This window comes from Streptomyces sp. NPDC028910, from assembly GCF_055564955.1.
Genome location: NZ_JBVHVF010000020.1, coordinates 1 through 115343, shown reverse-complemented (window position 1 = coordinate 115343; position 115343 = coordinate 1). Strand labels below are relative to the sequence as shown.

Sequence of the window (115343 nt, the reverse complement as noted above, 5' to 3'; positions counted from 1 at the left end):
CGGCGCCGTCGGCGTCTTCACCGTCAGCGGCGACACCCCCGAGGCACTTCGCCGCAACCTCGCCGCCCAGGCCGAGGCGGTGGCCAGGCGCCCGCGCGGCGGTGCGGCGGCCCTGTGCTGGAGCAGCAACCGCATCAAGACGGGCCTGCCGCACCGGTTCGCGGTCCCCGTGCGCGACACCGGCGAGCTCGTGGACGCACTGCGCCGGGCGGCGGCCCTCCCGGACGCCGCCGGGAGCGGCGGGCGCCCCTGGGGCAGGCCCGTCGTGGCCTTCCTCTTCACCGGCCAGGGCAGCGAGTTCCCCGGCATGACGGCAGGGCTCCACCGCGATTCCCCGGTCTACCGCCGCCATCTGGCCGAGGCCGACGAGGCGCTCGCCGCGCACCTCGGCACCTCCGTGCGCGAGCTGATCCTCGACGGCGACGAGCGGGTCCACCGGCCCGAGTTCGCGCAGCCCGCGCTGTTCGCCGTGGGCTACGCCCTGGCCCGTACGCTCACCTCGCTCGGGATCACCCCGGCCGCCGTCCTCGGCCACAGCCTGGGCGAGTACGCCGCCGCCGTGACCGCGGGCGCCCTCGACCTGGAGGAAGCCGCCCGCCTGGTGGTCCGGCGCGGGGCGCTGATGAGCCGACTGCCGGCGGGCGGCGGCATGCTGGCCGCGGCCACCGGTCCCGAGGAGCTCGCCGAGCTGCTGTCGGGGGAGCCGGACACGGTCGTGGCGGCGATCAACGGCCCCGCGGACACGGTGATCTCCGGACCGCTGGACGCACTGGACCGGATCGGCGGGGAGCTCGCCGGACGCGGCGTACGCGTCAAGGCGCTGCCGGTCCCCTACGCCTTCCATTCGCCGCTGATGGCCCCGGCCGCCGCGGCCCTGCGCACCGAGGCGGTGCGCTGCGCGCCGCCGGCCGTGCCGGTGGCCTCGACCCGGCACGGCCGGATGCTGCGTCACGAACGCATGGACGCCGGCTACTGGGCCGACCAGATCGAGGAGCCCGTGCTCATGGACACCGCGCTGGCGGCGCTCGTCGCGGACGTCGCCCCCACCCATCTGATCGAGATAGGCCCGCGCAGCCAGCTCCTGCAGATCGCCGCCCGGGGCGGGCGCGCGACGGCGGTGGAGTTCCTGCACCCCGCCCCGGGCGCCGAGGCCACCGGGCGGGAGCTCGCCGGGACCGTCGCCGCCCTGTACCGGGGCGGGCTCGACCCGCTCTGGGAGGAGCTGTACGCCCCCGAGCACCGGGTCGTCGAACCGCTGGCCCCGTACGTCTTCTCCTCGGCGCAGCGGTACTGGGACCGGCAGGGGTTCGTCCACACCGCCCCGCCCGTCAGCGCGACGCCCGTCCCCGTGCCGTCCGTCAGCGCGCCGTCCGTCAGCGCGACGCCCGTCACCACGGGCTCCGTGGACCCCGGCGCCGACGACCCGGTGCTGCGCGCGGTCGTCGAGGCCGTCACCGAGGTCGGCGGCTACCCCCCGGAGCGCGTCGTACGCGAGGCCCGCTTCTACGAGGACCTCGGCTTCGACTCGGTGATGATCATGCAGCTCAAGAACCAGGTGGAGGCCCGGCTGCCCCGGGTCGGCGAGGTGTCCGTGCAGCAGATGCTGCCCGCGCTGCGCTCGGTCGGCTCGCTGGCCGAGTTCCTCGGCGACATGCTCCTGGCGAGGTCGGCGTGACGCGGGGAGCGGACGCGGCGGACCGCGCCACGGTGTACCTCGCCGCGACCGGTACGGCGCTGCCCGGCGACCCGGTGGACAACACCGCGCTCGGCCGGCTGCTGGGCGTGAGCGAGGAGTGGATCGACATCTTCGTCGGCACCAGGACCCGGCACTTCGGCTGGGACCCGGTCACCGGAGAGGTCCGCGGCTCGCTCGCGGACCTGTGCGCCGAGGCGGGCGCCCAGGCCATGAGCGCCGCGGGCCTCGGTCCCGCCGACATCGAGTTCGTGGTGCTCGCGACCGCGACCCCCGACATGCTCCTGCCGACCACCGCGAGCGAGGTCGCCGACCGGCTGGGCCTGGACCACCTGCCGGTCTACCAGATCCAGGCGGGCTGCTCCGGCGCCATCCAGGCCCTCGACCTCGGCCGCACCCTCATCCTCGGCGGCCGCCGGGCCGGCCTGATCCTCGGCGGGGACGTCACGCACCGGTTCCTGTCGCCCCGGCGGGACACCGTCCGGATGCCCACCGAGGAACTGGTCAACTACGTCCTGTTCGGGGACGGCGCCGGAGCCGCGGTCCTCACGGACGAGCCCGAGGGCGAGCGGGTCGCCGTGCGGGCGGTGCTGAACTCCTGGACCGGCCAGGGCCGCCCGCCCGGCCAGCTCCTGGACTGGTACGGGACCACCGACCGGCACGCGGAGCGGCGGATGCTGGCCGAGGACTACAAGGCGATCGAGGAGCACGTGCCCACGATCTCCGTGGAGATCCTCTGGGAGCTGCTCGGCGGGCTCGGGTGGAGCCTCGACGACATCGGTTTCCTGCTGCCGCCCCAGCTGTCCGAACGGATGACCGCGCGCATCGTCGAGCGGCTGCCGGCCGGCCCCGCGCAGGAGATCTCCTGCGTCTCCGAGACCGGCAACACCGGCAATGCCCTGCCGTTCCTGCAACTCGACCGGCTCCTGCCGAAGTTCGGCGCCGGAGACCGGGCACTGGCCCTGTGCGTGGAGTCCAGCCGGTGGATCAGGGCCGGCTTCGCCCTGGAGAAGGTGTGAGGATGACGACGGGACTGGACCGGCTGCGCGAACTGCGCGCGCAGGGTCTGCTGGAGAAGGCGTACGACCGGGTGCCGGCGCTGCTCGCGGACGAGAGCGGGCCGGGCGGCGCCGCGGCGGGGGCCACGGCCGGGGTCGCGGCCGGGGCCACGTCGTCGGCGGCCGTCGGCCGGCTGCTCGCCGGACTCGACGCCGAGGCCGTGCTGGCCCACCATCCGCGGACCCCCGTCGTGACGGTGGCGATCACCGGCCAGTCCACGGTGGGCCACGTCGTCGATCCCCTCCGGGGCGAACTGGCCCGCCACGGCATGCTGCTCCGGCCCGTGCTGGGCGAGCACGGCACGTACCTGCGCGACCTGACCGACTCCGGCAGCGAGCTGTGGGCGGCCGCACCGGAGCTCACCCTGTGCCTGCTGGACGCCGAGACCGTGTTCTCGCAGGTCCCCGCCGTATGGCGGGTCGAGGACGTGGAGCGCGCGGGGGAGGAGGTACTGAGCCGATGCGCCGCGCTGGTGGACGCGGCCCCCGGGACCCTGGTGCTCAACACCGTCCCGCTGCCGCGCGCCTACAGCCAGCAGCTCGTCGACCACCGCTCCCGGGCCCTGCTCGGAGCCGTGTGGCGGGAGTTCAACGCCCGTCTGCTGCGGCTCACCGAGTCCGCCACTCGGCTCGTGGTGATCGACCTGGAACCATTGGTCGGCGAGGGCGGGCCGGTCACCGACCCGCGCCTGGCCCGCCACGCCAAGGTCCAGCTCGGTGCGGAACTCCTCGCGGCCTACGCCCGCGAGATCGGCCACCTGGCCCGCGCGGTGCGCGGAACGGTCCGCAAGTGCCTGGTGCTCGACCTCGACGACACCCTGTGGGACGGGGTGCTCGGCGAGGAGGGACCCGAGGGCATCGCGGCGGCCGGCACCCTGCGCGGAGAGGCCTTCGGCGCCTTCCAGAAGTGCGTCAAACAGCTCGGCTCCCAGGGCGTGCTCCTCGCGGTGAGCAGCAAGAACGACGAGGGGCCGGTGCGTGAGGCGCTCGGCTCCCATCCCGATCTGGTGCTGCGCGAGGGTGACTTCGTACGGATCAACGCCAACTGGCAGCCCAAGGACGGCAATCTCGCCGACATCGCCCGAGCGCTGGACCTCGGACTCGACGCCCTCGTCTTCGCCGACGACTCACCCGCCGAGCGGGCCCGGGTGCGGCTCGGCGCGCCCGAGGTGGCCGTCGTAGCGCTCGACGGGGAACCGGCGCTCCACGTGACCCGGCTGCTGGCCGACGGCTGGTTCGACACCCTGCGGCTGACCGACGAGGACCGGGCCAGGACCGGTGAGTACCACCGGCAGCGCGAGCGCAGGGCGCTGGCCGCCGGTTCCGGTTCGCACGAGGAGTTCCTGCGGGCCCTGGAGGTCAGGGTCGAGCTCGGCCCGCCCCGGCGCCACGAGTTCGCCCGCATGTCCCAACTGACCTTGCGCACCAACCAGTTCAACCTGACCGGCGGGGGCCACTCGGAGTCCGAGCTGGAGGCGCTGGCGGCCGACCCGGAGCGGCGGCTGCTGCTGGCCGCCCGCAGCGCGGACCGGTTCGGCGACAACGGCCTGGTCGGGGCCGTGCTCGGGACCATCACCGAGGATGTACTGCGGCTGGACAACATGTGGCTCAGCTGCCGGGTGCTCGCCCGCGGGGTCGAACAGGCCTGCCTCGCGGTGCTGCTGGCCCGGGCGCGCGAGCTCGGGCTGTCCGCGGTGACCGCCCGGTACGTGCCCACCGCCCGCAACCACCGCGCCCGTGACTTCTACCCGTCCTGCGGCTTCGCGGAGGTGGGGCCCGGCGGGGCGGGGAACGAACCGGTGGAGTTCCACCACGACCTGGCGCGGGTGCCGGACGTACCCGCGCACGTGCGCATCACCGAAACCCCTGGGGGAAGAACGGCCGATGAGCCTCGATAGCCTCGACGTGTTCCTGCGGACCGTCCGCGACGACATCGGCCTGGACATCGGGATTCCCGCGGGCGCGGACACCGCTCTGGTGGACCTGCCCGGCTGGGATTCACTCAACCTGCTCCGGCTGGTGGCTCTCCTGGAGGAGTCCGGCCACCGGGTACCGGTGCACCGCCTGCTGGAGGCACACAGCCTCCGGGAGATCCACACACTCGTGAAGGAGTACGGATGACTGCCCCGGGCAGCCCCTCGCTCGGCCCACCGCTCGGTGCGCCCGTCGCCGTGGTGCCGGGAGGCGACTCGTGGGACCGGGTCAGGGACGACCTCGCCACCCACGGGACCGCCCTGGTCTATGCCTGGCTGAGGGACCTGGAGCCGCGCGTGCCGTCCGGCGGCGGGCTGCGCGAGCTGCTCGGCCGCGACTGGACGCGCTTTCTCGACCTGACGCACGCCGATGTGCGCGACCGCTACATCGCCTCGCGGATGCTGCTGAAGTACGCGGCGGGCGCGGTGCTCGACAGTGATCCCGCGGACTTGGAACTGGCCTACGGGCCGACCGGACGCCCGTACCTGCGCGGCTGCGACCAGATCGACATCAGCCTCAGCCATACCGAGGACCTGCTGCTCGTGGGCCTGACCACCTGTGGCCTCATCGGGGTGGACGCGGAGCGCGCCGACCGCGAGATGCACGGCAGCGGATTGGGCCGGCACATCTGCACGCCGTACGAGTCGGTGCTGCTGTCCGGGATGCCGGAGGCGGAACGCAACGACGCCCTCGTGCGGCTGTGGACCCTCAAGGAGGCCTACAGCAAGGCCATCGGCCAGGGCATGCAGTTCCGGTTCACGGAGTTCGGTTTCGGTCCGGACGGCAGGGCCGTGCGGGTCCAGCGGCCGGACGGGACCGCGGGGACCGGGGACGAGTGGATCTTCCGCACGTTCCCCGTCGCGGACGGTTACGTCGTCAGTGCCGCGGTGTACGACGCCGGCTTCGGCCGGCTCCAGGACGCCCATGTCACGACGATGCTCGATCAGGACTGCGTGGACGCGATCACGGAGGCACTCGACGAGACGGCGCACGACGAGACGGCGCACGACGAGACGGCGCACGACGAGGGCGCCGGCCGGTGAACCACGTCGCCGGGATCACGATAAGGAAGGCGCCGACCCCCCGGACAGCATTTCCTGCCGGGCGGCGTTGTAGCCGGCCTGGAAGCGGCTGGTGGCCTCCAGCTCCTCGGTGATCTCGGCGATGTGGCGGCGGCAGGTGCGCACGGACATGCCGAGCCGACGGGCGACCATCTCGTCCTTGTAGCCCTTGGTCATCAACCGGATGATCGACGACTTGAGCTCGTCGGAGGAAGCGGGGGACCGCTGGGACTCCACGACGTACGGGGACGCGCCGTCCCACAGGTACTCGAAGACGGAGCACAGGAACGCCACGAGCGTGGGCTCGCGGACGATCGCCGCCCCGGGCGTGCCGTCGCCGCCGGAGCGCTCGGGCAGGAAGACCACCTCACGGTCGTAGATGATCATCCGGTCGATCACTTCGTCGGCGGTACGGATCTCCGCGCCCTGCTCGGTGACCTCGCGGACGTACGAGCGGGTGGGCAGGTCGTTCCGGGCGGTGTGCTGATAGATGGTCCGGATCTGGACGCCGCGGCCGAGAGTGGACAGCGCCGATTCCCGGGCCTGCGCGAGGGCGTGGGCCGGGCGCGCACCACCGGGCTGGACGGTGAGCATCTCGCTCGTGCAGCTCTGGGTCAGGTGGTTGAGCATCGCCTGGATCCGGGAGACGTCGGTGATGACGTCGAAGGCCTCCAGGCGGTTGCGCAGCCGGCGCCCCTCGAAGTACAGGGGTGTCAGGGACAGCAGCTTCGCCCGCACGTCGGTGACCGCCTGCTGGAGGTCGCGGATGTGCCGTTCGGCGGGCCCCACCAGGGAGGCGGCCGCCACATCGGGTGTCACGGGGGTCAGTTCGCCGGGGTTTCCCGGCATGGACTGCAACAGACGGACTCCGCGCAGCACCTGCTCCACCCGCGCGATTTCCTCGGGGCTCAGAGACAGCTGCTCGGCTATCTGCTCGCGTACGAAGCGGCCGCTCTCGACCGCGAGGCCGTACGCGGTGGCGCTGATGTCGTCCAGCTCGGCGAACCCCGAATCCGAGCCCTCCCCTGTGAACATGTCAGCCCCCGCTGATCGGTGTAATTGCTGCCACGTAACTTTACGCCAACGTAGCGCCCTTGGCGGGGCTGATCGAGATCAAGCAGGCTGTCCGCATCACCCGGACCCACCGAGCCGGAAGTGTCCGGCGGTGCGGGTGGAGTGGATCTCGATCTTCGACTGGGGGAAGTCGTGAGAACAGTTTCCGTTAAGGTCTCTTCGATTTGCTTGACTGCGGTAGCGAGTGTGGTACTGGTGGTTGGAGTTCAATCCATGTCGGGCCCGGTGGTGTCGGACGCGTCGGCTCGGTCAGAGATCGCCTCCCTCCTCGATGAAGGGGACACCACCCCGCCGGTACCGGGCGCCACACCCGAAGACGACCAGTGGACGTGACCGGAGACCAGCGCTAGACCGGTTCACGAAGCGCTCCCCGCACGGCAGATGCGGGGAGCGCTTCGCCGTACCGGAGCGCCCGGGGCGGCCGGCCGGGAAGCCGGCACCGCTATGGCACTCAGCAGTACGCCGTTCTCCGCCGACCAGCGGCCGCTGAACGCGGTCGGCCCGGCCGGGGAGAGCGTTTCGGGATCCGGCAGCAGCCGGGCGTGGAAGGTCCGGCGCTCCGCGTCGATGGTCACCCGCGCGTCGGTGAAGTCGAGCTCCTGGCTCGTCAGCGGGAACCAGGTCTTGTAGACGGCCTCCTTGACGCTGAAGAGCAGCCGGTCCCACGCGACCTCGGGCACCGCCCGCTCCAAGTCCTGGATGTGGTCGAGCTCCTCGGGCAGCGCTATCGCCTCGACCAGTCCTTCCGGCATGGGGGCGTTCGGCTCCGCGTCGACTCCCACGGAGGCGAACTCGGCGCTACGGGCGAGCGCCACGCCCCGGAAGCCGGCGCAGTGGGTCATGGATCCCACGACCGAGGGCGCCCACTGGGGAGCACCCCGCCAACCCGGCACCACGGGAGCCGGGGGCAGTCCCAGCTTTCCCATGGCGCGACGGGCGCACCACCTGACGGTGCCGAACTCCAGACGCCGCTTGAGTACGGCGTTACGGATCAGCTGCTCCTCCTCGGGGTAGAGGAAGACGTCGGCAGGGTCGGTGGTCGCTTCGGCGGTCGCGACGTTCGCGGGCAGGAGCTTTGTGAGCACGGCGGTTCCCTCGGGTCGCTGTTTCGGTCGGACAGCTCCCACGCTCGGGCCGCCGCGCCGCCAGGACCAGGAACGAAGGCGCAGGTCAGGCCCACCGGCCCGGGACAGGGCCGGTTCTCTCCCAGGCTGCTGCCATCCGCCGTACCCGCCGGTACACCCTCTGCCCGGACGCTGGCAGTCGCCCCGCCGGCATTGCCATCTCCCTGCCATGCGCCCGAACAGGGGTTCGTCATCGTCAATTGAGGGGTATGGAAGGGGTGTTCATCGAACGGCCGGCCGTCCACACTCACGGAATGCCGCACGGAAACCTCATGGGTATCAGTGACCTCCATGTCGGATTCCCGGAGAACCGCCGGATCGTCGAGGAGCTCTATCCCGACAGTCCCGCCGACTGGCTCATCGTGGCCGGCGACGTGAGCGAGTCACTCGACGATCTCCGATGGGTGCTCGACCTGCTCACCCGGCGCTACGCCACCGTGGTCTGGGCGCCCGGAAACCACGAGCTGTGGACCGTGGGTGACGATCCGCACCCGCTGCGCGGAGAGGCGCGCTACCGGCGGCTGATCGAGATCTGCCGCTCCTTCGGCGTGCACACTCCGGAGGACCCCTACCCCGTCTGGTCGGGGCCCGGCGGACCGCTCGTCGTGGCTCCCCTCTTCCTGCTGTACGACTACAGCTTCCGCACGCCGACGGCGGCCACCAAGGAGCAGGCGCTGGAGCAGGCGTACGAGGCCGGAGTGGTGTGCACCGACGAGTTCATGCTGCACGCCGACCCCCACGCCTCCCGCGAGGCCTGGTGCCGGGCCCGGGTCGCGGCCACCGAGGAGCGACTGGCCGCGTGCGACCCCGACCTGCGCACGGTGCTCGTCAACCACTTCCCGCTGGTGCGCGACCCCACCCGGATCCTGCGGCACCCAGAGTTCGCCCAGTGGTGCGGCACCGAGCTCACCGCCGACTGGCACACCCGTTTCCGGGCCGCAGCCGTCGTCTACGGCCACCTGCACATCCCGCGCACCACCTGGTACGACGGCGTGCGCTTCGAGGAGGTCTCCGTCGGCTATCCCCGCGAGTGGCAGACCCCCGGCCACCCGCGCGATGTCCCGCGCCGCATCTTCCCCGCCGGCCGCCGCGGGGATTGATGCCTGGCAACTTCCGGACACCGTGGTCCGAGGATTCCGCCCCTAGACTGTTCCTGAATTCTCGCTCGATCACTGCTCGAACATTCCTTTTCCGTGCTCGCATTTACTTTCCGAATGCGCGCGGAACGGGGACCCTGGGGGACTCTTATGGTGTCGTTCCGCCGTGCCGAGGAACTGTCTCTTTTGGAAACGCTGCTCGACGGCTGCGTAGAAGGAAATTCCGGACTGCTTCTCGTCGAAGGCGCGGTCGGCTGCGGAAAGAGCGAATTCCTGGAGACGGCAGCCGGATACGCCGAGACCCGTGGCGCCGTCGTCCTGCGCGCCCTCGCCGCCCCGGCCGAACGGGACCACCAGCTGGGCGTGCTGCGCCAGTTGGCCGCGGACGCCCCGGCCGGTGCGCTGCCCGCCCCGCCGCCGCCGCGGGAGGCGGGGCGGATCGAGGCCATGCGCGCCTTCGCCGCGGCCGTCCGTGAACTGGGCGCCGGCGCACCGGTGGTGATCTGCGTCGACGACCTGCACCACGTCGACGAGCTGTCCAGCCGCTACCTGCTGCACCTCGCCCGCGGAACCCGCCGGGCCGGGGTCCTGCTGGTGCTCGCCGAGTCCGCGCACGAACGTGCCGACGACCCGATGCTGCGCACCGAACTGCTGCGGCTGCCCCGCTTCGTACGCCTGCGCCTCCAGCGGCTCGCACCCGAGGCGGTCCGCGCCGTGCTGGCCGACCACACCGAGGCGCAGGCCGACCGGCTGTACGAGATCAGCGGCGGAAACCCGCTGCTGCTGCGGGCCCTGCTCCAGGATCCGCAGGTCCGGCCCGGCGACGCTTACGCCCAGGCCGTGCTCGCCTGCCTGCACCGCTGCGGCCGCGCCACCGCCGAACTGGCCGAGGCGATCGCCGTACTCGACGACCAGGCGACGGCCGCGCACGTCGCACGGCTGACCGGGACCGCCGAAGCGGCCGCGGTCCGGGCCCTCGCCGCGCTGGACGCCGCCGGCCTGCTCGCCCCCGACGGCGCGCGCGGGCTGCGCCACCCGGCCGCGCGGGCCGCCGTACTCGACCGGATGGACCCGGCCGCCAGGTCGGCACTGCACCGGGAAGCCGCCCTGCTGGCCCGCGCGTCGGGGGCGCCCGACACCGCGGTCGCCGGGCAGCTCCTCGCCGCACGGCACACCCGTGAGGAATGGGCCCTGCCCGTCCTGCGCTCCGCCGCCGATCAGCACGTCGCCGACGGATCCCTCGAACAGGCCGTGGCGCTGCTGCGGCTCGCCCACGAGGCGTGCCCGGACGACGGGCTCCGCGCCGAGGTGAGCATCAGGCTCAGTGCCGTCGAGGGGCGCACCGACCCGGCCGCGGCCGAACAGCACCTCGCCGCGCCCCTGGCGGCCGCGGGCGCGGGGAAGCTGGGCCCGCACGCCCTCGGCCCGCTGGCCCGGGCGCTGGCCGCCCAGGGCCGCATCGACGAGTCGATCGACGTACTGGAGCGGCTGGCGGCCGACGACGGACGCGGCGGCGGCGTCCCGGGGGACCCGCTGGACGGCCTCTCGGCGTTCCCCCGGTGGGCGGCCTCCGGCCGCCGCGGCACACCGGCCGAGGCCGGGCCGCACCCGGCCGGCCGCCCGGTCGGCACCGGGGTCCACCCGGCGGCCCTGTGGGCGCTCCCGGTGGAGGCGGAGGAGAGCGCGGCCGCCCAGGCCGCCGAACTGTTCCTCCGGGGCGCCACGCTCACCGAGGGCACGGTGGAACCGGTGGCGCAGGCACTGCGCACCCTGCTGTACCTGGACGGCGCGGCCCGCGCCCTGCCCTGGTGCGAGGAGTTCGTCCGCCAGGCCACCCGGCGCGCGGCCACCGGCTGGTGGGTCGTGTTCGCCGGTCTGCTCGCCGAGGCGCGGTTGCGGCTGGGCGACCTCACCGGCGCCGCGGAAACCGCCGAGGAGGTCCTGAAGGCGGCGCCGGCGCGCGGCGGCAGCATCCTGCTGAGCGCGGTGACGGGCACCCTGGTCCGGGCCCGCACGGCCATGGGCCGGCCCGAGGAGGCGGCGGCCGCACTGAGCCGGCCCGTCCCCGCGCAGCTGGCGGGGAGCGTCCACCTACTGGGATATCTGCGCGCCAGGGGCCACCACGCGCTGGCGACCAGCCGGTTCCACGCGGCCCTGGGCGACTTCCTGGACATCGGCCGCCACATGAAGCGCTGGGGCCTGGACCGGCCGCGGGTCCTTCCCTGGCGGGCGGACGCGGCGCAGGCCCTGCTGCGGCTCGGCGAAGCACACCAGGCGGAGCGGTTCCTCGCGGACCAGCTCACCACGCGGGACGCCGCCGATCCGTGGGTGCGCGGCATGTCACTGCGCCTGCGGGCCTCCCTGCGCGAGCCGAAGGAGCGGCAGGCGATGCTGGCCAAGGCCGTCGACGAGCTGCAGCGGTCGGGGGACCAGTACGAACTGGCCCGCGCCCTGGGTGACTTCGGGCAGGTGCTGCGCGAGGTGGGCGAACCCGCGCGGGCGGCCATGGTCAACCGCAGGGCCTGGCACGTGGCGAAGGAGTGCGGGGCCGGGGCACTGTGCGAGAAGATCCTCCCCGCTCACACGGGTCACACCGGTCACACCGGTGACGAGGCCGACGCGGTGGACGCGGCCCCGGCGCCGGACGCCGGTCTGGTGGCGAGCCTCAGCGAGTCGGAGCGGCGGGTGGCCGTCCTCGCGGTGCACGGCCACACGAACCGCGAGATCGCGAAGAAGCTCTTCATCACGGTGAGCACGGTGGAGCAGCACCTGACCCGTGTCTACCGCAAGCTGAACATCCCCGGCCGGCAGGGGCTTCCGGTCGACCTCCAGCTGGGCGCCGCAGAGCTGGTCTGAGGTCCGCAGACCTCTGCAGAGGCTTGAGAGGCCGCAGGGGACCGAGAGGCTGAAGGGGCAGGGCGAGGCGGGGCGAGCCGGGGCGACGGGGGCCGGGCGGGACGGGGCCGGGCGGGGCCGCAATGGCAAGGTCATGGCAAGCCCGACCCGCCCCGCCCCTTTCTGGCAGACAACTGGCGTTCCGCGCCTCCGCGTCACCCCCGGATCCCGCTTCCGATCGCCCTTCGGTGGCTTTCGCGCTGTGCGTCGGGGAAAGTCGGTCATGAGGACGCAGCCCGCAGGGAGGGCACCATGACCACACCCACACACGACCAGCCGTGGCGTACCGCGACGCCCGGACAGGTACGCGACGCCATGCTCGACCGGGTCGAGAAACGCCTCGCCCGGCTGTTCGCCGAAGAACACCGCGACCGACGTACGTCCGACCCGCGCAGCGCCGTCCTGGTGATGGGCCTGGCGGAGCTCGTCCAGGCCGGCGGCGAACGGGTCCGCCCCGCCATCTGCCTCACCGGCTATCTCGCCGCGGGCGGCGACCCGGACGACGAGGACGCCGTGGCCGCGGCCGCCGCACTCGAACTCCTCGACACCTGCACGGTGATCCGTGCGGACGTACGGGACAACGCGCCGCTGCGCCGGGGCATCCCGACCCTGCACATCAGCCACGCCGCCGAGCACGAGCGTAACGGCTGGCGGGGCGAACCGCGCCGGTTCGGGGAGGGCACCGCCGTGCTCGCGGGGGACCTCGCCCTCGCCTACGGGGACCGGCTGGCGATCCGGCTTCCGTACGAGGCCCGGCGGTTGTGGGACGACCTGCGCGTCGAACGGGCGATCGGCGCCCACATGGAGGCCGCCGCGGCCACCGAGTACCTCGACGACGCCTGGCCGGGGCAGTGCCTCGACGGCTGCGGCAGCGGCTGCGGCGCGGGCTGGTACGGGCTGCGCCACTCGCTGCTGATCGGCGCCGCGCTCGCGGGACGGGACGATCTGTGCGACGCCTACGAGGAGTACGCCCTGGCGCTGCACGCCGCCTGGCGGATCCGCGGCTTCCTGTCCGGCGGCCCCGGCTACGACGGCGACGCCCAGTTCCTGCGCGACGTGTTCTTCGACGCCCAGGCGCGGGAGAGGGCCGAGGAGACGATCGCCGCACTCGTGGCCCGCGCGGACGGAGCCGTGGCCGGGGCCCGGATCACCCCCCGGTGGCGCGAGGAACTCTCGGCGCTCGCCCGCGAGATCGCCGGCTAGCCGGCCGGCCGGGCCCGTCGCCGGTCCGCCGGTCCGCCGGTCCGCCGCTCAGTCCGGAGCGGGCCGGGGCGCGCCGGGGCGCAGGCGGGTCAGCCAGCTCCGCAGGGCGTCGCGGCGGACCTGGCCGCGGTCGTCGCGCGGCAGCGCACCGACGATCTCCAGCCGCGTGGGCAGGAAGGCCTCCGCGACGCCCAGGGAGGCGAGGTGCTCGCGCAGCTCGGCCGGCCCCGGCGGTCTGTCCTGGGCGGTCGGGACCACGACGGCGCAGGGCAACTCCCCGTGCTCGGGGTCGGTGTAGGCGACCACTGCCGCCTCGCGCACCCGGGAATGGGTCAGCAGCCGTTCCTCCACCTCGGCGACCGGCACCATGAAGATCGCGCCGGTCCGCGTCCCGGCCCGGGCCAGGACCCGTATCGCGCCGTCCAGGCCGGCCGCCGCCAGGTCCCCGGTGTCGAGCCAGCCGTCCCCGTGCTCCCAGGTGGCCACCGGCGCGGGAGCGCCGTGGCGCCAGGTGGCCAGGCACACCGACGGGCCGCGCACCTCGAGCGCCGACGTCGCGTGCGCGGCCGACACCTCCAGCCCCCGCAACGGGCGGACGCCGTCACCCCCTTCCGGCGCTTCCCCGGAGAGCGCGCCCATGCCCAGCTCGGGCGCCCCCCAGACGGAGAGCACCGGTACGCCGAACACCTCGCGCAGTTCGGCGGCGAGCGGCGCCGGCGTGCTGGTGCGGCCCCCCGACAGCACCAGCCGCAGCCGCCGCGTGTCCCGGGGGCGGCGGCGCTGCGCCGTGACGAGCTCGGTGAGGTAGGCCGGCTCGGCGTAGACCTGGTCCACCCCGGCGGCCGCCATCAGGTCCAGGCACCGGCCCGGATCCCACACGTCCTGGTAGACCCCCGTCCCGCCGACGGCCAGCGGCCAGCACACGCTGTAGATCAGGGAGGCCAGCGAGGTGAGCGGCAGCGTGCTGAGGAAGACCTCGCCCGGCCGCCGCCCGGGGCCGTCGGGTCCGCTCTGGGCGGAGATGTTGGCGTACAGGGTGTTGGGGGAGTGCAGCACCGAGGTGTACGCGTCCCGCAGCCCCATGACGCTGATCAGCAGGGCGGGCCGGTCGGCCTGCCCGGCGCGGGGCCGGCTGCGCAGGCCCGCCTCGGTGCGTTCGTGCGCGGTGCGCCGGAAGTACGCGGCGAAGTCGACCGCCCCGGTCGCCGCGGCGTCGCCCAGGACGACCCGGTGGCGCAGCCACGGCAGCCGCTCGGCCAGGTCCGCGAGGGCCTCGGCGTGGGCGAAACCCTCCCAGACGTCGGGCACCACACAGACGCGTGCCCGGGTGCCGTCGAGGATCCGGTGCAGTCCGTGGGCCCGTACGGTCGGCAGGACGGGCACCACGACCGCGCCGACCCGCAGGCAGGCGAGGGTGAGCGCGGCGGTCTCCCACCAGTTCGGCAGCTGGTAGGCGACCGGATCGCCCGGTGCGACCCCGAGCGAGGACAGGGCGCCGGCGAACCGGTCGACGTACGTGGCGAGCTGGGCGTAGGTGATCGTGACGCGCCGCCGGTCGGCGGGCCGGTGGGCGCGCTCCGAGACGATCGCGGGGCGCTCGGGCGCGCGGGCGGCCGTACGGTACAGGTCGTCGAGGAAGGTCTCCGGGCGCCACCACCCGGCGGCCCGGAACCGGTCCGCGACCTCGGCGGGCGGGACCAGGTCCAGGGGGCGGCTGGGCGTGCGCCCGGGGCGGCCCGCCGTACCGCGCGCGGGGGAGCCCGTCAGGCCCATCGGCCCACCGCCCCGGCGACCTGCACGCGCGAGGTGCACCCGAGGCGGCGCATCACCTGGCGGACGTGGTTGACCACGGTCCACTCCGAGATGTCCAGCTTGGCCGCGATCTGACGATTCGTCATGCCTTCGGAGACCAGCAGGGCCACCTGGACCTGCCGCGGCGTGAGCGACTGCGCCTCGGCGGCGGCGGCCGGTCCGGCCGCCGGGCGGCGCGAGGGCGCGGGCGTCGACAGGGCCTCCGTCACCGCCGCGGGCGCGGTCATCCGGACGCCCTCCGCCCAGGCCACGGCGAAGTCGGTCCAGTCGAGGCGCGCGCTCAGCTCCGTACGGGCCCGTTCGGCCGCGGACCGCCACTCCTCCGGCACCTCGGCCCCCGTCTCGCCGCGCACGGTGTCGGCCGCCGCGAGCAGGCGCACCGTACGCGGCCGCTGCGCGGAAGCGGTGCGGAGCAGCAACAGGGAGAACTCCTCCAGCACGCCGGGTAGTTCGGTCCGTTCGCCGATGGCCCCGTACAGCCGCAGGCTCTCCCGCAGCGCCCGGTCGGCCCGGTCCGGCTCGTCGCCCTCCAGGGCGAGCGCGGCCGCGGTCCGCAGGGCGCCCGCGAGGCCCCGCCCGTCCCGGATCCGCCGGAACGCCTCCACGGCCCGGTCCAGCAGCTCCTGCGCCTTGCGCCGGTCGCCCTCGGCGCGCAGGACGGCGGCGAGCGAGGCCGCCGCCGCGGCCGCGCCGCCGGTGACGCCCATCGACTCCAGCGCGTGGAGCGCGCTCACCAGTACGGCCCGCGCGCCCGGCGGATCACCGGCCTTCAGCAGGGCCGCACCGAGATGGGCGGAGGCGAGCGCGTTCTGCCGGCGGTCGCCGACGCCCTTGCCCAGAGCGAGCGCGTGCCGGTGGCGGCGTACGGCCTCCTGCGGATCGCCCAGGGCGAGCGCGAACACGCCGGACGCATCGGCGAGTCGGGCCCGCACGGCCTCCGGCAGCGCGGGCCCACCGGCCTCGGTGGTGTCGTCGCACCACTCCAGGCCCTCCCGCAGCCGCCCCTGCGTCAGCCAGGGGACGCGGCAGCCGAGCACCAGGGCGGCGACCGCCTCGTGCTCGCCCTGCTCGCGCAGCCGCCGCAGGGCGGCCGTCACGTTCGCTCCCTCGGCCTCCAACTCCCGCAGGAGCCGGTCCTGTTCGGTCCCCTGAAGTCCCGGCAGCGCGGCGGTCACCAGCAGCCGGTAGCGCTCCGCGTGCGCGTCCAGGGCCGCGGCCTCATGGCCCGAATCCGCCAGCCCGGCGCGCGCGTGGGAGCGTACGGGCTCCGGCACGGCCAGCCGCAGCTCCCCCTGCTCCTCACCCACCACGGCGAGCAGACCGCGGTCCAGCAGCGTCTCGACGGCCGCCTCGGCCGACAGCCCCGCCGCCGACAGGCCGAAGCCGGGCTCGTACACCGAGAGCCGCCCCAGCAGGGCGCGGGCCGGGGCGTCCAGGCCGCGGCAGCTCCACTCGGCGAGCGCGGCGAGCGAGCGGTGCCGCTCGGGCGCGTTCGCCGGACCGCCCGACAGGATGGTCGTACGGCCGCGGAGCCGGGCCGGCAGCAGGTGCGGGGGAAAGAGCCGCAGCCGCCCAGCGGCGAGTTCGACGGCGAGCGGCAGACCGCCCAGCAGCGTGCAGATCTCGGCGACGGCCCCGGCGTTCTCCAGGGTGAGAGCGAAGGACGGGTCGGCGTCCCGGGCCCGGCGCACGAACAGCGCGACCGACGCCGCCTCCTGCACCTCGTGCGGATCGGCGGCGCCGCCGGCCGGACCCCGCCGCGGCCCGGGGACCGGCAACGGGGCCAGGGGCAGCAGCTGTTCCCCGTACACCCCGAGCGGCTCCACGGCGGTGGCCAGCACCACCACGCGCGGATCACCGGCGAGTGCCTCCACGGCCTCGGCGGCCGCCCGGCGCGACTCGTGATCGCAGCCGTCGAGCACCAGCAGGATCCGGCCGGGCCGCTCGGGCCGGGCCGGATCCGCGGGGGGCGCCGCGGCGTCCCGCACCTCCACCGCGGCGAACTCCGCGCCGATCTCCCGTACGACCTCCAGGGCCAGCCGGCTCTTGCCCACGCCGGCCCGCCCGGTCACCGTCACCAGCCGCACCGACGGGTCCCGCAGCCGCTCCCGCAGCAGGGCGGCTTCGAGCTCCCGGCCGACGAGTTCCGTCTGCGGGCCGAGCGATACCGGCATGGTTCTCCGTACGTCGGGAGACTGGCTCGCGTTCATGAGCCGACACCGGCCGGGTGGATCCGCCAGAGCCCCGGGCGGATCTCCACGGCGCGCGACGCGGAGCCGGAGCCGAAGCCGGAGCCGAAGCCGGAGCCCGAGCCCGACGGCGGCGTGCTCAGCGCGCGCAGCGAGCGCAACGCGTACACCTCCAGCCGCTGGTCGCGCAGCGCGCCCGCCAGCTCCAGGCACTCGCCGAACCAGGCCCGGGCGGTCTCCGGCCCGTCCTGAGCCAGCGCCAGCAGCGCCCGTGCGCGGCTCGCCTCGTACCGGCCCCGCGTACGGCCGGGCGCCGACAGGGCGGCGAGGGCGGACTCCAGCAGGGCGGCGGCCTCCGCCGACTCCCCGGCGTCCAGCCGCAGTTCGGCCAGCCCGACCAGGGAGCGCGCCGCCTCCTCCTCGTCCTGCGCCTCCCGGGCGAGCGCCAGGGCTCCGGCGAACAGCTCGTGCGCCCGTTCCACGCGCCGGTACTGCCAGGCGAGATCACCGAGCGAACGCAGCATCCGCGCCTGGGCCGAGCGGTCCGCGCACCGCTCGGCGGCGTCCAGGGCCAGCGTGTACGCGGCCTCGCCCTCGTCCTGCACCCACCCGGCCAGCGCGTCCGTCAGCCGTACGGTCAGCGCCCACAGCCCGGCGTCGTGGGCGGTCCGGGCCAGGCGCAGGAGCCCGCGCGCGCCGGAGTCCGATACGTGACCCGGCTCCGCGGCGGCGTCCGCGTACGCCCGGCACACGCGTTCGGCCGCCGCACGCGCCACCTCGGGCGGCTCCTCCAGGGCCAGCCGTTCCACGGCCAGCAGCCGCAGCAGCTCCGGGAGGTGCCAGCCGTCCCGGTCCGCCGCCACCAGCCGCTCGTCGGCCAGGGCCTCCAGAGCCGCCGAGGCCCGCGGTTCGCTCACGTCCAGCGCGGCCGCGGCCTGCCGGGCCCCGAAGCGGCCGGGCGGCAGCAGGGACAGCAGCCGGAAGTCCCGCCGCTGGGCGTCGGGGCACGTCGCGTACAGCTCCAGGAGGCGCGCCCGTACGTCCACGTCGCCGGTGCGCAGCGCGTCCAGGCGCCCGTGCTCGTCCCGCAGCCGGTCCGCCAGGGTGGCGGCCGTCCAGTGCGGCCGGGCCGCGAGCTGCGCGGCCGCGGTCCGTACGGCGAGCGGAAGCCGTCCGCACAGTTCGGCGATCTCGGCGACGGTGTCGGGGTCGAGGCCCGGGCCGGGATCGAGGACGCCAGTACCGCCCCGCGTCCCCGCACGGGTCCCGGCGCGCCCGGTGAACAGCCCGACGAGCCGCCGGGACTCCTCGGGACGCCACGGCCCGAGCACCACCGACCGCAGTCCGGGCAGCCCGGCGGGCACGCGGCGCGCGGTGATCAGCACCACGGCGCCGGGCACCGCGGGCAGCAGGGCCCGCACCTGGGTCTCGTAGGTGACGTCGTCCAGCACCAGCAGCACCCGGGGACCCGCCGCGAGGCCCTGCGCGGAGCCGATCGGGCGGCCGGAGGCGCGCACCAGCCGGTCGAGGGTCCGCCCCCCGTCCGGCGGGCTCCCGGCGCCGTCCCGCAGGCCGAGGAAGAGCTGCCCGTCGGGGAAGGCGTCCGCCACCCGGCGCGCGGCCTCGACCGCCAGCGCCGTCTTGCCGGTGCCCGGCATGCCCGTCACGGCGACGCAGCCGCCCGCCGGGGCGCTGCGGAGCATCCGCTCCAGCTCGGTGAGTTCCTCCGCCCGGCCGGTGAAGCAGGGGTCGGTGGCGGGCAGTGCGCCGGCCGCCGGGGACCAGCCGCCGGTGCCGGAACCGTCGCCGGCGTCCTGCGCGGCCTCGTCGTACGCGCCCGCCGCCGCTTCGCCGTCGTGGCCCGAACCCTGCCCCGGGTCGGCCGGCCCCGGCGCCCCGACGGCCGGGGTCGCGGTCCCCGGCCGGGTCCTGGCCGCGGTCCTGTTCCTGGCCCCGCCCCGGGCGCGCGACAGCGCCGGGTCGCCCTCCAGGATGCGTCGCTGGAGCCGGCTCGACGACGGGCCCGGCTCGATCCCGAGCTCCTCGACGAGGGTCCGGCGCAGCAGCGCGAACACCCGCAGTGCCTCCGCCTGGCGCCCGCACCGGTACAGCGCCACCATCAGATGGGTGTGGAACTCCTCGTGCATCCGGTGCTCGGCGACCAGCTCCTGGAGCTCGGCGACCAGTTCGCGGTGCAGCCCGAGGTGCAGCTCGGCCCGGATGCGCTCGTCGAGCGCGGTGGTGCGCGCCTCGCTCAGGCGCACGGCGGCGCCCTCCAGCACCGGCCCGTGCGGAGTGTCCGACAGCACCGGACCCCGCCACAGCGCGAGCGCCCGCCGCTGCAGATCGGCGGCGGCGGCGAAGTCCGCCTCCTGCAGGGCCTGGTGGCCGCGCCGGGAGAGGGCCTCGAAGACGAGGGTGTCGAGCGTGTCCGCGCCGACCCGCAGCAGATAGCCCGGCCGGCGCGTGACCAGCGCCTGCCGGCCGTGCTCCGGATCGGCGCTCTGCAGGGTCTTGCGCAGGTGGGAGACGTACACCTGGAGCGTCGTCGTGGCGGTGCGCGGCGGCGCGTCCGGCCAGAGCTCGTCGATGAGGCTCTGCACCGACACGACTTCGTTGGCGCGGACCAGCAACGAGCCGAGGACGACCCGCAGTTTGGCGGCCTGCGGGGTGTACGAGGTCACCTGGCCGGTGTCCGTGGGGCCCGTACCGCCGGTGACCTCCAGCGGGCCCAGAATCCCGAAGCGCATGGTTCTCAGTAGTCCTGGACCACGGAGGTACGGGCCTCCGCCACCGCACGGCGGCGCTGGGTCATGGTGAGCGTGACCGGAACGGTCGGGCGCCCCTCCTCGTCCCGCCCCAGCGGCCCGGCCACCGCCACGCAGCGCAGCGGCAGATCGCGCTCCGCAGGCCCGCGGAAGTGCACCTGGCAGGCACCGAGCGTGCTCCGCGCGGGGCCCAGCCCGTGCGCGCGGCCCGCGGCGAGCAGCGAGGTCTGGCGCAGTGCCTCCAGCAGGTGCAGGCCGGAGTACTGGCCGTCCTCGCCGTCGAACACGGGGTTGACCCGCGTGGAGAGCAGCCAGGTGCTGAGCCGGCCCCGCGAGACGTCGGTCGGTTCGCTGATCACGATGTTCTCGGGGGCGTAGCGGCCCGCATCGGCGGAGTCGACCGGGCGCAGCGGCCCGTCCGGCGCGTCGTCGATCTCGGGCGCGGCCTGCAGGGCCCGCCGGGAGTGCTCCACGTGCTTGCGGTACAGCTTCGGCATGAGGAAGACCAGACCGGCCGCGCCCGTCGCGCACGGACGGCCGTCGATGGTCACCTGGAGGTGGAAGTCCAGACCGCGCGGCACCTCGGCCACCACGTTCGCCGGACGGGCCCTGATGTGGGTCGCCAGGGGTACGGGACCGGCGGCGCCCGCGTCCGTACGCCAGGCGGAGAGGTCGGTGAAGTCGAGGGCGAACCGGTAGAAGAGGCCGGGCCGGTCCTCCGGCACGCCGAAGTAGCGGTGCCCGACGAACTCCCCGATCTCGCGCACGGTCTCGGTCGCGATCTGCAGGTCGTGGAAGTACCCCGGGCCGTCGTTGAAGAGCGGGTGAGTGACGGGAGTCGCGCCGACGAGGGTGAAGTTCTCCTCACCCAGACTGGGTGCGTCGAGGGCGTAGTACGCCCGCGAGGGCGGACGGTGGATCAGGTGCTGGGTGCCCGCGGTCGCATGTCCATGGATGGTGGGGGGCGAGGTCGTGCCGTTGTCGACTGTCATGTCCCTCTCCTTCTCTGCCGCCATGGTGCGGCGCGGCAGGAGCGGGCAGCCAGCCGGCGCCGGTGTCAGCAAGGTGCATGGCAGGAACTCGTCCCGCCGAGGCGGGCACCCCTGCCAGGCCCCTTCGGGGCTTTGTCCGGGGCTTTAGTGGCGTCCATGCGGGAGCACGGAACGTGGATGCCGAGGCCCCGCCCCCGGGACGTCCCCCACCCTTCGGGCGGGGCCTTGGCACCTCTCCTCCTGCTCTCCTCGATCCCGGAAGGGAGCCCCGATGGCCACCACAGGGTCCGTACGGACAGCACCGGCAGGACCGCCACCACCGCAAGCCCCTACCGGTCCGCCGGCCCGGCTCCGGTTCGGCTACGCCTCGGGATCGCTCGTCACCGGTACCTTCACCACGCTCCCGGGCCTGCTGCTGCTCCCGTACCTCACGGACACCCTGGGAGTGGGGGCCGCGCTGGCCGGCGCGATCGTGTTCGTGCCCAAGGCGTGGGACGCGCTCATCAACCCGCTGGTCGGCCGGGCCAGTGACCGGACCCGCACCCGCTGGGGCGCCCGCCGCCCGTACGTCCTGTGCGGCGGGCTCGTGATGGCCCTGGCCTTCGCCCTGACCTTCGCGGGCCCGCTGCCGGGCACCGCGGGCGCCTGGTTCACCGCGGCCGGATACCTGCTCACCGCCACCGCGTTCGCCTTCTTCCAGGTGCCGTACGTCGCCATGCCCGCCGAGCTCGCCGACCGGGACGAGGACCGCATGCGTCTGGTCGGCGGGCGGGTCGCGGTCATCGGAGTGGCCGCCCTCGTCACCGGCGCCGCCGCACCCGCCCTCATCGAGGCGGGGGGCGGCGGCCTCGCCGGGCACCGCTGGGTGGGCGTCTTCGGCGCGGTGGTCATCGCCCTCGGCGCGCTGTGGGTCTTCGCGGGCACGGCCGGCGGCGGCCCGTCCGACCGCGTCACGCGGAGCGAGCCCAGCCTGCGCCGCCAGTTCGCGGCCGCGCGCGCGAACCCGTCCTTCATGGCGCTGCTGCGGTGCGCCATCGTCCAGTCCGTCGCGACCGGCGTCCTCCTCGCGGGCGCGCCGTACTTCGCCGACCACGTCCTGCAGGGCTCCGCCGGGGTCGGCGCCCTGGTCGTCGCCTTCGTCGCGCCCAACCTGCTGACCGTTCCGCTCTGGTCGCGGCTGCGCGGCCGCCGCGGCTACGCGCTCTCCTCCGGGCTGTTCGCCGGCGCCTGCCTGCTCCTCCTCGCGGCCCCGCTGCTGCCCACCGGGGCGGTACTGCTCGTCATGGCCCTCGCGGGCACCGGCCACGCGGGCCAGCTGCTCTTCCTGTACGCGATGCTGCCCGACTGCATCGCCCGTGACACCGCCCGCACCGAGCGCCGCCAGGCGGGCGTCCTGTCCGGCCTGTTCACCACCGGCGAGGGCCTGGGAGTCGCCCTCGGCCCCTTCCTCTACGGCGTCGTGCTCCAGCTCACCGGCTACGTCTCCTCCGGCACCGGCCGGGCCGCGGAGCAGACGGCCACCGCCGAGCTCGGCATGCTGGCCGGCTTCGCGCTCCTGCCGGCCCTGGCCACCGCGGCCGCCGTCGCACTGCTGCGCGGATACGACCGCCCGGGCCGCCGCCCCTACTGACCCCTCATCCATCGCCGTACGGGTGACACGGGTATGCCGGACCCCGTACGGGCGGGATGATGGGACGATCATGAATCGCGGGCATCGGGGGATGGCGTGACGTACACACAGGGGTGGGACGCGGCCCAGGTCGGTTTCGGCCCGGGGGTACGGGCCCTGATCGAGGAGGAGCTCGTCCCGGACCACAGCGTCGTCGTGCGCACCGGGACGTACGTCGTCGATCCGCCCTTCTTCGGCAACGGCGACATCGGGCGGGTCGCCGTCTGCGGCGCCGTCAACGAACTGGCCGTCACCGGCGCCGAACCCCGGCACGTCGCCCTCGGCATCGTGCTGGAGGCCGGGCTGCCGCTGGAGCTCGTCCGCAGACTGACCGCGTCGGTCCGCGCCGCGGCCGCCGAGGCCGGGGTCGCGATCGCCGCCGTCGACACCCAGGTGGTCCGCGCCGGCGAGGCCGACCGGGTCTTCGTCACCGCGACCGCGTTCGGAGTGCTGAGCGGCGGCGCGCCCCTGGACCTCGACGCGGTCCGGCCGGGGGACCGCATCGTGGTGACCGGGCCGCTGGGCAGCCACGCCGCCCACCTGGTCTCGCTGCGCGACGGCCTCGGGTACGAGCACCACGTACCCAGCGACTGCGCACCCCTGGGGGGCCTGCTGCGGACGGTGAGCGCCGACGTCCGCCACGCCCGGACCGTGGTCGCGGGCGGCCTGGCGGAGGTACTGCGCCAGTGCGCCGCGGGCCGCGGACTGACGCTGCGCGTCGAGGAGGCCGCCCTGCCCGTACGGTACGAGGCCCGGGTGGCCCTCGGCGCCCGCGGCCTGGCGCCCCTGGACGCGGCCTGCGCCGGCTGCCTGTGCCTGTTCGTCCCGCCGGAGCACGCCGAGCGGGTCCTGGCGGCGCTGCGCGCCCACCCCTACGGCCGCCAGGCCGCAGTCGTCGGCGAGGTCACGTCCGACCCCATGGGCGACGTCGAGTTCCTGGCCCCGGACGGCCGCCTCCACACGCGCACCGTCCCGTCCGGCTCGGTCCCCGAACGCCTGCTCTGACCCCGTGCCCGGCCCGTACGGGCGTACGCCCCTACGGGCCGGGCACGGGGTCAGGCTTGGTCAGGCCCGTCAGGCCCGTCAGGCCTGGCCAACGAAGGCCCGTACGCGGTCGATGAGCGAGGCGTTGTCACGGATCCACCCGTAGTGCCGGCTGCCGTGCGGGCCGTCGCCGAGGACGAGCTCCCAGTGCGTCACCCGGGCGCTGGTCAGCTTGTCGCTGAGCCCCCGGACCCCGCCCGGCGGGGCCATGGCGTCGCCCTTGATGGCCACCGCCAGCACCGGCAGCTCCAGCTCGGCCAGCGAGGGCTCGAAGTCCACCTCCGAGGACGGCACGTGGTACCGGCCCGTCCTCACCTGGGTGGCCATGTCCCGCAGGATCTGCGGGGAGTCGTTCCCCAGCACTCCGATGCGCCGGCCGGGGAAGTATCCGTACACCGAGGAGAACGCGGCCGCGAGGTGGAACCCGGCGAGCATCCCCAGGCTCTGCGGGAAGGGCCACCCGCGGTAGTGGCAGGAAGGGGCTCCCACCAGGACCGCTCCCGCGGCCATGTGCGGTTCCTGGCTGAGGTAGAGCGTGCCGAGCTGCCCCCCGAGGCTGTGCCCCAGGAGGTAGCGCGGGGCCGCCGGGAAGGCGGCCCCGACCGCACGGAACAGGGCGGGGAAGTCGTACGCCACGATCTCGTGGTAGCCGTAGCGCACTCCGCGCCGCACGCGTACGGAGCTCGTTCCCTGCCCCCTCAGTTCACCGACGGCCACCTGGAACCCCGCCCCGGCGAGGGCGTCCGCCAGGGGGGTGTAGGCGGCGGCCCTGGTGCCCATGGCGGGCATGCACACCAGCACCGGAGCCGACGGCTCGTCAGGTCTCCGGTACAGCCGGACGTCAGCCGTGGCGCCGTCCTCGGCGCGCACGGTCCGCGTGGTCACTTCGGTGGACGGAATTACAGACCTCCCTCGCTCGTGGCCATCCTCCGCATTTCGCGGAACACGTTCAACAGCTGGATCTCGCTCGAACCCTCGAAGATCGTCAGGGCGCGCGCGTCCCGCCAGCGCTTCTCCACCCCGAAGTCGGCGGCGATCCCCCGCCATCCGTAGAGCTGGAGTATCTCGTTCGAAGCGCGCACGGCGAGCTCCGTCGCGGCGTACTTGGCCATGGAGCTCTCCTTGCCGAAGGGCAGCCCGCGGTCGGCCAGGGCCGTCGCCTCCTCCAGGAGCTTGCGGGCGCCGCAGAGCTCGACGTACAGCCGCCCGAGCGTCAACTGCACGTGGCTCAGGGTGTCCATGCGGTCGTCCGGATACACCCGGCGCTCGGCCACCCACGTCAGCGCGTCCCGGAGCATGGCGGCCACGATCCCCGTCCCGCACGCGGCACCGCCGATGCGGATGGTCGCGAGGAGCTCGTTCAGCAGCATCTCGCCGTCGCCGGCCCGCCCGATCAGGCTGACCGGCTCCAGGGCCACGTCCCGGAAGGTGACCGAGGGCGTGGGGAGGCAGCGGAACGCCGCCTTCTCGATGTCCTCGCTCACGCTCACCCCCGGAGCGTCGCGCGGGACGGCGAAGAAGGACAGGCCGCGCTTGCGGTTGTCCACGACCGTGTTGGCCAGCACGAGGAACACGTCGGCGACGGTCCCGTTCCCGGACATGCACTTGCCGCCGTTGAGCAGCCAGCCCGAGTCCGTCCGCACGGCGCGCGTCGTGGCCGCCAGCAGGTTCGAACCGTTCTCCGGCTCGGTGAGCCCCAGCGCCGCGTACCCGTTGTTCTTGAGCAGCCGGGTGACGAAGAGGTCCTTCTGCTCGGGGGTGCCGGCGGCGACCACGGGATGCAGCGCGCCGCGGTTGAACACCAGCGTCCAGGTCATCCCCGGACAGACCGCCGACAGCTCGCCGATGACCTCGGCGAACTCCGTGTAGGAGAGACCGGCGCCGCCCAGCTCCTCCGGAAAGGCCGCGTTGAGGATCCCCTCGGCGGCGGCCCGCTCGTGGATCGCGACGGGGAACGCCCGCTCCTCGTCGTAGCGGCGTACGTGCGGCGCCATCACCTCATCGGCGAAGGTGCGAAATGTCTGCTTCCACTCTGATCGACTGCGCGATTCTTCCACGACCATCCTAAGAAACGGTGATGACGAACTTGCCGATGTTGGCCCGGTTGCGAAGCCCCGTGATCGCTTGCGGTGCGTCCTCGAACGGGAAGACACCCCCCACGGAGGGACGGAGCACGCCGGCGTCGATCAGCTCGACGAGGCGGTCCATCAGCGGCCGGAGCCTGGACGGATCACGCGCCAGGGCCCCCACGTTCACCGTGCAGAACGAGCGGCTGCTCATGAACAGCTCCCGGCCGTCGACGGCCAGATCGAGCACCCCCGCCGCTCCGATCTCGATGAAGCGGCCCCCGGCCCGCAGCAGTGCGAGGCCCCGGCCCACGGCGTCGCCGGAGAGCGAGTCGACGATGAGGTCCAGCCCCTGGTCGGGCGTGATCTCCCGGACGGCGTCGGCGAAGTCCGCCTCCGCGTAGTTGATGGGGTGCTGGACGCCCAGCGCCCTCAGGTGATCCAGCTTCGCCTCCGTGCTCGCGGTCCCGAACACGGTGGCGCCGTGGTGGAGGGCCAGCTGCACGCACGCCGTCCCGGTCGCGCCGGCCGCCGCCTGGACGAGCACCCGGTCGCCCGGGTGCACGCGTGCCTCACGTTCGAGGCACGCGATGGCGGTCAGGCCGCTGATCAGCACGGCCACCGCGTCGGTGGCGCTGACGCCCCGGGGCAGCGGAGCCACCGTGTACGAAGCCGTCGTCACACGGGCCGCGTAACCGCCGTGCGGGGTCAGCGCGATGACCGCGTCGCCGGGCCGGACGTGCTCGACCGCGTCACCCACCGCGTGGACGACACCGGCCACCTCGTGCCCGGGGACGAACGGCGGGGTCGAGAGGAAGGGGTGGAAGCCGGTGGTCGCCAGCACGTCGATGAAGTTGACGCCGACCGCGTGCACGTCGATGACCACCTCGTCCGGACCCGGCTTGCGCACCGGTACGTCCTGCAGGCGCATGTCGAGCCCGGACGGCCCGGTGACGATGGTGTAACCGGGGACCGTGCTGTGGCGCTCCGCCTCGTCCAGCGCGAGCTCCTGCGCGCTCTGCGGCAGCGCCTCGGGCCGGGCGCCGGGCCGATCGTCGGGCCGGGCATCCGTCTCCTGAGTGTCCGCCGTCCCGAGCAGGCCGTCCAGGTAGAGCCCGACGGCGTCCACCGTCCGGTGGTTGAACATGAACGTCGCCGGCAGCTCCAGCCCGAAGTGGGCGCCGATCCGCCGGGTGACGGAGACGGCGAGCAGCGAATCCACCCCCAGGCGGTCGAAGCGGACCGAGGTGTCGATCTCGCCCGGTGAGCGGCGCAGCGCACGCGCCAGCTCCGACCGGACGAAGTCGGCCGCGGAGCCCGCCTCCCCTTCCGGACGTACGGTACGCACCCGCGGTGCCTCCACCCCGCCGACCCCGCGGTTGAACCGGGCCACCAGCCCCTCCGCGACCTCGTCGCGCACGTCCAGGACCGCCAGCTGCGGATGCGAGCCGGCCAGGGCCCGCAGGAACGCGTCGGCCCCCGCTTCCGGGGACATCGGGTGCAGTCCCGATTCGAGGAGCTGGCTCTGGTACTTGGGGTCGGCGACCATCCCCAGCTCCGCCCAGGGACCCCAGTTGATCGAGCGCACGGGCGTACGCCGGCTGCGCACGGTACCGGTCAGCGCGTCGAGCGTGGCGTTGCCCGCCGCGTACGCGCCCTGGCCCGGCGTCACGAACAGGCTGGCCAGGGAGGAAAACAGCACGATGAAGTCCAGGTCCTCCGAGGCCACCGCGTCGATGAGGATCCGGGCGCCCCGCTCCTTCGGCCCGATGATCGCGTGCATGCGCTCGGGCGACGTCGATTCGATCAGCGCGTCGTCGAGGACGCCCGCGGTGTGGATCACGCCGTGCAGGGCGCCGAAGCGACGCAGAATCTCGGCCAGGGCGCGCCGGACGGCCGCCTCGTCGGTCACGTCGGCCCGGAGGTAGAGCAGCCGACCGCCCGCGGCGTCGACCGCCTCCTCCACCTGCGGGTCGACCTCTTCCCGGCGGCCGGTGAGCACCACCCGCGCCCCCGCCTCGCGGGCCAGGGTGACCGCGAGCGTGGAGCCCAGGCCGCCCTGGCCGCCCGTGATCCAGTAGACGCCGCCGGGCCTGAGGTCCGCCGTGGCGGGGCCGGGCTCCACCGGGGTCAGGGACGGGACGGTGCGTTCCCCGTGCCGGTAGCGGACACAGAACGCGCTGGGCGGTGTCGCGAGTTCCGCGGCGACGTCCCGCGCGAGTTCCCGCGTCGCCAGCTCCTCGGCCTCGACCTGGATCGCCCGGCCCGACCAGCTGACGGTCTCCTGTTCGAGCGCGCGCAGCAGCGGGGGCAGCGCGACGTCGCTGGTCACCAGGGCGAGCTCACGACGCGACACGGTCCCGCCGCGCGCGGCCGACCGCAGCAGCGAGAGGAACGCCTCGCGCTCCGGCTCCACGACGAGCAGGCGCGCCTCCTGCGGCTGCGACCGAAGGAACGCCGACGCGTCCTCGCCCCCGGGCAGCGCGGCGACCGAGCACTCGGCGCCGCCCCGGCGCAGCTCCTCCACCAGCGGCGCACACCGCTCGGCGTCCCCGGTGAGGAGCACGACCCGGGCGGGGACCGTGCCTCCCTCGGCGGGCCGGGGCTGCGGCCTCGCGTCCACGGCGAAGAACCGCATCGCATGCCGGTCGCGCATCCGCTTGAGCGACACCCCCTCGAACCGCACGAGGACGCGGCCCTCTTCATCGAGGATCGCCACGTCACAGTCGAACGTGTCCGCGTCCTCGGCCAGTTCGCTCCGCAGCCGCACATGGGCCAGGGTCGGCCCGGACCACTGCGCGAAGACGTCGACCCGGCGGTAGCCGAATCCCACAAAGGTGCCCCTGGCACCGGCGTCGATGGAGAGACCGGCGATCGACTGCATCGCCCCGTCCGCGACGTCCGCGGGCAGCCGGCGGCCCATGGTCCGCGGCGACGGCGGCGCGAGACGGGTGAGCAACTCCTGCTCGCCCAGCCACATCTGCGTCACCATCCGCATCGTGTCCCCGTACGAGAGACCCGAGGCCGCCAGGTGCTCGTACAGGACGTCAGGCTCGACGCGCCGCGGGCACCGCCGGCGGATCGCCGACAGGTCGGCCGCGGGCGGGACCGGCCCGGCGGCGGACCACGCGGCGGAGACGTGCTCCTCCCACGCGGCGCCCCGCTCGTTCGCCGCGCGGCTCTCGACGGACAGGAACGGCCCGTCTCCCGCCCGCACGCGCCGGGAGACCCGCACGTGCCGGGACTCGCCCTCGGCCACCGCCAGGGAGTTCGTCACCAGTACGTCGTCGAGCCCGTACCCGCCCGCCCGCTCCGGGTTGAGCTCCTGCAGCGCGGCGTCGAGCATCCACGCGGCGGGCGCGATCGCCCGCTCCCGCACGCGGTGGTCACGGATGACCGGCAGCGACCCGGTGACCAGCGTCCCCTCCGCCTGCGGGCCCGGAGGCTCGACCCAGTGCTCCTGACGCTGCCAGGGATACGCGGGCAAGCGCGTGCCGGGCCGGGGCCGGCCCCCGTGGAACGCGGTCCAGTCGATCTCGCAGCCGGCCTCGAACAGCGCGGCGACCGACTCGTAGGGGGCCCGTACGTCCATGCGCCGCATCGCCGGCACGGCGGCGACGGCGCGATCCTCGTCCTCCAGGCACTCGGTCACCGAGACCGACAGCAGGGGGTGCGGGCTCATTTCCAGGAACACGCGGTGACCGTCCGCCCCCGCGCCGCGCACCGCGTCGGCGAACAGCACCGGCTCGCGCAGATTGCGCCACCAGTACTCCGCGTTCAGCCCGTTCGTGTCGAAGCGCTCCCCGGTGAGGGAGGAGTAGAAGGCGAGGCTCGCGGGCCGCGGAGACAGCCCGGAGAGCTCTGCGGTGAGGTCGTGGCGGAGGTCCTCCAACAGGGCGCAGTGCGAGGCCACGTCCACCTTGACCCGGCGGCAGAAGACGCCCTTGGCGTCCATCGCGGCGACGAACCCGTCGACGGCCGCCGCCTCCCCGGACACGACCGTCGTGCTCGGACCGTTGTGAGCGGCGAGGGACAACCGGTCCCCGTAGGGCTCCAGAGCCTTCCGTACGTCCGACACGGGGAGCGAGACCAGCGCCATGGCGCCCTGCCCCCGGTGCCGCATCATCAGCGCGCTGCGACGGCAGATGATGCGCGCCGCGTCCTCCAGGCGCAGCGCACCCGAGACGTGGGCCGCCGCCACCTCTCCCATGCTGTGGCCGATGACGGCGGCGGGCCGGACACCCCAGGACCTGAAGACCGCCGCCAGGCCGACCTGCATCGCGAAGATCGCGGGCTGGACGACATCGATGCGCTCCAGCAGCGGCGCGGCGTCCTCCTGGGTCAGGACCTCGCGCAGCGACCAGGTGACATGGGGCGCGAACGCCTGCTCGCAGCGCGAAACGGCGAGGTCGAAGGCGGGTTCCGACGCGAGCAGGGCCCGGCCCATGCCGATCCACTGCGCACCCTGCCCCGGGAACACGAAGACGACGCCCGCGTCGTCCGGCACGTGGCGCTCGGCCGTGAACGGCTCCCGCAAGCGCGCGAGCAGCTCGTCCTTGTTCTCGAAGGCGAAGGCGGCGCGGACCTCCCGCCCGCGGGGCCCGCCACGCCCCCGGACCAGCGTCGCCGTGGCCGATCCGCGGCTCAGCTCGTCCTCGCCGACCCCGCCGGCCCACGTCGCGTAGTCCGCGGCCTGTGCGTGCAGGGCCGCCTCGGTGGCGGCGGACAGGGCCAGGAGCCGTACGGGGTGCTCCTTGACCACCGGCGGCTCAGCCTGCGGCGCGGGGCCGAGCACGGCGTGCGCGTTGGTGCCGCCGAAGCCGAAGGAGCTCAGCCCGACCAGGCCGATCTCCCCGGGGGACTCCCAGCGCCGCAGCGAGGACTGCACGCGCAGCCCGAGCCCGTCGAAGTCGATGTCCGGGTTCGGCTCCGCGCAGTGCAGGGACGGCGGCAGGGCCTGGTGCTCGAAGGACAGCGCCAGCTTGATCAGGCCGGCGATGCCCGCCGCCGCCTCCAGGTGCCCGACGTTCGTCTTCACCGAACCGATCGCGCACGGCCGGTCGGCGGCGCGTCCCCGGCCCAGTACGGTGCCCAGCGCGGCGGCCTCGATCTGGTCGCCGATCGCCGTCCCCGTTCCGTGGGCCTCGACGTAGCCGACCTCCGACGGCTCGGCGCCCGCGTGGGCGAGCGCGAGGCGCACGACCTCCTCCTGTGACTGACGGCTCGGCGCCAGGAGTCCGTTGGTCCGCCCGTCCGAGGTCACGGCCGAACCGCGGATCACCGCCGAGACGCGGTCACCGTCGCACAGTGCTTCGCTCAGCGGCTTCAGCACGACCACGCCGGCGCCCTCGCTGCGTACGTAGCCGTCGGCCTGCGCCGAGAAGGCCTTGCAGCGGCCGTCGGGTGCCATGACGCCCGAGTGGTCGAACGCCGCGGTGATCGCCGGAGTCAGGATGACGTTCACCCCGCCGACGATGGCGACGCCGCACTCGCCGCGCCGGATCGCGTCGCACGCGAGGTGGACGGCGACGAGGGACGAGGAGCAGGCCGTGTCGATCGCCAGACTCGGTCCGCGCAGGTCGAGCAGGTAGGAGAGCCTGTTGGCGGCGACGCTGGACGCCCCGCCCAGCAGGGAGTAGGCGTCCGCGGCAGGGGAGTTCGCGAGGGCGTCCCGGTAGTCCGAGCTGGAGATGCCGACGAAGACGCCCGTGGGCGAACCGGCCAGGCTGTACGGATCGATTCCCGCGTCCTCGACGGCCTCCCAGGCCACTTCCAGCATGAGCCGCTGCTGCGGGTCGATCTTGGCGGCCTCGTGCTCGTTGATGCCGAAGAAGTCGAGGTCCAGGCCGCCGACACCGGTGAGGAAGCCGCCGAGGCCGGCGCGGTCCGTGCCGTTGTTCCCGCGGCCCCAGCGGGAGAACCTCTCGTCGGGTACCCGCCCGATGGCGTCCACGCCGTGTTCGAGCAGCTTCCAGAACGCCTCGGGGCCATCGGCTCCGGGGAACCTGCACCCCATGCCGATGATCGCGACGGGCTCGTCGTGCGGCGGCTGTGCGGCGGCCCCGCGGCGCGGCACGGCGAGGGTGGCCTGGTCGGGCTGCCTGCCCTGGAGGTGATCCAGGATCTCCCTGAGCGTGGGATGTTCGTACGCGACCGTCGGCGAGACCTTGCGGTCCAGCCGGGCACTGAGTTCGCCGGCCAGCGCGACCGCGTCGATCGAGGACAGGCCGTACGCGGCCAGCGGTTCGTGGATCGAGATGTCGTCGCCCGAACTCATGCGGGCCAGCTCGGCTATGCGCCGGCGCAGCCAGGTTTCCAGCTCCGTGTCCGTCATTCTGCTCCCCCTGTGTTGTGCTGCTCTGCTGTTCTGCTGCTCTGCTGTTCTCCGTGGTGCGGGTCTGTGCTGTGCGGGTCAGCGCTGTGCGGTCAGCGCTGTGCGTTCCACGGGGACCGGCCGGCCAGGTACTCCTTCCGGGTTTCCCCGCGCTGCAACTTCCCGCTCGACGTCTTGGGAAGGGTTCCGGCGGGAAGGAGCACGACATCGCGGGCGGTCAGCCGGTGCTCCTGCATGACCGCGCGCCGTACGGCGTTCGCCACGTCCTCCCGCTCCGCGGGGTCCGTGCCGTCACCGGCTTCCCGGCGGAGTTCGGCCGCGACCACCACGGCCTCCTCGCCGTCCGTGGTCACGCCGAAGGCGGCCACACATCCGGGGCGGATCGCGGAGTGCGCGCTCTCGGCGGTCCGCTCGATGTCGTGGGGATAGTGGTTGCGTCCGCCCACGATGATGACGTCCTTGATGCGGCCGCAGACGAACAGGCCGTCCTCGGTCCGGAAGCCCAGGTCTCCCGTGCGCATGTACGGACCATCGCCGCTGTCGCTCAGCGTCGCCTCGAAGGCCTCCCGGCTGAGGTCGGGGCGCTGCCAGTAGCCGACCGCCACGCTCTCGCCCGCGACCCAGATCTCACCGACCTGCCCCGGGGCGCACCGGGTGCGCTCCCGCGGGTCGACGACGGCCACGTCCAGCGACTGGCTGATCCCGCAGCTGACGAGCACGCGTGCGTTCGGGCTGTCCTGCGGCACGATCCGGGCGCGGCCGCGCTCGAGCTCGTTCTCGTCGAAGGCCCGGAATATCCACGGTTGTTCGATCGGCGCCCCGCTCACGAGCAGTGTGCTCTCGGCGAGTCCGTAGACCGGAACGATGGTTTCCGGACGGAAGCCGGAGGAGGCGAAGGTTTCGGCGAAGCGTGTCATCGAATCCGCGCGAATCGGCTCGGCGCCGTTGGTCGCTACGGCCCAGGACGACAGGTCGAGCGACGCGCGGTCCTCTTCCGTCACCTTTCGCGTGCACAGGTCGAAGGCGAAATTGGGGGCCGCCGAAAGCGTGCCCCGGTACGTCGATATCGCGCGCAACCACCGCACCGGGCTCTGCAGGAACGCCACGGTGGGCATCGACACGGAATGGATCCCCATCATCGCCGGGACGATGATCATCGAGATCAGTCCCATGTCGTGATAGGGAGGCAGCCACCCGACGACGACCGTCGACTCGTCGAGGCCGAGCGACCTGCGGATGAGGTCGACGTTGTGCGCGAGATTGCGGTGGGTGACCATCACCCCCTTCGGCTGACCGGTGGAACCGGACGTGTACTGGAGGAAAGCGATGGAATCCGGATCCGGAGCCGCAGCCGGAACGGACCATCCCGCTCCACTCCCGTCGGGAATCGCGTCGACCGCCAGCCAGGCCGTTCCCTGGATTTCCGGAATCGAGCGTGCCGTCGTTTCGATGGCCGCCTGGATGTCGGCGGTGGTCAGCACGGCCGCGGGCTGGGCGTCCTCGGCGATGCCGGCCAGCCGGAGCAGCCCACGCGCGCGCTGCGCGGGGTGGGGGAGATAGGCGGGCACCGCGACGACGCCCGCGTACAGGCACCCGAAGAACGCCACGACGAAGTCCTGGCCGGGAGTGAACAGCAGGAGTGCCCGGGAGCCCGGCTCCACCTGGGCGCGCAGACGTGAGGCGACGGCCCGCGCCTTGGCGTCGAGCATCGAGAAGGTGAGCGAGGGTTCGGCCTCCTCACCGTCGGGCAGGAAGGTGAACAGTTCGTGATCGGGGATGCGCGTCGCGTGCGCGTGCAAGGCGTCGACCACCGTGTCGAAGTGGATCTCGTCCAGGGCAGTGGGCGACAGCGAAAATGATTCTTCAAGCATTCTCAGCCTCATTCAGTGCCGGATCGGATGCGCGCACCGGGTGCGGCCGGCAGGCAGATGGCGAAAGTTACACGCGGCTCCATGGGTGCGGTCCGCGCGAAATACCCGTTCTTCGGGTTTCCGGAGCCCAAGGCTCAGGGTGACGGTGTTCTCTGCGGAACGACGGATGCCGGGACGAGGAGGTGCGGTGGTCTCCGGCGCGCATGACCCGAGGTCAAGGAACCGGTGTCCATCGCATCCTGATCCGCAAACATCAACCTTGTCTTCCGGTGGGTTTCGATCCGCAGCACAGCGGCGTGGGCACAGGAAAAGGAATGATTGATTCCCTGTGCGTCCGGTCGGAAACAGCGAGAGCTGGATAAGAGGTACCGGTCAGTACGGGTCCAAACCTTAGGTGGGGTCCCCGTACCCGGTCAACTCGCATTGATTGGCGGGATGATGTCGTGAATTCGGCGTGGCGTGAATGTTTTCAGCCAACCTCGGCAAGGCTCCGAACGGTCGACGGCGCGGACCGGACCGGCCCCGAGCGGCGGAGACGGCATCAGCAACCGAATGATCATGAATGACCTCTACTGAGCGAAAATGACCGCCTCAATGGTGGCCATCTCGCCATTCTGGCGCGATATCCGCTCGCCGCCCGGCCGTCCTCCTGTCAGTGGCAGCAGCGATGATCACCGCAGGAGGTGATCCGGTGAACTACCGATCAAGCGCGACCCTGCTCCACTTGCTGGAGGAGACACTGGAGCTGACCACGTCTCCCGATGTCCGACGCTCCATAGAGAAGGCGACCGCGTACATCAGCGGTCCGAGATTCCACCGGGGCGGGAAGTACGGCAAGGGCGCGGAGCTCGTACGGCACTTGGAGGACGGAGCGCAGGCGGCGGTCCTCGCCCAGGACTGGGACATGGCCCAGCGGCTGCAGCGATGCGCCGCCTACGCATCGGGCGAGCTGCCGCTCGACGTGCTCGACGCGCAGTACAACCCGGAGGCCAAGCGCAAGAGCGAGGCCTTCATCCAGCGCATGGCAGAACTGGGCTGCCAGCAGGCGGTCCTTGCGATCGACCAACTGCTGAGGGAGCACCCGGAGGCCACCGCCGCCGACGTCCGCGCCTTTCTCCAGGGAGTGGCCCGGGCATCGCGGTACGTGGAGATCGGCGGAGCGGACGGCGGAGTGGACCTCTCACCCAAGGACGCGAACCGGCTGATGTTCCTGGGACGGATGGAGCTCGCGGTACGACGGCTGCCCCGCGACGCCACCCCGGAGGCCGCGGCGTTCCTCGATGACCTGATCAGCGCGCCCGACGCGAGCGTGCTGGCACAGCTGGTCGCGACGAAGGCCCGCCGGGAGAGCCTTGCCGCTCTGCGCGCCGCGGTGGACGACGAGGACAGCTCCGAAGCCGATCTGCACGCCTGCCTCAAGAACCAGGAGTGGATCTTCGGTGGAGCGTACGCGGGCGAGCTGCTGCGCAGGCAGTACGCCGCCGACGCCATCCTCGACATACCCCTGCTGCGGGGTGACGGTTCCCTGCACGTCGTCGAACTGAAGCGGGCCGTGATCCCCCGCCTCGTCGTACGGCGCGGCGGCCACGTCATGTTGGGCACGCACGTGCACAGGGCCGTCTCGCAGGCCCAGAACTACCTGCGCTCGCTCGACGAGAACCGCGCCCCGATCCTGGCGGCCCACGGCATCGACTGCCGCCGCGCCTCCGCGACCGTCGTCATCGGGCATCCGCGCCACCTCGGTGGAACCTTCACCGCCCAGGAGGTCGCCGAGACGCTGCGCACGTACAACACGCACCTGTCCCGCATCGAAGTGATCACGTACGAGATGCTGCTGGAGTCCGCGGAGCGGATGCTCGCGCTCACCGCGGGCTCGTCCGACGACTCGGACCCACCCGAGGAGACCGAATGAGCGGCCAGCCGATCCGCAAGGCCATGGGCGAACTGTGCGGTGTGACCATCGATGCGAAGACCTACCTGGGTTTCTTCATCAATGAGTACGGCGAATACCTGGTCTTCACCCAGGAGCCGGGCGAGAAGACCGCGACGCTCTACCACAGCGATGCGGACTGGGAGCCGCACGAACTGACGGACCACTCGATCAGGGTCGGTGCCGTACTGCCCAACGTCGTCACGGTGGCGAACCTCATCATCAACCATGCGGAGGCCTCCTGGCTCGTCGCCTGCCTCAAGGCCACCGCTCGGCTACGCGGCAAGGCCGACGGGTGAGGCGACCGGGCCGGACGGAGCTGCCGCCGCGCTAGGGCATGCCCGATGGGTCGTGACTCCGTCACGTTTCGGGAAGCGTGCGGGCCGTCCAGGCTGACGCCTACGCCGAGGGTCGGATCGACTGGAGCACGGTGAGCGTGGACTCCACCTCCTGCGCGGGCGCTCGGTGGCCAGCGGACCGGCGGAGATGCTCAGCCCCACATCGCCGCCGACGGCCCAGTAGAAATGCAACGCGGCGAACGCCGCCGCCCACAAGCACGCGATACGCCCCCACAGTGTGGACGGTCCTGTTCCCTCCGGTCGGCGGCGTCTCACCGCCGGCCCTCGCGGGCGCGGCCGTCAGTGCGCGGGCCGTCCGCTTCCTGTGGCAACACGATGAACGCCGTGCCCTTGGTCAGGTCGATGCTGGAGCGGGGCGGCGCACCGTCGCTCTCGTCGTCCCGCCGTAGCAGCTCCACCCTCCGCTGCTCCAGCTCCACCGTCTTGTTTCCGTTCACGACCGCCGTGAATTCATCGAAGGCGATGCTCGACAACGACCGCCCCGTGCGCCTGCGTAGCCACGGGATCAAGCCCAGACCCGTGAACCATCGCCACGCGCTCTCCACCACGGCGAACAAGGCCAGCACGGACGCGAACGCCGGGAACGACATGAGCAGAGCCGTCACAGATGCTTCCTCCTCGTCCCCGATGCGCTATGGACCAACTGTTCTGGTCCGGCGGCGCGCAGGGATCAGACCGGCGCATGATCCGCTTCCCCCATGCGGGGGAGGCGCCGCCCATGGAGATCCACCGGAAGCAGTGCGCGTCATCGTCGGTGTCGGCTGGTCTCGGGGTCGTGTCGGGTCGTGTCGTGTCGGGTTCATGGTGCGGGCGGGTGAAGGCGGGCGCGCGCACGGTGCCGTCCCGCACTGCCCGGCCGCTCCTGGCGGCAGGATGACCGGGTCACCCCACACCCCGTCAGGAGATCGTCTTCGTGCTCGAACGCAAGCAGCTCAAAGATCGCGCCCAGGTCACCTTCGTCCTGCCCGCCGACACCCCGCCCGGGCCCGTGAGCGTCGTGGGCGACTTCAACGCCTGGAAGCCCGGCACCCACACCCTCGAGCCCCGCGCGGACGGGACCCGCGCGGTCACCGTCGCCCTGCCGGCCAAGAGCGTCCATTCCTTCCGTTACCTGGCGGCCGGGGACTACTGGTTCGACGAGGAGCACGCCGACAGCCACGACGGTCTCAACAGCCGCATCCACACCTGATCGGCAGCGGACAGCCCCGGTCGCGCCCGAACCCGACAGCGGCCGGAACCGACCAACACTTCGAAGGGATCAGCTGGATGACGACAGCTCGCGAGATCATGACGGAAGGCGCCGAGTGCATCGGTGCCGAGGAGACGGTCCTTGAGGCCGCGAAGAAGATGACGCGGATGGGAGTGGGCGCGCTGCCGATCTGCGGTACGGACGACCGGCTCAAGGGCATGCTCACCGACCGCGACATCGTCGTGAAGGTACTCGGCGCCGGCAAGGACCCCGGCCAGGTCAAGGCCGGGGAGCTCGCCCAGGGCGAAGCGGTGACCATCGGCGCCGACGACGACGCGCAGGAGATCCTGCGCACGATGAGGGAGCACAAGGTACGGCGCCTGCCCGTCATCGACGGCCACCGCCTGGTCGGAATCGTCGCCCAGGCCGACGTCGCCCGCTCCCTGCCCGACCCCCAGGTCGGCGACCTCCTCGAAGCCCTCTCCACCGACTGACCCGCCCGCTCCCGGACAACCGGCCACGCCCGCCGGGCCGGGACCGGGCGTGCTTCGGCAGCGTGGCGGCCAAAGGTGTGTGCAGGGGCGTCGTCCCTCACGCAGCCGGCGGCCGCCACGCATCACGGTGGATCTCGATGGTGCGGCCGGGAACGGCCCGGTTAGCATCCGACGATGACGACGCCGCCGGACCAGCCCTTCCACGATGCGGTGCGTCGAGCCGACGTCGGCCGGCTGTCCCGCCATCTTGACGCGCGGCTCTGCCCGCCCGCCGTCTTCGGACGCCTCATCCGGCACGAGGATCCCCGCCTGCGGTACCTGGGGTTGGTCCTCCTGACCGAGCGCGTCACCTCGGGCCGGACGGGCGACGAACTGGAGATGACCGAACTCGCGGGGCTGCTCCCGGCATCCGTGGAGGGACCACCGGAGGCGGTGCTCGTCCTGGCGCGGCTCCATGAACGACTGGGGCCGTACCTCCGCGGGCTCCGCGGGCGACGCTGGCCGTCGTGGCGTACGGCTGAGCTGCCGGCACGGGTACGGATCGCTTGGCTGCGGGCTGAGCTTCTGAACGACCCGACGGTGATCCGCAAGGAGTCTCCGGGCGAACTGCTGTACCAGGCCGTGCGGGGAACGACCATCACCTGCGCGCACCGGCCCGAGCACCTCGTGAACGAGCTGGTGGACAGCGGTGACCCGGTGTTGCAGGCCGCGGCGCTGCGGCTGGCCCGGCAGGGGCTGCACGCCGGTCTGCTGGCTCCCGCACTGGTGCGCGGCCATGTGATCAGCCTGCTCGGCGCCGACAGCGCGGATGTCGTCGCCGCCGCACTGGGTGAACTCACCGAGCCATGGGCAGCGTTGGAATCCTTGCCGCCGGGACGCCTGTCGCCCTTCCTCACTGCCGAGTCGGTGATCAAACGGCCCGAGGTGGCCGATGCCGCACTCGCGGCCGCGGCCCATCACGGGCACGGCTGCCTGCTGCGCCAGGTCATCGACGATCCCGGCCTGCCGCCGGGTCTTCGTCGGCGCGGGATGGAACTGCTCGGTGACCTGGCGGACCGCGCCGACATCGGCGCGTTGACGGCCGTCGCCGCACGGGACCCGTTGCTGTTCGGCGGGCCGGCGGTGACGTGCCTGCGCGGCCTCCACCGGCGCGGGCACTTCGCGGACGGTCAGCACGTCCCGTCCGTCATCGGCCTGGCGCTCGCCGATCACTCGATTCCGCCCGACGAGGTCGCGACGATCCTGTTCACCTGCCGACAGGAGATGGTGCGCGTACTGGTGGACGCGGCCGCCGACGATCCGAGCTGGCCGCGGCGGCTCACGTTGCTGGTGGCCCTCGCCGAACAGGGGGCGGGAGACCTTCCGATTGGGGACGCGATCACAGGCGTCCTTCCCTCGGCTCCCGTGCCGGGGCCGTTCCTCGACGCGATCCGCGCGGTGCGCCACGCGGATGCCGAGGACGCCGTGATCGCTCTCCTGCCATCGGCGCCCGCAGCGGCCCTGGACGCGCTGGAGGCCATCGGCGGGCACCGGACGGTGACGGCGTTGAGGGAAGGGCTCGGTCTCGCCACGGAGGCGAGTCCGGGCGCGATCGCGCCGCATCTCCGCGCGGTGCGCCACCGCGCCCTTGAAGTGCTGTGGCACCTGACCCACGACCCGTCACAACGGCGCGCCGTCCTCGTCCGTCTCGATCCCGCCGATCTGCCGGCTCGTATCGCGGCGGATCTCGGTGGCCCGGACGAGCAGGAACTGGCTCTCCTGAGTTCCCACCTGGACCCGGACCAGCCGGTGGCGGCACTGTGCAGACTGGCCACCCACGGCGGCGCCGGCACGCTGCCGGTCATCGCGGACCTCCTCCTGCGCATCGTGGCCGACCTGGCGGCGTCCCGGGAGCCCGGCGCAGCCGCCCCACGACTCGAAAGCGGACAGCCGGCCGCGGAGCCCGTGGTACCCCAGGAGGTCCTGGACGCCGTACACGGCCTGGGCCGTCGTCTCCACGAGCGGGGACGGATCAGGCCGTCCTGCCTGCTCGACGCGTCGACCGCGCGAGAGGCCGGACACGCGGTCGTCGCGACCATGGCGCTGGATCTGCTGGACCGGCCCGGACTGTCGAGCGGCGAGCAGGCGATCCTGCTCGAACTCCTGCTCCGAGCCCCCTACGCGCGCACCCGTGCGCGGGCGCACCGCCTGCTGCGGCACCGCGACCGGCACGTGCGCAAGCACGTGATCGCGTTGCTCGCCCGCGACGCCACGGGGGACGACGCGCAGGCGTTGTCGGCGACCTTGATCTCGCTGACCGCCGCCCAGGACATCCAGACCGTCCGGCAGGCGCTGCTCGCCCTCGGTCACGCACGGGCCCGGTGGGCTTCCACCACGATCGCCGCACGTCTCGGCCATCCGAACATGAACATCAAGAAGACCGCCGCCGAGGTTCTGGTCCGCGCGGGCACGCCCATGGCGGTGCCGGCACTGCTCTTCTGGCTCGGGCATCACGACAATCCGGGCCTGCGCGGTACGCTCATCGAGGCGCTGCGCGCCATCCTCGGCGACGCCTACCCGGCGACCGTCCTCGCCGCCGCCGAACACAGCGAAGACGGCCGCGCCCGCGAGCTGCTGCTTGCGGGCCTCGACCGCACACTGACCGCGCGTGCGGTCCTCGCACTGGACGACCAGGCGTCACCGGTCGCACCGACCCTGCTCGCCCTGGTGGCGACCGGCCGGGTCGGCCTCGCTTCCGGGACGATCGAGGACCTGTCGACGGCCATGGCCGAGCACGGGATCGCCCCGCCCGCAGCGCCCCGGTCAGCGGTGGACAGCGGAGCGGACCTCGACCTCATGTCGCTGACGGCGGGGGCCTGGGATCCGTCGGTCGCGCTACGCATCGCCGAACGCCCCCGGCTGCCGCGCCCCAGCCAACTGCGGGAGCTACGGCCCATGCTGCCGGACTGGCTTCGCCTGGCCGGCTCCGAACCCGCCGTCCGAAGTCGCGTACTGCGGCTCACGCTCCGGCTCTGCCCCGCACCGTGGACTACCGCGGAACTGACGGCCTTCGCCCGCTGCGCCAAGGTCCTGCTCGACGGGCTCGCCGAGGCCTCGGCCGGAGACCGGGACGACCTCCTCGCGGTCATCGAGGCGGTCGCGCCGACTCTGCCGGCGGTCGAGAAACCGGCTGTCATCGACGCCGTGCGCGCGCTGCCCTCCGTACCCGCGGGGAGCCGTTCCACACTGACGCTGCTCCGCGCCCTCGGCGCGGTCCTGGTCCGCGCCGACCTCGCGCAGGCACTCGCCTCGGCCCGGCTGGGCCCCGACCCCTGGCAGGCCGAGACCGCCGTGCTGCGGGACGCGTTCGCCGTCCCGCAGTCCCCCGAGGACGCCGCGCCGGCCAAGGCCGGGGCCGGGGCCGGGGCGTGGGCCGGGGCCGGGGCCGGGGCGTGGGCCGGGGCCGGGGCGGGGGCCGGGGCCGAGGCGTGGCGAGCCGTGCTGGAGGCCGCAGTGCGCACACCGAGCGCCCTGGAGGAGTTCCGCCGACTCTGCCGGCAGCACGACGGCATCCCGGGCTCCCGGGACCGACTCACCGCACTGATCGACGTCTACGCCTCTGCCGGCGGGCCCGAGGTACGTGCCGCCCTCATCGACTGGATGACGGTCCTCCAGCCCCTCGACGCACCCTCTTGGACCATCAGCGAGACCACGCGCGCGCCGGCGCCGCGACCGCGCACCGTGCACATCGACGACCTCGACCAGCCGCGTTCCACCGCACTGCGGGAGCGCCTGCTGGCCATGCTGGACGCATCCGCTCCGGACCGCCGGCACACCGCGGCCCTGGCGCTCTCGCAGTGGCCCGAGCCCGAGGCCCGGCTTCCCGTGCTCCGAGCGTTTCTACGAGGCCGCATCGACGTACCCGTCGGTGTGGAGCTGGCCCGCGCACTGAGCGCCGTCGGCGAGACGGAACTGCGCGGGGACGACATCCTGCACGACAGGGTGGCTCTCGCGGCGAGCCGGCTCGACCCGTGGGACCTGGAACCGCTGGTCCCGCTGCTGCTGGAATGGTGGGAGCACGCCCCGCCGTCCAGCAGCTCCGCAGCCGGGCGGGCGCTGCGCCGGGTCCCCGCCGACGTGCTGGCGGAGCGCCTCGGCGACCGCCTCGAAGCCGGCGCCTGGGGGTTCCTCGACCTGCTGCTCGGGCGGCCCCTGCTGCGCACCCCCGCGCTGACGCAGACCTGCCGGCGACTGCGCGCCGAAGGACGCGACGACCTCGCGGACGGCCTGCTCCTCGTGGAGGGACCGCTGCGCCGCCCGGACACCGCACGGCAGGACGCCGCCGCGCTGGCAGCGCTCCGTGACCGTGCCCCCGCCGCGTCGATAGGCGCGTACCAACCGCCGTCCCGGCAGCAGCTGTTGGACCTGGCCCGTACCGGCGACCCGGTGCGGATACGCCAGGCACTGACGCGACTGGCCGAGGGACACAGCGGCCCGGACGCCGACCGGGACCCTGCCCTGCGGGACCTGATCGGTGACTTGCTGCACCATCCCAAGCCCAGGGTCCGCCTGCACGCCCACCGCACGTCGCGGGCCATGCTGGACCGGCAGACCTACCTGCACCACACGTCGATCTTGCTGGACGACCCCCAGCCGGACCTGGTACGCACGGCGATCCGGACCCTCTGCCACGCGAGCTGGGCCCCCGCGATCCCCGCGGTGACCGGAATGCTGGAGCACCCCCATCCCGTCGTCCGTAAGACCGCGGCCGAGGGGCTCATCGGCCTCGGCACGCCGGCGATCCCCGCTCTCCGACGTGCCGCCGTCCACGCCCGCCCCGACAAACGGCCCCTCTACACAGAGGTTCTCGAACAGATCACCACCGCCGCAGTCGCGTAGCTACCGATCTCGTCGTACTGCCGCACGCTCACGCGCCCTCACAAGAAGCCGCTGTGGGGCCTGGTCGCATAGGATTTTGTGAAGATCGGCTCAGGGGGGCCGGTCCCGCTCACGGGGGGAATCCACATGCGCAAGACCAACCGCGCGCTGGCCGCGACGGCCGGGGCACTGGTGCTCTCCGGCCTGCTGCCGTTCCAGAGCGCACTGGCCGACACCGAGCCGTACGAGCTCTGGAGCTTCTGCACGAACGGCTCGGGCGGCGAGCTGTTCGATCCGGCGGAGAAGCCGGTGACCGTGCCGGGCGGCGAGGACGCCGGCTCGGGCTGCTGGATCACCTTCAACAGCCCCGACGGCGGCAAGACCTGGGTCGGCACGGACCTGCAACTGACGCTTGCCGCCGAATCGGTGGCGGCCTCGGGGTACTCCCCGCAGCAGCTGGCCAGGATGCTGCTGGTCCGCACCAACAACTCCGCCACCGAGTGGGGCACCGACTGGACCATGCGCCACTGGACGGTCACCCCGGACGGCGCGCTGACGCTGAAGATCCCGGCCTGCACGACCAACTGCACCGGGGTGTTCCTCCAGCTGTCCGGCGCGCCCCGCGAGCAGGGCGTCGTACTGAAGGCCGAGCTGAAGGCCACCGGCCCGGGCTACGACTCCACCCCGCTGCCGATGTCGTTCGACTACTTCGGCCGCGCGGGCACCGTGCCGGTCACCTTCGGCACCCCCGGCACCTTCGTGCCGGTGACGCCCACTCGGCTGTTGGACACCCGGAACGGCGCCGGCGCACCGGCGACCAAGGTCGGTGCCGGCCAGTCGGTCAACGTCAGGATCGCAGGCCGGGCCGGTGTACCCGCCGCGGGTGTCACCGCGGTGGTCCTGAACGTGACGGCCACCAACCCGACCGCGGGCAGCTACGTCACCGCCCACCCGCATGGCACCGCCCGGCCGACCGCCTCCAACCTCAACTTCACCGCCGGGCAGACCATCCCCAACCAGGTCACCGTCCCGGTCGGAGCCGACGGCACGGTCGACCTCTACAACCACGCCGGGACGGTCGATCTGATCGCCGACATCAGCGGCTACTACCTGACGGGGGACAGCGGACAGCGCTTCACCGCAGTCAGCCCGAAGCGGCTGCTGGACACCCGCGACCCCTGGCTCACCCCGGGCACCCCGACCAGGCCGTACGGACCGGTCGGAGCGGGCGGGACCATCACCCTGAACGTCGCGGCGAGTTACCCCGAGGCGAAGGCGGTGACCCTCAACCTCACCGCCACCCGACCGACCGCGGGCAGCTACGTCACCGCCTACCCGCACGGCTCCGCCCGGCCGACCGCCTCCCATCTCAACTTCACCGCCGGGGAGACCATTCCCAACCAGGTCACCGTCCCGGTCGGAGCCGACGGCTCGGTCGAGTTCTACAACCACGCCGGGACGGTCGATCTGATCGCCGACATCAGCGGCTACTACTCCGCCACCGGCTCGAAGTTCGTCCCCACCGGGCCCACCCGGGTACTGGACACCCGGGAGGCCCCGGGCACGCCGCTCGGAGAGCGCAAGGAGCTGGACATCCAGCCCAATTCGTGGAAGTTCGGCATCCCGCCGTTCGGGGTCACTGGCGTGACGATGAACGTCACCGCGACCGGCGGCACGGCCGCCAGCTATCTGTCGGCGCACCCCAGCTCAGGCTGCGACCGGTACCAGGGAATGTTCCCGGAGTACTCGAACCTCAACTTCACCGCTGGGCAGACCATCGCGAACGCGGTGACCGGCCAGCTTCCCGCGCTGAACTACTGCGGCCACAACACCTGGGCCGACGCAGTGACCATTTACAACCACGCGGGCACCGTGAACGTGATCGCCGACGTGAGCGGCTACTTCCTCCAGGACTGAACGATTTCAGAGCATGATGAGCAGACGCGTCTTCGGCTTGAGCTTTCTGTTCACCGAACGACTCTGCACGTATACCTCCAACTTGGGATTGTGCCCCGCCTTCACGGACACGGTCCCCTGAATACCCGTGCCGAACAGAAGGCTGCGTGCCGCGTCGCCCGTGTACGCGCGGTCAGTGTCCTTCTCGACCACGATGACTTCCTTGTCGGGCTGAACCTGAACCCGGGTGCCCAGCTGGTAGTAACACGACCCGCGTTCGTACGTCACGCCCGGATGTGAATCAACGAAGGATCGAATCTCAACCTCCGTGTCGACCTTCAGGAGTCGGTACTTGTCGGCCGGTACCGGTTCGAGGTTCGCCCGCACGTCGTCGACCGATATGTCCTGCCCGACCGCGAACAGGTTCTTCGTGCCGCGCACGCCCTGTTCGCGGCCACGGAGGAAGCTGGTGGCCGCAGCGCGCACCGTGCCGATCGCCTCCTCGACACCTTCCTGGGAATCCGCGTCCCAGATGGCGATGTTCCCGGCCGGGAAGCCGTAGTTCTGGGCGGTTCGCTTGGCCAGGGAGTTCGGCACGAGGATCGCGGAAGTCCAGTGGCCCGGAAGCGCACCCATCTTCGCCGCGATCTTGTCGAGCCAGGGGCCGAGGATGGTCATGTCGCCGTCGTGCCGCCGGTCGCCACCGGAGGCGTTCTCCTCGCCGTCCGTCACGACGATCTGGAGGAAACTGTGCTCCCCGTACGCCTCCCAGATGTGGCCCAGGTCGTCCAGGGACTTCAGAGAGGCTTCGATGAGGGCCGTGGCGCCATTGTTGACTTTGTAAAGACCCCGCATGGACGGCAGATGCTTCACGTCCATGTCCCAGACCAGGTTCTCCACCTTATGGTCGAAGGAGTAGAGGCTGATCCGGGTCTCATGACCGAGGCTGTCCGACTCGGCTTTCAGGCCCGCGACGAACTCGTCTACGACCCGGATGAGTTGCCGCTGGTGCTGATGCATGGAACCCGAACAGTCCACTACCAGCGCGACGTGATTCACCTTGTGCTGAATCTTGTTGGCGGACACGCTTCTGCTCCTTCTCCGAGGCTCCCCGAGTGATGTCTCCACACTATGGGCAGGCACTGACAACGGAGCTTGACGCTTCATCACCCGCCGGACAGGGCTTCCGCCGCCGCCCGCCCCCTGGGAAGGCAATGGGCTTCGCGTGGTGTGCAGCAGGGATGCCCAGCCGGCCGTGTCCGTGAACTCGCGGCCGCCGGCCGGGACGATGTCCGCGACGACACGGTCGGGGCGCAGCAGCGCCGCGTCCGCCCCGCCCCCGCGCAGTCAGTCGGCGAGGCGGCCGTCGTCGCCGATGCCGGTCACTGGGACGATCCGGGCGCCGAGTCCGTGGGCGACCGCCTGCAGCGAAGGTGAGACGGGAGCGACCGTCAGGACGGCGAAGGGGTCGCCGAGCACGTCGTCGAGGCGCGCGCGCCGCCCCTCGGTGGTCACCCACGGCTGCGGGCAGAGCCGTCCTACGAGACCGCGGCCGCTCCAGCGGACACGACGGCGTACGAGCGGACCCGCGGCCAGGGCCGGACTGAGGTCGCGCCCTGCCGCAGCAGTGAGGCCGGGGATGCGGCAGGCCGCCCCCAGGACCCTGCGCCGGAGGGCGGCGGCCCCGACGAGTTCTGCGGGGTCGTCGACGCCGCCCAGGTGCCCCCCGCGCGCCTTGCGTGACGTCGAGGTCGGCACCGCCTCCGGTCGCTTCACCATCGCCGACCCGACCGCCGCGCTGACCGCCTTGGGGGGCTCCTTGCTGGCGCTCGTGGAGCTCCGTTCGCCCGCCCGGAACTCGACGGCGAAGAGGCCGCGTCGAACCTGGCCGAGATGCATGCTGCGCATGCTGGGCATAGCCCCCGAGGACGCCCGCGAAGTCGCCCGGCGCCCCCTGCCCGACCTCGGCTGACAAGGGTCAGCCGATGCGCCGGACACAGCACTAGCAGCGGACCAGTGTGCCGCTCTCGCGGGTGAGGTGGTTGCTGGACATCCAGCCTTCGGTGTCCGTGCCCTCGATGCGGGCGTAGATCCATTTGTTGCCGTGGGCATTGGTGGCGTAGCAGTGGTAGAAGAGCTTCGCGCCGGACTTGGCCAGGGTCACGTACGAGCACTCCCGGTACGGCCCGGTGAAGAGGTGGTAGTCGCCGGCCAGGTAACCGTAGCCGTTGCTGCGGTTCTGGTGGTTCCAGCCGCTGCAACCCGTCGACACCGGGGTGGGCTCCTTCACCGTGGAACTGGGTGTGGTCTTCGGAGAGGCGGTCGGTGTCGCGCCCGGCGCCTGACCGTCCGTCTTCTTCGAGGGAGAGCGCTGGGAGGTCGCGCCGGAAGAACCGGTGGACGACGGGGTGCGGCCCCCGCTCGGCTGGTGGCTGCCCGCCGGGGAGCTGACGCCGGGCGGCGACGCCTGCGGGCCGTCCGCGGTCGTGCCGCCCTGTTCGGCGGTCAGGGCGTAGGTGATGCCGCCGCCCGCGGCGAGGAGCACGACGGCGGCCGCGGCTGCGAGGGGGGTACGACTGCGGCCGCGTGCGCGACGGGCTGCGGAACGGCTCGTTTCGGGAGAGGGAACTCCGGCGGGGCCCCCGGCCGGCCCACCGGTCTGCGGAAGGGTCGGCGGCAGGCTGGGCTGCGGGTAGCCGGCGTGCGCAGGCTGAGGCTGCGCGGTGGGCTGGGGGAACAGCGGGGGTCCGAAGCCGGGAGGCGGCGCGACGGCGGCCGCAGCCCCGGGAACCACCGTGGGAGCGGGAGCAGGAGCGGGAGCGGGCGTGGGAGTGGGCGTGGGAGCGGGAGTCGGGCCGGCGGACGCGACGTGCACCGTCCGACCCGAGGCGACGCGCTCCAGCATGCCGCGCGCCTGGTCCGCGGTGGGCCGGTCCTCCGGTTCCTTCGCCATCAGCGCCTGGAGCACTGGCGTGAGAGGTCCAGCCCGGCGGGGCTCCGGCAGCGGTTCGGTGACGATGGCCGACAACGTGGACCATGCCGAAGTGCGGCGGAACGGCGAAGTGCCCTCCACGGCCGCGTACAACGTCATCCCGAGCGACCAGATGTCCGACGCGGGACCGGGCTCCCTGTCCTGCGCGCGCTCCGGTGGCAGGTAGTCGAGGGAGCCGACGATGTTACCGCTGCGGGTCAGCTTGGCCATGGCGTCGCCGTCGGACGCTTCCATGGTGGCGATGCCGAAATCGGTGAGAACGACCCTCCCGCCGTGCTCCAGCAGCACGTTCGCGGGCTTGACGTCCCGATGCAGTACGCCGGCCCGGTGCGCGGCGTCGAGCGCGGCCATCAGCTTTGCGCCGATCGCCGCGGCCTCGTGCGGCTCCAGAGTGCCGCGCTCCGTCAGCACGTCGTCGAGCGAGGGCCCGTCGACGAATTCCATGACGATGACCGGCAGGCCCTGCTCCTCGGTCACGTCGTGCACGGTGACCACGCCGCTGTGCCGGATACGGGCGGCGGCCTGCGCCTCCCGCTGCATCCGGGTCCGCAGATCGGCCAGTTCGGCCGCGGAGGCGTCGGTGAAGGCTCGCAGGACCTTGACGGCGACCTCTCGGTTCAGCAGTTCGTCCACCGCACGGGCGACCACTCCCATGCCGCCGCGTCCGACCAAGGAGGTCACCCGGTAACGCCCCCCGAGCACCTTGCCTATCAGCTCTCCGCCCTGCGCTTCCCCCGCCGTCACCGCACGCTCCGTTCCATCGCTGTTCTGTTCGTCATCCACCAACCGGCGGCCTCAAGAGTAGAGGCAGGCGCGTGAGGGGAGCGCGCAGGTGTGCGGCCGCCGACTCGACGGCACGGCCGCCCACGTAGTGCGAAGAGGATGGCGGCCCGGAAGTGCTCCGGTGCCCAACCAACTGCACTGTTAGCGTTGCCCTTTGAATAAGGGGGAGGAAACAGCACGTGATGTCGACTGTGTTTCGTATCGGCGGGGATCTGGAAGTACGCAGGCTCGGATTCGGGGCGATGCACTTGCGGACGGAGGCGGGCCCGGGCCGTGAGACCTCTCTCGCGGTCGCCCGGCGAGCCGTCGAGCTGGGCGTCACCTTGATCGACACCGCCTACATGTACGGCTGGGGCGCCAACGAGGAGCTCCTGGCCGAGGCCCTGCACCCCTATCCGGACGGCGTCCTCATCGCCACCAAGGTCGGAATCGCCCCGTCGGGCCTGCCCGACGGGCGGCCGGCCGCTCTGCGCGAGCAGGTGGAGCAGGCGCTGCGCCGACTGCGCACCGAGCGGATCGAGCTGCTCCAGCTGCACCGGCTCGATCCGGAAACGCCCCTCGCCGACCAGCTCGGCGCGCTGCGGGACCTGCGCACCGAGGGCAAGATCGGCCGGATCGGCCTGTCCGAGGTCACCGTCGACGAACTCGACCGGGCACGCGACATCGTCGACATCGCGAGCGTGCAGAACCGCTACAACCTGCTCGACCGCGAGCACGAGCCCGTGCTCGCGGCCTGCGAAGCGGCCGGCATCGCGTTCCTGCCCTGGCGCCCCGTCGCCTGGGGGGAGTCCGGGGCGAGGTCCGAGATCACCGCCGTGGCCGCCGAGGTCGACGCCACCCCCACGCAGGTCGCGCTCGCCTGGCTCCTGGGCCACTCGCCGGTCGTCCTCCCGATCCCGGGCACTTCCCGGATCGGCCACCTGGAGGAGAACCTGGCCGCAGAACGCCTCCACCTGACCGAGGCCCAGCGCGATCGCCTCGACCGCCTGTCGGGAGCCCCGGTGCAGTCATGTGCCTGACCCGGCTCGAACCGTGGACAGCACGCTCCGTGCGATGGCGCCGAGCAGGACGACGAGGGCCGACGGGCTGGGCACCAGACCGGCCGCGAGTCCTACGCCGAGGAGCGCGGGGAGGCCGGTGCGGCGCGGCCCCTTCCCCTCACGGGAGTCGGTCTCGTGATCGTGCGTGTGCCTGTGCCTGTGCCTGTGCGTGTGTTCCCGTGTCCCGCCGTGCAGTGCCGCGTGCCCGCCCAGGAGCAGGGGAAGGCCAGGCCGGCGCCCCCGGGGGCGGCCGGGGTAGCCGCCCGGGCGGGGGCGCTGTCCGGGCGGCGGTCAGGCGGTGGCCGGACTCCCGTCCTGAGGATGGCCCGGGGTCGTCGGCCCGGACTTCTGCGGGGCAGCCGGGGAGTGGCGGTGCTCCGGCTTGTCCAGGACTCCGCCGTCGCGGCGCAGAACGGCGTATCCGATGCCGATGCCGATGGCGACGGGCCATTCGAGTACGTCGGCTGCGCCGAGCACGGCGAGGCCCGCGTAGAGCGGGAGGCCCTTCTTGGCGGGCAGGATCTGGCGGGCGGCGGCGACGGGCAGCAGGGCGGCGTTCCAGGCGCCGTTGGCGACTCGGCCGAACGAGGGCACGGTCAGGGTGATCGTGCGCGGCTCGCCGCCGGACTCGTTCGAGGGCGGCGTCGGCGTCGGCGCCGGCGTCGGAGTCGGGGAAGCGGTCGGCTCGGCGGGGCTTTCCGCCGGACGCTCACGATCGCGGTCATGCTGATGTTCCTGGTCGCGGGCGCGTTCGTGGTCGAGATCGCGTTCGCGCTTGTGCTTGTGCGCGGCATGGGCAGAGGCCACAGGGCTCACCTCCAGAGCTGGGCCGGGATACGGGTTCTATCCCCCTCTCTCTGCGTATTTCCCGTATGGCCGGATTAAACGGTTTCGATGAGACTGGGCTTCCTGTCGTGCTTGCGCGGCGACCCGCGCTGATCGAGGGAGGACGCTCCATGTGCCCGGAGGCCGCCACATCCCCCTGGGTGCCTTCCTTCCTCAAGACCGTCGTCTCGGGCGTCGCCTCACAGGCGACGTCGAGCGTACGGGCGGCCTGGGGGGTGACGGCGGACCTGATCGGCTCCCCCCGCCGCGAGGTGTGGTCGCGGCCCGGGCGCTTCTACATCGCGGTCTGCGGAGTACACGGGGTGGGCGGCCAGAAGGTGGCCCGCCGGGTGGAGCGGGCGCTCGAGAAGCATCCGGGCGTGGTGTGGGCGCGGGTGAACGGGCCCATGGAACGCGTCGTCGTGGAGGTCGTCTCACCCCCGCCGCCCGAGCGCGAGCTGGTGGCGCTGGTCGAACGCGCGGAGGGCGACCACGCGGCGGACGCGGCGGCGTACGACGAGTGGACGCCGGAACCGGACCACCCGTCGGAGGGCCTGCCCTTCCCCTCCGTCCCGGCGCTCGCCGCGGACACCCTCGGTCTGGCGGTCGCCACGCTGCGGCGCCTCGCGCCGTGGTTCGGACTTCCGCCGGAGATCGGCGGCGCCGTCGACGCCCTCCGCTACCATCCGCGGCTACGGCATCTGGTCGAGGACGCGGGCAGCGGCTTCCTCGACCGGACCGACTCCCTGCTGCCGGTGTTCGGAGCCCTCGTCCAAGGCGTGGCGAGCGGTGGCGGGGGCATCGCGCTGGACGTGGTGCAGCGCCTGGCGGTGTGGCGGGAGGCGAGCGCCGAACGCACGGCCTGGCGGGAGGGCGAGGCGCGGTTCGTACGCGGCCCTGAGGAAGCGTCGGCCGAGGCGCCGGTGATCGACCGGGCCGGCCCGGCGCCCCAGGTCGCCGCGGACCGCTACGCGCAGTGGTCCATGGCCGCGGGCGCCGCGGCCGGGTTCGCCGCGCTGCCGTTCGGCGGGTTGCGGCGCGCCGTCGCCGTCGCGATCTCCTCCGTGCCGAAGGCGCCGGCCGCCGGGCGCGAGGGCTTCGCCGCGAGCCTGGGGCGCTACCTCGCCCTGCGCGGGGTGGTGACGATGGACCGTACTGCCCTGCGGCGCCTGGGCCAGGTGGACACGATCCTCCTCGAAGAGGCGGCGCTGCGCGGCGACCGTCACGAACCGGTCGACCTCGACGTGTGCGAGGGCGTCGACCCGGTCCAGGCGTCCGAACGGCTCTTCGCGCTCTTCGACCCGGACGCACCGCTCGCGGTGCAGCGCACCGGGGACTGGACGCTGGGGCCGTTGGACGCGCTGGAACTGGAGGAGGACGGGCACGGCGACGGGAACGCGGGTGCGGAACGAGATCCGAGGGGCGCCGCCCGGGAAGCGGAGCAGCGGCTGCGCGCCCGGGGCGGCGAGAAGTTCATCGGTCTGGCCCGCGGCGGCCGGCTCCAGGCGGTCGCGGGTCTGGCGACCCCCTCCGCTCCGGGCGCGGAGGCCGTGGCCGCGGCGGCGCGACGGGCCGGGGCCCGCGTGGTGGTGGCCTGCGACCGGCCCGGTGCGCGCTTCCGCTTCGCCGACGCCGTGGTCCCGGCCGGCGGCCGGCTGGTCGCGTCGGTGCGGGGCCTACAGGCCGACGGCGCGGTGGTCCTGCTGATCAGCGGCAACCGCCGGGCACTGGCCGCCGCCGACTGCGCGATCGGCGTACACGGCGAGGACGAGCAGACCCCGTGGGGGGCGCACCTGCTCGTCGGAGCGGATCTCGAGGCGGCGGCGGTCATCGTCGACGCGGTCGGTACGGCGGCCCTCGTGGAGCGCGACAGCCACTTCCTGGCCTCTGGGGGCAGCGGGGTCGGCGCGGTGGCCGCCTTGCGGGCCCCGGCCTTCCGGGCCACGGCGCGGGCCCTGGCGGTCGGCAACACGGCGGGGGCCGTGGCGTTCTGGCTGGGTGCCTGGCGCGCTCGTCAGCTGCTGGCCCGCCCGCTCGCCCCGCCGGTGACGAGCGTCCCCTGGCACCTCATGCCCGCCGACCGGGTCCTGGAACGGCTGCGCAGCCGGCCCGAGGGGCTCTCCGGCAAGGAGGCGGCCGACCGCCGCGCCGGCTCGCCCGGGGGCGAGCCGAGGAAGCTGACCCTGCCCTACGCCTTCGTCGAGGAGCTGTCCAATCCGCTCACCCCGATCCTCGCCGCCGGCGCCGCCCTGGCCGCGGCCGTGGGATCCCGTACGGACGCCGCGCTGGTCGCCGCGATCACGGCCACCTCCGCGCTGGTGGGCGGCTTCCAGCGGGTACGGACGGACCGGGCCCTGGCCGAGCTGTTCGCGCGCTCGGCGATCGGCGCCCGCGTCCGCCGGGCCGGCCGCGAGCGGCTGGTGGCCGCCGGCGACCTGGTGCCCGGCGACATCGTCGTCCTGCGCCCCGAGGACGTCGTACCGGCGGACTGCCGGCTGCTGGAAACGGAAGGCCTCGAGGTGGACGAGTCCTCCCTGACGGGTGAGTCCCTCGCGGTGGCGAAGGACCCGGCGCCCTTGGTCGCCGCGCACCTGTCGGAGCGCCGCTCGATGCTGTACGAGGGCACGACGGTCACGGCCGGGCGCGCCGTCGCCGTCGTGGTGGCCACCGGGGCGGCCACCGAGGCCGGACGGGGCCTGGCCACCGCCCGCCAGGCGGCGCCCGAGACGGGTGTGGAGGCCAGGCTGTCCTCCCTGACCCGTTACAGCGTGCCGGTCGCGCTGGGCTCCGCCGTGGCGGTGGCCATCTCCGGCCTGCTGCACGGCAGGCCGCTGTCGGACAACCTCGCCTCCGCGGTCAACCTCGCCGTCGCCTCCGTACCGGAAGGCCTGCCGTTCCTGGTGAACGCCGCCCAGCTGGCCGCCGCGCGGCGCCTGGCCGACGTGGGAGCGCTCGTACGCAACCCCAGGACCATCGAGGCGCTGGGCCGCGCCGACGTGCTGTGCTTCGACAAGACCGGCACCCTGACCGAGGGCACCTTGGAGCTCGCCGCCGTCAGCGACGGCGAGAGCGCCTCCGCCCTGGACCGCCTCGACGGCCGGCGCAAGGAGATCCTCGCCGCCGCCCTGCGCGCCACCCCACCGGCCCGGCAGGCCGAACCCATGGCCCACCAGACCGACCGTGCCGTCATCGACGGCGCCCGGCGGGCGAACGTGACCGCGCGGGTGGGAGCCGCCCGCTGGCGCCGTACGGACAGCCTGCCCTTCGAGCCGGCCCGCGCCTACCACGCGACCGCGGGCCACACGGGCACCGGCCACGTGGGCGCCGGCGCGCTCCTCAGCGTCAAGGGCGCGCCGGAGAGCGTCATCGAACGCTGTGCCGGGCGCCGGCCGCCGCAGCGCGGCGCCGCCGCCCCCCTCGACGAAGCCTCCCGCCGGGCACTGACCGAGGCGGCCGAGGAGCTCGCGGCGGCGGGGCGCCGCGTCCTGGCCGTCGCCGAACGCCGCATGGACGCCGACGAGGCCCTGACCGACGAGGCCGTACGGGACCTGGTCTTCCTCGGATTCGTCGCCCTGGCCGACCCGGTCCGCACCGGCGCCGCGCCGGCCACGGCCCGGCTGCGCGCCGCGGGCGTGCAGACCGTCATGCTCACCGGCGACCACCCCGCGACGGCCGACGCGATCGCCTCCAGCATCAGCGAGGTCAGCGAGCCGAAGATCAGTACCGGGCCCGAACTCGACGAACTCGACGACGACGCCCTGGACGAGCTGCTGCCCACCGTGGACGTCATCGCCCGGTGCAGCCCCGCCCACAAGGTCCGCATCGTCCAGGCCTACCAACGCCTCGGCCGCGTCGTGGCGATGACCGGCGACGGAGCCAACGACGCGCCCGCGATCCGGCTCGCAGACGTCGGCATCGCGCTGGGCCGCCGCGGCACCCCGGCCGCTACCGCCGCCGCCGACCTCGTGGTCACCGACGACCGGCTGGAAACGATCGTGTCCGCCCTGATGGAGGGCCGCGCCATGTGGACCTCGGTCCGCGCCGCACTCGGGATCCTGATCGGCGGCAACCTCGGCGAGGTCACCTTCAGCGTCCTCACTGCGGCCCTCACCGGCGCCACCCCCCTCAACGCCCGGCAGATCATGCTGGTCAACCTGCTCACCGACCTCGCCCCCTCCCTCGCCATCGCCGTACGCGAACCCTCCGGCCAGACCGGCGAACGCCTCCTCAAGGAAGGTCCCCACAGCTCGCTGGGGACCGCCCTCACCCGCGAGATGCTGCTGCGCGGCGCGGTCACCGCCACCGGCGCCGGCCTGGCCTGGGCCGCGGCGCGCGTGACCGGCCGCGGCCGGCGGGCCAGTACCGTCGCCCTCGCCGCGGTCGTCGGCACCCAGCTCGTCCAGACACTCACCGCGGGCGGCCTGGACCGCAACGTACTCGTGGCAGGGCTCGGCTCGGCGGCCGTCCTCGTCGCCGTGATCCAGACCCCCGGGGTCAGCCAGTTCTTCGGCTGCGTACCCCTGGGCCCGCTCGCCTGGGGCATCACCCTGACAGCCATCGCGGCGGCCGTCCTCCTCGGCCACGCACTGGCCCCCGCCATCGCCCGCCTCACGGACCACGCGGACACCCTCCTCCCGGGCGAGGCCTGAGCACGCGCCGAACGCGCGAGGCCGCTAGCGGAAAAGAAGCGCCCCCCGCCTCTCGGACTCAGACATGCAGGGTGGGCCGGTAGATGAGCTCCTGGATGTGGCCGTCGAGCGTCCGGCTCTCGATCAGCTCGAGGTCGAAGTCGGCCGCACCCTGGAAGATCGGCTCCACCCCGGTCCGACCGGTGATCACAGGGAAGAGCGTCACCTGGACGCGGTCGACCAGACCGGCGGCCATCAGTGCCCGGTTCATCGACAGGCTGCCGTGCGAGCGCAACGGCACCTCGGACTCCTCCTTGAGCCGGGCGACGACGTCGACGGCGTCACCGCTCACGAGGGTCGCGTCCGGCCAGTCGAGGGGTCCTTCGAGTGTCGTCGACACCACCGTCGCCGGCAGGCTCCTCATCCGGGTGACCCACGGGTCACGCACCTCGGACTCCTCGGTGCTGGAGGCCAGCATCCGCGCGAACGCCCGATAGGTGTTGGCCCCGAAGACCATCCGCTGCTCCTCTCCGTACAGGCCCAGGCGGTGGTCGAGGAGCTCGGGGCCTTGCTTGCCCCAGTAGCCGCCCCAGTCGCCGCTGCTGCTGTAGGAGCCGTAGCCGTCGAGGCTGCAAAAGACGTCGAAGGTGTAGGTAGCGGTCATGATGCTCTCCTCGAGTGCGGTTGATCGCGTGTTCAGAGATATCGCGTGTTCAGAGATACAGACTGGCCATCACGGCGAGATTCATCGCCCGCCTAGGACTCCTGCGGCGCCGCCGGCCATCTGATGATGGTCCGCTCGGCCGACAGCGGGCCGGCACCGCGTGCTGCGCGCGCTCGGCGTGGCGTGAGCACGCGGGCCCCACTGGCTCCCCCCCCGGGCGGCCACGGCGTCCGCCCGCCCGGCCTCGGTCATCCGGACATGGCCGACAAGGAGACGTCAAGGGGATGTTTACGGCGCTGATGTCTTCTGGGTAGCCAGACCGGTATTGACGGTGCCGAGTGCCGTGCCGGGGGCCGTGACCCGGTGAACCTTTCCGGTCACAGCACTAGTACGCGACCACAAGGGGGACTTGTGCTCCGGATCCATTTCACGGGTGCCGATCTCGGACGCCTCAGGCTGGCAGCCCAGCCCGACATCATGTGGGAGACGGCTCTGAGCCTTCACCAACTCGCGTGACCGGACGCCTTCTTCGCGCCCTGGAACCGTGTCGCCCGCAAGGTCCTGGCCGAGGCGAACATGGCCGGGGCCGTCCACCTCCTGACGGCACTCGTCCCGATCAGCTCCTACTTCCCCGACTTCCTGACGCCCCCCGGGCACATCACCTCCCTCGAAGAGGGGATCGACGGCGCGCTCTCCACCGGCAGGAACCGCCTGCGGGTCGAGATCGCCAGGCTCGCGGACTCCCGCCCACACCCGTCGGCCTGGTTCGACGACATCGCCGCCGGACGCCCCCACGCCCTGCGCCATCTCGGCGCCGCCCTGCTCCGCTACCACTCCCTCGCCCTGGCCCCGTACGCCCCCGCCGGGGCGGCGCTGGCGCAGCGCCACGCGACCCGGCACGCACGGTTGATCACCGAGCAGGGGAGTGAAGCCCTGCTGGGCGGCCTCGGGCCGCAGCTGCGCTGGCGGCCCCCGGTCCTGGAAGTGGACTATCCCGTGTCCAAGAGCCTCGAACTGGGCGGCCGCGGCCTGCTTCTCGTTCCGAGCTTCTTCTGCCACAACCATCCGATCGCCCTCGCCGACCCCGGACTGCCGCCGACCCTGGTCTTCCCCGTCGCACGCGGCCCGCTGTGGATCCCGCAGCCGGAACCGTGCGCCGCGGGGACCTCCCAGGCGCGTGGCCTCGACGAGCTGATCGGGCCGACCCGCGCCGCCGCGCTGCGCCTCCTCGACACCGCGCACAGCACCACCGAACTCGCGGGGCGTCTGTGCACCTCCGCCTCCACGGCCAGCCGCCACGCCACCGCACTGCGCCGGGCCGGCCTGGTGGTCACCGAGCGGACGGGAGCCTCCGTCACGCACACGCGGACGGCCCTGGGGACCGGGCTGGTGCACGGCACCTGACCCCGATGGGGTGCGGGCCTCGCGGTGCGGCCCCTTTGCGCTGTCACGCAAAGGGTTCGTTCCCCTCCTCCGGCTCCGTAGCGTCGTCGCAGGACATCACCGGATCTGGAAAGGAACCCGAACCCGATGGGAACGATCTCGCTTTCTTCCGTACGCAAGAGTGTGGCGGCGGCCGGTCTGACCGCACTGGTGGCGGTCACGCCCCTGCTCGCCGCGACCGACGCCCAGGCACTGGGCAACAACCGCACCGTCTCGCGCAGCTGTGGCAGCAACTACGTGGGCAGCGGCTTCAACGGAAGCCAGAACTGGGCGCAGACGAAGAAGGTGTCGGGCAGCTGCGCCGGCCGGCTGAGCGCGGCGCTCATCAGGAGCGACGGCTACTGGACCACCCGCGTGTACGGCACCAGCACCTCCGCGTACGCGAGCTACAACTCCACCTACAAGGGCCGCAACGGTCTGCACTGGGGCTGCGACAACTGCAACGTCACCTACTCCTGACCCATGCGTAGGGCGACGCTCGTCGTCGCGGTGATTCTGGCCACCGTCTCGGGCTGTGCGCAGGCCGGTCCGGGCGGCGGCCGGGAGAGCTCCGACGACATTCCGCTTCCGGGGCAGCAGTGGGCGCTGGGCGACGGGAAGGTCACCGCGGACGAATACCGCACGGCGATGGACCGGTTCGTCTCCTGCGTCAGGGGTGCCGGGTACCCGGTCACCGACCCCGTCCGCAGCCCCGCCGACAACCTCACGCTGATCTACACCATCACCCCCAGCGGCGACCCGGGCACGTACAACAGCGCGGTCCAGAGCTGTAACCTCTCCCACCTGTCGCTCGTCGAGCCGACGTTCGTCGCGGCGCAGCCGCAGGTCATGGACGAGCCGCTGCGTACGGCGGTCGGGAACTGCCTGCGAGGACAGGGGGCCGAGCTGACGGCCGGGGAACGGAACCTCGCGGACTTCGCCCGCTCGGCCAAGGACGAGACGCGGGTGGTCGACTGCGTCACGGGACAGTGGGCGCTCGTCTACCCGCGACTGCCGGCGGAAGTCCCGCTCCGCTTCTGACCGCCGATCCGCCGGTCCCCGCCGACCGGGCCCCGTACGGCTGGTTGGCCGCGCGACCGCAGTGGTCATACGGGCCCTCTGCCCTGGCGGATACGGTCCGGTCCGGGCGGGTGTGCCTGCGAGGTTCCGCGGGCTGGTCCGCCGTCAGGTCCCAGATCCGTGCCGTCCGGTCCTCGCTCACCGTCACGGTGAGGGCGATGTCGCCCTGGTCGAACAGCGTCGCCGCGGTGAGGGGCCCCCACCGCGATTCGCCACGCGCGCGCTGCCGAGCGTGGTTGGCGGCACCAGCGGGTCAGGGCCAGGGGGCGGGAGCGCCCGCCGGATTGCCGGGCGCATTCTCGTCGACCGCTCCGAACAGTTTCGAGATTGCCGGTGCAATGAGAGAGGTAATCGCTTTCGGGTAGTGGGGTGAGAGACCTGCAGCCGTTTAAAGCGTCCCTAAGGGCGGGTGTTCGGGTGATTTTTGTCCGGTTTGAGGCGGTTGGAAGTTGATCGAATCCCTTCCGACGTAAGTGTCAGCTAAGTGACTGGGGTCACTTGGGGTCGAGGTCTGGATCTTTTAATTTGCTCCCGGGAATGCTTTTCCGGGGTGTTGCGCGCGCATTGCTGAGGGTCGTTTCGGCTTCGTTGACGGAGTGTTCCGACCTCTTGGCGCAGAGGGCTCGTGGGGCGCGCGGTGAGCGTGATCGGCGCAGGTCGGGCGAGTGAGCTGAGCGGGTTCGGGGTTTCCGTCATGCGCACAGTCTGGGGCGACGGCCTGAGCACCACATGAGTACAAGTACTCAGTCGTGTTCGGGCATTCGGCGGCGGTAGCGGACTTCACGGGAGCAAGCGCGGGACCGCTGTGTCCCCGTCAGACGTGCCTTGTGGAGGTGATCCACAGGCGTCTACTGTCCGCAGCGATCACCAGCCAACACCGAACACGAGGGGGGACTCGTGCGCAAAATTGCGCTTCCTGCCATCGCCGCGCTGTCACTGACGCTGCTTCTGCCGCAGCATTCCGTGGCGGTCGCGTCCGTCCAGGAGTCGACCGCCGCGGCGGCCGAGGTACCTGACCAGCCGCTGGCCCAGGGCACGCTGTCCACGATCGGCCCCGGTCAGTACTCGACTGAGGACAAGACCTTCCAGGTCGCCGAGACCGACGTGGACGCGGCCCTCATAGGTCGCCGCCACACCGTCACCGCGCAGCCTGACGGCGGACTCGCCAAGCCCGAGTCCGCGCCCGCCACGCGCCCCGAGATGGGTGTCTTCGGCCCCAGTTGGGAAGCCGAGTTCGTCGGCGGCCAGCTCAACCGGAAGCTGGAGCAGATCGGCGACAGCATCGTGGTGACCGACCTCGGGGTCGACGAGAAGATCACCTACGCGCTGAAGTCGAGCATCGACTACCCGGACGGGGGTGGCGTGAAGAAGTACGCGACCTCCGACGGTTCCCAGGTCACGGCGACCTCCAAGTGGAACGACGCCACCGGCACCATGGTGACGTCCATGGTCGAGGTGGTCGGTGTGGACCTCTCCACAGTGGCCTCGGGCGACGACGCGTTCACCGACGCCGCCGGCAACCCGATCCCGGCCGCGGACCTCAAGCCCACGTACAAGTGGCAGCAGGCCGCGACCGGCACCGACAAGTGGCGCGTCATCAGCGTCGGCAACAACGTCTACGCCACCTCGGTGCAGTACGACGCCCAGGGCCGGGTGTCCAAGGTCTCGAACCCCGCTGCGGGCGACCGGCTCGCGACGTCCACCTCGGTGACCTACGCGGCCTCGACCACCGCCGCCGGCACCTCGTTCGGTGACTACGCGGGCCGCGTCAAGCAGATCACCGTCACCGAGGGCGCCACCACGCAGACCCTCGCCCGGTACGCCTACGACTCCTCCGGTCTGCTGCGCACCGTGACCAACCCGAGCGAGGCCGCCGAGCCGCAGGCCACCTACGCCTACGACGCGACGCAGCGCCTCGCCGACATCAGCTCGCCCACCAGCGGCAGTTGGGACCTGAGCTTCGCGTCCAACTCCGCGGCCCCGACCGCCACCCTCGACGGCGAGGCCGTCCCGACCCCGGGCGTGCCCGTCGAGGGCGACGCCCCGGACGACAGCACCGGCGTCACCAGCGCGCCGCCCGCCTCGGACTTCCTCGGCGGCGAGATCACCGACCCGACGTCGTACCCGGCGAAGTGCAGCTGGGCGCGGCACTGGATGTACTACTGGAAGACCGGCTGCACCTCCAAGGTGGCGCACTACGGGTGGCGCTCGCCCAAGTGGAAGACGACCCCGACCGGCTACTCGGTCCGCGGCATCAACCACGACCACTGCACCACCGCGCCCGACAAGCCGCTCGGCTACAACTTCATCCCCTCCTGCGACATGCACGACTACGGCTACGGCCTGATCGGCAACTCGTACAAGGGCTACAAGTACTACCTGTCGCGCAACAAGGGCCTGGCCGTGGACGCCGTGTTCTACGACACGCTCTACAGCAAGACCTGCCCCGCCTACTTCTTCAAGAGCACCTGCCGCTCCCTCGCCAACACGTACTACGGCGCGGTGACGGTCTTCGGGCGGGCCAAGAACGGCGCGAACGCCACCTGATGACGGGCGCGGACGCCTGATGTTCCCTCGCACGACCTCCTGAGGTTCACGACCTTGGGAGGGGATCGGGCCGGGTGGCGCCGCAGCAGCGCCGCCCGGCCCGTTCGCACCCCACCTCTTCCCCCATGTCCACGGGTCCGGCCATGCCCGCCCGTCCACGGGCCACGCCAGGCCCCCTGCTCCCCGAGGCACCATGAAGAAGAAGATCTGGGTTACGGTCGTCGCCGTCGCGATGACCACGACCCTCGGCGCGATACCGGCCCGGGCCGCCGCGCCGACGAGCGTCCCCGATGCCGTCAAGGCCGCGGTCCCGGGCGGGGTCGTTGACCCGCCGCTGTACGCGCGGGCCGCCGACGCCGGCACCATCCGCGTCAACGTGCTCACCAAGAGCCGCACGGACATCCCCGAGGCGGCCGCCGCGGGTGAGACGAAGCAGGACTTCGAGTCGCTGCCGGTGGTCACGCTCAAGGTGGACAAGGCGGGCCTGGACCGGCTCGCCGCTCAGCCGGGCGTGGTCGCCGTCACCGAGGACAAGCCGGAGCCGGCGACCCTGGACGAGAGCGTCCCGCTCATCGGCGGTGACGCGGCGGCCACGGCGGGGAAGACCGGTGCGGGCGCCGCGATCGCCGTTCTGGACACCGGTGTCGCCACCCAGCACCCGTTCCTGAAGGGCCGGGTCAAGGCCGAGGCCTGCTTCTCGCCGATCGATCCCGATCTGGGCGCCACCAGCCTTTGCCCCAACGGCGCCGCCGAGCAGGAGGGTCCCGGCTCCGCCGACACCGACTCCGGGCCGTGCGCGACCATGACCGCCTGCGACCACGGGACCCATGTGGCCGGCATCGCCGCGGGCAAGGGCACGGGTGCCACCGGGGCACCGAAGACGGGTGTCGCCCCCGACGCCGACATCATCGCGATCCAGGTCTTCTCGCAGTTCAACACGGCCGATTCCTGCGCCGGCGAAGTGCCCTGTGTCGCCAGCTTCCCCAGCGCCCAACTGGCGGGCCTGGAAAAGGTGTTGAAGATCAAGCAGGCGGGTACGCCGGTCATCGCGGCGAATCTGAGCCTGGGCGGCGGCCACTACACGGCCGCCTGTGACTCCGACCCGCGCAAGGCGGCCGTCGACAACCTGCTCGCGGCTGGTGTCGCGACCGTGATCGCGGCCGGCAACAACGGCTACGCCGACGCGGTGAGCGTCCCCGGCTGCATCTCCTCCGCCGTCACGGTCGGCTCCACCACCGACGACGACGAGCTGTCCACCTTCACCAACCGGGGCCCGCTGCTCGACCTCTTCGCCCCGGGGACGAGCATCGTCTCCTCGGTGCCCGGCGGCAACTACGCCTCCAAGAACGGCACGTCGATGGCGACCCCGCACGTGGCCGGCGCCTTCGCCGTGCTCAAGCAGGCGTACCCCACCAAGAGCGTCGCGGACCTCACGGCCCTGCTGAAGAGCAGCGGCCGGCCCATCATCTACACGGGTGCCACCACGCCCCGGATCGACCTCGGCGCGGCGCTCGGCGGCGGCGGCAACACCCCCAAGCCGGTCGGCATGACCGACTTCAACGGTGACGGCGCCGAGGACATCGCGATCTCCGACACCCAGGCCACCGTCGGCACGAACACCAACGCCGGCCTGATCCGTGTCGTGTACGGCGCCGGCAAGGGCACCGCGGAGCTCAGCCAGGACCTGGACTGGGTGCCGGGCGGCTCCGAGAAGGACGACTACTTCGGCGAGACCCTCGCCACCATCGACTGGAACAAGGACGGCTTCTCCGACCTGGTGGTCGGCACCCCGAGCGACGACATCGGCACGGCCACGAACGCCGGCATGGTCGACATCCTGTACGGCTCCGCGGGCGGCCTGGGCGCGGGCACCCTCAAGGCCACGCACTTCGAGCAGGGCGCGGGCACCGGCGCGATCGCCGCGTCGACAGCCGAGGCCAACGACCGGATGGGGCAGTCGCTCGCGGCGGCCGTCAACGACGCCGGCCGGCCGTACCTGCTGATCGGCTCGCCCGGCGAGGCCATCGGCACGCTCACCGGCGCGGGCACCGCCTTCTACGTGTACGGCAACACGAGCCTGACGATCAGCCAGGAGAAGCCCGGCGTTCCCGGTGACCCCGAGGCAGGCGACAACTTCGGACTCGCCCTGACCGCAGACGCCAACTACATCGCCATCGCCTCCCCCAACGAGGCGATCGGCACCAAGGCGAAGGCGGGCGGTGTCGCCATCTTCGACGCCAACGCGTTCGACGCCGACGGCCGCCCGGCCCCGCTGGCCGGTCTCGACCAGGACAGCGCCGCCATCTCCGGCGACGCCGAGGCGGGCGACCAGTTCGGCCACGCGGTGGCCATCGCACCGTTCCGGCCCACGGGCTCCCCGGCCCCGACCGAATCGATCCTTGCGATCGGTTCGCCCGGTGAGGGCGTGGTCGTGGGCACCGAGAACCGGCTCAACGCGGGCCGCGTGGTGCTGATCCGGATCAAGGCCGACGGGAGCTGGAGCTACCTGCGCGAGCTGAAGCAGGGCACCGCGGACGACGACGTCTCCGGCACCTCCGAGACCGGTGACCGCATGGGCGAGACGCTGACCGCCGTCAACACCGCCCCCGGCTCGGTGAGCACCGTGGCCTCCATGCGGCTCGCGGTCGGCACGCCCGGCGAGGCGCTCGGAACCGCGACCAAGGCGGGCGCGATCCACACGTTCTCCATGGCCGGCTCGGCCGGACCGAACGACCGCTGGATCGAGGCGGGCGACGGTGACGGGATCCCCGGGACGCCCGGGGCCAACCAGCAGCTCGGCAAGAACATCCACTTCACCGCGACCAAGCTGTACGTGGGGATGCCCTTCGGGCCGAACGCGGCCGGTGCGCTGTACGCGCTGCCGATGTCCAACGTCACCCAGGGCGGGACGGTCGCTCCCGTGACCACGTACAAGCCCGGCTCGGGTGGCCTGCCGGCCAACGGTGTGGCCTTCGGGTACTCCGCTCGCTAGCGCGATGACCGGAAAGGTTTGCCGGCCGGTGAACCTTTCCGGTCGGTCGCACCACTAGGCGCCGGACGCGCGAAACCAACGAGGCTCCTGTGCCGATGGGTTGAGACTTCAAACACCTCCCCTCAACGGCACAGGAGCCTCGTGCGTTGCAGCAATCGCGCATCTCTTCCACGAGGGGTCACAGACGCCGTGCAGGCGCGGCACCTTCCGTTCGCCCGTCGGCTCGGCTGCGCCGAACGCGCCAACTCCACACCGTATGTCCCATGAGAGCCACGGCGACGACGCATGCTGGGACGCGCATTACGTTCCAGGTTTCGTCCTCCCATGGCTCATGGCCAGAGGCTGCAGCGATGCTCGAACGCGGCAGAGCGGCGTGGTGACTTGAGTGAGCGGCCGCGATTGCCCTGCCGTGGGGACCGCGTCGAATCGGCGAGTTCGGCGGTGATCACTCGCGTCCGATCGAGGGTTTGTCCCCCAAGCTCCGCACCGAATCCGCCCCCGCCACCGCCACCGCCACCGCCGACGCCGTCCGCCGCTCCCGCCGATATGCCCCAGGCGGGGCGCCGAAGTGCCGCTTGAAGGCCTTCGCGAACGCGAATTCCGAGGTGTAGCCGGCGTTCTCGGCCACGGCGCTCAGCGAGTCGACCGTCTCGCGCAGCATCCGCGCCGCGATGGCCATCCGCCACGTCGTCAGGTAGCTGAGCGGCGGCTCGCCGACCACCGCGGTGAACCGCCGGGCGAACGCGGCGCGCGACAGCTCGGCCCGGCTCCCCAGCGATTCGACGGTCCACGGATGCGCCGGGTCGTCGTGGATCGCTTTCAGCGCCGGGGCGATCAACGGGTCGTTCAGTGCCGAGGCCCAGCCCTGCGTCTGCTCCCTGGGCAACTCGGCGTACCAGGACCGCAGAATATAGAGAAGCAGCAGATCGACGAGCGCCGTGACCACTGAGTCCGAACCCGGCTGAGGCTGGTGGATCTCGGCGCAGAGCTGGTCGACCGCCGAGCGCAGCGCCGGATGGCGACCGGGGCTGGCCGGGAGGTGGATGACCTCCGGGAGGTCACCGAGCAGCGGATGCGGCCGGTCGATGTCGAGGTGGTAGGCCCCGCATACCAGCACGCTGCGAGCGCCGTCGCCCTCGACGGTGAAACACCCGATCGGCGAGGAGGTGTCGACGCGGTCGGGTTCGAAGGCGACCAGCTCGCTGGTGACCGCGTCACAGATCGCGTGATCGGTGCCGCGCCGCAGGAACACGACGTCGCCGGGGCCCAGGGCGATCGGATCGCCGCCGACCGGCAGGAGAAAGCAGTGTCCTTCGACGACGACATGAAATCCGGCTCCCGCGATGGGCTGGAAGCGCACACCCCACGGCGCCTGCGCGTCGGTACGGACAACAGACGGACGCCCGGTGCGCAGGGCCGCGAGCGTGTCGCTGAGTATGTCCATACGCTCACCATAGCGTGCTGTGATCGAGACGATCAGACAAAGAATCGAGATTTCAGGTCATTCACTGTCTCGGTCGTGACACGTAGCGTCCTCGCCATGAACAACACAGCAGACACCCAGCGTGTCGTCGTCATAGGTGGTACCTCCGGCATCGGATTCGCCGTTGCGCAGGCCGCAGCGACTCAGGGCTCGGACGTGGTCGTCGCATCCAGCAGCCAGGGCCGGGTCGACCTGGCGGTGAAGAAACTCGGCTGCCCGGCCGAAGGCATCGTGCTGGATGTCGCCGACGAGGCCGCGCTCTCCGCCTTCTTCGACCGGATCGGCGAGTTCGACCACCTCGTCTACACGGCGGGCGAGTCCCTGCTGCTGAAGCCGCTCGCCGACCTCACCGCCGAGGAGTCCCGAGCGTTCTTCGAGCGCCGCTTCTGGGGTGCCCTGCTCGCCGCGAAGTACGCGACGCCGAAGCTCCGTCCCGGCGGCTCGATCACCTTCACCTCCGGCGCCTTCGCCACCCGGCCCGCCCCCGGAGCCTCGCTCGGCGCAAGCATCACAGCAGCCGTCGAGGGTCTGACGCGAGCCCTAGCCCTGGAACTCGCCCCCGTGCGGGTCAACGCGGTCCGCCTCGGCGCGATCCGCACCGAGCTTTGGGACAGCACCGTGCCCGAGCCGGAGGCCTTCCTCCAAGCGCAAGGCAGCGGCCTTCCCGTGCAGCGCGTCGGCAGCCCCGAGGAGGCTGCGACGGCCTACGTCTACCTCCTGAGCAACGGCTACGCGACCGGCACGGTGCTCACCCTCGACGGCGGAGCCGCACTGGCCTGACATCGGCTGCTGTCGGACCGACAAGCCCGGTCCGACAGCCTCGGGCGCCACCCCCGGCATGTTCTGCCGGAGAAGTAGGAGCCACACGGACAGGGGCTGCCAACTCCGGATTCGGGCGCGCCTTTCAGTTGGGCTCGTACGAGGTGGCGGCTTCCCAGGGGCCGAAGCCGTCGGCCAGTTGCCACGGGGTGGTGCTCGTGACCTTCGGTGCTCGGGCGGATTTCGCTGTTCAGCTCCTGCGGGCCAACGGTTGCCCGGCGAAGCTCACCCCTTCCAGGCCATGAGCCATGAGGTTGCGAATGTTGCCGTGATCAGTGTCGTTCGGCGTCGCCAGCACACTGCGATAGTGCTCACCGAACGCCAACAGCGCTTCTTGATCGCTCAGCCCTTCCAGCAGGGCCAGTCCCAGCGTCTTGCAGGAACCCTCGTTCTCACCTGCGGCATTTTCCAGTTCCCCGTTGCGGAACGCCTGCGGCTGATACTCGTAATGCGCGGCGATGAAGGCCAAGGTGTCGGCGAACTCGTGCTCACCTGATGCAAGGCTTGCCCGCAGCGAGTTCAGGTCAGTCATGTTGGTTCCCTTGGGGTGGACAGACGATCCGATTGCCGTCCGTGACCGGACGACATTACCCCCTTATGGCCAGCCGGTAGGAATGGGCGCGACACATCCGAACGAGCAGCATCTCCGCAGGCCACGAGGGCGGGCTTCATTCTCCCCAGATTCTCCACAGCCGAGGCTGCTTCCGAGGTATCTCCGCTGGCCGGGACAGTGATCCGCGTGTCATGACAGGCTACGCGACGTAGTGGCAGCAGGGCAGGAGCCGGCGGCCGCTGTTTGCTTGGCGGTGCTCGTGGTTGGGTGCAACGGCTCGTTCACAGGGAAAACAACCCCTCCTGGATACCCCCGGGACCACCGATCGTTCGGGGTGGAAGAGGCCGAGCAGCATGAAGGTCCTGGGGTGGGCGGCGATGTTGCCGCCGCAGAGGTGTACGGCGCGGTTCGGGGTGACCATGCGCTGGTACCAGCGCTCACGCAGTTTCTCGCGGACGTCGGCCTCGCCGTACTTGCGCAGGAACTTCCGGTAGGACGGCGGAGGTCCTGGCCCAGAAGGTCCATCTGATCGGCCATGGCGGTTTTGGAGGCGGGCCAAGGCTCAGCGGGGGGCGAGCCGGAAGCCCGTGATCATAGCCGGACGGAAGACGCCGAGCGAGGTCCGGTTCGTCTCCTGGTCACGCTTGATGGCGCACAGCGAGGGGGCGACCAGCGGCTCCACGTGTGCGTACCGCTGCCGCCAGCCGTCGGAGGGAGGTATCCGGTCGAGCACCTTGAGGGTGTCGAGGTTCGGACGCAGGCTCTCCGGGCGCCTGTCGCCCTGATGGCCGTTGGCCGAGGAGCCCAGTTCGCCAAGTACTCAGTCGTCGAGGTCGACGTCCGGACGCCCGGAAGAGGACCGGGAAGAGCCGTGCGTGCTCACCCAAGGGAGCGGCGCGTCGACAGAGCCCGTCCCGGTCCCCGGCAACGTCATCCCGTTCCGACCACTCGCCAGCTGAACAGAACTGATTCGACATCCGGTCCGGTGGCCGGAAACCGTCTGGTTCCAGCAGGACATTGGCGGGCCGTGCAACGGACGTGACGTCTCGCGGCGAGCGCCTCGCGTGTCCCGTGAGTCGGTGTGCGGTGCCGTCGTGCGAGACGCGCCGGGCGACGGGTTCCTCGGCTCCTCCGCCCTTCCGCGCCAGGACGGTGCGTCCTGTCAGTACGCCCTCCAGGTCGAACAACTAGCTGGCGGACACCACTGGGCGTCGGTGGCCTTGAGTGTGACGAGGTGGCGCCCCTCGGGCCGACGGTCACCAGCGACGTGACGGCCTCTGGAGAAATCTCCGTGACTCGCGCGACGGACTCGCCCCCCGGCCCCGTAGAGCAGGTGAAGAAGCCGGGGAAGTGCGATGAGGGAGGGGTCTGACGTATGGCGGGTCAGTTGCCGGTGCGGATGTGCAAGGGCGTGCGGGGCACGGCGGTCGCGGCGGCGGCCATGGCGGCGCTGACCGGTTCACAGGCGCCGGGCCTCGCGGCGTCGGTGTCCTCCCCCGTGGAGGCCGCCATGCCACTGAATCAGGGCACTTCGGGCGATGCCTACTACTTTCGCGAGCTGCCCCCACTCGCGTCGCACGGCCCGTCCGCACAGCAGCCGTCCTCGGCCGGTGCCGTCTTCGTGGCCGGCCGTGCGGCGCTGCCCGCCACGGTCCTCGCCGCGTACCGGAACGCGGAGTCGACGCTCGTGCGGAGCACCCCGCGCTGCGGTCTGCGCTGGCAGCTGCTCGCGGCGATCGGCCAGGTGGAGTCCGGCCAGGCGCGGGGCGGGAGGGTGGACGCGGACGGTACGACGTACGCGCCCATCATCGGCCCGCAGCTGAACGGCCAGGGGTTCGCCCTGATCCGGGACACCGACGGCGGCGCGTACGACGGCGACCCGTCCTACGACCACGCGGTCGGCCCGATGCAGTTCATCCCGTCCACCTGGGCCGGCTGGGGCGCCGACGGCAACGGTGACGGCAGGGCCGACCCCCACAACGTCCACGACGCGGCGCTCGCTGCGGGACGCTACCTGTGCGCGGCCGGACGCGACCTCTCCCGGCCGCGGGACCTCGACCGCGCGATCCTCTCCTACAACCATTCCCGGGAGTACCTGAGCGTCGTCCTGTCCTGGTACGCCTACTTCAGGGACGGCCACCGGGTGGTTCCGGACCAGGGCGGCGCGGGTTCCGGTACGGAGGTCGACCCGCCCGGCACCGGGCGGACCGAACCGGCCGGCCCGCAGCCGGGTACCGAGACCCCGTCCGCCTCCCCGGCGCCGCCCCCGCCCGGGCCGAAGCCCGCGCCGACGCCCGCCCCGTCACCGACCGCCGACCCGCCGGACGACAGTGTGAAGCCCAGGCCGCCCCTGGTCACGGCCCCGAGTACCGCTCCCGGCACCGGCATTGACGTGCCCGGTGACGGTGTCCTTCCGGATCCCGGCAAGGTCCCCGGCAACGGTTAGGACTCACTCGCGCATCACCCCCTCCACAAGCCCGTGTACCCGGCGGTAACCTCCCGGGTCATGGCGACTGACAGGCATCCTCCGCACCCGGCCGAACCGGCTGACGACTCGGCCCACCTGCGGTGGCAGCGCATGTGGAGCCATCGCGAGCAGCTGCTCAAGGTGGCGCGCCGCAGGTCCATGAGCGCCGAGGACGCCGAGGACGCGGTGCAGGAGGCGATGCTGCGCGGCGCGCAGCACACACACCTCGACGAGGCCCGGCTGGGCGCATGGCTGACGACCGTGACCATGCGCCTGTGCGTCGACCGGTACCGGCAGGTCCACCGAGAGGCCCAGCTGAGCGGTACGCCCAAGCTCACCGCTCCCGGCCCGGTCCCCGTCGATGAGGCGGTGTGCGACCGGGCGGAGGCCAGGTGGCTGGCCTTCCGGAGCAGGGAGCTGCCCGCCCGACAGGCGGAGGCACTCCACCTGAAGTCGCAGGAGCGGGACGTCGGGCAGATCGCCCGCGAGATGGGGCTCAGCTACGAGGCGGTCGAGTCCCTGCTGTCCAGGGCCCGGCGTACGCTGCGCAACTCGCTGGCCGGGACGCTGGCGCTCGGCCTGTGGCTGATCGGGCGCGGCCGGGACCAGGCGGGTCAGGCGGGTGCGCATGCCCCCGCCCTGGCCGCGACCTCGGCGGCCGCGACGCTGGCCATGGTGGGACTGGCCCTGCCCTTCGCGTACGAACCGAGTGCGCCGGTGCCGCCTCTGCCGCAGATGGCGGTGGTGGCGGAGGAGCCGGGCGCGGCTGGTGACCGTATACCGGCTGCCTCGTCCGTACGACCGGACGCCCCCGGCTCCGTACGCCCGACCGGAACGGTGTCGCCCACGGCCCTCCCCGGCGCCCTCCCGCCGGTGGTGCCGGAGGTGGCGGCGACCCTGCCCGCCGCACCGGACCTGCCCACCCCGGCTCTGACCGCCCCGGTCCTCCCCGCGCCCGCGGTGTCCGTGCCGCCGCTGCCGTCCGCGTCACCGCTCCCCGACAGCACGACCGTGCCGGACCTCCCCAGTGCCCTCTCCACCCGCTTGCCGTAAAAAATCTTGGTCTTGCCGCGACGGACCCGCCGCCCTTCCCCGTAGAGCAGATGACGGAGCTGCTCCCCGCTGAAGGGTGAACCGGATGGGTGTCGAGATCTGCGTGGAAGGGTTGACCAAATCCTTCGGCCGCCAGGTCATCTGGCAGGACGTGTCGCTGACGCTGCCCGCCGGGGAGGTGTCCGTCATGCTCGGCCCCTCGGGTACGGGCAAGTCGGTGTTCCTCAAGACACTCGTGGGCCTGCTCAAGCCGGACTGCGGATCGATCCGGATCGCCGGTACGGACATCACCAAGCTCCGCGAGCACGACCTGTACGAGGTGCGCAAGCTCTTCGGCGTGCTGTTCCAGGACGGCGCCCTGTTCGGGTCGATGAACCTGTACGACAACATCGCCTTCCCGCTGCGCGAGCACACGCGTAAGCCGGAGAGCGAGATCAGACGGATCGTCCTGGAGAAGATGGACATGGTCGGTCTGATCGGTGCCGAGGAGAAGCTGCCCGGCGAGATATCCGGCGGGATGCGCAAGCGGGCGGGCCTGGCGCGGGCGCTGGTGCTCGACCCGGAGATCATCCTCTTCGACGAGCCGGACTCGGGGCTCGACCCGGTGCGGGTGGCCTATCTCAATCAGTTGATCGTGGACCTGAACGCGCAGATCGACGCGACCTTCCTGATCGTCACCCACGACATCGCCTCGGCCCGCCAGGTCCCGGACAACATCGGGCTGCTGTTCCGGCGCGAACTGGTGATGTTCGGCCCCCGCGAGGAGCTGCTGACCAGCGACGAGCCGGTCGTACGGCAGTTCCTCAACGGCCGTATGCAGGGGCCGATCGGCATGGCGGAGGAGAAGGACGCCGCCCAGGTCGAGCAGGAGCTGGCAGGCCTCGCCGGCGGGGACGACGCCATTCCCGAAATGACCCCGCGCCTGCTGCCCAGCGCCGGGGTCACCCGGCCGCCCCGCTGGCAGGCGATCGCCGACCGCGAGGCGGAGCTGCACCGCCGGGACCCCTCCGGGGAGGCTGACCCGGCCCCGGCCCCGGCCCCGGGCATGGCGGCAGAGCCGCGCCCGGGGGCTGACCCGGGCCGGAAGGCGGCGGAGCCGAGCCCGGCCGAGGGGGCAGACCGATGAGCTTCTCACCCAGCGGAGCGCTCCGGCATTCCGGCAGCCTCTTCGCCATGGCCCTGGACGTCCTGCGGACCCTGCCCCGACGCCCCTTTCAGGTACGGGAGTTCATCCAGCAGGCGTGGTTCATCGCGAGCGTCACCATCCTGCCCACGGCCCTGGTCTCCATCCCTTTCGGAGCAGTCATCGCGCTCCAGATCGGCAGCCTGACCCGGCAGCTCGGCGCCCAGTCGTTCTCCGGCGCCGCCTCCGTCCTGGCGGTACTCCGGGAGGCGTCCCCCATCGTCACGGCGCTGCTCATCGCCGGCGCCGGCGGCACCGCGATCTGCGCGGACCTCGGGGCACGCAAGATCCGGGACGAGATCGACGCCATGCAGGTGCTCGGCATCGACCCGATCCACCGGCTGGTCGTGCCCCGGGTGCTGGCCACCATGCTCGTGGCCGTCCTGCTCAACGGCCTGGTCTCCGTTGTCGGGGTGGCCGGTGGCTATTTCTTCAACGTGGTCATGCAGAACGGCACTCCCGGTGCCTACCTGGCCTCCTTCACCACCCTCGCCCAGCTGTCCGACCTCTGGGCGGCCGAACTGAAGGCGCTGGTCTTCGGAGCCATCGCCGCGATCGTCGCCTCGTACAAGGGCCTGAACGCCAAGGGCGGGCCCAAGGGCGTCGGTGACGCCGTGAACCAGTCCGTGGTCATCACCTTCATGTTGCTGTTCGTGACGAACTTCGTGCTGACCGCCGTCTACTTCCAAATCGTTCCGCAGAGGGGATGACGGTGACTCCGCTGAATCCGCTGAATCCGCTGAATCGGCTGAACGTGCTCAAACGGTCCGGGCGCTCCCTGGAGGAGCTGGGCGCGCAACTGGTCTTCTACGGCCGCTCCCTCGCCTGGACCGGCCGCACCGTGCGCCGCTACAAGAAGGAAGTCCTGCGCTTGCTCGCCGAGGTGACCTTCGGCCGCGGCGCACTGGCGGTCGTCGGCGGCACGGTCGGCGTCATCGCCTTCCTCTCCTTCTTCACCGGCACCGAGGTCGGACTCCAGGGCTACGCGGCGCTCAACCAGCTGGGCACGTCCAACTTCGTGGCGTTCCTGTCCGCGTACTTCAACACCCGCGAGATCGCCCCGCTGGTGGCCGGGCTCGCGCTGTCGGCGACGGTCGGCGCGGGCTTCACCGCCCAGCTCGGCGCGATGCGGATCAGCGAGGAGACCGACGCGCTCGAGGTGATGGGCATCCCGTCGCTGCCGTTCCTGGTCACCACCCGGATGATCGCCGGCTTCGTGGCGGTGATCCCGCTGTACGTGATCGGGCTGCTGTCCTCCTATTTCGCCGCCCGCACCATCACCACCGGCTACTACGGGCAGTCCACCGGCACGTACGACCACTACTTCCAGCAGTACCTGCCACCGGTCGACGTGCTGTGGTCCTTCGGCAAGGTGATCGTCTTCGCCGTCGTGATCATCCTGGTGCACTGCTACTACGGCTACTACGCGAGCGGCGGCCCGGCCGGTGTCGGTGTCGCGGTCGGCCGCGGCGTACGGACCTCCATCGTGGCCATCAACGTCCTCGACTTCTTCCTCAGCCTCGCCATCTGGGGCGCCAACACGACCGTACGGATAGCGGGGTAGGCGGATGCGCATACGAATACCGGCCCCGGCGCTCACGCGGCCCACCCAACTACGGCTGTACGGCGTCGTCTTCATCGCAGTGATCGCGCTGCTGCTGTCCCTGACGCTCGCGGTCTACCACCAGGTGTTCACCTCCGTCGTCCGGATCACCCTGGAGGCGGACACCCTCGGCAACCAGCTGGAGCCGCGCGCGGACGTCAAGCTGCGCGGCCTGCTGGTCGGCGAGGTACGCGAGGTCGAGGCCGACGGCGAGAAGGCGACCCTCACCCTCGCGCTGAAGCCGGAGCACGTCCCCCTCATCCCGGCCGACGTCCATGCCCGGCTGCTGCCCAAGACCCTGTTCGGCGAGAAGTACGTCGACCTGGTCGCCCCCCAGAAGTCGTCGGTACGGCACATCCGCGCCGGTGACGTCATCACCCAGGACCGCACCACGGTCGGCATCGAGCTCCAGCGGCTGATGAACGACCTGCTACCGCTGCTGCGCACGGTGAAGCCCGGCGAGCTGAACGCCACCCTGTCCGCCTTCGCGGGCGCCCTCGAAGGGCGCGGCGACCGGATCGGCGACAACCTCACCCGCCTCGACGACTACCTGCGCCGGCTCAACCCGCACATGCCCTCCCTCAAGGAGGACATCGCCCGGTTCGCCGATGTGGCCGAGGTGTACCGCGACGCCGCCCCCGACCTGCTGCGGATCCTGGACAACACCCTCACCACCAGCCGGACGCTGGTCGAGAAGCAGGATCAGCTCGCGTCGGTCCTCACGTCGACCGCCACCGCCGCGAACACCACGGAAGCGGTCCTCGGCGAGAACTCCGACCGGCTCATCACCCTGGGCCGCGTCTCCCGTCCCACCCTCGCGCTGTTCGCCCGCTACTCGCCGCAGTACCCGTGCCTGCTGGCCGGGCTGGTGCGCCAGGAAGCGGCGTCCGAAGAGGCGTTCAAGGGCGGAAGGATGCGCATCACCCTCGAATTCGTCAACCCCCGTCCCCCTTACCGCCCCGGCGAGGAACCGCGCTATGCCGACCGCTCAGGACCCAACTGCAGAGGTTTGCCCCACCCTCACGTACCGGCACCGCCGACCAAGCTCAACGACGGTACGTCGGCGAGCAGTACGGGCCACAACGTGTCCGGAACCCCGGCCGAACAGCACGCCGTCGCCTCACTCGTGTCCCCGGTCATGGGCGTGCCCGCCGACGAGGTGCCGGCGGTCACGACCCTGCTCTTCGGACCGATGGCACGGGGAACGGCGGTGAGTGTCATATGAGCACGACGAGTCGTTTCCGTCGTACGAACGCGATGGCGACAGCCCCCCAGCTGATCAAACTCGGCATCTTCGCGGTGGTGACCGTGGCGGCGACCGCCGTGCTCGCGGCCACCATCGTCAATCTCTCCTTCACCCCGAAGGAGACTTACACCGCCGTGTTCAGCGATGTCACCAGCCTGGAGAAGGGCGACGACATCCGGGTCGCGGGGGTGCGGGTCGGCGAAGTCGAAAGCATCGCCATCACGGACCGGACGCTGGCCATGGTGACCTTCACCGTCTCCCGCGACCGGCCGCTGCTCACCAGCACCCGTGCCGTCATCCGCTACCGGAGCCTGGTCGGGCAGCGGTACATCGCGCTGACGGAAGGCGTGGGGGAGGGGAAGCGGCTGCGGCCCGGGGGGCGGATCCCGCTCTCCCGTACCGAGCCCGCACTCGATCTCAACGCCCTGCTGAACGGGTTCAAGCCGCTGTTCGCCGCGCTGAGCCCGAAGGACGTCAACCAACTCGCCACCGAGATCATCAAGACCCTGCAGGGCGAGGGCGGTACCGTCCGCAGCCTGCTCGCGCACACCGCCTCGCTCACCACGACACTCGCCGAACGCGACAAGCTGATCGGTTCGGTCATCGACAACCTCAATACCGTGCTGAGCACCGTGGACAAGCGCAGCACCCGCTTCTCCGACCTGATCGCGCAGCTGCAACGGCTGATCTCGGGGCTGTCGGACGACCGCAAGCCCATCGGTGAATCGCTGGCGGGCATCAACGGCCTCGCGGAGGCCACCTCCGGCCTTCTGGGCGACGTCCGGCCGCCGCTGAAAACCGATATCGCCGAGCTGGCCAAGCTCACGGGAACGCTGAACGGCCACGAGAAGACCGTGGAGGGTGTCCTGCAGCGGTTGCCCAACAAGCTCAACGAGCTGACCGGAACCGCCTCGTACGGCTCCTGGTTCAACTTCTATCTCTGCGACTTCGACGGCCGGATCGTGCTGCCGAAGACCAACGAGGTCATCACCCCCGAACTCCATGTCGCCCGGGCGAGGTGCGACCGTTGATCCCCTTCCGTGAACGCAATCCCCTGGGGGTCGGCGCCGCCGGCCTCACCACGATCGCGCTGCTGATCGCCGCCGCATTCAACGTCGAGAGCCTTCCGCTGATCGGCGGCGGCGAGACGTACAGCGCGGCCTTCTCCGAGGCCGGCGGGCTGCGCTCCGGCGACGAGGTGCGGATCGCCGGCGTCAAGGCCGGCAAGGTCGACGAGGTCGAGCTGGCCGGCGACCACGTCAAGGTGACCTTCCGGATCAAGGGAGACCCGGAGCTCGGGGCCCGTACCGGTGCGTCGATCCGCATCAAGACGATCCTGGGCGCCAAGTACCTCGCGCTGGAGCCGAAGGGTTCCGGCCGGCTGAAGCCGGGCAGCGAGATCCCACTGAGCCGCACGGTCCCGGCGTACGACGTGGTGGAGGCCTTCAGCGATCTCACCACGACCACCGAGCAGATCGACAAGCAGCGGCTGGCCGCCTCCATGGACATCATCTCCACCACCTTCGAGGACGCCCCCGAGGAGGTCAAAGCCTCCATCCAGGGGCTCTCGAAGATCTCCCGGACCGTGGCCTCCCGTGATGAGGCGCTACGCGAACTCCTCGATCACGCCAACGGGGTCACCGGAGTGCTCGCCGAGCGGAAGGACGAGTTCGGCAAGCTGGTCAAGGACGGCGACAAGCTGTTCAAGGAGATCCACGCGCGGCGCCAGGCCATCCACGCGCTGCTCCAGAGCTCCGTCGCCCTCAGCGTCCAGCTCTCCGGCTTGGTGAAGGACAACAAAGCGGAGATCGGGCCGGCGCTCAGCCGCCTGAACACCGTGGTGCAGATGCTGGAACGCAATCAGGCGAGCCTCGACCGCAGCATCCAGCTCATGGCGCCCTTCGCGAGGGTCTTCACCAACACCCTCGGCAACGGCCGGTGGTTCGACAGCTACATCCAGAACCTGGTCGCGCCCACACCGGTGGTTCCACGGACGGAAGGGTCACGATGAGGATTCCGATGCGGATTCCGATGCGGATTCCGAGGCGTATTGCGCTGAAGCTCCCGAAGCCGCCGGCGAAGCTCGCGCCGACCCGCCGTCGCGTCCGCAGCCTCGTCCGCCGCCTCGCGTTCGCCACCGTGCTGGTGATGGCCGCCGCCCTGGCCGTCGTACAGCTCTCCGAGTCACCGAAGGTCCGGGTGACCGCGTACTTCCCGCGTACCGTTGGCATCTACCCCGGCTCCGACGTTCGCGTGCTCGGCATCCCGATCGGCGAGGTCAAGAAGATCACGCCGCAGGGTGAGCGAGTGCGCGTGGAGCTGGAGTACGACGCCCAGTACAAGGTCCCCGAGGACGCCAAGGCGGCCATCATCAACTCCTCGGTGGTCAGCGACCGTTACCTCCAGCTGCTGCCCGTCCACCGCGGCGGCCCGGCGCTGAAGAGCGGCGCGGTCATCCCCGAGGAGCGCACGGCCGTACCGGTCGAGCTGGACCGGGTCTTCGACAGCCTCCGTATGACGGCGGACGCGCTCGGCCCCCAGGGCGCCAACAAGGACGGCTCGCTCTCCCGGCTGCTCGCCGTCGGCGCGGACAACCTCCAGGGCCAGGGCGCGCAGCTGCACCAGACGGTCGAGGACCTATCGCAGGCCGTCACCACCCTGTCCGACGGCCGGCAGGACCTGTTCGGGACCGTACGGAATCTGCAGGTGTTCACCGCCGCGTTGGCGGCCGACGACGCCGACGTCCGGTCGTTCAACGACAGCCTGGCCAAGGTGGCCGAGCAACTGGCCGGGGAACGCAAGGACCTCGCCGCGGCGATCAAGCATCTCGCGGCCGCGCTCGCCGATGTGTCCGAGTTCGTGAAGCAGAACAAGAAGGACCTGACCGCCAATGTGCAAGGCCTGGCCAAGGTGACCAACGTGCTGGTCACGCAGCGCGCCGCCCTCGAGGAGCTGCTCGAAGTCGCCCCCGCCGGGCTGTCCAACCTGCAGAACGCCTACAACCCCTCGTCCGGCACGCTCGACACCCGCAGCAACCCCGAACAGCTCCACGACCCGGCCGAGCTGCTGTGCTCCCTGCTGAACACGACCGGGGAGAAGACCGACTGCCGGGATCTGAAGACCCTGTTCGACTCCCTGCCCAAGCTGCCCGCGGCCGACCCGCTCACCGGAGCGGCACTTCCCGTGGCGGGAACGGGCTCGATGGACAAGACGCTCGGCGGAATCCTGGAGGCCCGTACGTGACGTACATGAGAGCTCCGCTCAAGGCAGCCTTGTGGACGGCCGCAGGTTCGCTGCTGCTGACCGGCTGCGAGTTCAAGGGCCTGTACGACGTCCCCCTGCCCGGCGGCGCGGCCGCGGACGGGCGCAGCTACCGGGTCACGGTCGAGTTCCAGGACGTCCTCGATCTCGTCCCGCAGTCCACGGTAAAGGTCAACAACGTGACCGTCGGAGCCGTCGAGAAGGTGGAACTGGATGGGTGGCACGCCCGGGTGCGGCTGCGGATCTCCGACTCGGTCAAGCTCCCCGGCAACGCGGTCGCCGAGCTGCGCCAGACCAGCATGCTCGGTGAGAAGTACGTGTCGCTGTCGGCTCCGGCGGACACCGGGCCGGTGGGCAGGCTCACCGACGGCGCGCGGATCCCGCTCTCCCGCAGCGGCCGCAACCCCGAGATCGAAGAGGTGCTGTCCGCGCTGTCGGCCCTGCTCAACGGCGGTGGAGTGGCACAGCTCCACACCATCACCAAGGAGCTGAACAAGGCCTTGGAGGGTCGCGAGGACCGGGTGAAGTCGCTGCTCTCCGAGCTGGACACCTTCCTCGGGGGCCTCGACGCCCAGAAGAAGGAGATCATCCGTGCGCTGGAGGGCATCGACACATTGGCCGCCACCCTCGCCAAGGAGAAGAAGACGATCGACCATGCCCTCACCACCATGCCGCCCGCGCTGAAGGTGCTGGCCGACGAGCGGGCCAAGCTGACCACCATGCTCACTTCGCTGTCGAAGCTGGGTGAGACGGGCACGAAGGTGATCAACGCGTCGCGCGACGATGTGATCGCGAATCTGCGCGCGCTCCAGCCGATCCTGCAGCAGTTGAACACGGCGGGCGCCGACCTGCCCAACGCGCTGGAGCTGCTGACGACCTATCCCTTCCCGCGCAATGTGGTGGACGCGATCAAGGGCGACTACGTCAACCTCGAGGTCACCGCCGATCTCGACCTGCGCAGCGTCTACGGGAACCTGGCCGGTCAGCCTCCGAAGCCGGGCACGCCCGGCACGCCCGTGCCTCCTGGGCTGCCAGGCGTCCCGACGCCAGGGCTGCCCGGAGTCCCCGCGCTCCCGGGCCTCCCCGAACCCCCCGCCCTTCCACGGGTTCCCCAGGCCCCGAAGCCGCCCGGGACGCCAGAACTGCCCGGCGGGTCGGGTGGGTCGGGTGGGTCGGGTGGCGTCGAGCTGGGCTGCCTGCCGCTCTGCCCGTCGGCCAACCAGGCCTCGTACACCGCTTACAGCGCGGGAGACGGCAACGGTGGCCTTCCGCCGGGTGTCGACCTCGCGCTCGCCGAGCTGCTGATGAAGGGACTGGTGCCGTGATCACCCGTACGGTCAAGACCCAGCTGCTCGCCTTCACGCTCATCACCGTGATCGGGGTGTCCTACGTCGGCGCCGAGTACGCCGGACTGGCCGACCGCGTCCTGGACCGCGGATACACCGTACGGGCCGACTTCGCCGAATCGGGCGGCATCTACTCCGGGGCCGAGGTCACGTACCGGGGGGTGCCCGTGGGCCGCGTGGGCGATCTGCGGCTGACCGGCTCCGGCGGAGTCTCGGTGGGGCTGCTTCTGGAGGACTCCCCGAGGATCCCGGCGGACAGCCTGGCCGTGGTGGCGAACCGCTCGGCCGTCGGCGAGCAGTACGTGGACCTGCAGCCGCGCTCCGGCAGCGGCCCGTATCTGCGGGACGGCAGCTCCATCCCCCGCCATGACACCCGGGTGCCGATGCCCACGACGGACCTGATTCTGAGCCTGGACCGGCTGGTCAACTCGGTGGACAAGCAGGACCTGCGGATCACGGTCGACGAACTGGGCAAGGGGTTCTCCGGTACCGGCCCCCACCTGACGCGGCTGGTGGACTCGGGCAACGCCCTGGTCGAGTCGGCCTCCGATTCCCTTCCCCAGACCATCGCGCTGATCGAGGACTCCCGGAAGGTCCTGAAGACGCAGGCCGATCAAGGTTCGGCGATCACGTCCTTCTCCCGGGATCTGGCGGCGCTCACCGAGCAGTTGAAGGCGAGCGACGGTGATATCCGCGCCCTGATGGCCCACGGCACCTCCGCCGCCCAGGAGGTGGATTCCCTCATGAGGGACACCCGTCCCCACCTCCCGGTTCTGCTGGGCAACCTGATCAGCGGAGGCCAGATCACCCTCGCCCGGCTGCCCGGTGTGGAACAGATGCTGGTCACCTTCCCCGTGGTCGTCTCGGGCAGCTACACAGTGCTTCCCGGAGACGGCACGACCCACTTCGGAATGGTCGTCAACGCCGACGACCCGCCGCCCTGCCGTGCGGGGTACGGAACCCAGCGCCGCGAACCCGCCGACACCACCGACCGCCCGGCCAACACCGACGCACGCTGCACGGCCCCGCGCGGCGGCGACACGTCCGTGCGCGGCGCACAGAACGCACCGGGAAGCCGCGTACAGATCGGCTCGACGGGCGGAGCACAGACCGTATTCGGAAAGGACTCCTGGCAATGGCTGCTCGTGGGCCCCATGGCATGACCCTCATACTCGCTGTCCTGGCTGCCGTACTGATGGCTACCTCCGGCTGGCTGGGCTTCCAGCTGTACGAGCGCGATGAGGAGGACCGGCGGCACCAAGCCATCCTGGCCGCCGCCCGCCAGTCGGCGCTTAACTTCACGTCGCTCGACTACCGGCAGTACGAGCGGGACAGCAAGACCGTCCTGAACGGCGCGACCGGGGAGTTCAAGAAGCAGTTCTCGGCCCAGACCGCGGAGCTGACGAAGATCGTCGCCGAGAACAAGTCCGTCTCGGAGGGACAGATCCTCGACGCGGGTATCGCCCGGGCCGACGCCCGCACGGCCCGCGTCCTGGTGGTGGCCGACAGCAAGGTCACCAACGCCGCCGCCCCCGAGGGCACGTCCCGCAACTACCGCCTTCAGCTCGACCTCGTCTTCGAGGGCGGGCAGTGGCTGACGTCCGACGTCGAATTCGTCGGCTGACAGGAGAACCACCATGGCGAACACGACCGTTCGAGCCCGCCAACGCTCCGTGGCGGCAGCCGCGCGCGCGGCGGCCAAACGCGCCGAGCAGGCAAGCCGCCGGCAGGAGGCCGACCTGGAGCCGGCCGCCCCGGAGCCGGCGGAAACGACGCCCGCCAAGCCGGCTCGCAGCCGACCCCGTCGACTCACCGCACTACTCAGCATTGTGGTCCTGCTGGCCTTGGCCGCAACGGCCACGCTCGCCTGGAAGCACCGAGAGGCCGAGCGCACGACCGAGGCCCGCGCAGCGGCCCTGACGGCGGCCCGCAAGGCCGCCCCGGTGATCCTCTCGTACGACTACCGCCACCTGGACCGCGACTTCGCCGCGGCCCGCGGCCACCTCACAGGCCCCTTCCGCGACCAGTACAGCAAGACCACGGAGACCGTGGTGGCGCCCACTGCCAAGACCTACAGCGGAGTGGTGAAAGCCGCCATCGCGACCGGCGACGCCACCCCGGCGGCATCGGTGATCTCAGCATCCCCGAACAAGGCCGTCGTCCTGCTCTTCATGAACCAGCTCACCACCAGCACCCAGATCGCCACCCCCCGTCTCGACCTCAACCGCGTCCGCATGACCCTCGTCCGCACTCCACAAGGCTGGAAGGTCAGCGCTGTAGACGCGCTGTGACCGGGGCCCGGGAGCGGTTACTCGCTGGTTGACTCGTTGTGCGGGTGGCCCGCCCTATCGGCCTTCCTTCATCCAGTCCGCGACCCGTTCGGCGATCACGATGGTGTTGGTGTTGGTGTTGGTGTCGGTGTCGGTGTCGGCCCGGACCACGTCGGGCATCACCGAGGCCTCGCGCAGGCGCGCCGAACGCCACCACAGGCACCCGCGGCATCGGCAACGCTCTCGACGCCGGCATCCGTACCGCGGCCGGAGACGATGACGTCAACATCGTCGGCGCCCTCACCGGATCGGTGGCCTGGGTATCAGTCCGGGCGGTGGTGGTCACTCAGCGATGCCGATGCAAATCAGACTCGCGCTCGTAGTCGTCATTCGCCGGATCTAGAGCCAGTCCCGACGCTTAAAAATGAGGTACAAACTGAGACAAACAACCGCCATAAGGGCCACAGCGAAGGGATATCCGAACACCCAGCGTAGCTCTGGCATGGCTTCGAAGTTCATGCCGTAGATAGTTCCAACCAGTGTGGGTGCAAACAGAATTGCTGCCCAACTTGAGATCTTCTTGATCTCCTCGTTCTGTTCGAAGCCGGCTTCGGCCAAGGCGCGCATCTCGGCGTTCTGTTGTTGGGAGACCAGGGTGGCATTGACCGTCAGGATCTCGGTGAGGGCCTGGCGGAAGCCGTCCACGCGTTCGCTGGTGTGCGTGACGTGGTCGGCCACGTCGCGGAGGTAGCGCTGGAGCTCCTCGTCCGTGCCGTACTTCGCGAAGCCCGCCATCAGGCCGTGGAGCATGCCGACCAGGGGGCGGGTGGCGCGTTGGAACTCGACCATTTCGCGGGAGAGTTCGTAGATGCGGCGGGAGACCGCGGGGTCGCCTCGGAAGACCTCCGTCTCGATCTCGTCGATGTCGGTCTGGACGCCCTCGACGACCGGGGCGTAGCCGTCGACCACCGCGTCGAGGATGGCGTACAGGGCGGCCTCCGGGCCGAGGGAGAGCAGCTCCGGGTTCTGCTCCATGCGGCGACGTACGTTGGAGAGGTCGGGCGCGCCGCCGTGGCGGACCGTGATCAGGAAGTCCGGGCCGACGAAGATGTGCAGCTCGCCGAAGTCGACCTCCTCCTGGGCGTCGAGGTAGCGGGCGGCCCGCAGGACGACGAAGAGGGTGTCGCCGTAGCGCTCCAGCTTGGGGCGCTGGTGGGCTTCCAGGGCGTCCTCGACGGCGAGTTCGTGGAGGTTGAACTCGGCGGCGAGGGAATGGAGTTCGGGCTCGGTGGGGCGGTGCAGGCCGATCCAGGCCATCCCGTCGGGCTCTTCGCGCAACTGCCGGAAGGTGTCGGCCAGGGTGGCGGGGGAGGCGACGCGGCGGCCGTCGCGGTAGACGGCCGAGTCGATCAGGCTGCGGTGGTTCGGGGGAGTGGGCGCCGGTGGCGCGGGCTGTGCGGCGGACGGGGGTCCCGCCGGGGGTGCGGTGGCCGGGGTGGCGGGGCGGCGCCATCCCGGGCGCTTCGCGGCGGACGGCGGCGAGGGGCGGCGGTCTGGACGCTCCGACATCGCAGGTCAGCTCCCGGTCGAACGTGCGTTTAGCGGCAAGAGGCAGGATATAGGGGTAAAGGGTAGTAAGGGGCTGCCGGGCTGCCGAGGCCTCCCCGCCCCGCCCCGCCCCGTCCCGTCCCTCCCCGCCCCGCTGCGCGGCGGGGAGGGCTGCGGGTGGCCTGTTCCGCGCCGTCCCCGTTACCCGTAGCCGTCCCCGTTACCCGTAGCCGTAGCCGTAGCCGTCGCCTCGCCCTCGCCCTCGCCCTTCGTCTTTGGTGTGGGTTGCGGACAGAAGGTGTCCGCAAGGGGGGTTAGCTTGCTGTCATGGCCTCCAGGACGACGCATCCCGTACTCGCCACCCGCGCTCTGAACCGTGCCACGCTCGCCCGCCAGTTGCTGCTGAGCCGCGCCGAGATGACCGCTCAGGACGCCGTCACGCACCTGCTCGGGCTCCAGGCGCAGAACGTGAAACCTCCCTACTTCCAGCTCCACGCCCGCCTCGCCGGTTTCCGGCCCGCCGAACTGGCCGGGCTCATGGAGTCCCGGGCGGTCGTCCGGATGGTCAGCATGCGCTCCACGATCCACACCCACACCGCGCACGACGCCCTGACCCTGCGCCCGCTCGTCCAGCCGGCCCGCGACCGGGAGGTCAACTACTTCCGGAAAGGGCTCGTCGGAGTGGATCTGGACCGGCTGGCGGAACGGGCCCGCGCCTTCGTCGAGAGCGGGCCGCGCACCATGGGCGAGATCCGCGCGGAACTGCTGAAGGAGTGGCCCGACGCCGACCCGCAGTCCCTCTCCGTCGCCGCGCGCTGCCGGCTGCCGCTGGTCCAGGTCACGCCGCGCGGCGTGTGGGGGCGCAGCGGGCAGGTCCGGCTGACGACCGTGGAGGACTGGCTCGGGCAGCCCGCCGGGACGCCGCAGCCCGTGGACGAGGTGGTGCTGCGCTACCTCGCCGCCTTCGGGCCCGCCTCCGTCAAGGACATGCAGGTCTGGGCCGGGCTGACCCGGCTGCGCGAGGCCTTCGAACGGCTACGGCCGGGCCTCCTGGTCTTCCGTGACGAGAACGGCGTGGAACTCTTCGACCTCCCCGACGCGCCCCGCCCCGACGCGGACACCCCGGCGCCGCCGCGCTTCCTCCCGGAATTCGACAACCTCCTGCTCTCGCACGCCGACCGCAGCCGCGTGGTTCCCCCCGAGGTCAAGGGACGGACCTGGACCGGTAACCAGGCCCACCGCACCCTGCTCGTCGACGGGTTCCTCGCCGGCCTGTGGAGGCTGGAGGGGGCGGTCCTCACCGTCGAGCTGTTCGGCCGGGTCTCGAGGGCGACGAAGGAGGAGATCGTCGCAGAGGGGGAGCGGATGATCGCCGACATGGCCGAGCCCACCGAGCCCACCGAGCCCACCGAGGCCGCCGCACGATGCTCCGTCCGCTTCGGGGTGTCCAACCGCTGATGCGCCGACCGGCCCGGCCGGCCGGCGGAGTGAGCGGAACAGTCCCGGAACGGTCAACTCGCGGCTGACGCCGCCCTGGTGGTCCGTACACCGAACGCGGCACGATGCCTGCCATGACGACCGAAGGCACAGGCACGCAGAACACACAGAACACACGGGACAGCGGCAGCGCCACCGCCCGGTTCCTGGCAGCACGGGACTTCCTGCTGGAACGCCGCGGTGACTACGAGGCCGCCCGCACCGGATTCACCTGGCCCCGCCCCCGCCACTTCAACTGGGCCCTCGACTGGTTCGACCACATCGCCCAGGGGAACGACGCCGACGCCCTGCGCATCGCCGAGGAGGACGGCACCACTCAGGGCGTCTCTTTCGCGGAGCTGGCCGTACGGTCGGACGCGGCCGCCAACTGGCTGCGCGAGCAGGGCGTCGCACCCGGCGACCGGATCCTCGTCATGCTCGGCAACCAGCGCGAGCTGTGGGAGGTCATGCTCGGCGCGATGAAACTGCGCGCCGTCGTCATCCCCGCCACGCCCCTGCTCGGCCCGGCCGACCTGAGCGACCGGGTCCAGCGCGGCCACGTACGCCACGTCATCGCGCGCGCGGAGGACACGGCCAAGTTCGACGAGGTGCCGGGCGGCTACACCCGGATCGCCGCCGGGCCGCAGGTCCCCGCCGGCTGGCTGCGGCTGGCGGACACCCAAGCCGCCGACAGCGACTTCACCCCCGACGGGGAGACCCTCGCCACCGACCCGCTGATGCTGTACTTCACCTCCGGCACCACCGCCCGCCCCAAGCTCGTCGAGCACACGCATGCCTCGTACCCCATCGGGCACCTCTCGACCATGTACTGGCTCGGGCTGCGCCCCGGCGACGTGCACCTCAACATCGCCTCGCCCGGGTGGGCCAAGCACGCCTGGTCCAACCTCTTCGCGCCCTGGAACGCCGGCGCGACCGTGTTCGTCCACAACTACACCCGCTTCGACGCCGAGCGGCTGATGTCCGAGATGGACCGGCACGGCGTGACCACCTTCTGCGCCCCGCCCACCGTGTGGCGGATGCTGATCCAGTCCGACCTCTCCAAGCTGGCCCGGCCCCCGCGCGAGGCCGTCGCCGCCGGTGAGCCGCTCAACCCGGAGGTCATCGAGAAGGTCCGCGCGGCCTGGGGCGTCACCATCCGCGACGGGTTCGGCCAGACCGAGACCACGCTCCAGATCGGCAACTTCCCCGGGGTGCCCGTCAAGCCCGGCTCCATGGGCCGCCCGGCGCCCGGCTACGAGATCGTCCTGCTGGACCCGGTCACCGGTAAGGAGTCCCCCGACGAGGGTGAACTGTGCGTGGACCTGCGCACCCGGCCCGCCGGGGTGACGACCGGTTACCGCGACGACCCGGAGCGCACCGCCGAGGCCATGGCGGACGGGCTGTACCGCACCGGCGACATCGCCGCGCGCGACGCCGACGGGTACCTCACCTACATCGGGCGCTCCGACGACGTCTTCAAGGCCTCTGACTACAAGATCAGCCCGTTCGAGCTGGAGAGCGCCCTGCTGGAGCACGAGGCGGTCGCCGAGGCCGCCGTCGTCCCGGCCCCGGACGAGCTGCGGCTGGCGGTCCCGAAGGCGTACGTCACGCTCGCCGGCGGCTGGGAGCCCGGGCCGGAGACGGCCCGGGTGCTGTTCGAGCACTCCCGCGCGGTGCTGTCCCCGTACAAGAGGATCCGCCGCATCGAGTTCGGCGAGCTCCCGAAGACCGTGTCCGGCAAGATCCGCCGGGTGGAGCTGCGGGAACTCACCGCCGCCGGCTCGGCGGGGGAGTACCACGAGGCCGACCTCGGTCGAGCCGGGTCGAGCTGAGCTGCTGCCCGGGGCCGGCCGCGAGGTCAGCCGGCCCGAGCGGAGGCGTTACGCGGGCAGGTGCGCCTCGATGGCGGCGATGACCTCGGGGGACTCGGGCTCGGTGCGCGGGCGGAAGCGCGCCACGACCTCGCCGGCGGGGGATATCAGGAACTTCTCGAAGTTCCACTGGATATCCCCCGCCTCGCCCTCCGCGTCGGGGGTCTTCACCAGCTCCTGGTAGAGCGGGTGCCGGTTCTCGCCGTTGACCTCGGACTTCTCCAGGATCGGGAAGGTGACGCCGAAACCGGCCGCGCAGAACGTCTGGATGTCGTCGGCGTTGCCGGGCTCCTGCTCGCCGAACTGGTTGCAGGGCACGCCGATGACCGTGAAGCCCTTCTCCTCGTACTTGAACTGCAGGCGGGCCAGTCCCGAGTACTGCGGGGTGAGCCCGCACTGCGAGGCGGTGTTCACCAGGAGGATCGCCTTGCCCTTGTGGGCCGCGAGGCTGGTGGGCTCGTCGGACAGGGTGGTCAGCGGGATGTCGTACAGGCTCATCGGACGCTCCTCGGCGGGAAAGAGTAGGAAGGCAGGAAGGGCAGGAAGGGTATGGAGGCAGGAAGGGCAGGCCCAGGCTGACGGGTGACGAAAGTCGTCCCCGAGCTTAGGCGGTGCCGGGCCCGAGCCCGAGCCCGAGCTAGGCCCCCGATGCGACCAGCTCGTCCGCCGGGTCGTTGACCGGCTGGGGCATGCCCGTGAGGTCCATGACGAACAGCGGTATCCCGAGATCGTCCGCGCGGGTGCGGGCGTCCTCCGTGTACCCGGCGAGCGAGAAGTAGACGCTGGTCGCGGAAGCTGTCAGTCCGTTCAGCCAGACGCACTCCACCGCCCGCAGGCCGGCCGGTGCGGTGGTCGGGTCCACCTGGGCGACCAGCCCCGGAGCCCGCAGGTCCACGGCCGCCGAGGGGATCGGGCGCCCGTCGGGCTGCCGTACGTCCTGGAAGCCGAGCCAGCGCAGGTACAGCGCGGCCGTGACCACCGCGTCTCGGGCCGTACGGATGGTCACCGGCCGGAACGCGGGTCGCGGCGGCACCGGTGCGGCCGGCGGGAGCGGCGTGCGCGCCGGGTGCCCGGTGGCGGGCCCGTCGCCGCGCGGATCCGCCCGGCCGGCGGACCGGGCCGGGCCCGCCCGGCCAGCGGGGCTCCCCGCGCCCTGACCCGAGCCCGCCTCCTGCTCCGCGGCCCCGCCCGCGTCCGCCCCGGCGCCCGCGCCCGTGCCCGTGCCCATGCCCCGACCCGCCGCGGCGCCGTCGGCCCGTACGTCGCCGGAGGCCTGCCCGGGCGCCTCGTCCCGTACGCCGGCACCGCCCGCGGGCTCCACCCGCTCCGGCGGGTGGACCGGAAGCCGCACCACCGTCCCGCACGATCCGCACCCCAGCTCGGGCTGCGGCCACTCGCTCTCCCGCCCGCAGGACGTGCACCGCACCGCCACCCAGGTGTCCGACCAGGTGCGATGCGTCAGCGGCACCGGTGGCGCCGCGAGGTCCAGCGGGGGATGGACCGGGCTTCCGCAGGCGCACGGGAAGACCGGGGCGGTGTAGCCGTTCTCGCGCAGGCACGCCGGGCAGCGCACCGGTACCGCTTCCGCCATGAGACCTGGACCCCCTCCATCGCTGTGCGTAGGTACATGCTCCACCACCGGCGACCACGGGGGCGAGGGCGCACGCCATTTCGGGGGTTTTCCCGTCGGCGGATCGGTCATTTGTGCAACTCGCCGAGCGAGATGCGGCTTTTGGTGGCTTCCGGGGTCCCCTACCGCCTTGACGCCGAAGGAGCCGCCGCTTAGCTTGTTCCGTATAGCAGAACAAAACTTCCGGATGACGGAAAAGCCTGACCGCCAGACTCGCAGGAGAACCTGATGCCTCGTATGACAGCCGCCGCCGCTGCAGTTGAGATCCTCAAGCTCGAGGGTGTCGAACAAGCATTCGGCGTGCCCGGTGCTGCGATCAACCCGTTCTACCGCGAGCTCAAGAACGTGGGCGGTATCGGCCACACGCTGGCCCGCCACGTCGAGGGCGCCTCGCACATGGCCGAGGGCTACACGCGGGCCAAGGCGGGCAACATCGGTGTCTGCATCGGTACCTCGGGCCCGGCCGGCACGGACATGATCACCGGCCTGTACTCCGCGATCGCGGACTCGATCCCGATCCTGTGCATCACCGGTCAGGCTCCGGTCTCGAAGCTCCACAAGGAGGACTTCCAGGCCGTCGACATCGCCTCGATCGCCAAGCCGGTCACCAAGAAGGCCACCACGGTCCTGGAGGCCGCGCAGGTCCCGGGCGTGTTCCAGGAGGCCTTCCACCTGATGCGCTCCGGCCGTCCCGGCCCGGTCCTGATCGACCTCCCGATCGACGTCCAGCTCACCGAGATCGAGTTCGACCCGGAGACCTACCAGCCGCTGCCGGTCTACAAGCCGCGCGCCAGCCGCGCCCAGGCCGAGAAGGCCCTGCGGTTCCTGCTGGACTCCGAGCGTCCGCTGATCGTCGCCGGTGGCGGCATCATCAACGCCGACGCCTCCGACCTGCTGGTCGAGTTCGCCGAGCTGACCAACATTCCGGTCATCTCCACCCTCATGGGCTGGGGCACCATCCCGGACGACCACGAGCTGAGCGCCGGCATGGTCGGTGTCCAGACCTCGCACCGCTACGGCAACGCGACCTTCCTCGAGTCGGACTTCGTCCTCGGCATCGGCAACCGCTGGGCCAACCGTCACACCGGTTACAACCTGGACGCCTACACCAAGGGCCGTAAGTTCGTCCACGTCGACATCGAGCCCACCCAGATCGGCAAGATCTTCGCCCCGGACTTCGGCATCGCCTCCGACGCCAAGGCCGCGCTGGAGCTCTTCATCGAGGTCGCGAAGGACCTCAAGGCCGAGGGCAAGCTGCCGGACTTCTCCGCCTGGGCCGAGTCCGCCCAGGAGCGCAAGGCCACCCTGCAGCGCCGTACGCACTTCGACAACATCCCCATGAAGCCGCAGCGCGTCTACGAGGAGATGAACAAGGCCTTCGGCCCGGAGACGCGTTACGTCACCACCATCGGCCTCTCCCAGATCGCCGGCGCGCAGATGCTGCACGTCTACAAGCCCCGCAACTGGATCAACTGCGGCCAGGCCGGCCCGCTCGGCTGGACCATCCCGGCCGCGATCGGTGCCGCCACCGCCGACCCGGAGACCCCGATCGTCGCCCTGTCCGGCGACTACGACTTCCAGTTCATGATCGAGGAGCTCGCGGTCGCCGCGCAGCACAAGGTCCCCTACGTCCACGTCCTGGTGAACAACGCCTACCTGGGCCTGATCCGTCAGGCGCAGGGCGGCCTGGGCATCAACTTCGAGGTCAACCTCGAGTTCGAGAACATCAACACCCCGGAGATCGGCGTCTACGGCGTCGACCACGTCAAGGTCGCCGAGGGCCTGGGCGTCAAGGCGATCCGCGTGACCGACCCGGACAAGCTGGGCGAGGCCTTCGAGGAGGCCAAGAAGCTGGCGCAGGAGTTCCAGGTCCCGGTCGTCGTCGAGGCCATCCTGGAGCGCATCACGAACATCTCGATGAGCAAGACGGTCGACATGAGCGACGTCACCGAGTTCGAGGAGCTCGCGACCGAGCCGGGCCACGCCCCGACCGCGATCAAGGCCCTCAAGGTCTGACCTACGGGTCCGGAAGTACACGACGACCCCCGTCCCTCCATCAGGAGGGGCGGGGGTCGTTCTGCGTTTCGCGGGCCGTCAGGAGCTGTCCGGAGCGCCCTGGGGCTCTTCGGAGCTGCCTGGGGCCGTCAGGGGCTGTCCGGAGCTGTACGAGGCCGTCCAGGCCTATCCAGGGTGCGGGCCGAGTTCCGCGTCCACCGCGCCGGTCAGCAGCTCCCGGGCCCGGTCCAGGGTCAGGGATCCGCTCAGCCAGCGCTCGCTGAGGCCCTCCACCAGGGCGGTGAGCCGCTCGGCGGCGTCCAGCGGCGTGACGTGCAGGTCGGCGAGGCCGGCCGCCTGGGCGTCCGAGATGGCGTCCGCGGTGTCCTGGGACCAGGAGCGGGTGGAGTCGGCCAGGGTCGCGCGCAGGTCGGCGTCGAAGACGGCACTGGCCCGCAGCTCGCCCCAGGCGGTGCTGTTCTCGCGGACCCGCGGGGTGTCCTGGAGCTCGCTCAGCAGCAGGTGCAGAAGTACGGTACGGGCATCCTCGGCGCCCTTGAGGGCCTCGTCGGTATAGCCGGTGGCCCGGTCGCTGATGAAGGCGAGAGTGCGCCGGATCAGGCCGGCCCGGTCCTTGAAGTGGTAGTAGATGAGCGCGGTGGACACCCCGGCCTCGGCCGCCAGGTCCTCCACGCGCAGGCCTCTGACACCGTTGCGCGCGATGACTCGTACGGCTGCTTCCAAGATCAACGCCTGGCGGTCGGCCACTCTCGCGCACCTTTCGGTCGGTCACCCTTTGACTGAGCTTTCAGTCAGGGCCACACGGTAGCCGCCACCCGACGCCCTGACTGAATTCTCAGTCTCTCCAGCGACGGAACGACGGAACGACGGAACGAGGGAACGACAAAGCGCCGAGTCACGGGACCGTCCGTGACTCGGCGCTCTGGTTGTTACCGCCCGACGGAGCGAGGCTGGCGCGACAGGACGTTCGCACCGCCGGGCGGAGTCGGAGGCTCTCGGCGTACAGGGGACTCTGTGCGTGGCCCCTGTACAGAGAGGAATGGCTGGGACCGTGGCGGGCGGGCGACGAGAACTCCGGCGCCGTCTCCCTCAGGTCAAGAGACGGGCCTCGGAACCCATTACCACCGCACTGGCTCGCACGCCCGCCACGGTCCTCGTCCTGCCCTCACCGCGTACCACCCCTCATCCGGGTCCACGGGTCGGGCTCAGCACCCGGGGCCTGACCTCCCGTCAGGCCCCCGGTACAGCTGTGTGGCTCAGGCGTCGCGCAGGGCGCGAACGGCCTCCTCGACGCGCTTGCCGTAGTCGGCGTCCGCGGCGTGGAAGTGAGCCAGGTTCTTCTCGATGACGTCCTCGAGGGTGACCTGAGACAGACCGCCGGCGATGTTCGCCACCAGACGCTGCTTCTCGGCCTCCGACATCAGGCGGTAGAGCTCACCGGCCTGGAAGAAGTCGTCGTCCTTGGTGTGGGCCGGGGCCTCGTGGGTGCCCGTGTAGCCGGAGACGGCCTTCGGGGCGCCGAGCGCCAGACCGGTCTCGGCCGGGCCCTGGTACGAGTTGGGCTCGTAGTTCTTGTCGTGGCGCGAGCCGTTGCGCAGCGCCATGACACCGTCGCGGCCGTAGTTGTCGGCCTTCGTCGCCTTCGGGGCGTTGACCGGCAGCTGGGTGTGGTTCACACCGAGGCGGTAGCGCTGGGCGTCGGCGTACGCGAAGAGACGGCCCTGGAGCATCTTGTCCGGCGAGGCGGTGATGCCCGGGACGAAGTTGTTCGGGGAGAAGGCGGACTGCTCGACCTCGGCGAAGACGTTGTCCGGGTTGCGGTCGAGGACCAGACGGCCCACGCGCTGCAGCGGGTAGTCGCTGTGCGGCCACACCTTGGTGAGGTCGAACGGGTTGAAGCGGTAGTCCGCGGCCTCGGCGGCGGGCATGATCTGGACGTAGAGGGTCCAGCTCGGGTTCACACCGCGCTCGATCGCCTGGAGCAGGTCGGTCTGGTGCGAGTTCGGGTCCTTGCCGACGAGCTCGGCGGCCTGCTCGCCCGACAGGCAGCGGATGCCCTGGTTCGTCTTGAAGTGGTACTTGACGAAGAAGGCCTCGCCCGACTCGTTGGTCCACTGGTACGTGTGGGAGCCGTAGCCGTTCATGTGACGGTACGACGCGGGGATACCGCGGTCACCCATCAGCCAGGTGATCTGGTGCGTCGCCTCGGGGGCGTGCGCCCAGAAGTCCCAGACGTTGTCCGGCTCCTGCTTGCCCGTGAAGGGGTCGCGCTTCTGGGAGTGGATGAAGTCGGGGAACTTGATCGGGTCCTTGATGAAGAACACCGGGGTGTTGTTGCCGACGAGGTCGTAGTTGCCCTCTTCGGTGTAGAACTTCAGCGCGAAGCCGCGCGGGTCGCGGACGGCGTCCGCGCCACCCAGCGAGTCGGCGACGGTGGAGAACCGCAGGAAGGTCTCGGTCTTCTTGCCGACCGTGTTCAGGAACGCGGCGCTGGTGTACGCGGTGACGTCGTCGGTCACCTCGAAGTAGCCGTACGCGGCCGAGCCGCGGGCGTGCACCACGCGCTCCGGGATGCGCTCACGGTTGAAGCGGGCAAGCTTCTCAAGGAGCTGCTGGTCCTGGACCAGGAGCGGGCCACCGACGCCGGCGGTGGCGGAGTTCTGATTGTCGGCGACCGGGGCGCCGGACTCGGTCGTCAGCGTGCGCTTCGACATGGTGACCTTCCGTACGGGTAACTGCTGACGGAAAGCGTCTTCCGTCATGCGGAACAGCCTAATTTCGGCGAGAACTAAACGTCAACAGTTTGTTGAACAAAGATGGAGAGAGGTGATCCGGACGGTGCCGGCGCTTGGGCGCGACAGGACAGGTGTCAGCACCGGCACCATCCGGAAACTCAGGTCCCCCAGGGGGGAGGGTGTTCGGCCGGTCAGACCTGCGAGCCGGAGAGGCGCTCGACGGCACGCAGCAGGGCCGAGTGGTCCAGGCCACCGTCACCCTGGGCGCGCAGCGAGGCGACCAGCTGGGCGACGACCGCGCCGACGGGCAGGGCCGCACCGACGTTGCGGGCGGCGTCGGTGACGATGCCCATGTCCTTGTGGTGCAGGTCGATCCGGAAACCGGGCTTGAAGTCGCGGTTCAGGAAGTTGTCCTTCTTGCGGGTCAGGACCGTGGAGCCGGCCAGACCGCCGTTCAGGACGTCCAGGGCGGCCTGGAGGTTCACGCCGGACTTCTCGAGGAAGACGACGGCCTCGGCGCACGCCTGGATGTTCACCGCGACGATGAGCTGGTTGGCGGCCTTCACCGTCTGGCCGGAGCCGTGCGGGCCACAGAGCACGATGGTCTTGCCGAGGGCCTGGAGGACCGGCAGGGCCTCGTCGAAGTCGGCCTGCTCGCCACCCACCATGATCGACAGGACGGCCTCGATGGCGCCGGCCTCGCCGCCGGACACCGGGGCGTCGATGACGCGGATGCCCTTCTCGGCGGCGTTCTTCGCGAGGTCGATCGAGGTCTGCGGGGTGATCGACGACATGTCGATGATCAGCGCGCCGGACTTCGCGTTCTCCAGGATGCCGTTCTCACCGTAGGAGATGGCCTCGACCTGCGGGGAGGCGGGCACCATCGTGATGATGACGTCGGCGTCCTTGACGGCCTCGGCGATCGAGCCGGCCGCGGTACCGCCGGCGGCGGCCAGGCGGTCCAGCTTGTCCTGCTCCAGGGTGAAGCCGGTGACCGAGTAGCCGGCCTTCAGGAGGTTCTCGGCCATGGGGGAGCCCATGATGCCGAGACCGATCCAGGCGATCGACGGGAGCGCAGTGGGGTTGCTCATGATGAGGGTCCTTCTCTTAATGCTTCGTACGAAAAGTTCGTGACGTGCCTGGCTGATCGCCTGGACTTTGTCCGCTTACTTCGCGGCGCGGGCCTCGGCCGGCAGCCACTCGAAGGAGGCGGCAGCGTCGGCGGCCTTGTACTCCAGGCCTACGTAGCCCTCGTATCCGGCCTTCTTCAGCTGGTCGAGCAGCTCCTCGAGGGGCAGCTCGCCGGTGCCGGGGGCACCTCGCCCGGGCTTGTCCGCGATCTGGACGTGCCCGGTCTTGGCGGCGTACTTTTCGATGACCTCGGAGAGGTCCTCATCGTTCATCGCCAGGTGGTACAGGTCGAGCAGGAACTTGGCGTTGCCGAGGCCGGTGGCCGCGTTCACCTTGTCCACTACCTCGATGCCGGCCGGGGCGCTCACCAGCGGGTAGAGCGGCGACTCGGGCTTGTTGAGGGTCTCGATCAGGAGGATCGCGCCGACGCGGTCCGCGGCCTGAGCCGCCACGACCAGGTTCTTCAGGGCGAGCTCGTCCTGGACGGCCGGGTCCACGCCTTCGACGCGGTTGCCGTAGAGGGCGTTCAGCGCCTTGCAGCCGACCGAGGCCGCGAAGTCGGCGGCCACGTTGATGTTGGCGTTGAAGCGCTCCGACTCCTCACCGGGAACCGACACCGCGCCGCGGTCCGGGCCCGGCAGCTGGCCGGCGTAGAAGTTCAGGCCCACCAGCTGGGTGCCGGCGTCCTCAAGAGCCTTCTTGAGGGCGTCGAGCTCCTCCTGTGCGGGGGTGGGGGTCTCGATCCAGGGCCACCACAGCTCGACCGCCGTGAAGCCCGCCGCGGCGGCAGCCGCGGGACGCTCCAGGAGCGGGAGTTCCGTGAAGAGGATCGAAAGGTTTACATCGAAGCGCTGGTCCGTGTATCCCATGAGGGGTGTGCGCTCCTTCCGTATTGCGGAAGTTAGTTTCTGCTTGATGGAAGACTGCAAGCAGGTCGCCGCACTTGTCAAGTACGGGCTGCCGAAAAGTCCTGAGTGCCGGGTAGCTTGACGGCGTGCGATTGAGAGTGGAGTTCACGACCGAGCCCTTCGACCTCGAAGAGGCCCCTGCCCATGCCGTGGCCGCCCGCGAGGTCATCCAGAAGGCCCAGCTGGACGCGGTGGACGTCGGCCCGTTCGGCAACACCGCCGAAGGCGAGGCCGACCGGGTACTGGCCGCGGTGGGCGCGCTGCTGCGCGACTCCCTGGAGGCCGGAGCCACCCGCGTCTCGCTCCAGGTCAATGTGATCGGGGGAGACACGCCATGACCGAGCCCCGCGACCACCCCTTCGTCACCGCGGTCAAGCCGCTGGTGGACGCCATGGGCGGCGAGCTGATGGATCCGGCCCAGGCGCAGCCCGACGACGTCGTGCTCACCTGGGAGGGTCAGGACCTGCTGGCCGTGCGCCTGCCGCAGCTCTCCGACTCGCTGGACCACATCCTGGCGGCCCTGGAGCGCCGGCACGGCGTACCGTTGTCGCAGCTCGACCGGAAGTCCAAGCAGGACGTCGTACGGATACTGGAGGCGCGGGGCGCCTTCTCCGTGCGGCACGGCGTGGAAACGGTCGCGGGCGCCCTGGGCGTAAGCCGTTTCACGGTCTACAACTACTTGAACCGGGATTCCAACGCCCCGAAAGGTCCCGGTAAGAGCAGCCAAGAGTGAAAGATTCCTGACCCACGGTGACGAGCCGCCGCCCAATTCACCCGGGCGGCGGCTTTTGTGTACGGGAAGTTTCAACAAAGTGTTGACGCCGTGTTGCGGAGGGCGTTAGCTATGCGCAGCCCGTCAAAGCAACAACAGGCCACGGAGGCCTACCGTGACTTCGAGTCCGACCCCGGGTCTCACCCGGTTCAACACCTTGGACGACAGCGCGGCCACGGCCGAGCTGCACGAGGTGTGCGCCAGCTCGGCGTGGGGGAGCAAGCTGCTCGCCCAGCGCCCCTTCGCCACCGCAGAGTCCCTGTTCGCCGCGAACGAAGCCGCCATGGCGGAGCTCACCGCGGAGGACCTGGGCGAAGCGATGGCAGGCCACGCGCCGATCGGCCGGCCGAAGCCGGGAGACCCGACCTCCGCCCGCGAGCAGCGTGGCATGGCCGGTGCCTCGGAGGAGCTCAAGAACGAGCTCCTCGAACTGAACCTGGCGTACCAGGAGAAGTTCGGCCACGTCTTCCTCATCTGCGCCACCGGTGCGACCGGTGAGTTCATGCGGGACGCGGTCAAGGTCCGGATCGACAACTCGCCGGAGCAGGAGCGGGAAATCGCCCGCGGCGAGCTCGTCAAGATCAACCGGATCCGCCTGACCCGCCTCGTGGAACTCGTAGAAGGAGAGTGAGACCGAAGCATGAGCACTGAGACCACCGCGTCGGTGTCCACGCACATCCTGGACACCAGCATCGGCAAGCCCGCCGAGGGCGTCGCCATCTCCCTGTCGGCCCGCGCGGGCCTCGACGGGGAGTGGGCGGCCCTGGGCGGCTCCGCCACCGATGCGGACGGGCGCTGCAAGGACCTGCCGGCCCTGCCGGAGGGCACCACCCACGTGCGTCTCGACTTCGAGACCGAGACGTACTTCTTTAATAAGCACAGTTCCAAGAAGCAAGCCGAGGCGCAGCAGGACGCCCCCCGCGTAAGGGACAGCGGTGCGTTTTTCCCGGAAGTGACGATCACCTTCGCGGTCACTCCTGGCGAGCATTACCACGTACCGCTGCTGCTCAACCCGTTCGGCTACTCCGTTTACCGAGGGAGCTAGCATGGCCACGATTCTGGGCCAGAACCAGTACGGCAAAGCAGAGAACCGCGTCGTCAAGATCACGCGGGACGGCGACACGCACCACATCAAGGACCTGAACGTCTCGGTCGCCCTCTCCGGCGACATGGACGACGTCCACTACTCCGGCTCGAACGCCAACGTCCTGCCGACGGACACCACCAAGAACACGGTGTACGCGTTCGCCAAGGAGTACGGCATCGAGTCCGCCGAGCAGTTCGGCATCCACCTGGCGCGCTGGTTCGTCAACAGCCAGGAGCCGATCAAGAAGGCGCGCATCCGGATCGAGGAGTACGCCTGGGACCGGATCGCCACCTCGGACGCCAACAGCAAGTTCATCGGCTCCGACGAGGTGAACCACTCCTTCGTCCGCCAGGGCGCGGAGACCCGCGTCACCCAGATCACGTACGACGGCACGAACTGGGAGGTCATCTCCGGCCTCAAGGACCTCGTCGTCATGAACTCCACGAACTCCGAGTTCTGGGGTTACGTGAAGGACAAGTACACGACGCTGAAGGAGGCCTACGACCGCATCCTGGCCACCCAGGTGTCGGCTCGCTGGCGCTTCAACTGGTCGGACGACGAGCAGCGGATGCCCAACTGGGAGAAGTCCTACGCCGAGACCCGCAAGCACATGCTGCAGGCCTTCGCGGAGACCTACTCCCTGTCGCTGCAGCAGACCCTGTACCAGATGGGTTCGCGCATCATCAACCACCGTTCGGAGATCGACGAGGTCCGCTTCTCGCTCCCGAACAAGCACCACTTCCTCGTGGACCTTGAGCCCTTCGGCCTCAAGAACGACAACGAGGTGTACTTCGCCGCGGACCGCCCGTACGGTCTGATCGAGGCCACGGTCCTGCGGGACGGCGTAGACGCCCGCATCCCCGTGGACATGACCAACCTCTGACACGGCACGCCCGTCCCGGGGCACCGCAGTGGCCCCGGGACGGCGCGACACCCTTCAGCTTCCTGAATCGGCACCCGGACGCAACACTCGGGGCGGCAGTACTGTCAGCTGTCAAGGCCCCCGGCTCCGGCACTCAAATCCCCTGGGCCTTGCCGTGCCCGCACCGCCACTGAAAGCACGAGGAAGTCCCATGGCAGCATCGGCAGCCCTTGACAGCGCGGTCGAGCGCATCGTCATCGAGAACTGTGCGATTGCGACCGTCGACGCGAACGACACCGAGTACGCCTCGGGCTACGTGGTCGTCGCCGGAAACAAGATCGAGTCGATCGGTGCGGGCAAGGCCCCCGAGAACCTCGACAATGTGGTCCGCCGCATCGACGGCACGGGTCACCTCGTCACCCCGGGTCTGGTCAACACCCACCACCACTTCTACCAGTGGATCACGCGCGGTCTGGCCACCGACCACAACCTCTTCAACTGGCTCGTCGCGCTGTACCCGACCTGGGCGCGCATCGACGAGCAGATGACGTACACGGCCGCCCAGGGCTCCCTGGCGATGATGGCCAAGGGCGGCGTCACCACCGCCATGGACCACCACTACGTCTTCCCCAAGGGCTCCGGCGACCTCTCCGGCTCGATCATCCGCGCCGCCTCCGAGATGGGCGTACGGTTCACCCTCGCCCGCGGCTCGATGGACCGCAGCGAGAAGGACGGCGGCCTGCCGCCGGACCACGCCGTCGAGACCCTCGAGGGTGCGCTCGCCGACACCGAGGCGACCGTCAAGAAGCACCACGACTACTCCTTCGACGCGATGACCCAGGTGGCCGTCGCCCCCTGCTCCCCCTTCTCGGTCTCCACCGAGCTGCTGAAGCAGGGCGCGGAGCTGGCTCGCCGCCTCGGTGTGCGCATGCACACGCACGGCTCCGAGACCGTCGAGGAAGAGCAGTTCTGCAAGGAACTGTTCGGCATGGGCCCGACCGACTACTTCGAGTCGACCGGCTGGCTCGGCGAGGACGTGTGGATGGCGCACAGCGTCCACATGAACGACTCCGACATCGCGGCGTTCGCCCGCACCAAGACCGGTGTGGCGCACTGCCCGTCCTCCAACGCCCGGCTGGCCGCCGGCATCGCCCGCGTCCCGGACATGCTCGCCGCCGGTGTCCCGGTCGGCCTCGGCGTGGACGGCACCGCCTCGAACGAGTCCGGTGAGCTCCACACCGAGCTGCGCAACGCGCTGCTGATCAACCGCCTGAACCCGGTCCACCGCGAGCGTGCCCTCAACGCGCGCCAGGCCCTGCGCCTCGGCACGTACGGTGGCGCCCAGGTGCTCGGCCGCGCCGACAGCATCGGCTCCCTCGAGGTCGGCAAGTGCGCCGACCTGGTCATGTGGAACCTGAACACCCTGGCCCACTCCTCGATCGCCGACCCGGTCACCGCGCTGGTCTTCGGTGCCGCGGCCCCGGTCACCCTGTCGCTGGTCAACGGCAAGCAGATCGTGGAGAACAACCGACTCCTCTTCGCCGACGAGGACGCCATCGCCGTGTCCACGCGGGAAGAGGCCCAGCGCCTCGCGCGGATCGCCGCGCAGGCCTGATCCCACGGAGTCCGGCCGGGGGGGACGGCCCCCGGCCGGCGGCCGCGGACCCGAGCGGGGTCCGTCGGCAGCCGTTCCCGGGGGCGCCTGAGGAAATCCGAAGGCGCCCCCGGGAACGGTCACTCGTGCCACTGGCTGCACTGGCTGCACTGGCTGCATTGGCTTCGTTGCTCCACTGCTTCACCATGCGGAAAAACTGACGCGGGACGGTTTGGGCGAATCGTTTCTGCACCCCTTGGGACACGTAGTCGCACCACCCACAACTCCATACAGCTCGACTCGCACAGCTTTCGCACCACCTCCATGACACCCACGTCCCTGCCGACGTGTTTAACCGACCGGAGGAAGCCGTGGCCGCAACGCCCAGGTTTCGCAAAGATGCAGTCGCAGTACCGGAGGAGAAGCATCCGGTCGACGAGACCCTGCCTCCCCTGAAGATGTTCACCAGCGGGCTCCAGCACGTGGCCGCCATGTACGCGGGTGTCGTCGCCCCACCCATGATCGTCGGCCCTGCCGTCGGACTCTCCGCCACCGAGACCGCCTTCCTGATGGGCGCCTCGCTCTTCACCGCCGGCCTCGCCACCCTCCTCCAGACCCTCGGGTTCTGGAAGATCGGCGCCAAACTCCCCTTCGTCAACGGCGTTTCTTTCGCCGGTGTGACCCCGATGATCGCGATCGGGAAGGGGGAGGGGGACAACGCCCTCCCCATCATCTTCGGCGCGATCATCGTGGCCGGGATCGCCGGCTTCCTCGCCGCCCCCTACTTCGGCAAGCTCGTCCGCTTCTTCCCGCCGGTCGTGACGGGCACGGTCATCACCCTGATCGGCGTCTCGCTCCTGCCCGTCGCCTTCAACTGGTCGCAGGGCGGAAACAGCACCGCCGCGGACTACGGCTCGATCAAGAACATCGGCATGGCCGCGGTCACCCTGGTCATCGTCCTGCTGATGCGCAAGTTCCTGCGCGGTTTCCTCCAGCAGATATCGATCCTGCTCGGCCTGGTCGCGGGCACGCTCATCGCCCTGCCGCTCGGCATGACCAGCTTCGACGCCGTCAAGAACGCCTCGCTGGTCGGCTTCCCGACGCCGTTCCACTTCGGCGCCCCGCAGTTCCAGATCGCCGCCATCATCTCCATGTGCATCGTCATGCTCGTCTGCATGACCGAGTCCACCGCAGACATCCTGGCGCTGGGCAAGATCGTCGGACGTCCCGCGGACGCCAAGACCATCGCGGGGGGCCTGCGCGCCGACACCCTCGGCAGCGCGATCAGCCCGCTGTTCAACGGCTTCATGTGCAGCGCGTTCGCCCAGAACATCGGGCTGGTCGCCATGACCAAGGTGCGCAGCCGGTTCGTGGTGGCCGCGGGCGGCGGCATCCTGATCCTGCTGGGCCTGTGCCCGATGGCGGCCTCCGTCATCGGCGTGGTCCCGCTGCCGGTCCTCGGCGGCGCCGGCATCGTGCTCTTCGGTTCGGTCGCGGCCAGCGGCATCCAGACCCTGGCCGGTGCGGCCATGGAGAAGGGCGAGAACGCCCTGATCGTCGCCGCCGCCGTGGGTATCGGCCTGATCCCGATCGCCGCGCCGGAGTTCTACCACGCCTTCCCGAAGGACCTGCTGGTCGTCCTCGACTCCGGCATCAGCACCGGCTGCGTGGTGGCCATCCTGCTGAACCTGGCCTTCAACCACCTCGGCGCCCGCAAGGGCGCGGCGCCGGGAGCGACCCCGGACCCGGTCCCGGTCCACTAGGCGGTGCCGTACGGCGGTGGGGGGGGGGGGGGGGGGGGGGGGGGGGGGGGGGGGGGGGGGGGGGGGGGGGGGGGGGGGGGGGGGGGGGGGGGGGATACCCCCCCCCCCCCCCCCCCCCCCCCCCCCCCCCCCCCCCCCCCCCCCCCCCCCCCCCCCCCCCCCCCCCCCCCCCCCCCCCCCCCCCCACCGCCGTCCGTACGCCCCCGGGTACGGATCGTCGCCGGAGGCGGACGGTGCGTGTTCCGGCGGCCGCCGGTCGCCGGGCCACGGAGGCGAGAGGAGGATGGGAAGCGGGGCGCGTCCGATCGAAGGAACGGTCATGTTCGCAGACACCAAGGCATTCAGCGGATTCTCGGTCGACGACATCGGCAAGGCCAAGGAGTTCTACGGCGGAACCCTCGGCCTGCGCGTGTCGGAGGACCAGGACATGTTGTTCCTGCACCTGGCAGGCGACACCAGGGTCCTGGTCTACCCGAAGGACAACCACGAGCCCGCGAGCTTCACGATCCTGAATTTCCCCGTCGACGACATCGAGCGCGCCGTCGACGAGCTCACCGCGCGCGGTGTCCGGTTCGAGCGGTACGAGGGCTTCGACACGGACGAGAAGGGCATCGTCCGCCAGGAGGGCGAGATGCCTTCCATCGCCTGGTTCAAGGACCCGGCGGGCAACGTCCTGTCCGTACTGGACGAATCGACCTAGTCGCCCGAAGCCCCGCGCGTCAGGAGGCCGGCATCAGGAACATGCCCGTCTGGTCCCCGCCCGCGGTGTTCTTGCAGCTGTGGCCCGAGTTCGCGGGCTGGGCGACGACCAGGGCGAGGCAGCGCCCGGCGGCCAGCTGGCCGAAGTAGTTCGGGTGCATGGACTCCTGGATCAGGCCCTGCGACTCGTTGTTGTCGATCCAGCGCGCCCACTCGCTCGTCTTCGCCGAGGCCGGGACCGTCGAGCTCACCTGCTGGCTCGCCCTGGCGCACACCTCGCGCCCCTGCATCATGTCCCGCAGGTCCAGGAACTGCACTCCCTTGGCCGCGGCGACTGACTTGATCCGGTTGGCTATCTGAGGCACGAGCGAGTCCCGCGCCCAGTCCGAGTCGCGGTTCCAGAAGGGGCAGCCGCCCGTGTTGAGCCGGCTCCAGTCGCTCTGCGTGTACCGGTTCTCCGCGCCGCGCGGGATCGGCGACGGGTAGGACTGCAGCACGATCCGGTACGAGGAGTCGGCGTACCCGGCCGCGCGCATCACGGCCCGCACCTCGTCCACGGACTTCCCGACCTTGGCCATGACACCGTCGATCTTCTGGTCGACGGCGTACTGCTGGTCGTCGTGGCAGTACGAGTACCAGATGGCGAAGTCCAACGCGCACTTCTCGATGATGTCGGCGAAGCCCAGGTCGTTCCCGCCGATGGACAGGGCGATGACCTTGACGTCGTGACTGGCGGCCACCGCGGCGAGCTGATCGGCCTGCGGGGCCTCGCCCTTGAAGGTGACACCGCCGTTCGAGGCGCGGAAGACGTTGTCGGACGTCGCCCCGGAACAGGCCAGGTTCACGGCGACGTCGGCGATCGCCCCGGCGCTGCGCACCTCGGCGGAGTCGGACCGGTGGCACCCGCCCGCGGTGGTCCCGTAGACCTTGCCGGGATCGTAGGTGTCGGCGCTGACCCAGCCCCGGTCGGTCCCGTTCCGGCTTCCGGTGTTGGTGAGGCTGTTGCCCTTCCAGCGACCGGCCTCGCCGGAGATGTAGCTGTCGCCCATGGACACCACGGCGGTGGGCCCGCTCCCGGGGCTGGCCACGGAGGTCCCGGTCCCGCCGGCCCACAGCGCGCTGACGGCGAGCGGCAGAACCATCCCGGCCCCGGCCAGTCGTCGCACCCGACTGCGGTCCCGGTCCTTGCTGACGTTGCGGAATCCGATCACGGCGGAACTCCTGCGTTCGGCCACGCCGAAGTCGGCGAACGACTGCGTCGCGTGGCTGGGAAGTGGGGGTACCGCCGGCCGGTGGCATCGGAAAGGTGACACGCGGCAGCTTGTTACCGCTAGGTACAGGCAAGTTACGAACAAGTAACAACCGACCGGTCGTTCGGCGTTCGGGGCCGCGGCTGGTTCCCGTCCTCCTGGCCGAGAACAACTGACGGATCGTCGGATCTCATCCGCTCCGCATTGCGGAACGCAAACGGCTCCGCCCCCGTGCCGTGAGGCGACGGGGGCGGAGCCGGCGGGTTCGGCTGCTGTGCGTTTCAGTCGAATCCGGGGATCAGCCGACCAGTTGGTCGTACGCGGGGAGCGTGAGGAAGTCCGCGTAGTCCGCGTCCAGGGAGACCTGGAGGAGGAGGTCGTGGGCCTGCTGCCACTTGCCGGCCGCGAAGGCCTCGTCGCCGACCTCGGCGCGGATGGCGGCCAGCTCCTGCGCCGCGATCTCGCGGGTCAGTTCGGCGGTGGCCTGCTGCCCGTTCTCGAAGACGACACCGGCGTTGATCCACTGCCAGATCTGCGAGCGCGAGATCTCGGCCGTGGCCGCGTCCTCCATCAGGCCGAAGATGCCGACGGCGCCGAGACCGCGCAGCCAGGCCTCGATGTAGCGGATGCCGACCTGGACCGCGTTGCGCAGGCCCTCGTACGTGGGCCGCGCGTCCAGCGAGTCGATCGCGATGAGCTCGCCCGGGGCCACCGAGACGTCCTCGCGCAGCCGGTCCTTCTGGTTCGGCTTCTCGCCGAGGACCGCGTCGAAGGAGGCCATGGCGATCGGAACCAGGTCGGGGTGGGCGACCCAGGAGCCGTCGAAGCCGTCGCCCGCCTCGCGGTCCTTGTCCGCCTTGACCTTCTCGAAGGCGATCTTGTTGGCCTCGGCGTCCTTGCGGGACGGGATGAAGGCCGCCATGCCGCCGATGGCGTGCGCGCCGCGCTTGTGGCAGGTGCGGACGAGCAGTTCGGTGTACGCCCGCATGAACGGGGCTGTCATCGTCACCGCGTTGCGGTCCGGCAGGACGAACTTCTCGCCGCCGTCACGGAAGTTCTTCACGATCGAGAAGAGGTAGTCCCAGCGGCCCGCGTTCAGGCCCGCCGCGTGGTCGCGCAGCTCGTAGAGGATCTCCTCCATCTCGTACGCGGCGGTGATCGTCTCGATGAGGACGGTCGCGCGGACGGTGCCCTGCGGGATGCCGACATAGTCCTGGGCGAAGACGAAGATCTCGTTCCAGAGGCGCGCCTCCAGGTGCGACTCCGTCTTCGGCAGGTAGAAGTACGGGCCCTTGCCGAGGTCGATCAGGCGCTTCGCGTTGTGGAAGAAGTACAGCCCGAAGTCCACGAGCGAGCCGGAGGCCGGGCCGCCCTCGAACCGCAGGTGGCGCTCCTCCAGGTGCCAGCCGCGCGGCCGCATGACGACGGTCGCCAGCTCCTCGGCGGGCTTGAGGGTGTACGCCTTGCCCGTGCGGGCGTCGGTGAAGTCGATGCGGCGCTCGTAGGCGTCGATCAGGTTGAGCTGGCCGAGGACGACGTTCTCCCAGGTGGGGGCCGAGGCATCCTCGAAGTCGGCGAGCCAGACCTTGGCGCCCGAGTTCAGGGCGTTGATGGTCATCTTGCGGTCCGTCGGACCGGTGATCTCCACGCGGCGGTCGTTCAGCGCGGCCGGGGCCGGCGCCACCGTCCAGTCACCCTCGCGGACCTGTGCGGTGTCCGGGAGGAAGTCCAGGGTGGAGGTCCGGGCGATCTCGGCGCGGCGCTCGGCGCGGCGGGCGAGGAGCTCGGCGCGGCGGGGGGCGAACCGCCGGTGGAGCTCGGCCACGAAGGCGAGGGCCGCTTCGGTGAGGACTTCGTCCTGCCGTGGCAGGGGCTCGGCGTCGACGATGGCCAGCGGGGACGGCGCTGGTGCGGACATATCTGTCACTCCTTCAGCGGCGGTGCCTGGCGGCCGCGGGGGAATGCTCGCGCGAGACGGCACGCAGTGCCGTCGGGTGTGGAGAGTTCCGGGATACGGTCGCGGGCGCCGTCAGTGGGTTCAGGGCGCTTCTGACCAGTGGATAGTAATTTCCTCATGGTGGAAGTTCAATGGTTTGTTGATGTCGAGATTCTCTTGGTCGACAGATCCCGCCTTCCGGTGGCCCTCAGTGCCACTGCCGTCACGCCATGCTCAGAGGAGACGGGCCAGGTCGGGCGGCGTGTCGATGTCGAAGGCCTCCGCGACGTCCGAGCACTCCACCAGCACCAGCTCCCCGGCGTGTCGGGCGAGGTGCACCCGCGCGCCCTTGTCACCCGTCGCCGTCGCCGCGATGTCGGCCCAGCGGTCCGCGCCGAACAGCACGGGATGGCCGCGCTCCCCGTCGTACGCCGCCGCCACCAGGCTCGCCGGGGAGCGGTACGCCTCCCGGATCCGGGCCACGGCCGCCGGGCCGATGCCGGGCTGGTCCACCAGGGAGACCAGGGCCGCACGGGCGCCCGTACCGGCGAGGGAGGTGAGACCGACCCGCAGGGAGGAGCCCATCCCCTCCGCCCAGTCCGGGTTGTCCACGACCACGCAGCCCGTCAGGTCGGCGCGCTCGCGGACCTCGGAGGCCGAGGCGCCGAGCACCACGTGCACCGGGCCGCAGCCCGCCTCCCGCAGTACCCGTACGGCGTTCTCGACCAGCGGGCGGCCGCGGTAGGGCAGCAGGGCCTTGGGCCGGCCGCCGAGCCGCCGGCCGCCGCCGGCCGCCAGGAGCAGGCCCGCGATCAGTGGGGAACCGGGGTGGGTGCCGGCTGAGAGGGAAGGGGAGTCGGCTGACATGACACCGATTCTCGCTCCTGCGCCGCATCCCGTGAGCGCCGCCTCAGCGTGCGTCGTAGGGAGGCCAGTGCGGCCCCGACCCGCGGCGGCCGGGAGATCCGGTTCTCGGTGGCGGCCAGCAGGGCGCGTTCCTCACGGTCGGTCAACATCTCGGCATCTCCTTGCCAATCGGGGGCCAATACAGCGAGTCTGGTCCTCGATTGGCCTGGCCGTCAGAGCCAATCAGGGGAGGTTGGCATGGCATACGGGCGAGTGGTCCAGACAGCGGACAGAGCCATCGGCAGCCGGCAGCTCGCGGCCCTGCTGCCCGCCGACGTGCTGGCCCGCCCCGGCTACCGGGCGCTCGCCGACGCCGTCCGCACGCTGCTCCTCGACGGCCGGATCGCCCTGCACGTACGGCTCCCCGCCGAACGCGAGCTCGCCGAGGCGGTCGGCGCCAGCCGGGCCACGGTCACCGGCGCCTACGACCTGCTGCGCGAGAGCGGGTACGTCCGCAGCCGGCGCGGCTCCGGCACCTGGACCGAGCTCCCCGACGGCCACGGCCCGGTCGGCGCCCACCTCCTCGGCGGGACCGGCGGCCGCCCCGACGACGACGCCGGCATCGACCTGGCCATCGCCGCCATGGGCGCCCCGGACGGCAGCCTCACCGAGGCCCTCGCCTGGGCCGCTCCCCGGCTGCCGGGGCTCGCCCGTAGCCCCGGCTACCACCCCTTCGGACTGCCCGACCTCCGTACGGCCGTCGCAGACCGGTTCACCCGGCGCGGCCTGCCGACGCGCCCCGAGCAGATCCTGGTCACGGCCGGAGCCCAGCAGGCCTTCGCGCTGATCGTCAGCCTGCTCTGCCGGCCAGGGGACCGGGTGGTGACCGAGAGCCCCACCTACGCCAACGCCCTCGACGCCCTGCGCCACGCGCGGCTGCGCACGGGGTCCATCGCCGTCTCCGACGCGGGCTGGGACATGGAGATAGCCGAGTCCACGCTGCGCCAGAGCGTGCCGCGGCTCGCGTACGTGATCCCCGACTTCCAGAACCCGACGGGCGCGCTGATGCCACCTGAGCAGCGGCTGCGGCTGCTCGCGGCGACCCGCTCGACCGGAACCTGGCTGGTGGTCGACGAGACCATCGCCGACATCGCGCTGGACGTCCCCGCGCCCGCGCCCCTGGCCTCCCTCGCCCCGCGCGGCGGCGCCGACCACGTGATCACCATCGGCTCGCTCAGCAAGACGCACTGGGGCGGCCTGCGCGTGGGCTGGATCAGGGCCACCGCGAAGATGATCGCCGAGCTGACGACGGTACGGGTCTCGGCCGACATGACCGGCTCGGTCCTCGACCAGCTGGTCGCGCTCCCGCTGATGGACGCCATGGACCGGTCCCTGCCCGCACGGCTCGCACAGCTGCGGATCCAGCGCGAGGCCCTGGTGCAGTCGCTCCAGCGCCACACCCCGGAATGGTCCTGGCAGATACCGCCCGGCGGGCTCTCGCTCTGGGTCGACCTCGGCGAGGCCGTCAGTTCCGCCCTCGCCGAGCGGGCCGCGGCCGCCGGTGTGCACATCGGCCGCGGGGCGCGCTTCGGGGTGGACCCGGGGACCTTCGAACACCGGCTGAGGATCCCGTACACGCTCCCCGCGGACCGGCTGGACGAGGGCGTACGCCGCCTCGCGAGCGCCTTCCACGACGGGGTCCCGCTGCCGTCGGCGGTGGAGCGGCCGCACTGGGTCGCGTAGTGCGGCCGAGGCGGGCGGGCGAGAGGCCCCCGGGTCAGCCGACGCCCAGGGCCACCAGGCAGGTGTCGTCCTCGTGGTCCTCGGGCGTGTACGCGTCCATGATGCGGTCGAGGGTGTCCTGGGGGCCGAGCCCGCCGCAGCTCATCAGCACCTTGCCCAGGAGGTCGATGCCGTCCGCGATGTCCTCACCCCGGCGCTCGACCATGCCGTCCGTGTAGAGCAGCAGGAGATCACCCGGGAGAAGGTCCACGGTCGCGGTCTCGTACTCGTGCCCGGGCAGGAGCCCGAAGAGGGGGCCCCGGTGCGCCGTGTCCAGCGCCGAGGCCGCGCCGTCACGCAGCAGCAGCGGCGCCGGATGGCCGGCGCACGCCCAGCGGAAGCGCCGCCCCCGGTCGATGTGCCCGATGATCGCGGTGGCCGTCTCGGCGGCCGGGTCGGCGCACAGCAGCTCGTTGAGCCAGGTGGTCAGCTGGCCCGCATGGGTCCCGGGGGCGTGAGCGAGACCCGCGAGGGCGTGCCGCTGCTGCGCCATCCGGGCGACCGCGCTCAGTCCGTGGCCGCAGGCGTCGCCGATGGCGAGCAGGATCCGGCCGTCCGGCAGCACCCGGCACTTGTACCAGTCGCCGCCCACCGCCGCGTCCGTTTCCGCCGGCAGGTACGCGGCCGCCACGGAGAGGCCCGCCTGGGCGAGCTCGGCGGAGTGCGTCGGGAGCAGCGCCTCCCGCAGGGCGGCGGCCACCCGCCGCTCGGCGGCCGCCTCCTCCCGCAGCCGGTCGGACTGCCTGCGCGTCGCGGCGAGCCGCTGCCGACTGCGTACCTGGGACGTCAGATCGCGTGCGATGACGTGCACCGACCAGGGAAGCCCGTCGGTCGCGATGACGGGATGTCCTACCAGGTGAAGGGTGCGCACCTCACCGAGCATGCTGAAGCGGATGTCCGTACCCGACGGCTCCTCCCCGTCGACCAGTGCCAGCAGGAACTTCCCGAAGCGCGGTACGTCCTCCAGGAGCACCATGTCGCACAGTTCGGCGAGGGACAGGGGCCGGGACGGATCATTGCGGAAGATCGACGACAGCCCCTCCGACCAGGCCACCTCGCCGGACAGCAGGTCCCAGGTGCCCCAGCCCATGGACGCGATGTACTGCGCGTCGAGCGAGAGCAGCTCCATGCGGTTGTGGGCCGCCCGCCACGTCGCCAGTACCTTCCCGCCGCAGGCCGCGGCGTCGTACAGGAGCTTCGTGCGGTGCAGACCGTCGCTGCGCTGCTCCGTGTAGTCCAAGGCGTACGCCTTGAGGGCGCGACCGGTGCGCAGCACGGAGTCCAGGGCGCCGACGAGCCCGCCGACCGCGGCGCCGGGCTGGACCTCCAGCAACCGCCGGCCTATCTGGCGGTCCGGAGCCTCCAGCCACTCGGCCGCGCGGACGTGGTTGCCGGCCTTGACCGTGAAGTCCACCGTCCGGCCGGCCTCGTCGTGTTCGGGCGTGAACAGCGCGGCCGACAACGGGATGGCGGGCAGGGTCGCGCAGACGCACGCCCACGGGTCGTGGCCTTCGCCCTCGTCACCGCAGCCGTGCCCGGGTCCTGCGGCGCCGCACGGGCAGGACTCCCCGCCCTCGTCCTCCGGCTGCGCCCCGGCCGGTGCGGGGCCCTCGTCGAGCCGGACGCCGGCGCCGTGCCGGGCGGCCTCCCGCAGGGCTCTCACCTCGCGGGCGAGGAGCCGCTTGAGCGTCTCGGGGTCCTGGGGGGTGAAGGGGCTCATATGTCATCACCGCCTGGATAGCTGGCACGACCCTGCCGCCGCCGTCACGCGGCGAGCATGCCCGTGCGCAGTTTGGTCAGGATGCGGGTCAGGAGGCGCGAGACCTGCATCTGGCTGATGCCGAGCTCGGCGCCGATGTCGGACTGGGTCATCTCCCGGCCGAACCTCAGGTAAAGGATCTGGCGGTCCCGTTCGCAGAGCTGGTCCAGGAGGGGGCCCAGAGCGTGCAGGTCCTCGAAGAGCTCGATGGCACGGTCGCTCTGCCCGGTGACGTCCGCCGGCGTGCGGGACGTGCGCGCGGGCGCGGCCTGCTCCCCGCCGCGGGCCGGGGTGTCGAGGGGCTCGGTGGAGTAGCCGTTGGCCGCGACGAGCCCCTCGATGACCGTTTCCTCGTCCAGGTCGAGATGGCGGGCGAGCTCCTTGACGGTGGGGGCGCGGCCCAGCGTGGCCGAGAGATCGTCGCCGGCCTTGGCCAGGTCGATGCGGAGTTCCTTGAGCCGGCGCGGAACGTGCACGGCCCAGGTGGTGTCCCGGAAGTGCCGTTTGATCTCCCCGGTGATGTACGGGAGGGCGAGCGTGGAGAAGCACACCCCTCGATCGGGGTCGAAGCGGTCGATCGCCTTGATGAGTCCGATCGTGCCGGCCTGGACGATGTCCTCCATCTCGGCACCCGCCCCGCCGGCGCCTCCCGCGCTCCCGCGGAAACCGCGCACGGCGAACTGGACCAGGGCCGTGTTCATCTCGATCAGCGTGTTGCGCACGTACTGGTACTCCGCGGTGCCCTCCCGCAGGCTCCGCAGGCGCGTGAAGAAGAGCCTGGTCAGCTCCCGGGCGTCCGCCGGGGCCATCTCGTGGGCCTGGGTGATCCGGGGCAGCCCGGCACGGGCCGGTGCCGACGCGTGTACCGGCGCGTAGGCGGGCGCGTCCGTCGGCGCGTACGCGGGCCCGTCCGTCGGTGCTTCCGCCGGGGCGAAGTGGCTGGTGGGGGCGATGGGCGCGATCGGTGGGGTGGAACCGGGCACGATCCTTCCTTCCGTCGGTGGGTTCTGGGCTGCGCGAAGGTGCGCCTGCCCACCCGCTCGCCGTCCACGCCCACCAGGACGCCAAAGGGGCCGTCCGGCCCGCCGCCGAAGGACTTTCGTCCCGCCCCGGCCCGGCCCGTCCGGAGCGCCGTCCCGGCCGACGGACTGCGCCTTACCGTTATCCCGCCGTCGAAACCGCGGCCCGCTACGGCGTGCGGATCAGCCGCCGGCTGCCGGCCGCCGCGACCGCCGAGGTGCGGGAGTCGACGCCGAGCTTGGCGTAGATGTGCACGAGGTGGGATTTGACCGTGGCCTGGCTGAGGAAGAGCTTCTTGGAGATCTGCTGGTTCGACAGGCCGTCCGCGACCAGCTGCAGCACCTCCAGCTCCCGCTTCGTCAGCGCCTCCGCCGGCGTCCGCATCCGGTCCATCAGGCGCAGCGCCACCGCCGGGGCCAGCGCCGACTGGCCCGCGGCGGCCGTCCGTACGGCCGCCGCCAGCTCCTCCGGCGGGGCGTCCTTGAGCAGGTAGCCGGACGCACCCGCCTCCACCGCCGCCAGGATGTCGGCGTCCGTGTCGTACGTGGTCAGCACCAGCACCCGGGGGGCGTCCGGGCGGGCGGTGATCAGGGCCGTCGCCGCGGAGCCGTGCATGCCGGGCCCGAATTGGAGGTCCATCAGGACGACGTCCACGGGCTCGGAGGCCGCCAGCTCCACCGCCCGCTCGGCGGTCGCCGCCTCGGCCACCACCGCGAAGTCCGCTTCGGTGTCCAGCACCGCGCGCAGCCCCGCCCGGACCACCGGGTGGTCGTCGGCGAGCAGGAGACGGATGGTCACGGTGCCTCCACGGGGTCCAACGGTGCCTGCACGGGTTCCAGCGGCAACGGCAGGGTGACGGCCACGGCGGTGCCCTGGCCGGGGGCGGACTCCACGGTGAACAGCCCGCCCAGCGACTCGGCGCGCGAGCGCATGGCGGGCAGCCCGAAGCCGCCGTCGCCGGAGCCCGACGCGGCCGAGGACGGGTCGAAGCCGTGCCCGTCGTCCACGACGTCCAGCGTGACCGAGGCGTCCATGAAGGTCAGGGTGATCTCGGCGCGCCCGGCCCGCGCGTGCCGCACCACATTGGCCAGCGCCGACTGCGCGATCCGCAGCAGGGCCACCTCGTACGGGGTCGGCAGCACGCGCGGGCTGCCGCTCAGCGAGAACCGGACCCGCGGCCCCGGCACCCCCGCGCACAGCCGTTCCAGCGCGGCGGCGAGCGAGCCGTGCTCCAGGTCGGGCGGGGTGAGGGCCCGTACGAAACGACGCGCTTCGGCGAGGTTCTCCTGGGCGGCCTCCCGGGCCCGGGCGATGTGTTCCAGTGCCGGAGCCCGCGCCGGCAGGGTCCGCTCGGCGGCCCGCAGCAGCAGCTGGATGGAGGACAGCCCCTGGGCGAGGGTGTCGTGGATCTCCCGGGCCAGGCGCTCCCGCTCGGCCAGGATCCCGGCGCCCCGCTCGGCGGCGGCGAGCTCGGCCCGGGTCGTGATGAGCTCCTCGATCAGCTGGCGGCGGCGCTCGCTCTCGCGGTACAGCGCCTGGTAACCGAGTACGGTCGCCACCGCCACGGCTCCGCCCAGCAGCGGCCCCAGGAAGGCCCCGGGGGTCACCGCGCCGCTGTGCGCGAGGAAGCCGCCGATGGCCGCGCAGGCCGTCACCGCGACGGCCGCGACCCCCCAGCGCAGCCGCAGCAGGTGCAGCTCCAGGAAGTACAGCGGGAAGGCGATCCACAGCCCCTCGGGGGAGAGCGCGAGCAGCGCCGCCCAGGCCGCGCCGAGCCCTGCCAGCCAGACCGCCCCCGCGCGCGGCGAGCTGTGCACGGCGGGGGCCCGTACGCCGCCCACGTACCCGGCGGCAAGCACCGCGCAGGTGGCGACCACCCAGCCGGCCCGGGGCGCGGCGTCGGCGACGGCCCGCCCGGCGGCGAGCGCGAGCAGCCCGAGGAACAGCGCGTGCAGGCACAGCCGCAGCACCTTCGACACGGGGGTGAGGGCGCGGGAGGCGGCCGGAACGGCGGAAACGCCGGGAACTCCGGGAACGCCGGGAGCGGCCGGAACGGTGGGAACGGCGGGCGCGGGGGACACGCGGGGCACGGGAGCAGTCATCGCCCGACCAGCGTAAGTCGGCGCCGGCCGGCCCCGGTCAATCGAAAGTTTGATGTCCGCGTGCGCCCTTCGATACGAGGATCACTACCGTGGCGCGATGCCTTGTGTCCACGCGGAAGACCAAGGTGGGGAACATGTTCGTCGCATGGAGAGATCTCCGGTTCGCCAAGGGCCGCTTCGCCCTCATGGGCTCGGTCGTACTGCTGATCACGCTGCTGGTCGGCCTGCTGTCCGGGCTCACCTCCGGCCTGGCCCGGGAGAACGTCTCGGCCATCACCGGTCTGCCCGCCTCGCACCTGGCCTTCGCCGCGCCCACCGGGGACCAGAAGGTGTCCTTCACCAACTCCCAGGTGCCCGAGTCCGCCTGGCTGGCCTGGCGGGGGCAGCCCGGGGTGAGGTCGGCGGAGCCGCTGGGCATCCGCACCACCAACGCCGTCTCGGGTGAGCGCACCGCCGCGGTCTCGGTCTTCGGCGTGGACCCGGCCGGCGGGCTGGGACCGCGGAAGGCCGGCCTCACCCAGGGCCGGGTGGTCCTCGCCGAGAAGGCCGCGAAGGAGCTCGGCGGCCTCACCGCCGGCGCAAAGCTCAAGATCGGCCCGCTCGAACTGACCGTGGCCGCCGTCTCCGGAACCGCCGCCTACAGCCACACCCCGGTCGTCTGGATGGACCTCAACGACTGGCAGCGGATCGGCAACCCGGGCACCTCCATCGACACCCTCGCCACCGTCGTCGCCGTCTCCGGCAGCGGCCTGGACCTCGCCGCCGCGGACGAGGCCGCCGCCACCAGGGCCAGGACCGTCGACGAGGCCCTCGGCGCCATAGGGTCCTACCAGGCTGAGAACGGCTCGCTCCAGCTGATGCGCGGCTTCCTCTTCGTCATCTCGGCCCTGGTGATAGGGGCCTTCTTCACGGTGTGGACGATCCAGCGCAGCGGGGACGTCGCCGTCCTGAAGGCACTGGGCGCCTCCACCCCGTACCTCCTCAAGGACGCCCTCGGCCAGGCCGTGGTGATGCTCGCCATCGGCACCGGCCTGGGCACCGCCCTCGCCGCCGGCTTCGGCGCGCTGATCAGCGACGGTGACGTGCCCTTCGTCCTCGATGCCGCCACGGTGCTCGTCCCCGCCGCGATCATGATCGTGCTGGGCGCGCTGGGCGCGGCCCTGTCCATCCGGCGGATCACCGCCGTCGACCCGCTGACCGCCCTCGGGAGCGCCCGATGACCCTGCTCGTCCACGACGCCACGCTCACTTACCCCGACGGCGAGAGCCGGCTCACCGCCCTCGACGCGGTCCGCCTGGAGGTGCCCGCCGGCACGCTGACGGCGGTGATCGGACCCTCCGGATCCGGCAAGTCCAGCCTGCTCGCGGTCGCCGCCACCCTCGTCACCCCCGATTCCGGCCGGGTCGTCGTCGCGGGCCAGGACACCACGCGGCTCGGCCCCGCCGAGAAGTCGGCCCTGCGCCGGGAGAAGATCGGCATCGTCTTCCAGCAGCCGAACCTGCTGGCCTCGCTGACCGCCGCCGAACAGCTCCAGGTCATGGCCCACCTCTCCGGCCGCCCCGCGCGGCGGCTGCGCCGGCGCGCGCTGGACCTGCTGGACGCGGTGGGCCTGGCCGACAAGGCCGACAAGCGGCCCCACCAGCTCTCCGGCGGGCAGCGCCAGCGGATCAACATCGCCCGTGCCCTGATGAACGAGCCCGCCGTGCTGCTGGTCGACGAGCCGACCAGTGCCCTGGACCACGAGCGCGGCGCGGCCGTGCTCGACCTGCTGGTCACCCTGACCCGCGAGCGCTCCACCGCCACGGTGCTGGTCACCCACGACCACGCCCACCTGGAGCGGATGGACCGTACGGTGACGATGGCCGACGGCCGGCTCACCGCATCAGTTCCCGCGTAGCGCCCGCTCCTCGACCGGCCCCGGGGATGCGGGCCGCGCCGAAGGGGACAGATAGGCGAGGTGGCCGTCCCCGCCCGGGAGGTCCGGCAGGGGGAGCGGCCGCCAGCCGCGCGCCCACGGGGGCGGCGGCGCCCCGCCCGCCACCAGCACCGCCGTGGGCCGGGTGCGGGCGAGGGCGGCGAGCCCGTCCGCGGTGATGCTGCCGTCGTGGCCCCCGTAGACCTGGCGCGAGGCGCAACCGGCGAGGAACGCCACCCGGACGGCCTCCTCGCCGCTGACCACGCAGGGCGGTCGTACCCCCTGGCGGTGCAACTCGGCGGCCGCGGCGGTGAAAGCCGTCCGGTTGGCCCTGGCGCGCGCGCCCAGCGTGGCGGTGAGGGCGAGGTGGAGCGCGAGGTGCGCGGCCAGCGCCAGGCAGAGCACCCCGAGGGCGAGCGGGCGGCCGCGGGCCCAGGTGAGCATCCGGGCCAGGCACAGGGCGACGGGCAGGGCCAGCAGGGCGTAGGCGGGCAGCAGGAAGCGGGGGGCCGCGTACCCGACCATCAGCAGGTACGGCGCCGCCAGCGACAGCGCGGCCGCCGTCGGTACGAGGGCCAGGCGCAGCCGCCCGGCGCGGTACGCGGTGACGAGCCCGCCGGCGGTCAGCAGCGGCAGCGCGAGCCACCACAGGCCGGTGACGGGCTGGGACCAGGGCACGTCGCACGGGCGGCAGAGCGTCCGGCCGCCCAGGGCGCGCAGGTGGTCGCCGAACGCCGGATGCCAGCCGAGCCCGCCCTGGATCTCGCCGGCGCGGTGCAGCCGGGTCAGGAAGCCGCCGTAGCGGAGCTCGGCCTCGATGACCCACTCGGCGCCTCCGAGCAGCGCCCCCGCGGCGAGCGCCGCGAGCAGCGCGAGCCGCCGCCCGGCGCGTACGGCCAGGGTGGCGCAGGCCAGGGGCAGGACGAGCCAGACGGCGTCGGAGGGACGCATGAGCGCGGCGAGGGCGGTCCCGGCGAGGGTCCCGGCGAGCGCGAGGCGGTCGCCGGGATCGCGGGCGGCCCGCAGGAAGCAGCCGACCGCGAGGAGCGCCCCGAAGGCCACCCAGAGATTGGGCATGGCCTGCGGACCGTAGAACAGGGTCGGCCAGAGACCGGCGAAGAGGACCCCCGCCAGGGCGAGCACGGGCGCCGGGAGCAGTCGCCGCCACACCCAGAGGGAGAGCAGGAGCGCCGCGGCCGACAGCAGCGCCAGGTAGATCCGCAGCGCCGTGACGGAGGGGGTGAGGGCCGCGACGGGGGCGACGAGGTAGGTGATGCCGCGGGCGCGCGGGGCGCTGAAGAACGCGGCCGGAGCGTCGGGCGCGACCTGGCTGACGTACACGGTCTCGTCCCAGCCGAGTCCGGTGCCCGGCACGGCCAGGAGCAGCTGGGCGACGGCGTACGCGGCGGCGACGGGGGCCAGCCAGAGGAGATCGCGCCGCCGCCCCGCGCCGGCGGCGGGGCCCGGCGGGGCATCGGACGGGCTCGGCGCCGTGACGGGGTTCGTGGCCATGGGCGGACCTCGGGGCGGGGAGGCGGGGCAGTTGCCTCACCACGCTGCCCCGCCGGACCGCGCCCCGCCATCGCGGGCCAGCAGTCGGCCCAGCGCCGGATAGGCCCGGATACGCCCGAGTGCCTCTAGCTAGTGCTGTGACCGGAAAGGTTCACCGGGTCACGGCGCCCGGCACGGCACCTCGCGGCGTTGTCGGACCGCGCAAGTACGTCCAGTACGAGCC

At 71.7% G+C, this 115343-nt stretch carries 85 protein-coding genes and 1 pseudogene (1 of these 86 running past the window's edge); 52 read left to right on the top strand and 34 right to left on the bottom strand.

Annotation, left to right across the window (positions count from 1 at the left end):
* The 5 genes in view from ACZ4TV_RS23755 to ACZ4TV_RS23735 are tightly spaced (at most 2 nt apart) and all read left to right on the top strand, a layout consistent with a single transcriptional unit that may run on beyond the window.
* On the top strand, window positions 1-1675 hold the 3' portion of the coding sequence (locus ACZ4TV_RS23755) for a type I polyketide synthase (protein ID WP_468136781.1). 1289 nt of this gene lie to the left of the window's left edge; the window shows 1675 of its 2964 coding nt (coding positions 1290-2964); the start codon falls outside the window, past its left edge; its stop codon occupies window positions 1673-1675.
* On the top strand, window positions 1672-2712 hold the full coding sequence (locus ACZ4TV_RS23750) for a 3-oxoacyl-ACP synthase III family protein (RefSeq protein WP_468136780.1): 1041 nt from the start codon (window positions 1672-1674) through the stop codon (window positions 2710-2712). Before ACZ4TV_RS23755 ends, ACZ4TV_RS23750 begins: the two co-directional genes overlap by 4 nt.
* Before the next feature lie 2 nt (window positions 2713-2714).
* The gene (locus ACZ4TV_RS23745; RefSeq protein WP_468136779.1) at window positions 2715-4649 is read left to right on the top strand and encodes an HAD-IIIC family phosphatase; all 1935 of its coding nucleotides are present in this window, start codon (window positions 2715-2717) and stop codon (window positions 4647-4649) included.
* Complete coding sequence (locus tag ACZ4TV_RS23740) at window positions 4636-4872, top strand: phosphopantetheine-binding protein (RefSeq protein ID WP_468136777.1); 237 nt, start codon at window positions 4636-4638, stop codon at window positions 4870-4872. The genes ACZ4TV_RS23745 and ACZ4TV_RS23740 overlap by 14 nt, the downstream gene beginning before the upstream one ends.
* Window positions 4869-5768, top strand: coding sequence for a 4'-phosphopantetheinyl transferase family protein (locus tag ACZ4TV_RS23735; protein ID WP_468136776.1), 900 nt, complete (start codon window positions 4869-4871; stop codon window positions 5766-5768). The genes ACZ4TV_RS23740 and ACZ4TV_RS23735 overlap by 4 nt, the downstream gene beginning before the upstream one ends.
* A 15-nt stretch (window positions 5769-5783) precedes the next feature.
* Here the strand turns inward: ACZ4TV_RS23735 and ACZ4TV_RS23730 are convergent, their stop codons facing one another.
* The gene (locus ACZ4TV_RS23730) at window positions 5784-6821 is read right to left on the bottom strand and encodes a hypothetical protein (RefSeq protein WP_468136774.1); all 1038 of its coding nucleotides are present in this window, start codon (window positions 6819-6821) and stop codon (window positions 5784-5786) included.
* A 395-nt stretch (window positions 6822-7216) separates the two neighbouring features.
* On the bottom strand, window positions 7217-7945 hold the full coding sequence (locus tag ACZ4TV_RS23725) for a 4'-phosphopantetheinyl transferase family protein (RefSeq protein WP_468136772.1): 729 nt from the start codon (window positions 7943-7945) through the stop codon (window positions 7217-7219).
* A 311-nt stretch (window positions 7946-8256) separates the two neighbouring features.
* Between ACZ4TV_RS23725 and ACZ4TV_RS23720 the strand changes: the two genes are divergently transcribed.
* The 3 genes from ACZ4TV_RS23720 (at window position 8257) to ACZ4TV_RS23710 (ending at window position 13179) form a co-directional block, all read left to right on the top strand.
* Window positions 8257-9084: a metallophosphoesterase family protein gene (locus ACZ4TV_RS23720; protein WP_468136770.1), complete on the top strand. Its 828-nt coding sequence runs from the start codon at window positions 8257-8259 to the stop codon at window positions 9082-9084.
* Between the two features lie 114 nt (window positions 9085-9198).
* A complete protein-coding gene (locus ACZ4TV_RS23715; RefSeq protein ID WP_468136768.1) occupies window positions 9199-11937 on the top strand; it encodes a helix-turn-helix transcriptional regulator in 2739 nt (912 codons plus the stop codon).
* A gap of 291 nt (window positions 11938-12228) precedes the next feature.
* Window positions 12229-13179, top strand: a complete 951-nt coding sequence (locus ACZ4TV_RS23710) for a polyprenyl synthetase family protein (protein ID WP_468136766.1) — start codon at window positions 12229-12231, stop codon at window positions 13177-13179.
* 48 nt (window positions 13180-13227) lie between these two features.
* Here the strand turns inward: ACZ4TV_RS23710 and ACZ4TV_RS23705 are convergent, their stop codons facing one another.
* Genes ACZ4TV_RS23705 through ACZ4TV_RS23690 form a run of 4 tightly spaced genes read right to left on the bottom strand, consistent with a single transcriptional unit; the run spans window position 13228 to window position 20940 of the window.
* A complete protein-coding gene (locus ACZ4TV_RS23705) occupies window positions 13228-14952 on the bottom strand; it encodes an AMP-binding protein (RefSeq protein ID WP_468136765.1) in 1725 nt (574 codons plus the stop codon).
* A complete protein-coding gene (locus tag ACZ4TV_RS23700; RefSeq protein WP_468136763.1) occupies window positions 14943-17165 on the bottom strand; it encodes an ATP-binding protein in 2223 nt (740 codons plus the stop codon). Before ACZ4TV_RS23700 ends, ACZ4TV_RS23705 begins: the two co-directional genes overlap by 10 nt.
* Window positions 17166-17197: 32 nt before the next feature.
* A complete protein-coding gene (locus ACZ4TV_RS23695) occupies window positions 17198-19930 on the bottom strand; it encodes an AfsR/SARP family transcriptional regulator (RefSeq protein ID WP_468136762.1) in 2733 nt (910 codons plus the stop codon).
* A gap of 5 nt (window positions 19931-19935) precedes the next feature.
* A complete protein-coding gene (locus ACZ4TV_RS23690) occupies window positions 19936-20940 on the bottom strand; it encodes an AfsA-related hotdog domain-containing protein (RefSeq protein WP_468136760.1) in 1005 nt (334 codons plus the stop codon).
* A 271-nt stretch (window positions 20941-21211) separates the two neighbouring features.
* Here ACZ4TV_RS23690 and ACZ4TV_RS23685 point away from each other — a divergent pair, with 271 nt between their 5' ends.
* Both ACZ4TV_RS23685 and hypE read left to right on the top strand, forming a co-directional pair.
* Entirely contained in the window at window positions 21212-22570 is a 1359-nt protein-coding gene (locus ACZ4TV_RS23685) for an MFS transporter (protein ID WP_468136758.1), read from the top strand.
* Window positions 22571-22666: 96 nt separating this feature from the next.
* Window positions 22667-23614, top strand: coding sequence for a hydrogenase expression/formation protein HypE (hypE, locus tag ACZ4TV_RS23680; protein WP_468136757.1), 948 nt, complete (start codon window positions 22667-22669; stop codon window positions 23612-23614).
* A 78-nt stretch (window positions 23615-23692) separates the two neighbouring features.
* Here hypE and ACZ4TV_RS23675 read toward each other — a convergent pair whose 3' ends face one another.
* The 4 genes from ACZ4TV_RS23675 to ACZ4TV_RS23660 all read right to left on the bottom strand — a co-directional run bounded on the left by ACZ4TV_RS23675 (window position 23693) and on the right by ACZ4TV_RS23660 (window position 33924).
* Complete coding sequence (locus ACZ4TV_RS23675) at window positions 23693-24538, bottom strand: alpha/beta hydrolase family protein (protein WP_468136756.1); 846 nt, start codon at window positions 24536-24538, stop codon at window positions 23693-23695.
* Window positions 24539-24552: 14 nt separating this feature from the next.
* Complete coding sequence (locus tag ACZ4TV_RS23670) at window positions 24553-25716, bottom strand: acyl-CoA dehydrogenase family protein (protein ID WP_468136754.1); 1164 nt, start codon at window positions 25714-25716, stop codon at window positions 24553-24555.
* A gap of 1 nt (window position 25717) precedes the next feature.
* Window positions 25718-32053 carry an SDR family NAD(P)-dependent oxidoreductase gene (locus ACZ4TV_RS23665; RefSeq protein ID WP_468136752.1) on the bottom strand — a complete coding sequence of 2112 codons (6336 nt, stop codon included), beginning with the start codon at window positions 32051-32053 and terminating at the stop codon, window positions 25718-25720.
* Window positions 32054-32145: 92 nt separating this feature from the next.
* The gene (locus ACZ4TV_RS23660; protein WP_468136750.1) at window positions 32146-33924 is read right to left on the bottom strand and encodes a fatty acyl-AMP ligase; all 1779 of its coding nucleotides are present in this window, start codon (window positions 33922-33924) and stop codon (window positions 32146-32148) included.
* A gap of 691 nt (window positions 33925-34615) precedes the next feature.
* Between ACZ4TV_RS23660 and ACZ4TV_RS23655 the strand changes: the two genes are divergently transcribed.
* A complete protein-coding gene (locus tag ACZ4TV_RS23655; RefSeq protein WP_468136749.1) occupies window positions 34616-35836 on the top strand; it encodes a Shedu anti-phage system protein SduA domain-containing protein in 1221 nt (406 codons plus the stop codon).
* A complete protein-coding gene (locus ACZ4TV_RS23650) occupies window positions 35833-36153 on the top strand; it encodes a hypothetical protein (protein WP_468136747.1) in 321 nt (106 codons plus the stop codon). The genes ACZ4TV_RS23655 and ACZ4TV_RS23650 overlap by 4 nt, the downstream gene beginning before the upstream one ends.
* A 311-nt stretch (window positions 36154-36464) precedes the next feature.
* Here ACZ4TV_RS23650 and ACZ4TV_RS23645 read toward each other — a convergent pair whose 3' ends face one another.
* Window positions 36465-36818 carry a DUF6191 domain-containing protein gene (locus tag ACZ4TV_RS23645; RefSeq protein WP_468136746.1) on the bottom strand — a complete coding sequence of 118 codons (354 nt, stop codon included), beginning with the start codon at window positions 36816-36818 and terminating at the stop codon, window positions 36465-36467.
* A 308-nt stretch (window positions 36819-37126) separates the two neighbouring features.
* On the opposite strand from ACZ4TV_RS23645, the gene ACZ4TV_RS23640 reads away from it, so the two are divergent.
* The 4 genes from ACZ4TV_RS23640 to ACZ4TV_RS23625 all read left to right on the top strand — a co-directional run bounded on the left by ACZ4TV_RS23640 (window position 37127) and on the right by ACZ4TV_RS23625 (window position 44670).
* Window positions 37127-37402, top strand: coding sequence for an early set domain-containing protein (locus tag ACZ4TV_RS23640; RefSeq protein ID WP_468136745.1), 276 nt, complete (start codon window positions 37127-37129; stop codon window positions 37400-37402).
* Window positions 37403-37479: 77 nt separating this feature from the next.
* Window positions 37480-37896 carry a CBS domain-containing protein gene (locus ACZ4TV_RS23635; protein WP_468136743.1) on the top strand — a complete coding sequence of 139 codons (417 nt, stop codon included), beginning with the start codon at window positions 37480-37482 and terminating at the stop codon, window positions 37894-37896.
* A 174-nt stretch (window positions 37897-38070) separates the two neighbouring features.
* Window positions 38071-42774, top strand: a complete 4704-nt coding sequence (locus ACZ4TV_RS23630; protein ID WP_468136741.1) for a HEAT repeat domain-containing protein — start codon at window positions 38071-38073, stop codon at window positions 42772-42774.
* Between the two features lie 126 nt (window positions 42775-42900).
* Window positions 42901-44670, top strand: a complete 1770-nt coding sequence (locus tag ACZ4TV_RS23625; protein ID WP_468136740.1) for a hypothetical protein — start codon at window positions 42901-42903, stop codon at window positions 44668-44670.
* A gap of 6 nt (window positions 44671-44676) precedes the next feature.
* Here ACZ4TV_RS23625 and ACZ4TV_RS23620 read toward each other — a convergent pair whose 3' ends face one another.
* Both ACZ4TV_RS23620 and ACZ4TV_RS23615 read right to left on the bottom strand, forming a co-directional pair.
* On the bottom strand, window positions 44677-45735 hold the full coding sequence (locus tag ACZ4TV_RS23620; protein ID WP_468136820.1) for a vWA domain-containing protein: 1059 nt from the start codon (window positions 45733-45735) through the stop codon (window positions 44677-44679).
* Window positions 45736-45852: 117 nt separating this feature from the next.
* Window positions 45853-46335: pseudogene (locus ACZ4TV_RS23615) on the bottom strand (aromatic-ring hydroxylase C-terminal domain-containing protein); the annotation flags it as partial.
* Between ACZ4TV_RS23615 and ACZ4TV_RS23610 the strand changes: the two are divergent.
* Entirely contained in the window at window positions 46289-46621 is a 333-nt protein-coding gene (locus ACZ4TV_RS23610) for a hypothetical protein (protein WP_468136739.1), read from the top strand. The pseudogene ACZ4TV_RS23615 and the gene ACZ4TV_RS23610 sit on opposite strands and share 47 nt — an antisense overlap.
* Window positions 46622-46651: 30 nt before the next feature.
* Here the strand turns inward: ACZ4TV_RS23610 and ACZ4TV_RS23605 are convergent, their stop codons facing one another.
* Window positions 46652-48385 carry a serine/threonine-protein kinase gene (locus ACZ4TV_RS23605; RefSeq protein ID WP_468136738.1) on the bottom strand — a complete coding sequence of 578 codons (1734 nt, stop codon included), beginning with the start codon at window positions 48383-48385 and terminating at the stop codon, window positions 46652-46654.
* 221 nt (window positions 48386-48606) lie between these two features.
* Here ACZ4TV_RS23605 and ACZ4TV_RS23600 point away from each other — a divergent pair, with 221 nt between their 5' ends.
* Window positions 48607-49443 (top strand): aldo/keto reductase, encoded by an 837-nt coding sequence (locus ACZ4TV_RS23600; protein ID WP_468136736.1) that lies wholly within the window; start codon window positions 48607-48609, stop codon window positions 49441-49443.
* A 312-nt stretch (window positions 49444-49755) separates the two neighbouring features.
* Here the strand turns inward: ACZ4TV_RS23600 and ACZ4TV_RS23595 are convergent, their stop codons facing one another.
* Window positions 49756-50271 (bottom strand): hypothetical protein, encoded by a 516-nt coding sequence (locus ACZ4TV_RS23595; RefSeq protein ID WP_468136734.1) that lies wholly within the window; start codon window positions 50269-50271, stop codon window positions 49756-49758.
* Between the two features lie 149 nt (window positions 50272-50420).
* Here ACZ4TV_RS23595 and ACZ4TV_RS23590 point away from each other — a divergent pair, with 149 nt between their 5' ends.
* Window positions 50421-54938 carry a cation-translocating P-type ATPase gene (locus ACZ4TV_RS23590; RefSeq protein ID WP_468136733.1) on the top strand — a complete coding sequence of 1506 codons (4518 nt, stop codon included), beginning with the start codon at window positions 50421-50423 and terminating at the stop codon, window positions 54936-54938.
* Window positions 54939-54996: 58 nt separating this feature from the next.
* Here ACZ4TV_RS23590 and ACZ4TV_RS23585 read toward each other — a convergent pair whose 3' ends face one another.
* Window positions 54997-55581: a dihydrofolate reductase family protein gene (locus ACZ4TV_RS23585; RefSeq protein ID WP_468136732.1), complete on the bottom strand. Its 585-nt coding sequence runs from the start codon at window positions 55579-55581 to the stop codon at window positions 54997-54999.
* 576 nt (window positions 55582-56157) lie between these two features.
* On the opposite strand from ACZ4TV_RS23585, the gene ACZ4TV_RS23580 reads away from it, so the two are divergent.
* The 5 genes from ACZ4TV_RS23580 (at window position 56158) to ACZ4TV_RS23560 (ending at window position 63622) form a co-directional block, all read left to right on the top strand.
* Window positions 56158-56985, top strand: coding sequence for an ArsR/SmtB family transcription factor (locus ACZ4TV_RS23580; protein ID WP_468136731.1), 828 nt, complete (start codon window positions 56158-56160; stop codon window positions 56983-56985).
* Window positions 56986-57111: 126 nt separating this feature from the next.
* A complete protein-coding gene (locus ACZ4TV_RS23575) occupies window positions 57112-57483 on the top strand; it encodes a hypothetical protein (RefSeq protein WP_468136730.1) in 372 nt (123 codons plus the stop codon).
* A gap of 3 nt (window positions 57484-57486) precedes the next feature.
* Window positions 57487-58044, top strand: coding sequence for a hypothetical protein (locus tag ACZ4TV_RS23570; RefSeq protein WP_468136729.1), 558 nt, complete (start codon window positions 57487-57489; stop codon window positions 58042-58044).
* 936 nt (window positions 58045-58980) lie between these two features.
* Window positions 58981-60630, top strand: coding sequence for a phospholipase A2 (locus ACZ4TV_RS23565; protein WP_468136727.1), 1650 nt, complete (start codon window positions 58981-58983; stop codon window positions 60628-60630).
* Window positions 60631-60823: 193 nt separating this feature from the next.
* Window positions 60824-63622 carry a S8 family peptidase gene (locus ACZ4TV_RS23560; RefSeq protein ID WP_468136726.1) on the top strand — a complete coding sequence of 933 codons (2799 nt, stop codon included), beginning with the start codon at window positions 60824-60826 and terminating at the stop codon, window positions 63620-63622.
* Window positions 63623-64067: 445 nt separating this feature from the next.
* On the opposite strand, the gene ACZ4TV_RS23555 is transcribed toward ACZ4TV_RS23560, so the two are convergent.
* The gene (locus ACZ4TV_RS23555) at window positions 64068-65066 is read right to left on the bottom strand and encodes an AraC family transcriptional regulator (RefSeq protein ID WP_468136725.1); all 999 of its coding nucleotides are present in this window, start codon (window positions 65064-65066) and stop codon (window positions 64068-64070) included.
* 96 nt (window positions 65067-65162) lie between these two features.
* On the opposite strand from ACZ4TV_RS23555, the gene ACZ4TV_RS23550 reads away from it, so the two are divergent.
* The gene (locus ACZ4TV_RS23550) at window positions 65163-65885 is read left to right on the top strand and encodes an SDR family oxidoreductase (protein ID WP_468136724.1); all 723 of its coding nucleotides are present in this window, start codon (window positions 65163-65165) and stop codon (window positions 65883-65885) included.
* A 229-nt stretch (window positions 65886-66114) separates the two neighbouring features.
* On the opposite strand, the gene ACZ4TV_RS23545 is transcribed toward ACZ4TV_RS23550, so the two are convergent.
* Window positions 66115-66456 (bottom strand): HopJ type III effector protein, encoded by a 342-nt coding sequence (locus tag ACZ4TV_RS23545; protein WP_468136723.1) that lies wholly within the window; start codon window positions 66454-66456, stop codon window positions 66115-66117.
* Window positions 66457-67039: 583 nt separating this feature from the next.
* Window positions 67040-67210, bottom strand: a complete 171-nt coding sequence (locus tag ACZ4TV_RS23540) for a hypothetical protein (protein WP_468136721.1) — start codon at window positions 67208-67210, stop codon at window positions 67040-67042.
* A gap of 642 nt (window positions 67211-67852) precedes the next feature.
* On the opposite strand from ACZ4TV_RS23540, the gene ACZ4TV_RS23535 reads away from it, so the two are divergent.
* The 13 genes from ACZ4TV_RS23535 to ACZ4TV_RS23475 all read left to right on the top strand — a co-directional run bounded on the left by ACZ4TV_RS23535 (window position 67853) and on the right by ACZ4TV_RS23475 (window position 80927).
* Window positions 67853-68923: a lytic transglycosylase domain-containing protein gene (locus ACZ4TV_RS23535; protein WP_468136720.1), complete on the top strand. Its 1071-nt coding sequence runs from the start codon at window positions 67853-67855 to the stop codon at window positions 68921-68923.
* A gap of 60 nt (window positions 68924-68983) precedes the next feature.
* Window positions 68984-69997, top strand: coding sequence for an RNA polymerase sigma factor (locus ACZ4TV_RS23530; protein ID WP_468136719.1), 1014 nt, complete (start codon window positions 68984-68986; stop codon window positions 69995-69997).
* An 85-nt stretch (window positions 69998-70082) separates the two neighbouring features.
* Window positions 70083-71123: an ABC transporter ATP-binding protein gene (locus ACZ4TV_RS23525; protein ID WP_468136718.1), complete on the top strand. Its 1041-nt coding sequence runs from the start codon at window positions 70083-70085 to the stop codon at window positions 71121-71123.
* The gene (locus tag ACZ4TV_RS23520; RefSeq protein WP_451565892.1) at window positions 71120-71890 is read left to right on the top strand and encodes an MlaE family ABC transporter permease; all 771 of its coding nucleotides are present in this window, start codon (window positions 71120-71122) and stop codon (window positions 71888-71890) included. The genes ACZ4TV_RS23525 and ACZ4TV_RS23520 overlap by 4 nt, the downstream gene beginning before the upstream one ends.
* Before the next feature lie 11 nt (window positions 71891-71901).
* On the top strand, window positions 71902-72744 hold the full coding sequence (locus ACZ4TV_RS23515; RefSeq protein WP_468136818.1) for an MlaE family ABC transporter permease: 843 nt from the start codon (window positions 71902-71904) through the stop codon (window positions 72742-72744).
* A gap of 4 nt (window positions 72745-72748) precedes the next feature.
* Window positions 72749-74008 carry an MCE family protein gene (locus ACZ4TV_RS23510; RefSeq protein ID WP_468136717.1) on the top strand — a complete coding sequence of 420 codons (1260 nt, stop codon included), beginning with the start codon at window positions 72749-72751 and terminating at the stop codon, window positions 74006-74008.
* Window positions 74005-75060, top strand: coding sequence for an MCE family protein (locus ACZ4TV_RS23505; RefSeq protein WP_468136716.1), 1056 nt, complete (start codon window positions 74005-74007; stop codon window positions 75058-75060). Before ACZ4TV_RS23510 ends, ACZ4TV_RS23505 begins: the two co-directional genes overlap by 4 nt.
* Window positions 75057-76040 carry an MCE family protein gene (locus tag ACZ4TV_RS23500; RefSeq protein WP_468136715.1) on the top strand — a complete coding sequence of 328 codons (984 nt, stop codon included), beginning with the start codon at window positions 75057-75059 and terminating at the stop codon, window positions 76038-76040. The genes ACZ4TV_RS23505 and ACZ4TV_RS23500 overlap by 4 nt, the downstream gene beginning before the upstream one ends.
* Window positions 76041-76060: 20 nt before the next feature.
* Window positions 76061-77272, top strand: coding sequence for an MCE family protein (locus ACZ4TV_RS23495; protein ID WP_468136714.1), 1212 nt, complete (start codon window positions 76061-76063; stop codon window positions 77270-77272).
* A gap of 5 nt (window positions 77273-77277) precedes the next feature.
* A complete protein-coding gene (locus ACZ4TV_RS23490) occupies window positions 77278-78615 on the top strand; it encodes an MCE family protein (protein WP_468136816.1) in 1338 nt (445 codons plus the stop codon).
* Window positions 78612-79799 carry an MCE family protein gene (locus ACZ4TV_RS23485; RefSeq protein ID WP_468136713.1) on the top strand — a complete coding sequence of 396 codons (1188 nt, stop codon included), beginning with the start codon at window positions 78612-78614 and terminating at the stop codon, window positions 79797-79799. Before ACZ4TV_RS23490 ends, ACZ4TV_RS23485 begins: the two co-directional genes overlap by 4 nt.
* A complete protein-coding gene (locus ACZ4TV_RS23480; RefSeq protein ID WP_468136712.1) occupies window positions 79796-80260 on the top strand; it encodes a hypothetical protein in 465 nt (154 codons plus the stop codon). Before ACZ4TV_RS23485 ends, ACZ4TV_RS23480 begins: the two co-directional genes overlap by 4 nt.
* Window positions 80261-80273: 13 nt before the next feature.
* Window positions 80274-80927, top strand: coding sequence for a hypothetical protein (locus ACZ4TV_RS23475; RefSeq protein WP_468136710.1), 654 nt, complete (start codon window positions 80274-80276; stop codon window positions 80925-80927).
* Window positions 80928-81305: 378 nt separating this feature from the next.
* Here ACZ4TV_RS23475 and ACZ4TV_RS23470 read toward each other — a convergent pair whose 3' ends face one another.
* Window positions 81306-82475: a magnesium and cobalt transport protein CorA gene (locus tag ACZ4TV_RS23470; protein ID WP_468136709.1), complete on the bottom strand. Its 1170-nt coding sequence runs from the start codon at window positions 82473-82475 to the stop codon at window positions 81306-81308.
* Between the two features lie 306 nt (window positions 82476-82781).
* On the opposite strand from ACZ4TV_RS23470, the gene ACZ4TV_RS23465 reads away from it, so the two are divergent.
* Together ACZ4TV_RS23465 and ACZ4TV_RS23460 are read left to right on the top strand one after the other, a co-directional pair.
* Complete coding sequence (locus ACZ4TV_RS23465; protein ID WP_468136707.1) at window positions 82782-83912, top strand: winged helix DNA-binding domain-containing protein; 1131 nt, start codon at window positions 82782-82784, stop codon at window positions 83910-83912.
* A 113-nt stretch (window positions 83913-84025) separates the two neighbouring features.
* Complete coding sequence (locus tag ACZ4TV_RS23460) at window positions 84026-85762, top strand: AMP-binding protein (RefSeq protein ID WP_468136705.1); 1737 nt, start codon at window positions 84026-84028, stop codon at window positions 85760-85762.
* Window positions 85763-85810: 48 nt separating this feature from the next.
* Here the strand turns inward: ACZ4TV_RS23460 and ACZ4TV_RS23455 are convergent, their stop codons facing one another.
* Together ACZ4TV_RS23455 and ACZ4TV_RS23450 are read right to left on the bottom strand one after the other, a co-directional pair.
* Window positions 85811-86299 carry a glutathione peroxidase gene (locus tag ACZ4TV_RS23455; protein ID WP_360900855.1) on the bottom strand — a complete coding sequence of 163 codons (489 nt, stop codon included), beginning with the start codon at window positions 86297-86299 and terminating at the stop codon, window positions 85811-85813.
* Window positions 86300-86438: 139 nt separating this feature from the next.
* Entirely contained in the window at window positions 86439-87392 is a 954-nt protein-coding gene (locus tag ACZ4TV_RS23450; protein WP_468136704.1) for a hypothetical protein, read from the bottom strand.
* Window positions 87393-87659: 267 nt separating this feature from the next.
* Here ACZ4TV_RS23450 and gcl point away from each other — a divergent pair, with 267 nt between their 5' ends.
* Window positions 87660-89447, top strand: a complete 1788-nt coding sequence (gene gcl, locus ACZ4TV_RS23445; RefSeq protein ID WP_468136703.1) for a glyoxylate carboligase — start codon at window positions 87660-87662, stop codon at window positions 89445-89447.
* Window positions 89448-89612: 165 nt separating this feature from the next.
* Here the strand turns inward: gcl and ACZ4TV_RS23440 are convergent, their stop codons facing one another.
* From ACZ4TV_RS23440 to ACZ4TV_RS23425, 4 genes are all read right to left on the bottom strand, one after another.
* Window positions 89613-90194 carry a TetR/AcrR family transcriptional regulator gene (locus ACZ4TV_RS23440; protein WP_468136702.1) on the bottom strand — a complete coding sequence of 194 codons (582 nt, stop codon included), beginning with the start codon at window positions 90192-90194 and terminating at the stop codon, window positions 89613-89615.
* Window positions 90195-90703: 509 nt separating this feature from the next.
* Window positions 90704-92161, bottom strand: coding sequence for a catalase (locus tag ACZ4TV_RS23435; RefSeq protein WP_468136814.1), 1458 nt, complete (start codon window positions 92159-92161; stop codon window positions 90704-90706).
* A gap of 212 nt (window positions 92162-92373) precedes the next feature.
* Window positions 92374-93273 (bottom strand): 2-hydroxy-3-oxopropionate reductase, encoded by a 900-nt coding sequence (locus ACZ4TV_RS23430; protein WP_468136701.1) that lies wholly within the window; start codon window positions 93271-93273, stop codon window positions 92374-92376.
* Window positions 93274-93348: 75 nt separating this feature from the next.
* A complete protein-coding gene (locus tag ACZ4TV_RS23425; RefSeq protein WP_468136699.1) occupies window positions 93349-94182 on the bottom strand; it encodes a TIM barrel protein in 834 nt (277 codons plus the stop codon).
* Window positions 94183-94307: 125 nt separating this feature from the next.
* Between ACZ4TV_RS23425 and ACZ4TV_RS23420 the strand changes: the two genes are divergently transcribed.
* The 8 genes from ACZ4TV_RS23420 (at window position 94308) to ACZ4TV_RS23385 (ending at window position 100999) form a co-directional block, all read left to right on the top strand.
* A complete protein-coding gene (locus tag ACZ4TV_RS23420) occupies window positions 94308-94559 on the top strand; it encodes a thiamine-binding protein (protein ID WP_468136698.1) in 252 nt (83 codons plus the stop codon).
* Window positions 94556-94954: a helix-turn-helix domain-containing protein gene (locus tag ACZ4TV_RS23415; RefSeq protein ID WP_468136697.1), complete on the top strand. Its 399-nt coding sequence runs from the start codon at window positions 94556-94558 to the stop codon at window positions 94952-94954. Before ACZ4TV_RS23420 ends, ACZ4TV_RS23415 begins: the two co-directional genes overlap by 4 nt.
* Window positions 94955-95108: 154 nt before the next feature.
* Window positions 95109-95624 (top strand): 2-oxo-4-hydroxy-4-carboxy-5-ureidoimidazoline decarboxylase, encoded by a 516-nt coding sequence (gene uraD / locus ACZ4TV_RS23410; protein ID WP_468136696.1) that lies wholly within the window; start codon window positions 95109-95111, stop codon window positions 95622-95624.
* 9 nt (window positions 95625-95633) lie between these two features.
* Window positions 95634-96038, top strand: a complete 405-nt coding sequence (gene uraH, locus ACZ4TV_RS23405; protein ID WP_468136695.1) for a hydroxyisourate hydrolase — start codon at window positions 95634-95636, stop codon at window positions 96036-96038.
* Window position 96039: 1 nt separating this feature from the next.
* The gene (gene pucL, locus ACZ4TV_RS23400; RefSeq protein WP_468136694.1) at window positions 96040-96963 is read left to right on the top strand and encodes a factor-independent urate hydroxylase; all 924 of its coding nucleotides are present in this window, start codon (window positions 96040-96042) and stop codon (window positions 96961-96963) included.
* Window positions 96964-97153: 190 nt separating this feature from the next.
* The gene (locus ACZ4TV_RS23395; protein ID WP_468136693.1) at window positions 97154-98557 is read left to right on the top strand and encodes an 8-oxoguanine deaminase; all 1404 of its coding nucleotides are present in this window, start codon (window positions 97154-97156) and stop codon (window positions 98555-98557) included.
* Window positions 98558-98907: 350 nt separating this feature from the next.
* A complete protein-coding gene (locus tag ACZ4TV_RS23390; protein ID WP_468136692.1) occupies window positions 98908-100299 on the top strand; it encodes a nucleobase:cation symporter-2 family protein in 1392 nt (463 codons plus the stop codon).
* Between the two features lie 319 nt (window positions 100300-100618).
* Window positions 100619-100999, top strand: coding sequence for a VOC family protein (locus ACZ4TV_RS23385; protein ID WP_468136690.1), 381 nt, complete (start codon window positions 100619-100621; stop codon window positions 100997-100999).
* Between the two features lie 19 nt (window positions 101000-101018).
* On the opposite strand, the gene ACZ4TV_RS23380 is transcribed toward ACZ4TV_RS23385, so the two are convergent.
* The 3 genes from ACZ4TV_RS23380 to ACZ4TV_RS23370 form a co-directional block, all read right to left on the bottom strand.
* Window positions 101019-102209 carry a GDSL-type esterase/lipase family protein gene (locus ACZ4TV_RS23380; RefSeq protein WP_468136689.1) on the bottom strand — a complete coding sequence of 397 codons (1191 nt, stop codon included), beginning with the start codon at window positions 102207-102209 and terminating at the stop codon, window positions 101019-101021.
* Window positions 102210-102546: 337 nt separating this feature from the next.
* Window positions 102547-104166: a malate synthase A gene (aceB, locus tag ACZ4TV_RS23375; RefSeq protein WP_468136687.1), complete on the bottom strand. Its 1620-nt coding sequence runs from the start codon at window positions 104164-104166 to the stop codon at window positions 102547-102549.
* Between the two features lie 252 nt (window positions 104167-104418).
* Window positions 104419-105051: a nucleotidyltransferase family protein gene (locus tag ACZ4TV_RS23370; RefSeq protein ID WP_468136685.1), complete on the bottom strand. Its 633-nt coding sequence runs from the start codon at window positions 105049-105051 to the stop codon at window positions 104419-104421.
* A 237-nt stretch (window positions 105052-105288) separates the two neighbouring features.
* Between ACZ4TV_RS23370 and yczR the strand changes: the two genes are divergently transcribed.
* A complete protein-coding gene (yczR, locus tag ACZ4TV_RS23365; protein WP_468136684.1) occupies window positions 105289-106773 on the top strand; it encodes a MocR-like transcription factor YczR in 1485 nt (494 codons plus the stop codon).
* A 34-nt stretch (window positions 106774-106807) separates the two neighbouring features.
* On the opposite strand, the gene ACZ4TV_RS23360 is transcribed toward yczR, so the two are convergent.
* The 4 genes from ACZ4TV_RS23360 to ACZ4TV_RS23345 all read right to left on the bottom strand — a co-directional run bounded on the left by ACZ4TV_RS23360 (window position 106808) and on the right by ACZ4TV_RS23345 (window position 111693).
* Complete coding sequence (locus ACZ4TV_RS23360) at window positions 106808-108532, bottom strand: PP2C family protein-serine/threonine phosphatase (protein WP_468136683.1); 1725 nt, start codon at window positions 108530-108532, stop codon at window positions 106808-106810.
* Window positions 108533-108576: 44 nt separating this feature from the next.
* Entirely contained in the window at window positions 108577-109380 is an 804-nt protein-coding gene (locus ACZ4TV_RS23355; RefSeq protein ID WP_468136813.1) for a SigB/SigF/SigG family RNA polymerase sigma factor, read from the bottom strand.
* A gap of 379 nt (window positions 109381-109759) precedes the next feature.
* Window positions 109760-110389, bottom strand: a complete 630-nt coding sequence (locus tag ACZ4TV_RS23350) for a response regulator (RefSeq protein WP_468136682.1) — start codon at window positions 110387-110389, stop codon at window positions 109760-109762.
* A complete protein-coding gene (locus ACZ4TV_RS23345) occupies window positions 110386-111693 on the bottom strand; it encodes a sensor histidine kinase (protein WP_468136681.1) in 1308 nt (435 codons plus the stop codon). The genes ACZ4TV_RS23350 and ACZ4TV_RS23345 overlap by 4 nt, the downstream gene beginning before the upstream one ends.
* A gap of 134 nt (window positions 111694-111827) precedes the next feature.
* On the opposite strand from ACZ4TV_RS23345, the gene ACZ4TV_RS23340 reads away from it, so the two are divergent.
* Together ACZ4TV_RS23340 and ACZ4TV_RS23335 are read left to right on the top strand one after the other, a co-directional pair.
* The gene (locus tag ACZ4TV_RS23340; RefSeq protein ID WP_468136680.1) at window positions 111828-112913 is read left to right on the top strand and encodes an ABC transporter permease; all 1086 of its coding nucleotides are present in this window, start codon (window positions 111828-111830) and stop codon (window positions 112911-112913) included.
* Window positions 112910-113590 carry an ABC transporter ATP-binding protein gene (locus tag ACZ4TV_RS23335; RefSeq protein ID WP_468136679.1) on the top strand — a complete coding sequence of 227 codons (681 nt, stop codon included), beginning with the start codon at window positions 112910-112912 and terminating at the stop codon, window positions 113588-113590. The genes ACZ4TV_RS23340 and ACZ4TV_RS23335 overlap by 4 nt, the downstream gene beginning before the upstream one ends.
* Here ACZ4TV_RS23335 and ACZ4TV_RS23330 read toward each other — a convergent pair.
* The gene (locus ACZ4TV_RS23330; RefSeq protein ID WP_468136678.1) at window positions 113576-115120 is read right to left on the bottom strand and encodes a hypothetical protein; all 1545 of its coding nucleotides are present in this window, start codon (window positions 115118-115120) and stop codon (window positions 113576-113578) included. The two genes, ACZ4TV_RS23335 and ACZ4TV_RS23330, sit on opposite strands and share 15 nt — an antisense overlap.
* Between the last annotated feature and the right edge of the window lie 223 nt (window positions 115121-115343).

Excerpts from the sequence above, each read along its gene's own strand:
- ACZ4TV_RS23475 (WP_468136710.1), top strand. The coding sequence starts at position 80,274 with ATGGCGAACACGACCGTTCGAGCCCGCCAACGCTCCGTGGCGGCAGCC.
- ACZ4TV_RS23700 (WP_468136763.1), bottom strand. The coding sequence starts at position 17,165 with ATGCCGGTATCGCTCGGCCCGCAGACGGAACTCGTCGGCCGGGAGCTC.
- ACZ4TV_RS23480 (WP_468136712.1), top strand. The coding sequence starts at position 79,796 with ATGACCCTCATACTCGCTGTCCTGGCTGCCGTACTGATGGCTACCTCC.
- ACZ4TV_RS23695 (WP_468136762.1), bottom strand. The coding sequence starts at position 19,930 with ATGCGCTTCGGGATTCTGGGCCCGCTGGAGGTCACCGGCGGTACGGGC.
- ACZ4TV_RS23625 (WP_468136740.1), top strand. The coding sequence starts at position 42,901 with ATGCGCAAGACCAACCGCGCGCTGGCCGCGACGGCCGGGGCACTGGTG.
- yczR (WP_468136684.1), top strand. The coding sequence starts at position 105,289 with ATGGCATACGGGCGAGTGGTCCAGACAGCGGACAGAGCCATCGGCAGC.
- ACZ4TV_RS23745 (WP_468136779.1), top strand. The coding sequence starts at position 2,715 with ATGACGACGGGACTGGACCGGCTGCGCGAACTGCGCGCGCAGGGTCTG.
- ACZ4TV_RS23450 (WP_468136704.1), bottom strand. The coding sequence starts at position 87,392 with ATGGCGGAAGCGGTACCGGTGCGCTGCCCGGCGTGCCTGCGCGAGAAC.
- ACZ4TV_RS23335 (WP_468136679.1), top strand. The coding sequence starts at position 112,910 with ATGACCCTGCTCGTCCACGACGCCACGCTCACTTACCCCGACGGCGAG.
- ACZ4TV_RS23435 (WP_468136814.1), bottom strand. The coding sequence starts at position 92,161 with ATGTCGAAGCGCACGCTGACGACCGAGTCCGGCGCCCCGGTCGCCGAC.
- ACZ4TV_RS23740 (WP_468136777.1), top strand. The coding sequence starts at position 4,636 with ATGAGCCTCGATAGCCTCGACGTGTTCCTGCGGACCGTCCGCGACGAC.
- ACZ4TV_RS23550 (WP_468136724.1), top strand. The coding sequence starts at position 65,163 with ATGAACAACACAGCAGACACCCAGCGTGTCGTCGTCATAGGTGGTACC.
- ACZ4TV_RS23720 (WP_468136770.1), top strand. The coding sequence starts at position 8,257 with ATGGGTATCAGTGACCTCCATGTCGGATTCCCGGAGAACCGCCGGATC.
- ACZ4TV_RS23590 (WP_468136733.1), top strand. The coding sequence starts at position 50,421 with ATGTGCCCGGAGGCCGCCACATCCCCCTGGGTGCCTTCCTTCCTCAAG.
- ACZ4TV_RS23530 (WP_468136719.1), top strand. The coding sequence starts at position 68,984 with ATGGCGACTGACAGGCATCCTCCGCACCCGGCCGAACCGGCTGACGAC.
- ACZ4TV_RS23650 (WP_468136747.1), top strand. The coding sequence starts at position 35,833 with ATGAGCGGCCAGCCGATCCGCAAGGCCATGGGCGAACTGTGCGGTGTG.
- ACZ4TV_RS23360 (WP_468136683.1), bottom strand. The coding sequence starts at position 108,532 with ATGAGCCCCTTCACCCCCCAGGACCCCGAGACGCTCAAGCGGCTCCTC.
- ACZ4TV_RS23385 (WP_468136690.1), top strand. The coding sequence starts at position 100,619 with ATGTTCGCAGACACCAAGGCATTCAGCGGATTCTCGGTCGACGACATC.
- ACZ4TV_RS23340 (WP_468136680.1), top strand. The coding sequence starts at position 111,828 with ATGTTCGTCGCATGGAGAGATCTCCGGTTCGCCAAGGGCCGCTTCGCC.
- ACZ4TV_RS23635 (WP_468136743.1), top strand. The coding sequence starts at position 37,480 with ATGACGACAGCTCGCGAGATCATGACGGAAGGCGCCGAGTGCATCGGT.
- ACZ4TV_RS23705 (WP_468136765.1), bottom strand. The coding sequence starts at position 14,952 with ATGGGCCTGACGGGCTCCCCCGCGCGCGGTACGGCGGGCCGCCCCGGG.
- ACZ4TV_RS23710 (WP_468136766.1), top strand. The coding sequence starts at position 12,229 with ATGACCACACCCACACACGACCAGCCGTGGCGTACCGCGACGCCCGGA.
- ACZ4TV_RS23510 (WP_468136717.1), top strand. The coding sequence starts at position 72,749 with ATGCGCATACGAATACCGGCCCCGGCGCTCACGCGGCCCACCCAACTA.
- ACZ4TV_RS23330 (WP_468136678.1), bottom strand. The coding sequence starts at position 115,120 with ATGGCCACGAACCCCGTCACGGCGCCGAGCCCGTCCGATGCCCCGCCG.
- ACZ4TV_RS23660 (WP_468136750.1), bottom strand. The coding sequence starts at position 33,924 with ATGCTTGAAGAATCATTTTCGCTGTCGCCCACTGCCCTGGACGAGATC.
- ACZ4TV_RS23670 (WP_468136754.1), bottom strand. The coding sequence starts at position 25,716 with ATGGTCGTGGAAGAATCGCGCAGTCGATCAGAGTGGAAGCAGACATTT.
- ACZ4TV_RS23600 (WP_468136736.1), top strand. The coding sequence starts at position 48,607 with ATGTCGACTGTGTTTCGTATCGGCGGGGATCTGGAAGTACGCAGGCTC.
- ACZ4TV_RS23460 (WP_468136705.1), top strand. The coding sequence starts at position 84,026 with ATGACGACCGAAGGCACAGGCACGCAGAACACACAGAACACACGGGAC.
- ACZ4TV_RS23455 (WP_360900855.1), bottom strand. The coding sequence starts at position 86,299 with ATGAGCCTGTACGACATCCCGCTGACCACCCTGTCCGACGAGCCCACC.
- ACZ4TV_RS23425 (WP_468136699.1), bottom strand. The coding sequence starts at position 94,182 with ATGGGATACACGGACCAGCGCTTCGATGTAAACCTTTCGATCCTCTTC.
- ACZ4TV_RS23685 (WP_468136758.1), top strand. The coding sequence starts at position 21,212 with ATGGCCACCACAGGGTCCGTACGGACAGCACCGGCAGGACCGCCACCA.
- ACZ4TV_RS23735 (WP_468136776.1), top strand. The coding sequence starts at position 4,869 with ATGACTGCCCCGGGCAGCCCCTCGCTCGGCCCACCGCTCGGTGCGCCC.
- uraH (WP_468136695.1), top strand. The coding sequence starts at position 95,634 with ATGAGCACTGAGACCACCGCGTCGGTGTCCACGCACATCCTGGACACC.
- ACZ4TV_RS23465 (WP_468136707.1), top strand. The coding sequence starts at position 82,782 with ATGGCCTCCAGGACGACGCATCCCGTACTCGCCACCCGCGCTCTGAAC.
- ACZ4TV_RS23370 (WP_468136685.1), bottom strand. The coding sequence starts at position 105,051 with ATGTCAGCCGACTCCCCTTCCCTCTCAGCCGGCACCCACCCCGGTTCC.
- pucL (WP_468136694.1), top strand. The coding sequence starts at position 96,040 with ATGGCCACGATTCTGGGCCAGAACCAGTACGGCAAAGCAGAGAACCGC.
- gcl (WP_468136703.1), top strand. The coding sequence starts at position 87,660 with ATGCCTCGTATGACAGCCGCCGCCGCTGCAGTTGAGATCCTCAAGCTC.
- ACZ4TV_RS23470 (WP_468136709.1), bottom strand. The coding sequence starts at position 82,475 with ATGTCGGAGCGTCCAGACCGCCGCCCCTCGCCGCCGTCCGCCGCGAAG.
- ACZ4TV_RS23690 (WP_468136760.1), bottom strand. The coding sequence starts at position 20,940 with ATGACAGTCGACAACGGCACGACCTCGCCCCCCACCATCCATGGACAT.
- ACZ4TV_RS23535 (WP_468136720.1), top strand. The coding sequence starts at position 67,853 with ATGGCGGGTCAGTTGCCGGTGCGGATGTGCAAGGGCGTGCGGGGCACG.
- ACZ4TV_RS23560 (WP_468136726.1), top strand. The coding sequence starts at position 60,824 with ATGAAGAAGAAGATCTGGGTTACGGTCGTCGCCGTCGCGATGACCACG.
- ACZ4TV_RS23505 (WP_468136716.1), top strand. The coding sequence starts at position 74,005 with ATGAGCACGACGAGTCGTTTCCGTCGTACGAACGCGATGGCGACAGCC.
- ACZ4TV_RS23520 (WP_451565892.1), top strand. The coding sequence starts at position 71,120 with ATGAGCTTCTCACCCAGCGGAGCGCTCCGGCATTCCGGCAGCCTCTTC.
- ACZ4TV_RS23495 (WP_468136714.1), top strand. The coding sequence starts at position 76,061 with ATGCGGATTCCGAGGCGTATTGCGCTGAAGCTCCCGAAGCCGCCGGCG.
- ACZ4TV_RS23555 (WP_468136725.1), bottom strand. The coding sequence starts at position 65,066 with ATGGACATACTCAGCGACACGCTCGCGGCCCTGCGCACCGGGCGTCCG.
- ACZ4TV_RS23525 (WP_468136718.1), top strand. The coding sequence starts at position 70,083 with ATGGGTGTCGAGATCTGCGTGGAAGGGTTGACCAAATCCTTCGGCCGC.
- ACZ4TV_RS23585 (WP_468136732.1), bottom strand. The coding sequence starts at position 55,581 with ATGACCGCTACCTACACCTTCGACGTCTTTTGCAGCCTCGACGGCTAC.
- ACZ4TV_RS23630 (WP_468136741.1), top strand. The coding sequence starts at position 38,071 with ATGACGACGCCGCCGGACCAGCCCTTCCACGATGCGGTGCGTCGAGCC.
- ACZ4TV_RS23490 (WP_468136816.1), top strand. The coding sequence starts at position 77,278 with ATGAGAGCTCCGCTCAAGGCAGCCTTGTGGACGGCCGCAGGTTCGCTG.
- ACZ4TV_RS23730 (WP_468136774.1), bottom strand. The coding sequence starts at position 6,821 with ATGTTCACAGGGGAGGGCTCGGATTCGGGGTTCGCCGAGCTGGACGAC.
- ACZ4TV_RS23345 (WP_468136681.1), bottom strand. The coding sequence starts at position 111,693 with ATGACTGCTCCCGTGCCCCGCGTGTCCCCCGCGCCCGCCGTTCCCACC.
- ACZ4TV_RS23580 (WP_468136731.1), top strand. The coding sequence starts at position 56,158 with ATGGCCGGGGCCGTCCACCTCCTGACGGCACTCGTCCCGATCAGCTCC.
- ACZ4TV_RS23415 (WP_468136697.1), top strand. The coding sequence starts at position 94,556 with ATGACCGAGCCCCGCGACCACCCCTTCGTCACCGCGGTCAAGCCGCTG.
- ACZ4TV_RS23575 (WP_468136730.1), top strand. The coding sequence starts at position 57,112 with ATGGGAACGATCTCGCTTTCTTCCGTACGCAAGAGTGTGGCGGCGGCC.
- aceB (WP_468136687.1), bottom strand. The coding sequence starts at position 104,166 with ATGTCCGCACCAGCGCCGTCCCCGCTGGCCATCGTCGACGCCGAGCCC.
- ACZ4TV_RS23665 (WP_468136752.1), bottom strand. The coding sequence starts at position 32,053 with ATGACGGACACGGAGCTGGAAACCTGGCTGCGCCGGCGCATAGCCGAG.
- ACZ4TV_RS23715 (WP_468136768.1), top strand. The coding sequence starts at position 9,199 with ATGCGCGCGGAACGGGGACCCTGGGGGACTCTTATGGTGTCGTTCCGC.
- ACZ4TV_RS23395 (WP_468136693.1), top strand. The coding sequence starts at position 97,154 with ATGGCAGCATCGGCAGCCCTTGACAGCGCGGTCGAGCGCATCGTCATC.
- ACZ4TV_RS23430 (WP_468136701.1), bottom strand. The coding sequence starts at position 93,273 with ATGAGCAACCCCACTGCGCTCCCGTCGATCGCCTGGATCGGTCTCGGC.
- ACZ4TV_RS23570 (WP_468136729.1), top strand. The coding sequence starts at position 57,487 with ATGCGTAGGGCGACGCTCGTCGTCGCGGTGATTCTGGCCACCGTCTCG.
- ACZ4TV_RS23355 (WP_468136813.1), bottom strand. The coding sequence starts at position 109,380 with ATGGCCCCGGCGGACGCCCGGGAGCTGACCAGGCTCTTCTTCACGCGC.
- ACZ4TV_RS23610 (WP_468136739.1), top strand. The coding sequence starts at position 46,289 with ATGCGGCAGGCCGCCCCCAGGACCCTGCGCCGGAGGGCGGCGGCCCCG.
- ACZ4TV_RS23545 (WP_468136723.1), bottom strand. The coding sequence starts at position 66,456 with ATGACTGACCTGAACTCGCTGCGGGCAAGCCTTGCATCAGGTGAGCAC.